We start from the raw sequence: 115,343 nt of genomic DNA, 5'->3' as shown, positions 1-115,343 counted from the left end.
CGGCCCGGTGGTGGTCTCTTGCGCTATCAGTACGCTGGTCGTTTTTGTGGTCGTAAGCTGGAGTTCACATCTGATACACGGTGAGCGTAAAGTGGTTGGGCAGAAGGGAACGAAAAAATGATGACATATATCTGGTGGTCGTTACCGCTGACGCTGGCGGTATTTTTCGCCGCCCGCCGACTGGCGGCGCATTTTAAAATGCCGTTGCTGAATCCGCTGCTGGTGGCAATGGTAGTCATTATTCCTTTTCTGTTGCTGACCGGTATTCCCTACGAGCACTACTTCAAAGGCAGCGAAGTACTTAACGATCTGCTGCAACCGGCGGTAGTGGCACTGGCCTATCCCCTTTATGAACAATTGCACCAGATTCGCGCGCGTTGGAAATCCATTATTAGCATCTGTTTTGTCGGCAGTCTGGTAGCGATGATTACCGGAACATCCGTTGCCTTGCTGATGGGCGCAACGCCTGAAATCGCGGCATCGGTACTGCCTAAATCCGTGACTACGCCTATCGCGATGGCGGTGGGCGGCAGCATCGGCGGCATCCCCGCGATCAGCGCGGTATGCGTAATTTTTGTCGGTATTCTGGGCGCGGTGTTTGGCCACACGCTATTAAACGCGATGCACATCCGTACTAAAGCCGCACGCGGGCTGGCAATGGGGACCGCCTCACATGCGCTCGGTACTGCGCGCTGCGCCGAGCTGGATTACCAGGAAGGCGCGTTTAGCTCCCTGGCGCTGGTGATCTGCGGCATTATTACCTCGCTGGTAGCGCCCTTTTTGTTTCCGCTCATTCTGGCGGTAATGCGCTAACGACGGGACAAAAGACCGGGTTAAAATTTGCGATACGTCGCGCATTTTTCATTGAAGTTTCACAAGTTGCATAAGCAATGAGATTTAGATCACATATTAAGACATAGCAGGCCCGTAAACTACGGTTCCATTACATTGTTATGAGGCAACGCCATGCATCCACGTTTTCAAACTGCTTTTGCCCAGCTTGCGGATAATTTGCAATCAGCGCTGGCCCCTATCCTGGCGGACCACCATTTTCCCGCCATGCTGACCGCAGAGCAGGTCTCGACGCTTAAAAATACGGCGGGACTGGACGAAGACGCGCTGGCTTTCGCACTGTTACCTCTGGCGGCGGCCTGCGCCCGTACCGATTTGTCCCATTTTAACGTCGGCGCGATTGCGCGCGGCGTTAGCGGCAACTGGTATTTCGGCGCGAATATGGAGTTCCTGGGCGCCACCATGCAACAAACTGTGCATGCTGAACAAAGCGCGATTAGCCACGCCTGGCTACGCGGCGAAAAAGGGCTCGCCGCCGTCACCGTTAACTACACGCCTTGCGGCCACTGTCGCCAGTTTATGAACGAGCTGAACAGCGGTCTGGATCTGCGCATTCATCTGCCGGGCCGCGCGCCGCATACGTTACGCGATTATCTGCCTGACGCTTTCGGGCCAAAAGATCTGGAGATCAAAACGCTGCTGATGGACGAGCAGGATCATGGCTTTACGTTAACGGGCGATACGCTAACGCAAGCGGCGATTACGGCAGCCAATAAGAGCCATATGCCTTATAGCCACTCACCGAGCGGCGTGGCGCTGGAATGTAAAGATGGCCGTATTTTCACCGGCAGCTATGCGGAAAACGCCGCCTTTAACCCTACGCTTCCCCCGCTGCAAGGCGCGCTAAACCTGCTGAGTCTCAATGGCTATGACTATGCGGATATTCAGCGTGCGATTCTGGCGGAAAAAGGCGATGCAGCATTAATTCAATGGGATGCCACCGCCGCAACGCTGAAAGCGTTAGGTTGCCATAATATTGACCGCGTGCTTCTCGGCTAAGCAAATGTGCCGGATAGCGACGCACTGGCGTCTTATCCGGCCTGACTCTCCTCTCCCGCGACCCGATACAAGGGAAATCATGCTGAAAATCTCCGCAATCAGACGGCGGTTTCTTGCGCTACGTCTTCGGGTACAGTAGCCTGATCGTACTTTCATCCTGGTATCGAGTTTCCTGCATGTTAAAGCGCGTGTTTTACAGCCTGTTGGTCCTGGTAGGCTTGCTGCTGTTGACGGTGCTTGGCCTCGATCGGTGGATGAGCTGGAAAACAGCGCCCTATATCTATGACGAGCTACAGGATCTTCCCTACCGCCAGGTTGGCGTCGTGTTAGGGACAGCCAAATACTATCGCAAGGGTGTCATTAATCAGTACTATCGTTATCGTATCCAGGGCGCGTTAAACGCTTACAATAGCGGTAAAGTCAATTACCTGCTGCTCAGCGGCGACAATGCCCTGCAAAGCTATAACGAACCGATGACCATGCGCAAAGACCTTATCGCGGCGGGCGTCGATCCTGCGGACATTGTGCTTGATTACGCTGGCTTCCGTACGCTTGACTCCATTGTGCGTACCCGCAAAGTGTTTGATACCAACGACTTTATTATCATCACTCAGCGCTTCCACTGCGAACGCGCCTTGTTTATTGCGCTGCATATGGGCATTCAGGCGCAGTGTTACGCGGTACCTTCGCCCAAAAATATGCTGACAGTGCGCCTGCGCGAATTTGGCGCCCGCTTTAGCGCGCTGGCGGATCTCTATATTTTTAAACGCGAACCGCGTTTTTTAGGCCCGCTGGTACCTATTCCCACGCAGCATCAGGTGCCGAATGACGCCCAGGGATATCCGGCCGTTACGCCGGAACAATTGCTTGAACTGGAAAAGAAAAAAGGGAAATGATCATGGATGTACAGACGATATTTGTCATATTAGCCTTTCTGCTACTCCCGCTTTTTTGCTTCCGTGAGGCCTGGAAAGGCTGGCGAACCGGCGCGGTAGATAAAGTTGTCAAAAATGCGCGAAAACCGGTTTATGTTTATCGCCATGCCGATCCCGTACAATATTGGTCTTATCTTTTTCTTTATACCGGTTGCGGTTTTTTATTTACTGGAATGATTATTTATCTTCTTTTTTATCGTTAATCTATTTATTATCCCTTTAAAATTGAGAATAGTTATTATTATGATATAAGGAACAAATGCTGTTTTGCATTCTGGTTTCATTTTTTTGTGAATTCTTTCACAGAATACCCTTCTTTCAATGCTTAGGCTGGCGGTAGATTTTGGATCATTAAAACGCGTTATTTGCGTTTCGCCTTAATTTATTCAAGCATTAAGGAAGATTATATGCCGCAACAAAATTATCTGGATGAACTCACGCCTGGTTTTACGCCATTACTGGCAATAAAAGAGGCTTCGCGTTGTTTATTATGTCACGATGCGCCCTGTAGTCAGGCTTGCCCGGCGCAAACCGATCCGGGGAAATTTATTCGTTCTATTTACTTTCGCAATTTTAAAGGCGCAGCGGAAACTATCCGGGAAAATAACGCGCTTGGTGCTGTCTGCGCCAGAGTCTGTCCGACGGAAAAATTATGCCAGCGCGGATGTACACGTTCCGGAATAGATAAACCTATTGATATTGCACGCCTGCAACGTTTTATTACCGATTTTGAACAGCAGACTGCCATGCAGATTTATCAGCCCGGGAGTAAAACACGCGGGAAAGTCGCGATTATTGGCGCGGGTCCGGCAGGTTTGCAGGCAAGCGTGACGCTCACGCATTTAGGCTATGACGTCACCATTTACGAAAAACAGCCGCAGCCCGGCGGATGGCTGCGTCACGGCATCCCGGCATTTCGTCTGCCGCAAAGCGTACTCGATCAGGAAATTGCCCGCATTGTAGAAATGGGCGTCAATATTAAATGTAATTGTGAGGTGGGCGGGTCGCTATCGCTTGCGCAACTCAAAGCCGAATATCGCGCCGTGCTGATGACCGTCGGGATGTCCTGTGGCTCTGATTTACCGTTATTTGAGCAAGCCAGTCACGTAGAGATTGCCGTTGATTTTTTACAGCGCGCCCGTCAGGCCGACGGCGATATTAGCGTTCCGCGTAGCGCATTAATTATTGGCGGCGGCGACGTAGCGATGGATGTCGCCAGTACGTTAAAAATTCTCGGCTGCCCTTCCGTCACCTGCGTGGCGCGGGAAGAATTAGCCGAATTCCCCGCCAGCGAAAAAGAATTTACCAGCACGCAGGCATTAGGCGTATCGATTATTGATGGCTTTACGCCTGTCGCCGTCAGCGGAAATAAAGTGACCTTCCACCATGTACGCCACTCAGGAGAACTGACGCTGGAAGCGGAAAATATTATTTTGGCCGTGGGGCAGCACGCGCGACTGGATAACTTTGCGGAGATAAAAGCGCAGCATAATATTATCGACACGCACAATTATCAAACCGACGACCCGGCGATCTTTGCCGCTGGCGATATTGTTAAAGGTGATAAGACCGTCGTTTATGCGGTAAAAACCGGAAAAGAAGCCGCTCAGGCTATTCATCATTATTTAGAGGAGGCCTGCTCATGTTAACAAAAGATTTGTCTGTTACCTTTTGCGGCGTTAAGTTTCCCAATCCGTTTTGCCTTTCTTCTTCTCCGGTAGGCAATTGTTATGAGATGTGCGCCAAAGCCTATGATACCGGCTGGGGCGGGATCGTTTTTAAAACCATTGGTTTTTTTATTGCCAACGAAGTCTCTCCACGTTTTGACCACCTGACGAAAGAAGATACCGGTTTTATTGGTTTCAAAAACATGGAGCAAATTGCTGAGCATCCGCTGGAAGAGAATCTGGCCGCCATTCGACGGCTAAAACAGGATTATCCGGATAAGGTGCTGATTGCTTCCATCATGGGGGAAAATGAGCAGCAGTGGCAGGAACTGGCGCGTCTGGTTGAAGAAGCCGGCGCGGATATGATTGAGTGTAACTTCTCTTGCCCGCAGATGACCTCGCACGCCATGGGAAGCGATGTAGGGCAAAGCCCGGAGCTGGTTGAAAAATACTGCCGCGCCGTAAAACGCGGTTCATCTTTGCCAATGCTGGCGAAAATGACGCCGAATATTGGCGATATGTGCGAAGTCGCGCTGGCCGCTAAACGCGGCGGAGCCGACGGTATCGCCACCATCAACACCGTGAAATCCATTACTAACATCGACCTGAACCGCAAAATCGGGATGCCGGTGGTTAACGGTAAATCCAGTATCTCCGGTTATTCAGGAAAAGCGGTGAAACCCATTGCGCTGCGTTTTATCCAGCAGTTGCGAATGCACCCTGATCTGCGCGATTTCCCGATTAGCGGTATCGGCGGCATTGAAACCTGGGAAGACGCTGCCGAATTTCTGCTGCTGGGCGCGGCGACCCTACAGGTGACGACAGGCATTATGCAATACGGTTACCGCATTGTAGAAGATATGGCGAGCGGCCTCAGCCACTATCTGGCCGATCAGGGATTTGCCTCATTACAGGAGATGATCGGACTGGCGAATGGCAATATTATCCCGGCGGAAGACCTGGATCGCAGCTATATCGTCTATCCGCGGATTAATCAGGAGAAATGCGTCGGCTGCGGACGTTGCTATATCTCCTGCTATGACGGCGGCCATCAGGCGATGGAGTGGGATGAACACAGCCGCACGCCGCATTGCAATACGGAAAAATGCGTCGGTTGTCTGCTGTGCGGTCATGTCTGCCCGGTCGCCTGTATTGATTTAGGCGAGGTCAAATTTAAAAAAGGCGAAAAAGAGCACGCGTTAACGCTGTAGCTCGCGGTATGAAGCCCGGCGCGCAGTTTCGCTGCGCCGGGTTATCTGATAAGCAAAGTAATAGGTCTGGATAACTACTTCTTACGCGCGTATTTCAGCGAGTCCAGCGCCACGGCGAAAATGATAATGCCGCCTTTGATGATGTACTGCCAGTACGGGTTTACCCCGATATAGGTCAGGCCATAGTTGATGACGGTAAAGATAATGACGCCGGTCACCACGCCGAAGACCGTCCCCACTCCGCCGCTAAACGATACGCCCCCGACCACGCACGCGGCAATCGCATCCAGTTCATACATAAAGCCGAGGTTGTTGGTGGCAGAACCAATACGCCCTGCTTCCAGTAAGCCGCCGAAGGCATAAAACACGCCGGAGAGCGCATAAATCATCAGCAGGTTCAGCGCCACGTTTACGCCAGAAACTTTCGCCGCTTCCGGGTTGCCGCCAATAGCAAAAATGTTTTTACCAAAGCGGGTCTTATTCCACAGCACCCAGACAAACGCTACCGCAATCAGAGCGTAAAAGGTGATGTATGAGAGCCGGAAACTGCCCATCGCCACAAAGCCCTGTGCAAAGGTGGAAAAGCCGCTGTCAAAGCCGGAAATGGGCGAAGCGCCGACAAAGTCATAGTAAAGGGAGTTGATCCCATAAACGATAATCATCGTGCCAAGCGTGGTAATAAACGGCGTCACGTTCAGGTAAGCAATGATGATGCCGTTCACCAGGCCAATCACCGCGCCAATCGCGCAGACAATCAGGATGACCAGCGCAATCGGCATGGTCGCCATTTCCGGAAACACTTTATTGGCGTTTTCCATTGATTGCAGTAATGTTGCCGCCACGACCGCCGCCAGCCCTACCTGACGCCCCGCCGACAGGTCTGTCCCCTGGGTGACGATGAGTCCCGCCACGCCCAGCGCGATAATAATACGTACCGAAGATTGCGTCAGAATATTACTTAAATTCAGCAAACTTAAAAAAGTCGGGTCCTGGAAAATAATAATCGCCAGCAACACTAAAAGAACGACGTAAATTCCGCCCTCTTTCAGCCAGGTCAAAAAGCTTTTCTTGTTTAACGCACTCATAAGGAGCCCCTGATCTTAAAGGTGCAAAGAAGCAAGACGCAAAATTTCGTTTTGCGTTGTTGTTTTAGTATCGACAATGCCGGAAACGAGACCGTTACTCATCACCAGGATACGATCAGTAATCCCTAACAGCTCCGGCATTTCAGAAGAGATAATGATGATCCCCTTGCCTTTTTTCGCCAGTTCCGCAATAAGCTGATAAATTTCAAATTTTGCGCCGACATCAATGCCGCGGGTCGGTTCGTCCAGCATTAATATTTCCGGCTGCGTTAATAGCCAGCGACCAATGATCACCTTTTGCTGATTGCCGCCGGAAAGTGAACCAATTTGCGTGCGATGCCCCGGCGTTTTTACCCGCATGGAATCAATGACCCATTGGGTGTCGCTTTTCATCCGGGAATTATCCAGTAACCCCACTTTATTTTTATAATTACGGATATTCGAAATTAATGAGTTAAATCCGATATCCAGATAGGCATAAATTCCGGTGGAACGACGCTCTTCCGTCACCAGCGCAAAACCGTGGTTAATCGCTTCGTTCGCAGTGTGATTATTAATTTTCTTACCATGTAAAGTGATTGTCCCGGACGACTTCTCACGAATGCCAAACAGCGTTTCGACGATATCGGTACGCTTTGCCCCAACCAGACCGGCAATGCCCAGAATTTCGCCCTTGTGCAAATCAAAGGAGACATCGCGAATGGAAGGCTGGCGCAGCGAGGTCAGGTGACGAACCTCCAGAATCACGTCGCCCGGCTTATTTTCTTTATCCGGAAAGCGCTGGTTCAGGGAACGCCCGACCATCATCGCAATGATCTTATCCATATCCAGCCCTTCCAGCGGCTGGGTGGCAATCCACTGACCGTCGCGCAAGATAGTAATTTCATCGCACAATTGAAAAATTTCTTCCATTTTATGCGAGATATAAACAATTCCGCAGCCACGTTCTTTCAGCTTGCGAATAATGGTGAACAGATGATTAACCTCTTTCTCAGTTAACGATGAGGTCGGTTCATCCATAATAACGATCTTAGCGTTATAGGAAAACGCTTTCGCAATTTCGATCATCTGCATTTGCGAAACGGATAACGTTCCTACGCGCGCGCGTGGGTCAATATCGATATCCAGTTCATCAAATATCGCTTTGGTATCCTGGTACATTTTATCCTGGTCGACAAACATACCTTTGGTGGGATAACGTCCCAGCCACATGTTATCCATGACCGAACGTTGTAATACCAGGTTTAACTCCTGGTGTACCATCGAAATCCCATTCTCCAGCGCTTCTTTCGCCGAATGGAAGTCCACTTCTTTTCCCTGAAATACAATGCTGCCGGAATCTTTTTGGTAAATACCGAAAAGACATTTTAATAATGTTGATTTGCCTGCGCCGTTTTCGCCCATTAATGCATGAATAGAGTGCGGACGAACGTTTAAGTTGACATTATCAAGCGCTTTCACGCCGGGAAATGATTTGTTAATGCCACGCATTTCCAACAAATATTCACCCGACGACGGAGAGATCGTGCTGCCCATAATGATACCCTGTCGGCCTTTTTAATTATGACTATCCGCGCCGGATGGCAAAAGAAATACGTTATCCGGTCTGCGGCACGTCACCCTTCCACGGTTTCAGGGCGCAACAAAATTGCGCCCACAGACGGAAAAGTTATTTTTGGGTAAATTCGCTCAGATTGTCTTTGTCCACGCCGACATAAGGCACGCGCACGATTTTGTTCTCAATCTTCCAGCTGGTGCCGTCAGCCGCGCCCTTGCCTTCGGCGAGGTTTTTCGCCAGATCGAATGTCGCTTTCGCCTGATTGTTGGCGTCATTCAGTACCGTACCGGCCATCGCGCCCGATTTCACCAGCGCCAAAGCTTCCGGTAACGCATCGACGCCAAAGACCGGAATCGACGATTTATTATGCGCTTTCAGCGCCTCTACCGCGCCCATCGCCATCGCATCGTTATTCGCGATAACCACTTCAATCTTGTTAGCGTTCGGGCCAGACAGCCAGGCATCCATCTTATCTTTTGCCTGCGCGGTATCCCACATGGCGGTGTCTAACGCCAGTTGCTCGGTCTGAATACCTTTAGCATTTAACTCTTTCACCACATACGTCGTACGGGCTTCAGCATCCGGGTGCCCCGGCTCGCCTTTCAGCAGAACATACTGAATTTTACCGTCTTTATTCAGATCCCAACCCTGATTCGCCTGCCAGTGTTTGGCAATCAAGTCGCCCTGAATCACACCGGATTCTTTAGAGTCAGTCCCGACATAATACGCCTTGTCATAGCTGTCCAGCGCTTTGCGGGAAGGCTCTTTGTTAAAGAACACCACCGGCACATTTTGCCCGCGCGCTTTCTCAATCACCGTACCGGCGGCTGCCGGGTCGACCAGATTAATCGCCAGAGCTTTAACCCCTTTCGCCAATAAAACGTCAATTTGATCATTCTGTTTAGATTGATCGTTTTGCGAGTCATTCATCAGTAGCTGAACATCCGGCGCGGATTTGCCATCTTTTTCAATAGCCTTACGCACCACGGACATAAAGTTATCGTCATATTTATAAATCGTCACGCCAATACGAGTATCAGCCGCGTGCGCGTGCGCGCCGAATAACAGACTTGCCATCACGGCAGAAAGGGTCAGTACCTTCTTATTCATGGTAGCTCCGGTTTTATTATGTAGGGTATAGCGTAAAAAAATGCCCGGCTGTTCAGCACGTTAACGCGTGTTACTGAACGCCGAAGCGTATTTAGAGCCTATCCCACCAGGCGTTATTGGCGCAGCCAGTTTGGACACGGACAGCGCGCAAAAACCGGAGCGTACACGTAGTACGTGAGGTTTGACTCGCTACGCTCGCCCTTCGGGCCGCCGCTAGCGGCGTTCAAAACGCTAACGCGTTTTGGCGAGCACTGCCCAGGTCCAAAATGGCAAGTAAAATAGCCCTAATGGGATAAGCTCTTATTCAACTCTTTATTTTTGTCCGGTAGTCGCGGGATATTGTGATAACGGTTTTTATAAGCGAAATACCCCAGCAAAACTGACAACTAACTGTTACACATTAGTTACAGTGCGACAAACGTTGTCATCATAGCTATCACAATGTTAATAAACTGTGAATTTACTCACAGATTGAAAACGGTTACATGCGGGGCGTAATCAGTTAGTGATCAGTACCGCATTCTGTCGCCACGCCACCGAATGGCGCCGTACCAGGGTCGGCATGAAGCAGTGCGTCGCCGTGATATCCAGCGTGCCTGCGGCCCCCTGTAACGCCAGCTCGGTCGCGATTTTCGCCATAGAAGCAATAGGATAGCGCACGGTAGTCAACTGAGGATCGGTATAACGAGCAATAGGGATATCATCGAAACCGATGACAGACAGATGCAAGGGAATGGCGATGCCGTTATCTTTTAACGCCGTCAGCGCGCCCGCCGCCATGTTATCGTTATAGGCAAATACCGCCGTCAGTTGCAGATTGCGTCCCAGCAACTCAACCATTGCCGACTCGCCGCCCTGCATATCCGGCGTGCCGGTGCCAATCCAGCTCTCCGACGCAGCAACCCCCTGCTCTTGCAGCGCGTGTAACCACCCTTCTCTGCGCATCGCGTCATCTTCAATACGGTGGCTGGAGGCCAGGTAGCCGATGCGTTGATGTCCATTATTCAGCAACATTCGGGTCGCCATTCTGGCGCCGCTCACATTGTCGAGACAGACACAACGATGCGCATAACCCGGCACGATACGGTTAATCAGCACCATACCGGGGATCTGATCCATAAAGTCGCTCAGCTCGCGATCGGTTAAGGCTTTTGAGTGAACAATCAATGCGTTACAACGCTGACGGATCAAGACTTCAATCGCATGGCGCTCTTTTTCCGCCTCATGATAACTGTTGCCAATGAGAACATATTTCTGGTGCTGCTGCGCGACCAGATCTACGGCTTTCACCAGAGCGCCGAAAAAGGCATCGGAAACATCCATGACCACGACACCGATGGTATCGCTCACCTGGGTGGCCAGCGCTTGCGCATTCGCATTTGGCCGATATCCCAGCAGGGTGACGGCCTGCATAACGGCGTCACGGGTGTCGGGACTGACCAACGCGCTGTTATTCAGTACGCGGGAAACGGTCGCTACAGACACGCCAGCCTGGCGCGCTACATCACGAATGGTGATCATATTCACTGCCCTGTTTGAGTTCAAAAATGCTCACAAATGCCCCGTTAGCAGGCGGCTATTTTGTCAGCACCCTGCCCAGGGCTGCGTGAGAAACATCACAGGGATGGAAACGGTTACAGCCATTTTGTTAATGAATGTGATCCAGATCGTTATCTGAGCGATCCTGACGCGCGCAACGTGAGTTGACGCCATAACCACTCGACCGGTCCCTGTCGCCAGAAACGTAGCCAGATGACGGAAAAGAGAAGGTTTATTGCCCATACCGGAACGACAAAGAACAAGAGTTCCAGTCGATTGAATTTCATAAATAAGCCAAACTGATAAAACAGCGTGGTACAGATGATCGTCTGCAGCAGATAATTGGTCAGCGCCATTCGCCCTACGCAGGCAATGGCAAGCGTCAGTCTGCATCGGCTAAGCTGCGGCCAGAAGCCAAACATCAGCGCGGCATAGCCCAGCGTTTGCAACGGCGCGCTCAGTTCGCGCGGCGCCTGCAATAAGAAGGCGCACCAGCGGTACGCCCAGTCCAGCCGCCATTGTAAAATGACCGCAGGCAGGTTGATCATTAGCCCTAACGCCACCAGCAGAACCCCGGTACGGCGATAGTGCCGCAGACTGTACTGACCTTTCAGCCAGCCGCTACGCATTAGCGCGGCGCCCAGCAGCATCATACCTGCCAGTTGCCAGCCATACTGCGCGCCGAGCGCCAGTAAACTATTTGACAGCATCTCTGCCCGGTTGCTGATAGCCTCCATGCCGCCGTTCAGCTTCCAGTATTTTTCATACAATATTGCCGACGCATCCGGCGTCCAGGCGCGGCTGGTTTCGCTACTCGATACCACGCCCAGCAGCAGTAGCACGCCAATCCCGACCAGATAAAGGAGTATGCCGGTATTGAACAGGCTTTTTACCGAAGGCGCGTCGCGTACCAGTCGCCAGCAAATTAATCCGACCAGACCGTAGGCCAGCAGAATGTCGCCGTCCCAAAAGAATAACGCATGGATAAAACCTAACAGTACCAATAGCGTCAAGCGCGACTGAATCCACTGTTTACCACGCGGAAGCAGCATTTGTAGCCCCGCGCCAAACAACAACGCGAACAGCGTAAGAAACTTAGCCTGCGCCACAATATCGAGAATCGCCCAGGACCAGGCGTCTTCGGGAACGATCGCGCCGTACCAGGCGGGATTGAGATAAGCCGCCTTCGGCAATCCAAAGGCGCTAATGTTAAGAAGCAGGATACCGAGGATAGCGACGCCACGTACAAAATCCAGCGTGACATTACGTTCCATCGTCTCCGCCTTAATCATGGATGATGGCGAACGGCACGCAGAAACTCCTGGCGCGTATTCTGGCTGGACTTAAACAATCCACCCAGCGACGTCGTCGTCGTGGCGCTGGTTGCGTCACGAATACCGCGCGCTTTCACGCAGTAATGCACCGCATCAATCGATACCGCTACATTATTGGTGCCGAGCAAGGTTTGCAGCGCCGTCAGAATTTGTTGGGTCAAACGTTCCTGAACCTGTGGACGCTGGGCGAAGAATTGCACGATGCGGTTAATTTTCGACAGGCCGATCACGGAATCTTTGGGGATATACGCGACGGTCGCTTTGCCATCAATGGTCACGAAGTGATGTTCACAGGTGCTGGTCAGCGTGATATCGCGGACGGTGACCATTTCATCCACCTTCATTTTATTTTCAATGAGGGTAATTTTCGGGAAATTGGCATAGTCGAGGCCGGCGAAAATCTCGTCAACGTACATCTTAGCGATACGATGCGGCGTTTCCATCAGACTGTCATCGCTCAAATCGAGATTCAGCAACTGCATAATCTCAGTCATATGCCCTGCGATAAGGCTTTTTCGCGTTTCATTATCCAGTTCATCCATAGGCGGGCGCAGCGGCGTTTCCAGCCCCCGGGCAACCAGCGCGTCATGAACCAGGGCCGCTTCTTTACTGAGTGATGGCATTAATCGTGTTCTCCTGCAGGTGTGGCGCCTCTGCCCTGCATGGGGCAAAGTTTGTCAATATTGTGACAGTGTGATTATTGTGCGTGAGGTAGCGCACATAATCCAGTATTCACGCCCATAATTGTTGAAATTGTCGCTGCCTTTCATGACATCTTTTCCGGTGCGAGAATGATGGCAGGACAAAGGGCATATTTGTTAACGCAACGTTATTTAAATGATGAAGCATGTTTATGTATTACGGAAGTGAAAGTTACTCACAACGCGGTGAATAATCTGTATTATGAAGAATCTGCATACCTTATCAGGTTCACCATAAAAGGAGCCCCCGCATGGAAATGCTCGAAGAGCACCGATGTTTTGGCGGCTGGCAGCAGCGCTGGCGTCATCATGCCGCCACGCTAAACTGCGCCATGACATTCAGCATTTTTCTTCCGCCGACTCAGGATAATGAACCGCCTCCGGTACTGTACTGGTTGTCCGGGTTGACCTGCAATGATGAGAATTTTACCACCAAAGCAGGCGCGCAGCGTATCGCAGCAGAACTGGGCATTGTATTGGTGATGCCGGATACCAGTCCACGCGGTGAACAGGTCGCCGACGATAGCGGATACGATTTAGGCCACGGCGCCGGGTTTTATCTCAATGCCACACAGCCGCCCTGGGCCAGCCATTATCGCATGTACGATTACCTGCGCGATGAGCTTCCGGCGCTTATCCAGACACAGTTTAACGTCAGCGACCGTTGCGCCATCAGCGGGCACTCGATGGGCGGCCACGGCGCATTAATCATGGCGCTGAAAAATCCAGGCAAATACACCAGCGTCTCTGCTTTTGCGCCTATCGTCAACCCCAGCCGCGTGCCGTGGGGAATCAAAGCGCTTACCGCTTATCTCGGCGAAGATGAATCAGCCTGGACTGAGTGGGATAGCTGCGAATTAATGCTGGCCAGCCAGCCGCAGGACGCCATTCCTGTGCTCATCGATCAGGGCGACAGCGATCAATTCCTCGCCGATCAGCTTCAGCCCGCCGTACTGGCGGAAGCCGCGCGGCAAACCGCCTGGCCGATGACGCTACGAATCCAGCCTGGCTACGATCATAGCTATTATTTTATTGCGTCCTTCATCGAGGACCATCTGCGCTTTCATGCCCGGTATTTACGGGACGAGCGTGAGACGTCACCAACATAATGAATTTTCCAGCGCCGCGCTGTAGTTCACCTCCTCCGACTGCGGCGCGGAAGATTTATTATTTAAATCCGCGGCCTGCTGGCGTACCTGAAGGCGGCCGCTCCCCTCTCCGCCTTCATAACTTTCGTGAAAATTACGCAGCTCGGATTCAAACAGCACCGCATCGAGATTATGCAACTTATCCAGCGCCCGCAGGAGAGAAATTAACGTATCAAGATTGAGCCCTCCCCCCTTCTCGATACGCTTGATGGTAGCGATGCCAACGTGCGCGCGATCGGCAAGCTGCTGCTGGGTCATCGAAAGAGACAGACGCGTCTCCTTTAAGCGGGCGCACAACGACAGGATAATCTCGTCGTTATTCATCGTATTGTATTTCACGCTGTTACCCTCTCTTGCGCGGCTGAATTTTCCCCAGCGAACCATGATACGTTTCACGGTATTTAGCGCTCATGTCTTTACCGGTCTCGTACATCGCAGCAATGATCTCATCGAGCGAAATACAGGGTTCGCTTACGCGACTCATCGCCATCGTCGCCGCGTTTATCGCTTTCACGGCAGAGATGGCGTTTCTCTCTATGCAGGGAATTTGTACCTGCCCGCCCAGCGGATCGCAGGTCAATCCCAGATGATGTTCCATGGCAATTTCAGCGGCGCTCAGCGTTTGCTCCACGGATGCGCCCATCAGTTCAGCCAGGCCCGCCGCCGCCATTGAGCACGCCACGCCGACTTCCCCCTGACAGCCAACTTCAGATCCCAGAATAGAGGCGTTTTGTTTAAACAATATCGCGATAGCGGCGGCAGTCAGGAAGAAACGGGTCAGAGCACCGGGCTCCAGCGGCGTGACAAATTTATCATACCAGCAGAGCGCTGCCGGAATGATGCCGCACGCACCATTGGTTGGCGCGGTAACAATCTGTCCGCCGCTGGCATTTTCTTCGCTTACCGCAATCGCGAAGGCATTGACCCAGTTCAGCGCGGTTAAAAAATCGCTGGCGGAACGGTTCGCCTGTAACGTCTTATGTAACGCACAGGCGCGCCGCGGTACCTGATAGGGGCCGGGTAATACCCCCTCAGTATGCAGGCCGCGATAAACCGCCTGCTGCATCACGTCCCATATTTGCGCCAGATAATTCTGCAACGTCTGTGGCGAGTGGCGGCACAGCTCATTTTTCATCATCAGCGCCGCCACGGACAGGCCATTACGCCGGCACAGCGCCAGCAACTGCGCGGCATGACTAAATTCAAAGGGCGACACTGTACGCAAAGGAAGCGATGGCGTCAGCGGCTCGCCATGTTTGCGAACCTGTCCGGCGCCGGTCGAAAACCAGGTCTCTTCATACACCGTGAAATAATCATCTCTGGCGCGAAACGTCATGGCATAAGGATGGCCTGGATGCGCCTGGTGATTGGCGATAATCTTGACTTTTATCGTGATTCCGCCCGCGTCGGAGAGCGGGAGTTCGATTTTGTTTTCATTTTCCGCACGCTTAATCACCGCCATATGCGAACGGAGATCGACATTCTCCGGCTGGCAACCCAGCAGCCCAAGATAAAGGGCGGTATCCACATTGTGGCACTTGCGGCTTAACGATAACGCGCCATACAGTTCGATTTCAATTTCCCGAATTAGCGGCAACGTCTCTTGTTCTCTGAGCAATGAAATAAAGTGACAGGCGGCGCGCATCGGCCCTACGGTACGTGAGCTGGATGGACCTATTACTATTTTGAATATATCAAGGCAACTCTCCATCGTTATATCAATCCTTTCAGTGTCATTCGCGTTCAGTAATAAATAACATCCTCGCACAGTTGGCATATCAAAAGTGATACCTTTTGTGTCTGAACTTTACCTGGTATCAAAAACAACGCTTTTTTAGCCCTTTTCTGGCTGTGATATCTGTGATAGCACGAGATTCCACGCCGCAAAAGAGTCATTATAATACCCGTAAATTAAGGGAGTTATCATATGAGCATTATTTATTTTATTACTACACAGGATATCGATACGTTTCAGAAAAAATTACAGGAAACGTTATTTAATGCCGTCACCATGCCATTTCCGCTATTATTTGATAAACGTTATGCCGCGCTTATCAATACCGCTTATTTAAAGCTTACGCTGCCAGCGGAATGTCTGACGCCTGAATTTTATCGCTATTTACGCGAACTCTCATTGCAATGGCAGTTTGATTTTTTTATTAAGCCGCAGCCACTGCCTGCTAACGGTATTATCGCGTTTGATATGGACTCGACATTTATTGCGGAAGAAGGCGTGGATGAAATTGCCCGCGAGCTTGGCATGTCGACGCAAATCACCGCCATTACCCAACAGGCGATGGAGGGCAAGCTTGATTTTAACGCCAGTTTTACCCGACGTATCGGAATGTTGAAAGGCACACCGAAAGCAGTGCTGAACGCCGTATGCGATCGCATGACCCTTTCGCCAGGCCTGTTAACTATTCTGCCAGTCATCAAGGCCAAAGGATTTAAAACCGCGATTATCTCCGGGGGACTGGATATATTCACGCAGCGTCTAAAAGAACGGTATCAACTGGATTATGCCTTTTCGAATACGGTTGAAATACGCGATAACGTTCTGACGGATAACATTACCTTGCCGATTATGAACGCCGCAAACAAAAAACAGACGCTGGTTGACCTGGCTGCCCGGTTAAATATTGCCACGGAGAATATTATTGCCTGCGGTGATGGCGCCAACGATCTGCCGATGTTAGAACATGCTGGCACCGGTATTGCCTGGAAAGCGAAGCCGGTTGTACGGGAAAAAATCCACCATCAGATTAATTATCACGGTTTCGAATTGCTTCTTTTCCTTATTGAAGATGAATTATAACGCGACTCACCTCGCCGGAAGGGAATTTTAAAATGAGTATAAAAACATTTATTTTCAGCCAGCCCGATAAGCCGATTGTAAAAGAGAAAAAAGAGATAGACCAGACCTATAAAAAATTTCGTTTTGAGATTATCGCCTCGGTCTTTATCTCTTATGCCGTCTTTTATCTTACCCGTAAAAACTTCTCCGCCGCGATGCCGGCCATGCTGACGGAAACGTCGCTGACCGCAGAAGACTTCGCCATTATGTCTTCTATTTTTTACATTCTTTATGGCGCGATGAAGTTTGTCGGCGGGATGCTGGTCGATAAAATTAACCCGAAAGCCATGACCGGCCCGGTGCTGATTGGCGTGGGGATTGTAAATATTCTGTTCGGCTTTTCCGATAGCGTGGCGGCATTCTACGTACTGTACAGCCTCAACGCGATATTACAGGGCACCAGCTTTCCGCCGATGGCGAAAATTATGGCTTCGTGGTTTTCGAAAAACGAACGGGGACGTTGGTGGGCTATCGTTGAAGCGGCGCACAATATCGGCGGCAGCCTCGCGCCGCTGCTGACCAGTTTTGCTATCGCCTTTAGCGGTAGCTGGAAAATGGGGTTTTATGTTCCCGGCGCCATTTCGCTGCTGATGGGGATAGTGGCGCTATTTACCATTAAAGATCGTCCCGGTACGTTAGGTTTGCCCAACGTGGGGCAGTGGCGTAACGACCCGACGGAACTGGCCCAGGTCAAGGCCAGCCCGGTCAACCTGAGCTTCTGGCAGATTTTTGTGAAATATATCCTGACCAATCCACTGGTATGGATCATTATTATCGGTGATATGTCGGTTTATATTGCGCGCACCATCCTTAACGACTGGCCGCAGATTTACTATTCACAGGTTCACGGCTGGAGCCTGATAAAAGCGAACTCGATTATTTCCTGGTTTGAGGCGGGCGGACTGGCAGGTGGGTTGCTGGCAGGCTACTTGTCTGACTTTATGTTCAAAAGTAACCGCTGGATGACCGGATTAATCTTCGCGTTAGCGCTGTGCATATGCATCGTGCTGGTGCCGCTGGTTCAGGATACCTCTTACACCCTCACCGCGATTCTGTTCACCATCATGGGCTTCGCCTTATACGGACCGCATATGCTTTTTGCCGTCGGCTGTCTGGATGTGACCCATAAGGATGCGGCGGGATCGATTACCGGCTTTCGGGGATTGTTCAGCTATGTCGGCGCGGCAATGGCCGGTGTGCCGGTAATTATGGTGAAAAATAGCTGGGCGTGGTCGGGCGTTTATATCTATGCGGTGATCGCCATTCTGCTAACGACTCTGTCGCTGGCGCTGCTCTCCAGGCTGCATCGGTTATAACATTCTGGCGACAGCTGCAAAACGCGGCTGTCGCCAGTCTCTGTCAGAAACGGTAATCCACCGCCATAAAGTAACGACGTCCGTCTTCGGTATAACCGTAGTCGTCGCGTTTGAGATCTTTATCGCCCACGTTCAGAACGCCCGCACGCAGTTTAACGTTTTTCGTCGCCTGCCATGCCGCGCCGGTATCCCAGACCACGTACCCGCCCGGCGTTTTCGCTGTTGCGCTGTCGGCCCGCTTACGCCCGGTATAATTCCCTGATACGTAGAATGACCAGTCTTCGAGCTGCGCCGGTTTCCAGTCCAGCGTACCGTTCGCGGTGTGGAACGGCAGATCGGAAAGCGGCTTGTTCCCGCCATTACTGACGTCGCGCCCGTCGTTATAGGTGTAATTCAACGACAGTTTCCACGCCTCGTTAAACGGAACTTTCAACTCGGTTTCCACGCCCTGAATACGCGCTTTATTCACGTTGTAATAACGGAAGACCGGAACGCGCTGTCCCCGACTGTTGGTTTCGAAACCGACAAAGTTGGAATAGCCGGGCGCGGCGTTAACGTCAGGGGTACGGCTAATGCTGATGCGATTGTCCACATCGTTACGGAACGTGGTAACGCTCGCTTCCACGCCCTCCAGTATGCCTTCTTCGCCCCGGTAATAAAGGCCGAGCTCCCAGCTTTCACTGGTTTCAGGTTTCAGATCCGGGCTACCGATAATGCGGCATCCGCCACGGCAGGAGTTGGTCGCCCAGTCCGGACTTAATTGCAATAGCGACGGCGCTTTAAAGGCCGTGGCCCACCCACCTTTCACCGTCAGGGTATCCGTTGCGTTATAGACCAGATAAGCACGCGGGCTCCAGTGATCGCCATAGGTTTCATGGTCATCCATACGAATACCGGTGGTCAGCGCCAGCGGTTCGAAGATGCGCCACTCATCTTCAAGGAACAGAGCATACTGGCTGGCGGAGGTTTTAGTACTGGAACCGCCGGTCAGGTTCACCGCATCGCTCAGTTTATCGTGACGCCATTCGCCGCCGAAGGTGAGGAACTGGTTGACAGACGCTAACGGCAGAACGTATTTCCCGTCAATCGAATTGCTTTCTGACGTGATAGGGCTACTGTTGCCGGGGTTTTTGTTTTCCACTTTTTCGCCGTAGAACTTGAGCTCGCTATTGCCGAGATCCCAACGTCCGTTATGGCTCAACGCGTAGTTTTGCCGTTCCAGTCGGTTTTTATCCAGCGAGTCGGAGTCCCGGTCCTGGCGATCAAAACCGTAGCCTGCGGTAACGTCATGATTTTCGTTTGGTGTCCAGGCAAACTCGACGTTTCCATCCCGGCTGGTAAATCCTTCAATGCGCGGCGTTTCACCCGTAGCGGTGGTGGCGGAACTCTGCTGCTCGTCTTTTTCGCGTTTCGCCAGGCTACCGTAGGCTTTCATTCCCAGCACGCCGTCGATCAGCGGACCGCTGGTAAAGAACTGACCGTTATAAGTATCGCCACGGTCGCGATGTTCCTGAATAGTGGAGTCAACCGTGACGCTGCCGTGCCATTTCTGACCAATTTTTTTGGTGATAATGTTGACCACGCCGCCCAGCGCATCGGAGCCATACAGCGAGGACATGGGGCCACGCACCACTTCAATACGTTCGATAGCGTCAACCGGTATCCAGTTCAGATCAAAATCATTATGGCGGAAGACCGCGTTACGGGAGTTAACGCGCTTACCGTCGATCAGGATCAGCGTATAACTGCTGTCCAGACCACGAATACTCACGCCTTTACGGTTATCCCCTTCGTTAGTGAGCTGTACGCCCGGCACCTCTTTCAGGACATCTTTCAGGTTTTGCACGGGCCTGCGCTGTAAATCTTGCTGGGTAATGACGCTGATACTTGCTGGCGCATCTTTCAGATTTTGTTCGATGGCGGACGCGGTAACGACCATGGTTTCACCATCATCCGTTGCCGCGGCAACCGGCCAGGCCAACGTAACTGCGGACATACAAAGCCCTACCCGAACGAAAGGGTTAAACCTAAACATTCCATTTCTCCATGAGGTAAATACGACAAAAAAAATCGGTTATCGCTCACAACGCATTACGTTTCGCCTGCGATAACGGTTATCACGGCGAACTCTTTTTATGCAGGCGAGTCGGGCTCATGAGTGACGGTCGCGCCCGAATCTTCATCCTTTCTGATTTCGAGCGTAACGATAAAGCAAACGATAATAATTATCAATTTAATTGTTAATAATTATATCATTTGAACCAATCATAAAGAAAAAACAAAAAACCCTCTCGAATGGGAGGGTTAGAAGGGTCAGGTTCAGGCAGTCCGTGCCGGATGGCGGCATAAAGCCTTATCCGGCCTATGACGAGAATACTACGTTACTTTTTAACGCGTTCCGGGAAGTGCATTTCGCTATAGCGCACGAAATGCGTACCTTTTATCAGCTTGTAGCCGAACCAGATAAGCAGGAACAGCGGAATACCGATATAGGTCGCCGCGACGCCGCCCCAGTCGATGGTATCTTTCAGGAACGCTTCATAGTTCTGCCCCAACGTAATAATCAGGCACAGTACAAAGGCGAAAATCGGCCCCAGCGGGAAGAACCCGGAACGGTACGGCAAATCATTCACATCATACCCTTGTATCACGTAACCGCGACGGAAGCGATAATGGCTAATGGCAATCCCCAGCCAGGCGATGAAGCCCGTCATACCGGAGGTGTTCAACAGCCACAGATAGACCGTCTGGTTGCCGAACATTGAGGTCAAAAAGCAAAGACCGGCAATCACGGTGGTGGCATAAAGCGCATTGCGCGGTACGCCGCCGCGGGACAATTTCGCAAAAATACGCGGGGCCTTACCGTCACAGGCCAGGGTGTAGAGCATACGGGTCGAGGCATACATCCCAGAGTTACCCGCAGACAGTACCGCCGTCAGGATAACCGCATTCATTATCGCCGCCGCAGACAACAAGCCCGCATGCTGGAACACTAAGGTAAACGGACTGACGCTAATGTCTTTGACGTCGTTACGCAGCAGGTTTGGATCGGTATAAGGAATGATCAGGCTGATAATCAAAATCGCGAAAACATAAAACAGCAGAATACGCCAGAACACCTGACGCACCGCGCGCGGAATATTCTTCTCCGGGTTTTCAGATTCCCCGGCGGCAATACCAATCAGCTCAGTTCCCTGGAAAGAGAAGCCCACGATCATCGCGACGCCAATCATTGCCGCAAAACCGCCAGCAAAAGGCGCATCGCCCGTCGTCCAGTTGCTCCAGCCGACCGGCTCGACACCTTTAAAGATACCGATAATCATCGCTACGCCAACGATGATGAAGATAATAACGGTCGCGACTTTAATTAACGAGAACCAGTACTCCGCCTCGCCAAAACCGCGTACAGAAATGTAGTTCAGCAAGAAAATGACGCAGAGGAATAGCGCGCTCCAGATCCAGCCCGGCGTGTCCGGGAACCACCAGCCCATCACCAATTGCGCGGCAACCAGGTCAACAGCGATAGTCACCGCCCAGTTGTACCAGTAGTTCCAGCCCAGCGCGAAACCAAAGCCTTCTTCCACATAGTTCTGACCATATGTCGCAAACGAGCCAGATACCGGCATATAGGCCGCCAGCTCGCCAAGACTGGTCATCAGGAAGTAGACCATCAAACCAATCAGAATATAAGAAAACAGCGCGCCGCCTGGCCCCGCCTGAGAAATTGTCGCACCAGATGCAACGAAAAGACCTGTCCCGATGGAGCCGCCAATGGCAATCATCGTCAGGTGACGCGCCTTTAATTCGCGACGTAGCGCGGGCGCTTCTGTGGTTTTAGTTTTGGAACCCATGTGAAAATGCTATCCATCCAAAAAATGAGGCGCGATTGTAACAGACGAAATACTATCCTTCCGACACAAATGCGCGGTTATAAGAGACCTTCATGACCGGCCACGGATTATAAGTAAAGCAGAGAATAACGTATACGTAAGCGGATACTAAAAATGGCGATGCCGCCCGGGCAGCCCTCCTCTTCACCTTTATTCACAGTAACTCAAAAAACGCTGCAACGCGTTAGAAAGATGTTTCTGCCGATGATGAACACGCCACAACGTGCGCACCAGGCGCGGTAACGGCACCGCGACTTCGCCCAGGGTTCCCGCCTGGAGTTGTTCAGCAATCACCCGGCGCGATAAACAGCTTATCCCCAGTCCATGACGCACCGCATGTTTGATCGCTTCTGAATTCCCCAACTCCATCGCCATATGAAAGCGCGGCAAATGCGACAACAGCAAATAATCGACAATTTCCCGCGTACCGGAACCGCGCTCGCGTAAAATCCATGGGGATGCCGCAAGCTGTTCCAGCGTCACCGGCCCCTGCGTCAGCGGCGAGGACGGCGCGGCAAAGACCACCAGCTCATCTTCCAGCCACGGCTCAGAAATAATCTCTGTACTGTGACATGGTCCTTCAATCAGGCCGATATCAACCCGAAAATCCAGCACCGCGTTAATCACGTCCTGGCTGTTTCCCACGCTGAGTTCCAGCGGCAAGGCCGGATAATGCTGGCGATAGCGGGCAATCATGGCGGGTAAAATGTAATTGCCGATGGTGCTACTGGCATAAACCCGTATCGCGCCGTTATCTTCACGAAATAGCTGCTCAATTTCTACCGCTTGCTCCAGCAATGCCAGCGCGCGCGGGTATAACAAGCGCCCATGTTCGTTGACCACCAGCCGTTTCCCCACCCGATCAAACAACTGTACGCCGAGCTGACCTTCCAGATCGGTGAGCGCGGCGCTAACGGCGGACTGCGATAATGACAGCATGACCGACGCCTGGGTTGTTGAACCGCTTTTCAGTACTTCAGCAAACACTTCAAGTTGTCGTAGCGTAATATGCATAGTCGTATCCCACCGATAGCGTTTCACTTACCACTTATAAAGATTAATTATAAATATATAATCAATTTTATTTTTAAACCAGATCACCGTAACCTTATTGTCCATATACAGGAGAAGGTTATGACAGAACTCACCTTGCAGAATCATCGTCGTACAATGTGGCATTTTATACCGGGGCTCGCTCTGAGCGCCGTCATTACAGGAGTCGCCCTGTGGGGCGGCGCTATCCCTGCCGTTGCAGGCGCGGGGTTCAGCGCTCTGACCCTGGCTATCCTGCTGGGTATGGTTATCGGGAATACCGTCTATCCACAAATATGGAAACAATGCGACGGCGGCGTGCTGTTTGCAAAACAACATCTGCTGCGTTTAGGGATTATCCTTTACGGCTTCCGCCTTACCTTTTCACAAATCGCCGACGTGGGCATTAGCGGCATTGTGATTGACGTATTAACGCTTTCCAGCACGTTCATGCTGGCCTGCTTCTTAGGCCAAAAAGTCTTTGGTCTGGACAGGCACACCAGCTGGCTGATTGGCGCCGGTAGCAGTATCTGCGGCGCGGCGGCGGTACTGGCGACAGAACCAGTGGTAAAAGCGGAAGCCAGTAAGGTTACTGTAGCCGTCGCGACTGTCGTTATTTTCGGCACCATCGCTATTTTCCTTTACCCGGCAATGTATCCGCTGCTGGCGCACTGGTTCAGCCCGGAAACTTACGGCATCTATATCGGCTCAACCATGCATGAAGTCGCGCAAGTGGTCGCAGCGGGTCATGCCGTTAGCCCGGATGCGGAAAATGCGGCAGTTATCGCTAAGATGCTGCGTGTCATGATGCTGGCGCCGTTCCTGATCATTCTGGCGGCACGCGTTAAACAGCTTTCACCGGCGACCGGCGCGGAAAAAAGCAAAATTACCATTCCGTGGTTTGCTATTTTCTTCATCGTAGTGGCGATCTTCAACTCTTTCCACCTGCTGCCGAAAGCCGTGGTGGATATGCTGGTGACGCTGGACACGGTACTGCTGGCGATGGCGATGGCGGCGTTGGGTCTGACCACTCACGTTAGCGCATTGAAAAAAGCGGGGGCGAAACCGCTGCTGATGGCGCTGGCATTATTCGCCTGGCTGATTATTGGCGGTGGCGCCATTAACGTCCTAATCCATAGCCTTATCGCATAAATTATTACGTTTCACGCCTGTTAACCCGTTATCATAGCGTTCGTAATGAACCGTTAGCGGGTTTAACAGGAGTCTTTTATGAAATACATCGGAGCGCACGTCAGCGCTGCTGGCGGTCTGGCTAACGCCCCTGCCCGCGCGGCTGAAATTGGCGCAACGGCCTTTGCGCTTTTCACAAAAAACCAGCGTCAGTGGCGTGCCGCCCCCCTTACTCCCCAGGTCATTGATGACTTTAAAATCGCCTGTGAAAAGTATCATTTCTCGGCGGCGCAAATTCTTCCCCACGATAGTTACCTGATTAATCTGGGCCATCCGGTCAGTGAAGCGCTGGAAAAATCACGCGATGCCTTTCTCGATGAAATGCAGCGCTGTGAACAACTCGGCTTAACCTTGCTTAATTTTCATCCCGGTAGCCATCTGATGCAGATTGCACAGGAGGATTGCCTGGCGCGGATCGCGGAATCCATCAATATTGCCCTCGCGCAGACCGAGGGCGTTACGGCGGTTATCGAAAATACAGCCGGTCAGGGCAGTAATCTGGGGTTTGAGTTTGAACAGTTAGCCGCCATCATCGACGGCGTGGAAGATAAGTCGCGCGTTGGCGTCTGTATCGATACCTGCCATGCCTTTGCCGCCGGATACGATCTGCGTACGCCAGAGGCGTGCGAAAAAACGTTCGCCGAATTCGGGAAAATTGTCGGATTTCAGTATTTGCGCGGAATGCACCTGAACGACGCCAAAAGCGCCTTCGGTAGCCGCGTTGACCGCCATCACAGTCTGGGTGAAGGCAATATCGGCCACGATGCGTTTCGTTGGATTATGCAGGATGCGCGTTTTGACGGTATTCCGCTGATACTGGAGACCATCAATCCTGATATCTGGGCGGAAGAGATTGCGTGGTTAAAAGCCCAGCAAATTGCCGAAGCGGTGGCCTGACGCTCAATGTTCTTCAGGCAATAAAAAAGGCAGAGCGCGCTCTGCCTTTTTTAGCGTGTTTCTCTTACGCCGCTTTTGCCGCGACTTCCGTCTCCGGACGTTTCAGGACGGCATAAGCCAGCCCTGCCACCAGCGTACCGGCCACAATTGCCAGCAGGTATCCCAATACCGGCGTAATTGCGCCTGGGATAAGCAGAACAAACAGACCGCCATGCGGCGCCATCAATTTTGCGCCTACCGCCATAGAAATGGCCCCGGTCAACGCGCCGCCAACGATACAGCACGGCAGTACACGCATCGGGTCGCGCGCCGCAAACGGAATAGCGCCTTCAGTGATAAAGCACAGCCCCAGCACCAACGCCGCTTTACCGCCTTCCTGCTGCGCTTTGTCGAACTTACGACGCGCCACCATCGTCGCCAGACCCAGCGCTAACGGCGGTACCATACCTGCGGCCATGATCGCCGCCATCGGCGCGTAAGTTTGCGTACTCAGCAGACCAACTCCAAACGCATACGCCGCTTTGTTCACCGGGCCGCCCATGTCGGTACACATCATCCCGCCGAGAATCGCGCCCAACAGCACCGCGTTTGCCGTCCCCATGGTTTGCAACCAGTGGGTGAGCCCTTCCAGAATCCCGGCAACCGGTTTACCGATCAGGTAAATCATCGCCAGCCCCACCACCAGACTGGAAATTAACGGGATGATCAGGATTGGCTTCAGCGCTTCCATACTTTGCGGAAGTTTCAGTTTGGTACTGATAAGCTTCGCCATATACCCGGCAAGGAAGCCGGCAATGATCCCGCCGATAAAACCGGAACCGGTGCTAACCGCCAGCATACCGCCAATCAGACCTGGCGTAAGGCCTGGGCGATCCGCGATGGAGAAAGCGATATAACCCGCCAGTACCGGCACCATCAGCGCAAACGCCGAACCGCCGCCAATCTGCATCAGCGCCGCCGCCAGCGTGTCCGGCACCTTAAAGGCTTCAATACCAAAGGCGAAGGAAAGCGCAATACACAGTCCCCCGGCAACCACCATAGGCAGCATGTAAGAAACACCCGTCAACAGATGCCGGTATGCGCCAGCGCTCTCTTTCTTCCCTTCGGTCGCCGCTTGCGATGCCTTACCCGCCGGTTGATACGGCGTCGCTTCCGCTACGGCTTTATCCAGCTCCTGCGCCGTCTTTTTCAGCGCCAGGCCGGTCGACGTGCGGTACATCGGGAGACCGGCAAACTTCGCCAGATCCACTTCGATATCCGCCGCCACAATCACTAAATCCGCTTCCGCCACCTCTTCCGGGGTGATGGCATTGCCGGCCCCCACGGAGCCGCGCGTTTCGACTTTTACCCACCAGCCGCGTTTTTTCGCTTCCGTTTCAATGGCTTCAGCCGCCATAAAAGTATGGGCGACGCCGGTCGGGCAGGCCGTTACCGCGACCACGCGTTTCGGACCGCCGCTCGCCGCAGGAGCAGCCGCAGCAGGGGCGCTGTAAGGGGTCGCATGGCTTTTGGCTTCACTCAGAAACAGTTCCGGATGCGCAACGGCGCGACCAATATCCCCCAGCCAAACCTTTTTGCCGTTCAGAGCATTGTCGTTCGGCAGAGATTCGCCCAACACGATCGCCAGCTCAGCATCATTCGGATTATCGATAATTTCCAGATTTGCTTTATGCGCCGCCGCTCCAAGCAGGGTTTTCGCCATGTAAGCGCGAGCCTGGCCGAGATTAGCGTCAATTATCAGCAGCGTTTTCATTATGCCTCTCCTGCTGTCAGTTAAACGGTTGTAAGTCGACACGCGCCATCATTGCGGCCAACTGAGGACGATCGGTAATACCCACATTGCTCTGGCTGACCGCCAGCGCGGCAACCGCCGTCGCCAGACGCAGCGTATGTTCGCTGGACTCGCGCATCAGCAGGCCGTAAATCAATCCGCCAACCATGGAATCGCCTGCGCCGACGGTACTTACCACGTCAACTGCCGGTGGTTTAGCGATCCATTCTCCTGAGGCGTTAACCCACAGCGCGCCTTCCGCCCCCAGCGAAATCACCACATGAGCGATACCCTGTTCGCGTAACGCGTGCGCCGCATCAATCACATCTTTCATTTCCGGGAGCTTACGACCCGCCCAAATTTCCAGTTCGCGGCGATTCGGTTTCACCAGCCACGGCGCAGCTTTAAGACCGGCGACTAACGCTTCACGGCTACTATCAAAGATAATGCATGGACACTGGCTGCGCAGACGCGTCATCCAGTCGGTGAACGCTTCCGGACTCACGCCAGCCGGTAAGCTACCGCTGACGCAGACCATATCGAACTGGCCCAGCCAGCTCAGGGAGTCGTTAACAAAGCGTTCCCAGTCTGCGGGGGTCACGTCAAAGCCGGAAAAGTTGAAGTCGGTCACTTCGCCATCTTTTTCCGTCAGCTTCACGTTGATGCGGGTCCGGCCCTGAACCACCTGAAAGCGGTTAGCGATGCCCAGTTCGCTGAATAATTGCTGAAAACCGTCCTGGTTATCTTTACCGAGAAAACCGCCGACGGTGACGTCGATGCCTAAGTCTTTCAGCACTTTGGCAACATTAATGCCTTTGCCCGCCGCGTGCAGACCCGTGGTTTTCACCAGGTTCACTTCGCCGCGTTCGATTTCAGGGCAAAACCCAACCAGATCGTAAGCCGGATTAAGGGTAATGGTGGCAACACGCCTGCTCATTATGCGCCCTCCCCGAGACCGGCGGCGATCGCATCGCCAATCGCTTTCAGCGCCTGTTCAGCATCTTCACCCTGCGCGGTAAAGCGCAGACGATGGCCTTTCTTCACGCCTAATGCCACCACTTTCATCAGACTACGTCCGTTTGCCGGTTTGCCGGTTCCATCAAGGTTTGTCACGGTAATTTCACTGTTAAATTGTTTAATCGTATTCACCAGCATGGTGCCCGGACGGGCATGGAGACCATGCTCATTACGCACTACAAATTCCGCGCTCAGTACGTCATCCGTCAGCGCATCATCACTGGTCAGCAACGCCAGCAGCGTCGCGGCGTCGGCGCTCAGCAGACGATCGGCTTTATTGTTCAGCAACAGGTCGCCGAGGCGTTTTAACACGGCAATCGGCTGCTCGTCGTTCATCGCGACAGTGACTAATAAGGCTGCTTTTTCACCCTCTACGTCAAACGCCTGGGTCGCACGGCTTACCGCAACAGCGCTGCGCAAATTGCCTTCCGCGCTGTCGTTCAGCCAGATGCCTTGTCCCAGATTCATCGGACTATCGTTAATCGTTTTTGCGACGAACGCCGCATCAACCGCTCCCGCCTCTTTCAGACGCGCCGCATTTAGCGCCTGCAATGTGACCAGCGAGCTGGCGATGACATCCAGCGTCATCGTCTCGTTATCAAGTTTTAATTGTTCACTTTGCTTCTCGCCCATCAGCAATGCGCGCAGCTCTTCCGCCGTTGTCGCGGATTTCAGCTGTTCAGCCACGGAGTCATCGCTCAGCACATGCGTCAGCTGACGCAGCAGGCCGAGGTGTTCGTCCGAACTGGCGGCAATACCAATCGCCACGTAGGCGACCTGGCCTTCTCCCCAGGTAACGCCCTGCGGGAATTGAAAGACCTGGACGCCGGTTTTCAGCACCTGATCGCGCGTGTCTGTTGTGCCATGGGGAATTGCAATACCATTGCCAAGAAAGGTCGAGGTTTGCTGTTCGCGCGCCAGCATACCGTCAACATAGCCGCCCGCCACATTCCCCGCCTGCGCTAACGCGGCGGCGATTTGCCGAATGGCCTCTTCTTTATTTCCGGCCTGCTCGCCCGGATGAATGTCCTGAACCGATAACTGGAACATGTGTCTCCTCTCCTGCTGAATTGAAACGATTCAGCCACTATGAGAAAAAAAGCGCCAATCTGAGTTATCAAAAAAACCAGATCGCGCTGAAACGTTTCAAGAAGTCTGGATCTTTCTGCTTCAGCACGCAAGAAAAGTTACCAGTTTTGTAGCAATTTTTTGAGGTGAAGCACATTTTTTCTCCAACAGTCCCTCAATAGCTGACGCATAAAAGGCTTCAGCTTTTTTCTTTCAGCTTGCGTCAGCACGCCCTGGTAACAAACTGGAATGCTATTTTGATTTTTCGTGTCGATTTTGATTCAGACGCCTGTTTATTTTCTGACGGGCAGCGTAAACTCCGCCTCTCTTCACACCACTGATATAGAAACATGCACAACAGTCCCGCCGCCGCTGCGCCTAAATCGTTTGACCTGACGTCTACCGCCTTTTTGATCGTGGCTTTTCTCACCGGTATTGCCGGTGCGTTACAGACGCCGACGCTCAGTATTTTTCTGACGGATGAGGTTCACGCCCGCCCCGGCATGGTGGGATTCTTTTTTACCGGCAGCGCGGTTATCGGCATTATCGTGAGCCAGTTTCTGGCCGGTCGCTCAGATAAAAAAGGCGATCGCAAAAAACTGATCGTTTTCTGTTGCGTGCTGGGCATGTTGGCCTGCGTGCTGTTTGCCTGGAACCGCAACTACTTTATTTTGCTGTTTATCGGCGTCTTTCTCAGTAGCTTCGGCTCTACCGCCAACCCGCAGATGTTTGCGCTCGCCCGTGAACATGCCGATCGTACAGGTCGTGAAGCGGTGATGTTCAGCTCAATCCTCCGCGCCCAGGTCTCATTGGCCTGGGTCATTGGGCCGCCGCTGGCCTATGCGCTGGCGATGGGTTTTAGCTTTACGGTGATGTATTTGAGCGCGGCGGTAGCTTTTATCGTCTGCGGCGTCATGGTGTGGTTCTTTTTACCGTCAATGCGCAAAGACGCGCCGCTGGCGACCGGCACGCTGGAAGCACCGCGTCGTAATCGCCGCGATACGCTGTTGCTGTTTGTCATCTGTACGTTAATGTGGGGAACTAACAGCCTGTATATCATTAATATGCCGCTGTTTATCATCAATGAGCTGCATCTTCCGGAAAAACTTGCAGGCGTGATGATGGGCACCGCCGCCGGGCTGGAGATTCCCACAATGCTGATTGCAGGTTACTTCGCCAAACGGCTGGGAAAACGCCTGTTAATATGCATCGCCGTTGTCGCCGGACTGTGCTTTTATGCGGGTATGTTGCTGGCGCACGCACCGGCAACGTTGCTCGGCTTGCAGTTGCTGAACGCGATTTACATCGGCATTCTTGGCGGGATTGGCATGCTCTATTTTCAGGATCTCATGCCAGGCCAGGCGGGTTCAGCCACCACGCTGTATACCAATACCATTCGCGTCGGCTGGATCATTTCCGGTTCGTTGGCGGGAATCGCCGCAGAAATCTGGAATTATCATGCGGTCTTCTGGTTTGCGTTAGTTATGATTGTCGCCACCATGTTCTGCCTGGCGCGTATTAAAGATGTTTAACCTGCAAGCCTGATACTTTTACTCTTCGACACATTTCAGCGCAGAGTTTATCTCTGCGCAATGTTCATGCACGGTCATTCATTGTCTTTTTCTCAATACGATATTCTGTAAGCGCCCTCCTACATAAAAGACCGGTTATTGAGAAAATTACGCCCATCAGCCCGCAAAGGACCAACACCAGCCGCATCTTATATTTTTGTGTAACAGCAACATCTATCACTTCAATGTTAGCATTATTTTTAACCGCCTCCGACAACAATGATAGCTTTGCATATGTTTCCGTTTGTAACATATTTTTATGCACGCTATAACGTTTAATGTCACCGTCATCGATATACCATGCTGCCATTTTATCGACACTATTTTTCAGGGTGGAAATAATATTATTGACGCTTTCTTCCCTCCCCTGCGCCTTAAAAAGGACAAGCTGATTTTTCGCGTCAAAACTTATTTTATTTTTATATTCCGCAGGCAAGAAACGGCTAAACTGGTTAAGGATAACCGTTGTTTTACATTGAATATCATTAGTATAGCCACATAACGCATAGGTAGCAGGCGTATCCAGATTAGGTTTGATCGTAATACTCAAAACCTTTGTATCATGCTGCACGCTCACAAAAACATAGCCAATGGCGACAAAAATAAAGGTAGCGATCACGATACTTAGCCATTTTCTTATAAGGAATAAGGAAACGTCGACTAAATCAATTTCACTATTTTCTCCCCGCATTTCACATCCCTTTTAAAACGCTAATAGTCAACCCGAATACTGAAATAACAAAAAGCAACACCAGCGTAAAAATAAACGCCCTGGCTGCGAACGTATATTTCTTCATAAGATAAAACCCACACATAAGAATTCGAGTATTTTAAAGGAAAATAACAACACATTCACACTGGTTATATCGATCGGTAAATACATCAATGATAGATATAAACTATCAAATTCATGATATCGATCGTTATAAATAATTAAAATCGATCAAAATTCCTCTTTTTAATAGATAAAAGCTATCATATAAATAAAATTGATCGTTTTTGTTTTATGTGACGGTTTATTCGGTACACGTTCAGGCACCAACGGGGTTGAGCGGCGACATCTACCGCTTCAGAAGCCACGAAATAAGGGAATCATGTATTACGCTATTTAATGGTAAAAGGAGGTAATTTGAGGCGCAGCTTTTGCAGACTATTTCGGGATATAACGTAAGCCCCTGCACATTTATCAAAAACGGCTTAGCTCATGGTAAGGTTTTCTGTTCGAGTTCCAGCAAATAAATAATGGCCTCTTCCCGGGTCGTTAAACACATGTCCCCTGCCGGTTGCAAACCAGAGCACACTTTTGGGCGTAAAGGCGAGCCAAAGATAAGGCACAAGTTATCTTCCGAAAGCTGCACGCATCTGGTATTCATCGGCTTGCCATTCGGCATTCCGGGTATCGGCGACGAAATTGAAGGCGCAATACAGCAAGCGCCACAACCGCTACGACAGTCCATGCTCAGCCCTCTATTTATAACCAAATGAAAGATAACAAAATTTGTCCAAAGAAAAATCCAGATTTAAAATGTGGACGTCATCATGATCAGTCCTGCCCTCAGACATTCCGAAGACAAGGCTGGAAACAGAAGGGACAACACAGCACACTTCCCCCCTCCGGGCGACATGCCATCGCGTATTCTCGTTGAACGCGGAGCGGAAAGCGGGCGAACAGTATCACCTTTTTTGCACCAGCAAAAGTGACAATTCCACTTGCCTGGACGGCCCGGCGCGAGTAGTTTTACGCGATATTTTAGATAATCTCTACAACAGGATCTCCTCGATGCCAAGAGCGAACGAAATCAAAAAAGGTATGGTACTGAACTACAACGGCAAATTGCTGATTGTGAAAGATATCGACATTCAGTCGCCTACCGCCCGTGGCGCCGCCACACTGTATAAAATGCGTTTTTCCGATGTCCGCACCGGTCTGAAAGTGGAAGAACGTTTCAAAGGCGACGATATCGTTGATACCGTCACCCTGAGCCGTCGCGGCGTTGACTTTTCTTATGTCGATGGCAACGAATATGTGTTCATGGATAAAGAAGACTATACGCCGTATACCTTCACCAAAGATCAGATTGAAGAAGAGTTGCTGTTTATGCCTGAAGGCGGAATGCCGGATATGCAGGTTCTGACCTGGGACGGCCAACTGCTGGCGCTAGAGCTTCCGCAGACCGTGGATCTGGAAATCGTCGAAACCGCGCCGGGTATTAAAGGAGCGTCCGCCAGCGCACGTAACAAACCCGCGACATTAAGCACCGGTCTGGTGATTCAGGTTCCCGAATACCTGAGCGCAGGTGAGAAAATCCGCATTCATATCGAAGAGCGCCGTTATATGGGGCGCGCGGATTAAGTTTCGCATTTTTCGGCTGCGCCCCAGGGCGCAGTCTGACCCTTTTCTTTATTGACTGTTCTGCACCAGGAAAGAGAAACGTTAAAAATTTAACATTTTCTGCTCTTAAGATGGCAGAAGCACGACTTCGTCAACTCAGCGCTTCTCTTTTTCACGTTTATTCGCCAGGATTATTAAAGTTGTTATGTTGTATCAATATTCTGGAGCTGACGTGACCAAAACCAATCTTATTACTGGATTTCTCGGTAGCGGAAAAACCACCTCTATCCTTCATTTATTAGCCCATAAAGATCCGGCTGAAAAGTGGGCCGTCCTGGTCAATGAATTTGGCGAAGTGGGTATTGACGGCGCGCTGCTTGCCGACAGCGGCGCACTGCTAAAAGAGATCCCCGGCGGCTGCATGTGCTGCGTCAATGGATTGCCTATGCAGGTGGGGCTCAACACGCTGCTGCGCCAGGGCAAACCTGACCGGTTGCTGATTGAACCAACCGGACTGGGGCACCCAAAACAGATCCTGGATTTATTAACTGCGCCGGTTTATGAGCCGTGGATTGATTTACGCGCTACGCTCTGCATCCTTGACCCTCGCCTGCTACTGGACCAACAGAGCGTCGCCAATGAAAATTTCCGCGATCAGCTCGCCTCAGCCGATATTATCATCGCCAATAAGACCGATCGCGCCACGGCGCAGAGCGATGCCGCCCTGCAACAGTGGTGGCGACAGTACGGCGGCGATCGTCAACTGATTCATGCCGAACATGGACAGATAGACGGTAAGCTTCTTGATTTACCACGACAAAATCTGGCGGAACTGCCGGCCAGCGCCGCGCATTCTCACACTCATACCAGTAAAAAAGGACTCGCCGCGCTAAATCTGCCCGCCCAGCAGCGCTGGCGACGCAGCCTCAATAGCGGACAGGGTCATCAGGCCTGCGGCTGGATTTTCGATGCCGATACCGTGTTTGACACCATTGGCCTACTCGAATGGGCTCGTCTGGCGCCGGTGGGCCGGGTGAAAGGCGTTATGCGCATACAAGAGGGGCTGGTACGCATCAATCGCCAGGGCGATGACCTGCACATCGAAACACAGAGTGTCGCGCCGCCGGATAGCCGGGTTGAACTTATCTCAAACACAGAAACCGACTGGAATACGTTACAGACGGCCTTGTTGAAGCTTCGTTTAGCGACGCACGCGTAAGGTTGCCACCGTTTAAAAACTATGGCGAAATGACGATGAAAACCCGCTATTCCTTGATAATTCTGCTTAATGCCGCCGGTCTGGCGCTGTTTTTGTCATGGTATCTTCCCGTCAATCACGGCTTCTGGTTCACCATTGATTCCGGCATATTCCACTTCTTTAACCAGAAACTGGTGGAAAGCCACGCGTTCCTCTGGTGGGTCGCTATTACCAATAATCGGGCGTTTGACGGCTGTTCGCTGCTGGCGATGGGCGGACTGATGCTCAGTTTCTGGCTAAAAGAAGACGCGTCGGGCCGGCGGCGCATTGTGATAATCGGATTGGTCATGCTGCTAACAGCGGTGGTGCTTAACCAACTCGGTCAGGCGCTGATCCCCGTCAAGCGCGCCAGCCCAACGCTCTCTTTTGAGCATATTTATCGCGTCAGCGAGTTGCTGCATATCCCGACAAAAGACGCGTCAAAAGACAGTTTCCCAGGCGATCACGGTATGATGCTGCTGATATTTTCCGCCTTTATGCTGCGTTATTTCGGCAAAACGGCGGGGATTATCGCCCTTATTATATTTGTGGTTTTCGCGTTTCCGCGCGTTATGATTGGCGCTCACTGGTTCACCGATATTGTGGTCGGGTCACTCACGGTTATTTTGATTGGCCTCCCCTGGTGGCTGATGACCCCGCTCAGCGACCGGGCGATAGCGCTTTTTGAGAATTATCTTCCGGGCGGGAATAAACAAATTTTAAACAAATAACCCATGTAATTAACATTACCTTCAGCGATAGTTTTACATCGTTGAAGGTAATTTATGATGATATTCCCCCAGCCCATCATTTTTCGGTCATATTATTCCTGTGCAAAATGAACAGGTTGCACGATTTTTAAACGATTTGCGCTTAATTTGACCCGTGCTGATAGCTCACTTTTCGTATCATAAATTCTTATAAAAAATCACGCGAAATCGCTCGCAATGACAGCAACAATCGGGTAATCTCAAACTCGTTTTGCCTCGCCAGATAATTATTCTCATTGCGAATAAATTTGTGCGTTCCGCCACAGATTTGTGCACAAAGAATTGTCTCAAGCTGTGCAGGTAATTAGTCTCATCACGTTTGGCATTTTTATAACGATATTTATCGTTAAGGACTTCAAGGGAAAACAAACAACATGGTCAAATCTCAACCGATTTTGAGATATATTTTGCGCGGGATTCCTGCGATTGCAGTTGCGGTTCTGCTTTCTGCTTGTAGCACAACCACCAATACCGCAAAGAATATGCATTCTGAGACGCATGCTGTGGGCAATAGCGATAGCTCTTCACTGCAAGCCTCTCAGGATGAATTTGAAAATATGGTGCGTAACCTCGACGTTAAGTCGCGGATTATGGATCAGTATGCTGACTGGAAAGGCGTGCGTTACCGCCTGGGCGGCAGCACTAAGAAAGGCGTCGACTGTTCCAGCTTTGTACAGCGCACCTTCCGTGAACAGTTTGGTTTAGAGCTTCCGCGTTCAACCTATGAACAGCAGGAAATGGGCAAAGCGGTTTCACGCAATAACCTGCGTACGGGCGATCTGGTTCTGTTCCGCGCCGGCTCCACTGGTCGCCATGTCGGTATTTATATCGGCAATAACCAGTTTGTCCATGCGTCTACCAGTAGCGGCGTCATTATCTCCAGTATGAACGAACCGTACTGGAAAAAACGCTACAATGAAGCGCGTCGAGTTCTGAGCCGCAGTTAATCTTCATCAGGCAGCACCTCCCTTGGCTTACCTGATGAGACGACATAAAAAGCACTGCTTCAGCAGTGCTTTTGCTTATTATCCCTTCTGAACCCGTTTTACCGAATAGCGACGTGTCGCCTCTTATCCAGCCTACAACACACGAACATAGGCCTGATAAACATAGCGCCATCAGGCATTCAGGTCGTTTCCGCCAACGACTACTGCGACAATACGCTTTCCTGCGCATCACAGAAAAGCATGACTATCCGGGGTAATCCAGGCTATAGTCTTATAAATCAACCAGTTTAACCGGCATCCGCCTTTTCAGGTCACACCAGGAATTATGCTAACACGCGACTCCTCTTCCGGTCGGAAAATCCTGCTTACCTGTATCATTACGGGGATGGCGGCAGCATTACTTATTGGTAGCCTGCAATTTTTCCTGTCGTGGCATAAACGGGATGTTAAATACAATACGCTCCTTTCTGATGTACAACATTACCTGGCCAGCTATTTCGCCGACCTGAAAGCCACCACCGATATTCTTCAGCCGTTGACGATCAACACCTGTCAGCAGGTTGGCGCAGAACTCACCTCAAGAGCCGCTTTTAGCCTTAATGTCCGCGCCTTCTTATTGATTAAAGATAAAAAAGTGTTCTGCTCTTCCGCCACTGGCGCCATGAATATGCCGCTTCAGCAACTGGTACCGGATATAGATATCCGCAAAGACGTTGCTATGGCGATTCTGCCCGGCACGCCAATGATGCCCAACAAACCGACAATGGTGATTTGGTATCGGAACCCATTATTAAATGACAGCGGCGTATTCACATCGCTGAATATTAACCTGACGCCCTACTTACTCTATACCACGCGCCAGGACGATTTTAACGGCATCGCGCTGATTGTCGGCAATACCGCGCTGTCGACCTTTTCTTCGCGTCTGCTGACCGTCGCGGAGCTGCCGGGCACGCCATCACGACAGGCAACTATCAACGGCCTGCCGCTTAAAATACAGCTTTATGCCGATAGCTGGACCTACAATGACTTGTGGTATGCGTTGATGCTGGGCTGCATTAGCGGCATCGTAGCAGGGTTTATCTGTTACTTTATCTATGCCCTCCGGACGCGACCGGGCAAAGAGATTTTAACGGCGATCAAACACGAGCAGTTTTATGTGGTTTATCAGCCCGTCGTCGATACTCGTACGCTGAGCGTCACCGGGCTTGAAGTCTTACTGCGCTGGCGTCACCCTACGGCAGGCGAGATTCCGCCGGATGCCTTTATCCACTATGCCGAAGCGCAGCAACTTATCGTACCGTTAACGCAGCATCTGTTTGAGCTGATCGCCCGCGACGCACCCACGCTACAGAAGGTGATGCCCGTCGGTGCCAAATTTGGCATTAACATCGCGCCGGAACATCTGCACAGCGACAGTTTTAAAGAGGATATGCACCGGCTCAGGGACGCCCTGCCCGCGCACCATTTTCATATCGTGCTGGAAATCACTGAACGCGATATGCTTCAGCAGTATGAAGCGGCCAAACTGTTCGAATGGCTGCATTCCGCCGGGTTTGAAATCGCTATAGATGATTTCGGTACAGGCCATAGCGCCCTGATTTATCTGGAGCGATTTACTTTAGATTATCTGAAAATCGATCGCGGCTTTATCCAGGCAATCGGCACGGAAACCGTCACGTCGCCGGTTCTGGATACCGTGCTGACGCTCTCCAGACGCCTGAATATGCTGACGGTGGCCGAGGGCGTTGAAACGCCGGAGCAGGCCCGTTGGCTACGCGATCACGGTGTTAATTACTTGCAGGGGTACTGGATTAGCCGTCCTTTACCCCTAAAAGATTTCGTGCTGTGGATGTCGGCGCCTTCCGTGCCTGAATGGTAGTCCCCTTACGGTTTTAACGGATTCACATCAGACGCAACGTCACTTATTATTCAGCGAAACGCCTGCCGGTTTGCAGCGGGCAATACGATAAGGAAACCGCCTTCAGATGACTGCGCGCGTAATACTTCTGCTTGTCGCACTGCTTAGCGCTGGCGCCCAGGCCCAGGAAATCAAAGAAAGCTACGCTTTCGCCGTACTCGGCGAACCTAAGTATGCTTTTAACTTTGATCACTTTGATTATGTGAATCCTGCTGCGCCGAAAGGCGGTCAGATGACGCTTTCCGCCATTGGTACGTTCGATAATTTCAATCGCTATTCGCTGCGCGGCAATCCCGGCGTACGTACCGAAGCCCTTTACGATACGCTTTTTACCACCTCGGATGATGAGCCCGGAAGCTATTATCCGCTGATTGCCGACCATGCCCGCTATGCAGCCGACTATTCCTGGGTGGAAATCTCGATTAACCCCCGCGCTCGTTTTCACGATGGCACGCCCATTACCGCCCGCGATGTGGCCTTTACCTTTCATAAGTTTATGACCGAAGGCGTACCGCAGTTCCGTCTGGTCTATAAAGGTACTACCGTGAAGGCGATTGCGCCTTTAACCGTGCGAATTGAGCTGGCGAAGCCTGGTAAAGAAGACATGCTTAGTCTGTTTTCACTACCGATCATGCCCGAAAAATTCTGGAAAAATCACAAACTCAGCGATCCACTTTCAACGCCGCCCTTAGCCAGCGGGCCATACCGGATTACTCAGTGGAAAATGGGCCAGTACATTGTCTATTCACGCGTCAAAAACTACTGGGCGGCTAATCTGCCGGTCAATCGTGGACGTTTTAACCTCGACACTATCCGCTACGATTACTACCTTGATGACAATGTCGCTTTCGAGGCGTTTAAAGCGGGCGCATTTGATCTACGGCTGGAAAACGACGCTAAAAACTGGGCAACGCGCTATATCGGTAAAAATTTCGATAATCATTACATCATTAAAGAAGAGCAGAAAAACGAGTCGGCGCAGGACACACGCTGGCTGGCCTTTAATATTCAGCGCCCGGTATTTAAAGACCGGCGGGTACGTGAAGCTGTCACCCTGGCCTTCGATTTTGAGTGGATGAATAAAGCGCTGTTCTATAATGCCTGGAGCCGAACCAACAGTTACTTCCAGAATACCGAGTACGCCGCCAGAAATTATCCTGACGCCGATGAGCTGGTATTACTCGCGCCGATGAAAAAAGATCTTCCTCCTGAAGTCTTCACTCAGATCTATCAGCCGCCGGTCTCTAACGGCGACGGCTACGATCGCGAAAATCTTCTTAAAGCTGACGCCTTGTTGACGCAGGCCGGATGGGTGATCAACGGACAGCAACGGGTCAATAGCGTCACCGGTAAGCCCCTGACGTTTGAACTTCTCCTTCCTGCCAGCAGTAATAGCCAGTGGGTTCTGCCCTTCCAGCATAATCTTCAGCGTCTGGGCATTACGATGACTATCCGTCAGGTTGATAATTCTCAACTCACCAACCGGATGCGTAGCCGCGACTATGACATGATGCCGAGGCTATGGCGGGCGATGCCCTGGCCCAGCTCCGATCTACAAATCTCATGGGCGTCGGAATACATTGACTCCAGTTATAACGCTCCCGGCGTACAAAGCCCGGTGGTGGATAAACTGATCGCGCAAATTATCGCAGCGCAGGGTGATAAAGCGAAACTGGTGCCGCTGGGACGGGCGCTGGATCGCGTGCTGACCTGGAACTATTACATGCTGCCGATGTGGTATATGGCGCAAGACAGGCTCGCCTGGTGGGATAAATTCTCTCATCCGGCGATTCGCCCGGTATATACCATCGGGTTAGATACCTGGTGGTATAATGTCAACAAAGCCGCCAAGCTACCGGCAGCCAGGAGGTAGTAATAATCAATGGGCGCCTATCTTATCCGCCGTCTGTTACTGGTGATCCCCACGCTATGGGCCATTATTACCATTAACTTTTTTATCGTGCAGATCGCTCCCGGCGGCCCTGTCGATCAGGCGATTGCCGCGATTGAATTTGGCCAGGGCGGCGCGTTGCCCGGCACCAGCGGCGAAGGCGTTCGCGCCAGTCATGCGCAAACCGGCGTCGGCAATATCAGCGACAGCCATTATCGCGGCGGCCGGGGACTCGATCCGGAGGTGATCGCGGAGATCACCCATCGCTACGGCTTCGACAAACCGCTGCATGAGCGTTATTTCAAGATGCTACGGGACTATCTCTCTTTTGACTTCGGCGACAGTCTGTTTCGCAGCGCATCCGTACTGACGCTAATCAAAGACAGCCTTCCCGTCTCCATTACCCTGGGATTATGGAGCACGCTGATTATTTACCTGGTGTCTATCCCGCTGGGGATCCGCAAAGCCGTCCATAACGGCAGTCGCTTTGATGTGTGGAGCAGCGCGTTTATCATTATTGGTTATGCGATCCCCGCCTTTCTGTTCGCTATTTTATTAATCGTCTTTTTTGCCGGCGGCAGCTACTACGATATCTTTCCGCTACGTGGCCTGGTCTCCGCCAACTTTGACACGTTACCGTGGTACCAGAAAATCACCGATTATTTGTGGCATATTACGCTACCGGTGTTGGCGACCGTCATCGGCGGTTTTGCCGCCCTGACGATGCTGACGAAAAATTCGTTTCTCGACGAGGTGCGTAAACAGTATGTCGTTACCGCTCGCGCTAAAGGCGTGAGTGAAAAAAACATTCTCTGGAAACATGTTTTTCGTAACGCCATGCTGCTGGTGATCGCCGGGTTTCCCGCCACTTTTATCAGTATGTTTTTCACCGGCTCGCTGCTAATTGAAGTCATGTTCTCGCTCAACGGCCTGGGGCTGCTGGGTTATGAAGCAACTGTTTCGCGCGACTATCCGGTGATGTTCGGCACGCTTTATATCTTTACCCTGATTGGCTTATTACTGAATATCCTGAGCGATATCAGCTATACGCTGGTCGATCCACGCATTGATTTTGAGGGACGATAATGCCGCGATTAAGCCCGGTCAATCAGGCCCGCTGGGCGCGTTTCCGCCATAATCGCCGGGGCTACTGGTCACTATGGATTTTCCTGATCGTGTTCAGCCTGAGCTTATGCGCGGAACTGATTGCTAACGATAAGCCATTGCTGGTGCGCTATGAAGGCCAGTGGTATTTTCCGCTGGTAAAAAATTACAGCGAGCGCGATTTCGGCGGCCCGCTGGCGACAACGGCAGATTATCAGGACCCCTGGCTACAACGGCAGCTTGAGAATCGGGGCTGGGTGTTGTGGGCACCCGTACGCTTTGGCGCCAATACCATTAATTTTGCCACCACGCAGCCTTTCCCCTCCCCGCCTTCGGCGAAAAACTGGCTGGGCACCGATGCGAATGGCGGCGACGTTTTCGCCCGCATCCTGTACGGCACCCGCATTTCTATTTTATTCGGTCTGATGTTAACGATTTGCTCCAGCGTCATGGGCGTACTGGCGGGCGCGCTACAGGGCTATTATGGCGGCAAAGTCGATTTATGGGGGCAACGTCTCATTGAAGTCTGGTCGGGAATGCCGACCCTGTTTCTGATTATTTTACTTTCCAGCGTAGTGCAGCCTAACTTCTGGTGGCTGCTGGCCATAACCGTACTGTTTGGCTGGATGAGTCTGGTGGGCGTGGTGCGCGCCGAGTTTTTACGGACCCGCAATTTTGACTATATCCGCGCCGCGCAGGCGCTTGGCGTCAGCGATCGTGACATTATCCTGCGCCATATGTTGCCAAATGCGATGGTCGCTACCCTGACATTTTTACCGTTCATTTTATGTAGCTCCATCACCACCCTGACGTCGCTGGATTTTCTGGGATTCGGTCTGCCGCTTGGCTCCCCTTCTCTCGGCGAACTTCTTTTACAGGGGAAAAACAACTTACAGGCTCCCTGGCTGGGGATCACCGCCTTTCTGTCTGTCGCCATTCTGCTATCGCTGCTGATTTTTATCGGCGAAGCGGTACGCGACGCCTTTGATCCTGCTAAGGCGGTATAAGATGACATCTCCATTGCTTGCAATTGAAAATTTATCGGTAGGTTTCCGTCAGCAACAGCACGTGCGCCCTGTCGTTAACGCCATTTCGTTACAGGTGAACGCCGGGGAAACGCTGGCGCTGGTCGGCGAGTCCGGGTCAGGAAAAAGCGTGACGGCGCTTTCCATTCTGCGTCTTTTGCCTACCCCTCCCGCTGTCTACCTCTCCGGCGATATTCGCTTTCACGGCGAATCATTGCTTCATGCCAGCGAGCAGACGCTACGCGGCGTACGCGGCAATAAAATCGCCATGATTTTTCAGGAACCGATGGTTTCACTTAACCCGCTGCATACGCTGGAAAAACAGCTCTATGAAGTGCTGTCGCTCCATCGGGGAATGCGTCGGGAGGCGGCAAGGGCGGAGATGATCGGTTGTCTGGATCGGGTCGGTATCCGCCAGGCGAGCCAGCGTCTGCGCGATTATCCGCATCAGCTTTCCGGCGGCGAACGCCAGCGCGTCATGATAGCCATGGCGCTGTTAACACGGCCGGAATTACTGATCGCCGATGAGCCGACCACCGCCCTCGACGTCTCCGTACAGGCGCAGATCTTATCTCTACTGCGGGAACTCCAGCGCGAGCTCAATATGGGATTGCTGTTTATCACCCATAACCTCAGCATTGTAAAAAAACTGGCGGATTCAGTGGCGGTAATGCAACACGGCAAGTGCGTAGAGAACCAACGCGCCGACACGCTGCTCTCCGCGCCGACCCATCCGTACACGCAAAAATTACTCAACAGCGAACCCACAGGCGATCCGGTTCCGCTCCCCACCGGGCAGACGCCGTTGCTGGAAGTGGACAGGCTGCGCGTCGCCTTCCCGATCCGCAAAGGCATTCTGAAGCGCGTCGTGGATCATAATGTGGTGGTTAACAATATCAGTTTCACCCTGTATCCAGGCGAAACGCTGGGTCTGGTCGGCGAGTCAGGATCGGGAAAAAGCACCACCGGTCTGGCGCTGTTACGGCTTATCCGCTCCGAAGGCCGCATCGTATTTGACGGTCAATCGCTGGATACGTTAAACCGCCGCCAGCTTTTACCTGTTCGCCACCGTATCCAGGTCGTATTCCAGGACCCGAACTCATCGCTAAACCCGCGTTTAAACGTATTGCAAATTATCGAAGAAGGCCTGCGCGTCCACCAGCCTACGCTTTCAGGCGCGCAGCGCGAACAGCAGGTGAAAGCGGTCATGATGGAAGTCGGCCTGGACCCGGAAACGCGGCATCGTTACCCCGCTGAGTTTTCCGGCGGCCAGCGTCAACGTATCGCCGTCGCCAGGGCGCTGATTTTAAAACCGTCGCTTATTATTCTGGATGAACCGACCTCATCGCTGGATAAAACCGTTCAGGCGCAGATTCTTGCCCTCCTGAAATCGCTCCAGCAAAAGCACCGTCTGGCCTATATCTTCATTAGCCACGATCTGCATGTAGTACGCGCGCTGTGCCATCAGGTTATCGTGCTGCGACAGGGGGAGGTGGTTGAACAGGGGCAATGCGAGCGCGTGTTTACCGCACCGCAACAAGCGTATACGCGTCAGCTACTCGCGTTAAGCTGACGCCTAAAAAGGATTATTGTTAGAAAAAGGTTCCGCTATCGCCACGCCGAAATTTTTCAGCCGACAGGTGGCGGCAAACTCATCCTGACGATTAACGAACAGGCACGGTTCCCCTTCGCACTCCAGCACGGAGCAAGGAACTTCAATATCGCTTAGCGCCTGGCTGAGCTTATGCATCACTGACCACGCGCTATCGCCTGCCGGACTCAACAGTTTAAGCGCCACCAGACTATTCTCGGTGCTCTGCCCGTTTTGCGGAATCGGTTCAACCTTTGACCCCGCAAAACCCGCCGACCAGCGATAGTTTTGCGGCAGACGGTGAACAATTGAGAGCTGTAATGTATTCACTTTCTTTCCCCGGAAGCACAATTACTTCACAATTTACTTACATTTATATTAACACATCATTGACAACCCGTCCTTAAACAGATTGCTAACGCCCTTCTCTCCGTCAGTGGCTCTACAGCAAGCGGGAGTTAAAATAGTTTTACCGACGCGGAGATAGCGGCGGGCTATATGTACCCGTTTCTGCGATCTAACTCAACCTTTTTAACTACAATGATGTGACTTTTTACATAAATGGATTTTACATAAAATAAACATAAAGGAGGAAAATGATGAATTGGTAATTGATATACATCAACTATGAAAGCCGTTTGGCTTTGCCATCGTGTAGCGGATAGCGCCCCCCCAACGCCGCCTGCGCATTCTTCGGCGCCATTGAGGGACACCGCGCCCGTCACCGTTTTTTGGGACGGCTGGCGTAGAGATAAAACAGAATGGAACAGGCGGCGCAAAGCGCAATCGACCAGATCATCGGCCACGCACTGTTAAAGGTAGCCAGCGACAGCAACGCGCCGACGATAGCGCCAATACCAAAGCGGAAAGTGCCCGCCAACGAAGACGCCGTTCCGGCCATATGCGGAAACTCATCCAAAATGACCGCCATCGCATTGGACGAAACCATCGACACACAGCCGACAAACGCCGCAACGCCGACCACCAGCGCCCAGAATCCAATGCCCATCAGCGCGCTGAAAACCATCCACACCGCCATCGCAAACTGAATCCATAGCCCGGCCCGAAACATGTTTAGCGCCCCTACCCGTCTGACAAAACGGCTGTTGATAATCGTCATCACAAACAGAAATACGATGTTCAACGCGAAGTAGTAGCCGAAATCCTGCGGCGGAACATGATTAATTTCGATATAGACAAACGGCCCCGCGCTCAAAAAAGAGAACATACCGGCAAAACTAAACCCGCTCGCCAGCATATAGCTCAGTACGCGTTTGTGGCGAAACAACGCGGCAAAGTTACCTATTGTGGTACGAATATGAAAAGGCTGACGCCGCTCAACGGGCAGCGTCTCTTTAATCAGAGCAAAGATCATGACTGACGCCAGAATCGCCGCAATGGCCAGTATCCAGAAGATATAGTGCCAGCTTAACCATACCAACACCCAGCCGCCGACAATGGGCGCCATTAACGGCGCTATCGTAGTGACCAGCATGACAAATGACATCATGCGCGAAAACTCTTCCTTTGGATAAATATCCCGCATCAGCGCATTGATGACGACGCTTGCCGCCGCGGCCGCCAAACCGTGAAAGAAACGCATCACGATCAGTTGATCGATAGTCTGCGCCAACGCACAGGCGACCGCCGCAGCAGCAAATACCAGCGTCCCGCCCAGGATGACCGGCTTACGCCCGAGGCTATCCGCCATCGGTCCATAGATAAGCTGACCCAGCGCAAACCCCAGAATATAGGTGCTGAGCGTCATCTGCGCGCTACCGGCAGGCACGCCGAATTGCGCAGAAATCACCGGCAGCGCTGGAAGATACATATCAATCGACAGCGGCATTAACATGGCCAACAGGCCAAGGATAAAGACAATGGCAAAGGAAGAGTGCTGCCGGGTGGTCACATCGAACTCCTGAATTTAACGAGATAGTTAGCCGACGCTGGCGATTTCTTCTTCAGTCAACGGGCGGTACTCGCCGGGAGCCAGATTCTCATCCAGCGTAATGGCGCCAATCCGTTCGCGGTGCAGTTCCACAACGCGATTGCCTACTGCGGCAAACATCCGCTTCACCTGATGATAACGGCCTTCGCTGATGGTCAAACGGACCTGCACAGGCGTTATCACCTCCAGCGTAGCGGGTTTAGTGAGATCTTTTTCATTATGCAACTGCACGCCTTTCGCAAATTGCGCTGCCGTATCGTCGGCCACCGGCGACTCCAGGGTCACCAGATAGGTTTTTTCACAGTGATGGCGCGGCGACGTAATGCGGTGCGACCACTGACCGTCATCTGTCATTAACACCAGACCGGTAGTATCGATATCCAGACGTCCTGCGGCATGCAGCTTATACGCCACCGGCTCATCCAGGAAATACAGTACCGTTGGATGATCGGGATCATCGGTTGAACAAACGTATCCCTGCGGCTTGTTAAGCATAAAATAGCGTGGCCCGTGTTGCTGCGCTAAGGGATTGCCGTCATACGCAACCGCATGTTCCGGGAGCAGTTTGAAGGCCGCATTTTTAATGATGTCGCCATCGACGGTAACGCGGTTACCACGAATTTCACGCCCGGCAATAGCGCGGCTGACGCCAAGCTGCTGAGCGATAAATTTATCAAGTCGCATGTGTGTGATTTAGCCTGTAATAATACGGAAATCGGGCATTCTACCCGAAAAAAGGGAATTGCTATCCGCTCAGTATAGCGGGCTAACTATATCCCTCAAGGGAAATGATTCATGGCATACTATTCCCGGAACCGTTTAACGTAGTGAGACCATGATTTTTACACTCCGCCCCTACCAGCAAGAAGCCGTAGACGCCACGCTCAGCCACTTTCGCCGCCACCGTACGCCCGCCGTGATTGTTCTGCCGACCGGCGCAGGTAAAAGCCTGGTGATCGCCGAACTGGCGCGCGTCGCCCGCGGACGGGTACTGGTGCTGGCGCATGTGAAAGAGCTGGTCGCGCAGAACCACGCCAAATATTGCGCGCTGGGGCTGGAAGCGGATATTTTCGCCGCCGGACTCAAACGTAAAGAGAGTCAGGGCAAAGTCGTGTTCGGCAGCGTACAGTCGGTAGCGCGTAATCTTGACGCCTTCCAGGAGGAGTTTTCGCTGTTGATTGTCGATGAATGCCACCGCATCGGTGACGATGAAGACAGTCAGTATCAGCAAATCCGCACTCACCTGAGTAAAGTTAATCCTCACTTACGTCTGCTTGGGCTAACCGCCACGCCCTTCCGCCTCGGAAAAGGCTGGATTTATCAATTTCATTATCACGGTATGGTGCGCGGCAACGACAACGCTCTGTTTCGCGACTGTATTTATGAACTGCCGCTGCGCTATATGATTAAACACGGCTATCTGACGCCGCCTGAGCGGCTTGATATGCCAGTGGTCCAATACGATTTCAGCCGCCTGCAGGCCCAAAGCAATGGGCTGTTCAGCGAAGCCGACCTGAACCGCGAGCTGAAAAAGCAGCAGCGGATTACGCCGCACATCATCAGCCAGATTATGGAATTTGCGCAAACGCGCAAAGGCGTGATGATTTTCGCCGCCACGGTCGAACATGCGAAAGAGATTGTCGGTCTGCTTCCGGCGGACGACGCGGCGCTGATTACCGGCGATACGCCAGGGCCCGAGCGCGACGCGCTGATTGATAATTTCAAGGCGCAGCGTTTTCGCTATCTGGTTAACGTCTCGGTGCTGACCACCGGCTTTGACGCCCCACACGTTGATCTCATCGCGATTCTACGCCCCACGGAGTCAGTTAGTCTTTACCAACAAATTGTCGGGCGTGGTCTGCGCCTTGCGCCGGGAAAGACCGATTGCCTGATTCTTGATTACGCTGGCAACCCGCACGACCTGTATGCCCCGGAGGTCGGTAGCCCGAAGGGAAAAAGCGATAACGTTCCTGTCCAGGTATTTTGCCCGGCCTGCGGCTTTGCCAACACCTTCTGGGGGAAAACCACTGCCGACGGCACGCTGATTGAACACTTTGGCCGTCGCTGCCAGGGCTGGTTTGACGATGACGATGGCCATCGCGAGCAGTGCGATTTTCGCTTTCGCTTCAAAAACTGCCCGCAGTGTAATGCCGAAAACGATATTGCCGCCCGACGCTGCCGGGAATGTGACGCTATTCTGGTCGACCCGGACGATATGTTAAAAGCGGCGCTCAGGCTCAAGGATGCGTTAGTCCTGCGCTGTAGCGGAATGACGATGCAGCATGGGCAGGATGAGAAAGGCGAATGGCTGAAAATCACTTACTATGACGAGGACGGCGCGGATGTCAGTGAGCGCTTCCGCTTGCACACGCCCGCCCAGCGTACCGCTTTCGAACAGCTATTTATTCGCCCGCATACCCGCACGCCCGGCGTTCCTTTACGCTGGATCACGGCGGCGGATATTGTCGCGCAGCAGGCGCTGTTGCGGCATCCCGATTTTGTGGTCGCGCGGATGAAAGGCCAGTACTGGCAGGTGCGTGAAAAAGTGTTCGACTATGAAGGCCGCTTCCGCCGGGCGCACGAATTACGTGGTTAATTGTACTTTTCATTGATGTAACGGCGATTTGAGTATAGAATCCCGCCCGCCTTTGCATACGCAAAGCAGATCACTTACCTGTTGCTGGGTCGCCTGTAGCAGGAATTATTAAAGAGAGATTTAAATGTTTACTATCAACGCAGAAGTACGTAAAGAGCAGGGTAAGGGTGCGAGCCGCCGCCTGCGCGCCGCTAACAAGTTCCCGGCAATCATCTACGGCGGTTCTGAAGCCCCGATTGCTATCGAACTGGACCACGACCAGGTGATGAACATGCAAGCTAAAGCTGAATTCTACAGCGAAGTTCTGACCCTCGTTGTTGACGGTAAAGAAGTAAAAGTTAAAGCTCAGGCTGTACAGCGTCACGCTTACAAACCGAAGCTGACTCACATCGACTTCGTTCGCGCGTAATCGCCTGGAAGTTGAAGAAAAACCCCGCCCCGGCGGGGTTTTTTTATGCGTTTAATTGAATTTGACGACATGCAGAGCAACGAGAACCCACTTTGCTTTTCTGCTTTCTTACACCTCGCCATATTCAATTAGCGCCTCCCCTAATCGAGGATCTGTAGTTTCCGCCGCGGTATTCATACCTTTAAGCCGATTGAATAATGCCCGTTGACGAACGCTGGCACTTTCTGGTTTCCATGGCAAAATTCGTATTGGTATCGTTTGCCCGTCATTCAACGCATCAAATACCTTTTCATTGGTCAGTAAGTCGCCGCAGCTCCATGGCTTGCTATCAAACTGAAAATCAAATAAGACATGGAGCTCCAGTTCATCTACACGCACTTGACGCTTTGCATTATCGATGCATATTTCCACCTTCTCTTTATGCGTCAAAGTTGCATCAAGATTGAGTCCATACCGTTTCAACTGCCCCTTGTCGTAATAGTAACGTATGCTGGACCAGGTTGATTTAAAAGCAAATCCAGTAATGAATAAACCACTTAACAAGAACAGCGGGCATATGAACAAGCTCAGTAACCAGTTGGCGCCATAAGTATAAAACAGTACCAACGAGAGAACGGTGAACACCATCCCGAGCACCAACATCATCAAAAATGCGACAATGTGCGCATACAAAACCTGCCGAAATAAACTGAAATTAACAGGCGGCTTCTGTCGTATTCCTTTACTCACTACGGCGTCCTTTTATGTCGTATGCCTTTATTTCCCGCCCGACGTGCGTCGCTGCAACTGGTCGCGCAGATTCGGCGGCGTCCCTTTGATAGTCAGGGTATCGGTCGCCGGGTCCCAGAAAATCCGCTCGCCCAGTAGCATCGCATCAAAGTTAATCGTTAACCCGCCGCCGCTGCCGGCATATTTGGTTAGCTGGCGCAGCGTACTGCGATCCGCCGGGAAGCTCTCTTCCAGCTCATAGCCTTTTTCGGCGGTAAATTCGCTGAAGCTGACTTCACTGACGCCGGAAAGCTCTTTAGACAGCGATTCCAGCTCAATCTCTTCCCCGGCTTGTAACTGCTCGTTGCAGTAGCTGTACACCTGCTGACGCACGTTCTGACGTTCCGCTTTATCCAACTGCGCTTCTGCGGTGAAATCATCCACTGCCTGCAACAGGCCGCGATTCTGCGCTTTGGCGTTCAACCCTTCGCTGGCGCCGAGGAAATCCATAAAGAAGTCAGCGACCTTGCGCCCTACCCGACCTTTCAGGAACGTCAGGTAGCGGGTCGATTGCGGATTAGTTTCCCACTCGGTAAGATCGATACGCGCCACGATATCCGCATGGTTGATATCAAGATAATGCGTCGGGTTAATGTCCAGATTTTCATTGACCCGCATACTGCTCAGGTTGTTCAGTACCGTAACCAGCAGATACTCCACCGCCAGGTAACGATAATGGCAGAACAATACAATGCCGCCGTCCGCAAAGGGATATTTCGCCAGTTCGTCACGCAGGCGTCCGGTCGCCGCCCGGCTAAAGGCAAGAAAATCTTCTTCCCCCTGACGTTGCAACCGCAGCGCTTGCGCCAGTTCACTCTCTTCATTAAACAGGCCATACGCCTTATTCTTGGCGCTATAGACCCGATGCAGTTCAGCCACCATCTCGACAACGGTGGTTGTCGGCTCCAGCAATGAATCGCGCAAGACCAGCTCAAGATTTTGCTCATCGCGCTTGATAAGCTGGTGCAGGGCAATCTGGTTGATATCCAGACTCATGATAAACTCTCCTTTAAGACCGGGCGGTATTCAACCACCGCCTGCCGGAAGACGCAAGCAATCGCCCTGTCATTTCAGGCGTTATCCGTAACGCGAATGATTTAGGGGATAAAAATGCAGAAAAAAAACTGTTGCTACGGTAATATGTTGCCCTTTCATGAACAAACAGATTTTGATTTATGCCACAACTCTCCCGCTATAGTGATGAACATGTTGAACAACTGCTGAGCGAACTGCTCAGTGTACTGGAAAAACATAAGGCGCCGACCGATCTTTCCCTGATGGTGCTGGGAAATATGGTCACCAACCTTATCAACACCAGCGTGGCGCCGGCTCAACGCCAGGCGATTGCGAACTCTTTTGCCCGCGCCTTGCAGTCTTCGATTAGCGAAGACAACGCGCACTAAAAAGCCGACTCCGGAGAAACAAGCGACAGGTATGGTAACTCATCGTCAGCGCTACCGTGAAAAAGTCTCCCAGATGGTTAGCTGGGGGCACTGGTTCGCTCTGTTCAATATACTGTTGGCTACGTTGCTCGGCAGCCGTTACCTGTTTGTCGCCGACTGGCCGACAACGCTTGCGGGTCGCATATACTCCTACCTGAGCATTGTCGGGCACTTTAGCTTTCTGGTGTTCGCCACCTATTTGCTTATTCTTTTTCCGCTCACGTTTATCGTGATGTCCCAGCGGCTGATGCGGTTTTTATCAGCCATTCTGGCGACCGCGGGTATGACGTTGTTGCTTATCGACAGCGAAGTCTTTACCCGTTTTCACCTGCATCTTAATCCCATTGTCTGGGAGCTGGTCATCAACCCTGACCAGAACGAAATGGCGCGCGACTGGCAGCTTATGTTTATTAGCGTGCCGGTTATCTTATTGATTGAGATGCTATTTGCGACATGGAGTTGGCAAAAGCTGCGCAGTCTCACGCGCCGTCGCCATTTCGCAAGGCCGCTTGCGGCATTCTTTTTCGTCTCCTTTATCGCATCGCATCTTATCTACATCTGGGCAGACGCTAATTTTTACCGGCCGATTACCATGCAGCGGGCAAACCTGCCGCTCTCTTATCCGATGACGGCGCGACGTTTTCTTGAAAAACACGGTCTGCTGGATGCGCAGGAATATCAGCGCCGTCTGGTAGAGCAAGGCAATCCGGAAGCGGTCTCCGTACAGTACCCGCTCAGCAATTTGCACTATCGCGATATGGGCACCGGTCAGAATGTGCTACTCATTACCGTAGACGGCCTGAACTATTCTCGCTTTGAGAAGCAGATGCCGGAGCTGGCTACATTTGCCGAGCAAAACATCGACTTCACCCGTCATATGAGTTCAGGGAATACCACTGATAACGGTATTTTCGGCCTGTTCTATGGCATATCGCCAGGCTATATGGATGGCGTGTTATCCACCAGAACCCCTGCGGCGCTCATTACCGCGTTGAATCAGCAAGGCTACCAACTGGGACTGTTTTCTTCGGATGGCTTCGCCAGCCCGCTTTACCGTCAGGCATTACTGTCCGATTTCTCGATGCCGACAGCGCAGACGCAGTCTGATGCGCAAACGGCCAGCCAGTGGATAGACTGGCTTGGGCGCTACGCACAGGAAGATAACCGCTGGTTCTCATGGATATCGTTTAACGGTACTAACATTGATGACAGTAACCAGAAAAATTTTGTTAAGCGTTACGCCAGTGCCGCCAGCGACGTGGATGCGCAAATCAATCGGGTTCTGAACGCGCTGCGAGAGGCCGGTAAATTCGACAATACCGTCGTGATCATTACCGCAGGACGCGGCATACCGTTGACGCCGGAAGAAAATCGCTTCGACTGGTCGCAAGGTCATCTGCAAGTACCGCTGGTGATCCACTGGCCGGGGACGCCTGCGCAGCGTATTAATGTGCTTACCGATCATACCGATGTGATGACCACGTTGATGCAACGCCTGTTACATGTCAGCACGCCAGCGAACGAATATTCACAGGGCCAGGACATCTTTACCGTTCCACGTCGTCATAACTGGGTAACGGCGGCAGACGGCAGTACGCTGGCAATCACGACGCCGCAAATGACTCTGGTGCTCAATAATAACGGTCATTATCAGACCTATGACTTACACGGCGAGAAGATCAAAGATCAGAAGCCGCAGCTCAGTCTGCTGCTGCAAGTGCTAACAGAAGAGAAACGTTTTATCGCTAACTGATTAATTATAAATCAGTTAGCACCGTTTCCCCTTGCATTCGCGTTGGAAAGAGGTAGTATTAGCACCCACAAGTCGGCACGTAGCGCAGCCTGGTAGCGCACCGTCATGGGGTGTCGGGGGTCGGAGGTTCAAATCCTCTCGTGCCGACCAAAATTCCCCTTAAAAACCAGCCTCTCAGGGCTGGTTTTTTTATGCCTGCAATTAAAAAGTTAGCTGATGCCAGAGACGTTATTTTGCATGAACTGATTTTGCATGAGCTGATCGGCGTAAACCATGTTTGTACTAAAACAGAAAAAGCGCATCTACACCCTATGCTGGAAGAAATGTTTGCAGTAGCAGGTAAATGAGTAAGCAATCTGTCGCAGCAATAATAAAACGTTCTGGTAAGGTAAACGGCCTACCACTTCTTTGTCACTAACAATTAGCCTCCCTGTCGCCATAGGGTCGATAACGATCGGCTAGTCACAACACGTTTTTGTAGACGGTGATGATTACTCCTTCAGCCAGCAACTCGCTAATTGTTATTCAACTTCAGAAATTATAACTAATTGAAGCACCTACAAAATTATGCCCTGAATTTTTATCCGTGAGTGATCCATTCGAGAAATGCCGGATATAAGCTTCTGTAGAAAAAGCCCCAAAGTTCCAGCCAAGAAACGCTTTTTCTCCAAAGGTAAATGCAGAATTGACACGCATATCATCTCGCGACTTAGATTTTATATAAGCCCCCAGACCAATACCGGTATAGATACCAGCGAAATGAACCAGCGCCACATCCTTCGAGATACCCAATACGCCCTGGTTATATTTATTGCAGGGAACGCTGCCAGAATGTTTACTGCAATCATCGATACCCTTAGCCTTAAATCCTCCTAACTCCAGATTATTTCTTGCCTGTAAAAAGAAAAAATCGCTGGGTTCACTGTATGTCAGAAATGCCGTATATAAGTGCTCAACCCCTCCTCTTCTTATACTTTCTCCCGCAGCAAAAGAGATCTGATGCTTGTTGCCCTTGCCAAAAAAAACATTATCATTAGCAGAACATGCGAATGCACAAGGTAATAATATATATATAAATATTCTCTTCATATACACTCCACCACCATTTCAATGTCAATAGTTATTTTTAACCGGCTAACATATTTAAAATTTTCTACGCCACGCTTACGCTCACAGAAACGGCTGATATAGCATCCAGTATTAATATTATTTTCATAATTACTCCAACCAGCATTTTTGATGCAAACAGGCTGGACATGGACTGTGTGCAGAAATCAAAACATACTCACTACACTCTCCCCTTGAGTCGCCCCAACGGGTGCTCAAAACGCCGCGAGTGTTGTTCAGGCACATCCAGGATAAGTTATAAGTGAATGACTCTCATTCCTGACCACATTTTCATTTATGATAAGAATATCGTCAGAATCTCTTTATCGCATAAAAATACCTCTGCTATTGACTTAATATTTAATTTAACAGATGTCGCGGTTTATTCGTTCTGCTCAGATGTATTTCATTGGCATTAATAAAACCATAAATAAATTCAATTAAAATAATTTGTTAATAATGAAAAGCTTTAGACGCTATGACTTTTAATAAGGAATTTCCTGCCAGTAAAGATAGTCTGGACTTACGGGTGCAAGGGCGCAGCTACATATGCCACACTTCTGTTATGTCACATTGTCCGAAAAAAGCGTCCAGACCAGTATTCAACTTCAGGGAGTATTCTGTTTTCTCTCACAACAGGTTGTTTTATCCTTTCTATCGTTCAGCTAATGACTCGCCTGTCACAGGTTTTACTACTTACCCATGCACTAATTAAGGTAAAATTTACGCGCTTGACAATGTGGCAAATCTGGACGATTTCCGCGCTGAAAACAATAATCATTCTAATAAAACTCAGGAGATATAGCATGCCTGAAGTAACACCTTTTCAGGTGCTTATTGTGGACGACCATCCACTTATGCGGCGAGGTATTCGTCAATTACTGGAACTGGACCCGGCTTTTTATGTCGTTGCCGAAGCGGGTGACGGGGCGAGTGCGATCGATCTGGCGAATCGCATTGAGCCCGATCTGATCCTGCTGGATCTGAATATGAAAGGTCTGAGCGGGTTAGATACCCTGAACGCGCTACGCCGGGATGGTGTGACGGCGCAAATTATTATTCTTACCGTCTCGGATTCCGCCAGCGACATCTACGCGCTGATCGACGCCGGCGCCGACGGTTATCTGCTCAAAGATAGCGATCCGGAAGTGCTGCTGGAGGCCATTCGCAAAGGCGCTAACGGCGGTAAAGTCTTTAGCGATCGGGTCAATGAATATCTGCGTGAGCGCGAACGGTTTGGCGCGCAGGAAGATCCCTTTAGTATCCTGACCGAACGAGAGTTAGATGTCTTGCATGAGCTGGCGCAGGGGCTTTCTAACAAACAGATTGCGTCAGTACTGAATATTTCTGAGCAGACGGTTAAGGTGCACATTCGTAATCTACTTCGCAAGCTAAACGTGCGCTCGCGCGTCGCGGCGACCATTCTATTTTTACAAACACGCGGAATGCAGTAACAAGCCAGGCCCGATGGCGCCACGCCACCGGGCCGTCAGGGTCTTATTTCTCCTGCGCCAGCCGGATACTGCGCTCTATCACCGCCCGCCGGGCGTCACCCGCCGGCAGCAGCTTCAGCATCATCTCCCAGGCCGCCACCGCCTCGCCAAAGCGCTGCTGCTCAAAGGCGTTAAACGCATACAGGCTTAACACCCGGATATCCGTGTGGTCGCGGCTCACCAGCCGGCGCAGCAGCTCCCCGCCGCGGCGGTTATCCTCCGGGTCGGACGAGCGCGTCAGCGCCTCCGCATAGCCCAGCGCCGCATCGCGGTTTTTCGGGTCCAGACGGTAAGCGTTCGCATACGCCCCGGTGGCGGTACCGGCATTACCCAGTACCATACCGGTGCGCCCCAGCATGAGCCAGCCCTCAACATTGCCGGCATCATTCTGCAGGCGGGTACGCAGCCCCAGCGCCAGCCGCGCCATCTCCTCCTCATTCAGCGGCTGCGCCTGCGGGTCCAGCGCCCGCGCCAGCAGTCCCGGCGTCTGCGCCGTTGCCTGCTGCCAGGCCCTGACCTGCGGATAGCTGCCGGTCTGTGAGTAACTGATGGCGGCCACGACCAGCGCCATAACCACACCCGGCACGTAAACGCCCCACCCGGCGCGCGCGCCGCAAACCGGGGTGTCCGCCGGCAGCGGCTCCCGGCGCAGGCGCACCCGCCGGCGCGTGCGGGCAACGATTATCCACCCGCCCGCCACGATGGCGGCCAGCGGCAGCACCCACAGCAGCACCGTCAGCGGGGTCAGCGGCGGGTCGTAGGTGACAAAGTTGCCGTAGCGCGCCACCATATAATCGATGATTTCCTGGCGGCTCTTCCCCTCCTGCATCAGGTCATACACCCTGCGGCGCATGTCGGTGGCTATCATCGCGTTCGAGTCCGCAATGCTGTTGTTCTGGCATTTCGGGCAGCGCAGCTGCTCCGTGAGCTGGCGGAACTGCTGCTCCTGCGCTTCATCTTTAAACGGCATCACGTCGGTGGTTGCCCGCGCTGACCCGGCGATAACCAGCGCCAGCATCAGCATCACCATGCCCGGTAACAGTCTCATTGCGCCGCCTCCCGGCTGTATCTGTCCCACAGCGGTTTCAGTTCACTTTCCCATACCCGGGCATTCAAATCGCCCGCATGGCGGTAGCGGATAATCCCGTTGCCGTCGATGAGGAAGGTTTCCGGCGCGCCGTACACGCCCAGGTCCAGCCCCAGCATCCCGTCGCTGTCCGATAAACTCAGCGCATACGGGTTGCCCAGTTCTTTTAACCAGGCCACCGCCTTCGTCCGGTCGTCCTTATAGTTCAGCCCGACCACCCGGATACCCTGCGCAGAAAGCTGGTTCAGGTACTGATGCTCGGCGCGGCAGGTCGGGCACCAGGTGGCCCAGACGTTAAGCAGCACCGGTTTCCCCTGCGTCAGCACCTCCGCCTCATAGTACTGACCCGGTGTCTCCAGCGATTCCAGGCGGAACGCCGGCACCGGCTTTCCGGTCAGCGCCGATTCGAGATTCGTCGGGTCATCGCCCTGCGCGTTGCGCGCCAGCTGCCACAGCAGCGCCGCGGCAATCAGCAGAAAAATCAGCAGCGGTAATAACAGTACGTTGCGTTTCATCCGGCCTCCGGCAATGGTTTACGGCGGCGGTAGCGCGGGTCCGCCAGGCACAGCAGCCCGCCCAGCGCCATCAGCAGCCCCCCGGCCCATATCCAGCGGACAAACGGTTTGTAGTACAGGCGCACGGCCCACGCGCCGTTGTCCAGCTCCTCCCCGAGCGCGGCGTACAGGTCGCGGGTCAGCCCGCCGTCAATCGCCGCCTCGGTCATCACCATCCGGCTGGTGTTGTAGAGCCGTTTCTCCGCGTGCAGCACCGCCTCCGGCTCGCCGTGGCGCGTCACCCCGATGAGGGCCACCCCGCCGCGGTAGTTGGGGCCGGTGATGTCCCGCACCTCCCGGAAGGTGAAGCGGTAGTCGTGAATGGTCACGCTGTCGCCCGCCCGCATCCGCACGTCACGCTCCACGCTGTAATTCTGGCTGAAGGCGATGCCGGTAATCGTCACCGCCAGCCCGAGGTGCGCCGCCACCATTCCCCAGTAGCTGAGAGAGGTTTTCGTGCCGCGGGACACGCGCTGTACGGCTTCGGCAACCGCCAGCACCGCAATCCAGCAGGCCATCGCCATCCCCACCGCCGTCATGGCGATGATTTTATCTTCCAGCAGCCATGGCAAAAGTACCGACAGCACCAGGGTGGTGACAACGGCAGCCCACAGCAGTTTCCTGATGTTACGCGGCCGGTCCCGGCCCCAGCGCACCAGCGGCCCCACCCCCAGCAGCAGGGCAAAGGGGACCATCAGCCAGGTGAACATGGTGTTAAAGAACGGCTCCCCCACCGAAATGCTGCCCAGCCCCAGCTGTTTGTGCACCAGCGGCAGCAGGGTGCCCAGCAGCACCACCAGCATGGCGGCCATCAGCAGGACGTTGTTGCCGAGCAGCAGCGACTCGCGCGACCACAGCGTGTTGTTCACCCGCGAACGCACCCTGTGCCCGCGCACGGCGAACAGCAGCAGCGAGCCGCCGGTGACCAGCACCATAAAGGCGAGGATAAACATCCCGCGCGCCGGGTCGGAGGCGAAGGCGTGCACCGACACCAGCACCCCGGAGCGCACCAGGAAGGTGCCCAGCAGGCACAGCGAGAAGGCGCAGATGGACAGCAGCAGCGTCCACGCCTTAAAGCCGGCGCGCTGTTCCGTGACCGCCAGCGAGTGCAGCAGGGCGGTGCCCGCCAGCCACGGCATAAAGGAGGCGTTCTCCACCGGGTCCCAGAACCACCAGCCGCCCCAGCCCAGCTCGTAGTAGGCCCACGCCGAGCCGAGCACGATGCCCAGCGTCAGGAACACCCACGCCGCCAGCGTCCACGGGCGGGCAAAACGGGTGAACGCGCTGTCCAGACGCCCGCTCAGCAGCGCGGCGATGGCGAAGGCGAAGGCCACCGAGAAGCCGACATAGCCCATGTACAGCAGCGGCGGGTGGAAAATCAGCCCCGGGTCCTGCAGCAGCGGGTTCAGGTCACGCCCCTCCACCGGAAAGGCCGGCAGCGTGCGGGCGAACGGGCCGGAGGTGAACAGGATGAACGCCAGAAAACCGGCGCAGACCATCCCCATCACCGCCAGCACCCGGGCGACGATATCCGCCGGCACCGGCCGGCTGAACACCGCCACCGCCAGGGTCCAGCCGCTCATCAGCAGCACCCACAGCAGCAGCGAGCCCTCGTGCGCTCCCCAGGTGGCGGCCACCCGGTACCACACCGGCAGCTGCGTGTTCGAGTTGCCGGCGACATAGGCCACGGTGAAGTCGTTAACCACAAAGGCGTGCACCAGCACGAAAAACGCGCCCGCCACGCAGATGAACAGCAGCCAGGCGAACACCCCGGCCGACGCCATCATCCGCGCGTCGCCGCGCGCCACGCCCCACAGCGGGTAAACGGACAGCAGCAGCGCCACGCCGAGCGCCAGGCACAGCAGCGCGTGGCCGTATTCAGGCATCATGATGAGGTGTCCTTATCAGCGCGTTGCGGGCGGCGGTGGTTTTCCTGCATCGCCTTTTCCACTTCCGGCGGGGTGTAGTTCTCGTCATGCTTGGCCAGCACCTCGTGCGCCAGGACGTGGTTGCCCTTCTCCAGGGTGCCCTGCACCACCACCCCCTGCCCCTCGCGGAACAGGTCCGGCAGTATCCCCTCATAGCTCACCGTCACCGACCCTTCGGCGTCGTAGAGGCTGAAGTTCACCTTCAGCGAGTCCGGGTCGCGCCTGACGCTGCCGGGCATCACCATCCCGCCGACGCGCAGGCGCTGGCCCGCCGCCGGCAGCTGCTGCGTCTCGCGCTTGCCGTAGAGAATTTCGCCGGGGGTATAGAACAGGTCGATATTCGCGCGCAGCGCGTACAGGACCAGGGCGGTGGTCAGCGCCAGGCCCGCCAGCACCGCGCAGACCACCCATAGCCGGTTTTTACGTCGCAGGTTCACGCCGCCTCCTGTTGCGCCTGTGCGGCACGCATCCGCGCCTCGCGCGCCCGCTGCTGCGCCACGCCGCGCAGAATGGCCCGGCGCTGCAGCACCGTGTGCAGCGCCAGCAGCGCCAGCGGCGCCACGGTCATCGCCACCGCCAGCCAGACAAAAAAGGCGTACCCGCCCATGGCGAAAAAATCGCTCCACGATGAAAATGCCGGACTCACCGGTGCCCCCTTTTCAGTATCAGTTCGCTCACCCACGGGCGGCGTTTTTCCATCAGTAAAATCAGGTTGCGCATCCGCATCAGCGCCAGCGTCATAAAAAGCAGCAGGTAACCGGCGATGGCCCAGCGCAGCGGCGAGCGCATCGCCGGGTCGATGCTCTGCTGCATCCGCGTCGAGCCCTGGTGCAGGGTGTTCCACCACTCGACGGAATAGTGGATAACCGGCAGGTTCACCACGCCGACCAGCACCAGAATGCCCGCCGCGCGCCCGGCCATTTTACGGTCGTCAAAGGCGTGCCACAGGGCGATGACCCCGGCGTAGAGAAACAGCAGCACCAGCTCCGAGGTCAGGCGCGCGTCCCACACCCACCAGGTGCCCCACATCGGCTTGCCCCACGCCGCGCCGGTGACCAGCGCGATGAAGGTGTACACCGCCCCCACCGGCGCCATCGCCGCGACGGCAAGGCTGGCCATTTTCATCTGCCAGACCAGCCCGGTGAACGCCGCCACCGCCATCGCCGCATAGATACCCATCGACCAGATGGCCGCCGGGACATGCAGGTACATAATGCGGTAGCCCTCCCCCTGCTGGTAGTCCGCCGGGGCGAAACCAAAGCCCCGGACCCAGCCGGTGGCCAGCGCGATGATGCCGGCTGCCGCCAGCCACGGCACGAGCCTGCCGCAAATCTGATACAGCCGGGGCGGCGCCGCCAGCTGATGAAGGGTTTTCCACATAGTCGTCACCTGACCTCCTGAAACCAGTAAAATGTCCGTCGCGCCGGGGCGCTACTGCACGCTGAGGCGCAGCGCCGCCGCGGTGGCGAACGGGCTTAACGTCGCGCTGCCCGCCAGCAGCGCCCCCAGCACCGCCAGATAGCCGTCAGCGGGTAAATGCATCGATGCCGCGTCCATCGCCGCGGCGGCGAAAATCAGCACCGGGACACTCAGCGGCAGCACCAGAATGCCCAGCAGGACGCCGCCGCGCCGCAGCCCGGCCGTCAGCGCAACACCCGGCGCGGCGAGAAACCCCAGCGCCGGCGTGCCGAGCAGCAGCGTCAGCGCCATGATTTTCCAGCCGTACACGTCCATCCCCAGCAGCAGCGCCACCAGCGGGGAGAGCATAATCAGCGGCAGGCCGGTCACCGCCCAGTGGGCCAGCACCTTCGCCAGTACCACCGCCGGCAGCGGCACCGGCAGCAGCATCAGCTGCTCCAGGTTGCCGTCCTGCAGGTCGTCGCGAAACAGCCGCTCCAGCGCCAGCAGCGAGGCCAGCAGCGCCGCCACCTGGATGATGCCCGGCGCGATACGCGCCAGCAGCTGCGGCTGCGGCCCGACGCTTAACGGAAACAGGGTAATGACCATCAGGAAGAACCACAGCGGGCCGGCGATGTCCGCGCCGTGGCGGAACGCCACGCGCAGTTCGAGACAGAAGACACGCCACATCACAGCCCGGCCCCCCCGCCGGTCAGCGCCAGGCGGCGGACGGTGTCCGCGGCCCCCGGCAGCGGCTGGTGGGTGGTGAGAATGACCATCCCGCCCTGCGCCGTGTGCGCCGCCATCCGCCGGGTGAGGCGCGCCACGCCGTTAACGTCAATGGCGGTGAACGGTTCGTCGAGTACCCACAGCGCGGCGCGGGTCAGCCACAGGCGGGCCAGCGCCACCCGGCGCTGCTGCCCGGCCGAGAGCCGGGCGACCGGCACGTCCTCAAATCCCGCCAGCCCGGCCTGCGCCAGCGCCTCCGGGAGACGCGCGCCGTCGCCGGGGTGGAAGAAGTGCAGGTTCTCCCGCGCCGTCAGGCGGGATTTAATCCCCGGCTGGTGCCCTATCCACAGCAGGCTGCGATGGAAGCTGTCGCGCACGCGGCGCAGGGGTTCGCCCTGCCAGTACACCTCGCCGCCGTCCGGGCGCGCCAGCCCGGTCAGCAGGCGCAGCAGGGTGGTTTTTCCCGCGCCGTTGCCGCCGGTGACCTGCACCCACTCCCCGGCCTCCACGGTGAACGACAGCCCGCGAAACAGCGTCCTCTCGTCCCGCTCGCAGTACAGATCTCTGGCTTCAAGCATTCCCACTCATCAACGTCCTGTCAGAAACCTGGTTTAACATCACGCATATCCGGCAGTTTATGCGCGATCCCTTTGTGGCAATCGATACAGGTCTGTCCATCTTTTACCGCCTGATCGTGCATTTTCGCCGCGACGCCTTTTTGCGCGGTCAGATCCATAAAGTCGAAATTGTGGCAGTTACGGCATTCCTGCGAGTTGTTGTCTTTCATGCGCCGCCACTCATTTTGTGCCATTGTCAGGCGATGAGCTTCAAATTTCTGCGGTGTATCTATCAGCCCAAATACCTTCGCGTACAGTTCTTTACTGGCTTTGATCTTACGGATCATCTTCGGCCCCCACTCATGCGGCACATGGCAGTCAGGACAGGTGGCACGAACGCCGCTACGGTTGTTGTAGTGGACGGTTTCCATATACTCCTCATACACCGTGTTGCGCATTTCATGGCAGCTAATACAAAACTCTTCGGTGTTAGCCTTTTCCATTCCGGTATTGAAGCCGCCCCAGAAGATGATGCCGCCGATAAAACCGATTAACAGCAGCGTCCCCAACGCCAGGCGGCTGGGGCTGCGCCACCATCGCCAGACGCGCTTTATCCAGCCGGGTTTACGGTTAGAATTTTCCATAATGACCTCTTATTTCCCGTAACCTTGCGAGGGGGTAAAGGTATTGTCGATAATCGGCGCGGTATCAGACTGCGGTACGTGGCACTGCAGGCAGAAATAACGACGCGGCGCGACGTTGCCCGACACTTTACCGTCGCTGTCCATAAAGTGCGTCGGACTGATACGCGGCGCGCCCGTCGTACGATAACTTTCCACGCCGTGGCATTGCAGACAGCGGTTGGTATTGGTCGTCACCTGGTAGCCCTCGACGCTGTGCGGGATCATCGGCGGCTGGTTGACGTAATTTAGCGGCATACGTTCCTGCTCTTTCGGCATACGAATCGCCCCTTCCTGCGTCCCGGATACTTCCGGCGACTGGCTCAGATCCACTCCGTTTGCCGCCCAAACCGCACCACTTACCACCAGGGCAAGCGTGGCCATCCATTGACACAGCGCTTTCATCAGGTCATGGCTTTTCATTGTTTCGCTCCCGAACTCCATCGCATTTACACTTCATCCTTCGAGCTGCCTCTTTGTTGGCTGTGCTCGAAAATCCCAGTCACATCGTTATCTATGCTCCCGGGGATTTCCTCGCTTACCGCCGCGATGCATCCCGAATGATGTTGTGTATCGTTATTGTAAAAACATCCTCAGAACAGACATCCACGCAGCGACCGCAGGTCATGCAGTCGCGGTGAGTGACCTGCGCCGGGCTTTGCTCATCCAGCACCGGCGCACGTAGCACATGCGGTTCCGGGCAAACATGAAAACAATCCATACAGCGATTACATTTCTCACGTTTTTTGGCCGTCACGGTCACTACGCCTTTACTGCCCAGCACGCCATACAGCGCGCCCATCGGGCAAATATGACCGCACCAACCGTGCTCAACGACTAATAAATCAAATAAAAACAAAGCAATAATCAGCAACGCGCCGCTACTAAATCCCATAATCAGACTACGACCTAACAGCGACACGGGATTAATCCATTCCCACAGCAACGTGCCGGTCAATGCCGAACCGATTAACACCACCACCAGAAGGACGTACCGTATATGGCGTGGAATCGTCGCAGACTGGTTCAGGTCAAATTTCCTGCGCATCCAGTTAGCCAAATCGGTAACGGGGTTTAGCGGGCAAACCCAACTGCAAAATAATCGCTTTCCCGCCAGCGCATACAGCACAGCGATAATCACTGCTCCCGTCAGCGCCACGGTAGCGGGAAGATGTCCACTGGCGAGACTTTCCAGGGTAATCAGCGGATCGGTCAACGGGAGGGTATCGAACAGCAAACTACTGCTGTAGTTGCCATGCAAAACCCAAAAGCCCAGCCACGGGCCGCTGAGAAACATCCCCAGCACCATAAACTGGCTGATACGGCGTAACACCAGCCAACGGTGGCTACGCCACCAACCTTTTTTCGCCCGCGCTTCTCGCCCGGCGTCGCGTTTACGATTTGCCATCTTTCCCCTCCAGCCAGCCGAAGCGGTAATGGTGTCCTAACTCCCCTTTCGCCAATGACAACGGCAACACTTTTATCGCTGGTTGCTCCAGTACGCAGACTTTTTCGCATTTGCCGCAGCCGGTACAGGCGTCGCTGTGTACGGTGGGCAGAAAGCGCGCATGTTTGCCGGTGCGCATGTTGCGATCCAGCTCCAGCGTGATGGCCTCATCGATTTTCGGGCATTCGCGGTAACAAACGTCGCAGCGCAGCCCCTGAAAGTTGAGGCAGTTTTCCTGATCCAGCAGCACCGCCAGCCCCATGCGCGAGTCATCAATGGAGGCGATATCTTTATTCAGCGCCCCGCTGGGGCAGACTTTGGCGCACGGAATGTCTTCACACATTTCGCAGGGGATGTCGCGAGCGACGAAATAGGGCGTACCTGCCGATAGCCCGGAGGCCAGCGTCGCCAGTTTTAGCGTGTCGTATGGACACGCCTGAACGCACTGCCCGCAGCGCACACAGGCGCTGGCGAAGGCATTTTCATTCAGCGCGCCAGGCGGACGCAGCCGCACGCCCGTTGCGCGCGCGGTTTGCTGTTGCAAGCCCAGCGCCACGCCAACCGCCGCCAGCCCGCCCGCAGTGCGCACAACATCACGCAGAAAGCGGCGGCGGCCATTTTGGGGTTTCGCTGTACGGGACATAACGCGTTACACCTTCGCCAGCTTAACGGCGCACTTCTTGAAGTCCGTCTCTTTAGAGAGCGGGTCCGTCGCATCCAGCGTCAGGTTGTTCACTAGCTGAGCGGCATCGAAGAACGGCATATACACCAGTCCCTGCGGCGGACGGTTACGTCCACGCGTTTCGACAATCGAAATCACTTCGCCGCGGCGGGACGACACTTTAACCTTATCCCCACGACGCAGATCGCGCGCTTTCGCATCCAGCGGGTGAATAAAGACCACCGCTTCCGGGAAGGCGCGATGCAATTCAGGCACGCGGCGCGTCATACTGCCGGTATGCCAGTGTTCCAGCACGCGACCGGTGGAAAGCCACAGATCGTACTCGTTGTCCGGCGACTCCGCCGCGGGTTCAAATGGCAGCGCGAAGATCACCGCTTTGCCATCCGGTTTACCGTAGAATTTGTACCCTTCCCCCGCTTTTACATACGGGTCGTTGCCTTCGCTGTAACGCCATTGCGTCTCTTTGCCTTCGACGACCGGCCAGCGCAGACCGCGCGCGTTGTGGTAATCGTCGAACGGCGCCAGATCGTGCCCGTGGCCACGTCCAAACCAGGCGTATTCTTCAAACAACCCTTTTTGCAGATAGAAGCCCAGCTCACGAGACTCATCGTTTAACTGATCCTCTTTCAGCTCGCTCAGCGGGAATTTGCTGACCGCCGGCGTGGCGAACAGAACGTCATACAGCGTTTTACCGCGCAGCTCCGGCTTCTGGGCCAGCAACGCCTCCGGCCAGACCTCCTCGGTTTTAAAACGACGGGAGAACTGCACCAGTTGCCAGAGGTCGGATTTAGCTTCGCCCGGCGCTTTAATTTGCTGACGCCAGAACTGCGTGCGGCGTTCGGCGTTGCCGTAAGCGCCTTCTTTCTCAACCCACATGGCGGTCGGCAGGATCAGATCCGCAGACAGCGCGCTCACCGTCGGGTAAGGATCGGAGACAATGATAAAGTTACGCGGATCGCGCCAGCCCGGCATCCGATCTTCATTGATGTTCGGCCCGGCCTGCATATTGTTATTACACATTACCCAGTAGACGTTCAGCTTGCCGTCTTTCAACGCGCGATCCTGCGCCACCGCGTGTAAACCCACTTTTGCCGGAATAGTGCCAGCGGGGATCTGCCAGTGTTTTTCGCAGATATCACGGTGTTTTTCGTTCGTCACGACCATGTCTGCGGGCAGACGGTGTGAGAAGGTTCCCACTTCACGCGCCGTACCGCAGGCGGAAGGCTGGCCGGTCAGCGAGAAAGGACCGCAGCCAGGCTGGGAGATTTTTCCGGTCAGCAGATGGAGGTTGTAAACCAGGTTATTCGCCCACACGCCGCGGGTATGCTGGTTAAAACCCATCGTCCAGTAAGAGATCACGCGCTTATTCGGATCGGCGTAGAGCTGCGCCAACTGTTCCAGTTGATCTTTCGGCACGCCGGTCATTTCAGCGGTCTTGTCCAGCGTATATTCCGCCACGAAGGCTTTATACTCGTCGAAGCTCATCGGCTCGGAAGCGTCGGAGCCCGGATTCTTCGCCGCTTTTTCCAGCGGGTGCGTCGGGCGTAAGCCGTAGCCGATATCCGTCGCCCCTTTACGCAGGTTCACATGCTTTGTGAAGAAATCCTGATTTACCGCGTTGTTCTGAATAATGTAATTCGCGATATAGTTAAGGATCACCAGATCGCTTTGCGGGGTAAAGACAATACCGTTGTCCGCCAGCTCAAAGCTGCGGTGCTGGAAGGTGGAGAGGACGGCAACCTTCACGTTCGGGTCGGACAAACGGCGGTTAGTGATGCGCGACCATAAAATCGGGTGCATCTCCGCCATGTTGGAACCCCACAGCACAAACGCATCGGCCTGCTCAATATCGTCGTAGCAGCCCATCGGTTCATCCATGCCAAAGGTGCGCATAAAGCCCACCACCGCCGAGGCCATGCAGTGACGCGCGTTCGGGTCGATGTTGTTAGAGCGGAAACCAGCCTTGAACAGTTTCGCGGCGGCATAGCCTTCCCAGATGGTCCATTGACCCGATCCAAACATGCCGATCGCTTCTGGTCCTTTCTCTTTCAGGGAGGTTTTAAACTTCTCCTCCATCACATCGAAGGCCTGTTCCCAGCTCACCGGCGTAAACTCGCCGTCTTTGTGATAGCTGCCGTCTTTCATGCGCAGCATCGGCTGCGTCAGACGATCTTTACCGTACATGATTTTGGGCAGGAAGTAGCCTTTAATGCAGTTCAGACCACGGTTGACCGGCGCGTCGGGGTCGCCCTGGCAGGCGACCACACGGCCCTGCTGCGTGCCCACCAACACACCGCAACCCGTTCCGCAAAAACGGCACGGCGCTTTATCCCATTTGATGGCTTCCTGCTGCCCGACAACGGCGCGGGCGACGCCCGGCACGCTCAGACCGGCAGCCGCCGCAGCGGCCGCAACGGCGTTAGCTTTCATAAAGCTACGACGACTGAGTTTCATGGTGTTTCCTCACCTTGCTCATCCTGCTGGTGATAAACCAGCGACACCGCCAGTACGCCCTCGACATTGCGTACTGACTCAATTGTTTGCATCAGCGTTTCACTCTGATCTGCTTCCGCCACCACGATCAGTTGCCCGCTTTCAACGTCGCTTAACGCGACTTCGCAACCCGGCAACGTGTTCAACTGTGTGCCAATAGCGGCGATGTTCTGACTTTTGGCCTGCACGACCAGGCTACAGACCTGCCAGTTAGTGCGCATGGTGGTTCTCCGCTTTGATGGCTGACACGGGACAGATAGCCACACACGCCCCGCATCCGTTACAGGCCTGCGAGTCAAGCTGCGGCTGGTAAATGCCGGATAGCGTGGGACGAAAGGTAATGGCCATAGGTTCACAACTGTCCTGGCAGCGATGGCATTCAACCGATTGCCTGGCGAGGCAGTTTTCCGTGAGCGTAAAAATCAGATCCCAGGCCCTGGTGTGGCGCGGAAGAAAAAGCGATTCAGTACAGGCCTGCGCACAGGCATAACAAAAGCTGCACTCGCCCCGTTTGAAATCTACGCTCGGATATCCCCCCGCCCCTCGCTGCAGGATGTCGGACTCACACGCCTGGATGCAGGCGTCGCAACGCAGACAATGTGCGAGAAAATAGGTTGTTTCTCTGGCCCACGGCGGAAGAATCCCATTGCTGGCGTTGCGCCAACTGCCGGTCAACATGCTTCGACGGGATAAATCAACCATGATATCGCCCTTCCATAACGACACGCTTCCATAGGGAGTGAATACCAATAAAAACCGTACAATTTATGAGTAGTTGTTTTTGTAAATAAGATATTTCAGGATGTGTAAGAGATGCATACCCCGATAGAGGTAAATGCTGTTGCCGGATCAAAAGAGTGCCAGGTAAAGACCCGTAAACGTGCTTTTTCTCACATTTCAATGAGTTATATAGATGCTTATATAACGAAAATCACTAATAGTTGATAATTTCATTTACATTATCAATATCGGAATATTCCACTATATAAAAAGACGCTATTTTATTAATAATCTTGAAAATATGAGTAAATACAGATTAATAGATAATATGAATGTGTTAATCTGTTGTCAGTGAATACCGAAAACAGCAGAAAGGAAATACTGTGAACAATCAAATGAAGATGTTTGTCCCTGCCGTCGTCTTCGCCGCCCTCGCCAGCGCCTCTGCCTGGGCTAACAATGGCGATACCGCCCAGCCGCTGGAAAAAATCGCCCCCTATCCGCAGGCGGAAAAAGGAATGAAGCGGCAAGTGATAACCCTTACCCCTCAGCAGGATGAATCTACCCTCAAAGTGGAACTGTTGATTGGCCAAACGCTGAATGTGGATTGTAACCAGCATCGCCTCGGCGGCACGCTGGAAACAAAAACGCTGGAAGGCTGGGGCTATGACTATTATGTCTTTGATAACGTCACCTCTCCGGTATCAACCATGATGGCCTGCCCTGAAGGTAAGAAAGAGCAAAAATTCGTCACCGCCTGGCTGGGTGAAGACGGGATGCTGCGCTACAACAGCAAGCTGCCGATCGTGGTGTATACCCCGGCGAATGTGGACGTGAAATACCGCATCTGGAAAGCGGACGCTAACGTACAGAACGCCGTCGCGCGATAACGTTACGCTGCCCGGTCACACTTACCGGGCATCTGAACACGCCGGCTCACGCAGCGCTCCGGGGTTCTTTTCAAAACACGTCTGGAAATCCGCTCGCCCGATGCCTGGTGGCGACGCGTGGCATCTTATCAGGCCTACCCGCGTGCGGACGTAGGGCTGCCATCAGGCGGTTCATCCGGCCATTACGCAGTACGCGCAACCGCATCACGCGAGGCGGCATCACGTTCGTCGCCGGTGAGTTCGGTTAGCTGTCCGTTGCGCATTTCAAGCAGACGATCGGCGTGAATAAAATAGTGATCATCATGGCTGATGGCGAAAATGGTTTTGCCCATTTCCTGCATTAACGGCAACAGTACCTGATAAAATTCCCGGCGGAAATGCGGGTCCTGATCGGCGGCCCACTCATCCAGCAAAATAATATCGCGCTCTTCCGCCAGCGCCAGCAGCAGCGCAATGCGCTTTTTTTGCCCTTTCGACAGTTTAAGATTCAAAATGCGCCCGTCGTTTAGCTCCAGCTTGTGCGTCATTTTCAGGTGCTCAAGCCACTTTTCGACCAGAGCGGGATTGGCGGGTTTCCCCTGCGGCCCCAGCAGGCGGTCGAATAACCACACATCGGTGAACACCGCAGAAAACAGTTTGCGATAATCTTCCGGCTGCCCGGCGGCAATAGGTTGACCATCAAGTAAAATCGTTCCCGATTGCGGCTGGTATAATCCGGTCAATAACATGGCCAGCGTCGATTTCCCGCTACCGTTGCCGCCAATTAAAAACAGCAGTTCGCCGCGGTGAATCGTCAGGTTGATGGGCCCCACGGAAAACGCGTTATCCTGATAGTGAAAAACCACGTTGCGCAGCTCCAGCGTCTTCCAGTCGGGAAAGGCTTTCGGCTGTGGAAAATCAGGCTTATACGGGGCGAGCGCGAATTTATTCAGTTTATTAAACGCCACCTGGGCGGTCAGTAGCGTTGGCAACGCCCCCACCGCAGACAGCAGCGGCGTGCGCAGGAACAGCAACGTCAGTGAATAAGTCGCCGCGACGTTGGTATCCGCCCAGCCGAGACTATTCGCCATCCAGAAGACCAGGCCTATCGCCCCCAGCATCATGATATTCGACCAGTTGACGGCGCTCAGATGAAAAGTATCGGCACGGATAATGTGATGACGATACTCTTTGGCGTCCGGGATATAGCATTGCTGAAAAATCTGCTCCGCACGCTCGCGGTTTAGCGTCAGCTCTTTGCGTCCTTCCAGCACCGTCTGATAGTCGTTGTACAGCTTATCTTCGGTCTCGCGCAGGGTCGCCATATGCTGGTAAACCCGCGCCACCAGCACGAATCCGCCCCAGATAGTGACCGCCATCCAGATAGCCGTAACCAGCAGCATTTTTGTCGATAGCATCGCCAGATACGCCGCCGAGCCGACGGTGAGGATAATGCCCTGCACCAGCTCAGGCAGACGCACAAAGGCGATAGTAATATTGCGAATATCGCTGGTCAGACCGGCCAGTAAAGAGGCGCTGCCCAGTTGCTCAATGCGTTCAACGTGCGTATCCAGAATGCGCTTGATAAATTCGCTGCGCAGGCGGTAAACGAAATGGTGTCCCAGAGTGGTGAGCGCCAGTTGGGAACCTAATGTGACGACCATTAGTAACAGGAGCAGACCGAGAAATTCCGGCAGCACCATGACGGTGGTGTCCACCGTTTCAATCAGGCGCTGATTGATAAACGCGATCAGGCCAATCCCCAGCGCCGCGCTGGCGAGGCTCAGCGCCATCACGCTAATAAATGGCCAGCGGTACTGCCGCCAGACAAGAATAAGAAGTTCCATGCATACAACCCGGACCGATAATAACAGCCCGCAGTTTAACTAACTCCACCTGCACAGCAATAATAATTCTTATTTTTATTCTTTTTCAGCCGCCTGACGGAAGGTGAGATTGTAACGAAATTCACCGGTCATGGGATGAAAGCCCGCTTTAAGCGGCTGGATACCATGATAAAACAGCCGGGACTCGCCGCCCCAGACCACGATATCGCCATGCTCCAGTAAGATCCGCTGGAGCGGATCGCTGCGACGCAGGCCGCCAAACTGAAAAACCGCCGGCACCCCCAACGAAACTGAGACGATAGGCGCGCGCAGATCCGGCTCGTCTTTATCCTGATGCAGCGACAGTTTTGCGCCGGGCGCGTAGCGATTGATCAGGCAGGCGTCCGGTTGGAAGCTCGCATACCCTGCCGCGATTGCCGCCTGACGACATACGCTGGCAAACGATAACGGCAGCGCAGGCCAGGGTTTATCGGTCAACGGATCGCGCACGGCATAACAATAACCGTGACGATCGGTGGTCCACCCTAACGCGCCGCAGTTGGTCATCGCCACCGACATGGTGTAGCCGCCCGGCGTCACCATCTGACGAAACGGAGACTGACTGGCGACAAACCCGATATCGTCTAATAGCGACTGCGCCGCGCGAAACGCAAAGCGGCGCAACACCACCGCGCCAGGCGCCAGGGGCTCTTGCCAGGGCGCTTCATCAGCAAATAGATCCAGCATTGCTACTCCTCTTTTTGCGCTTCTCGCTTTAATAGCTGCGCTTTTCGACGCACGCCCCAACGATAACCGGAGAGCGCGCCATCGCGACGCACGACCCGATGACACGGGATCACCATCGCCAGTTTATTCGCGCCGCACGCGCTGGCGACCGCGCGTACCGCCGTGGGTTTGCCGATAGTCGCGGCAAGCTGTTGATAGCTTACGGTTTCGCCGCAGGGAATTGCGCATAACGCCTGCCAGACCTGCTGTTGAAACGCGGTTCCCTGGATATCCAGCGGCAACGAGAGCAGCACATCGCGTGTGTTGATAGCCGCGACAACCTGCCGCACCCGTTGCTGAAAAAGCGCGTCAGCAGGTTCGTGGCGGGCCGCCGGGAAAAGGGTGTGTAATTCAGCCAGTAGCGCGTCGTCGCTATCACCGGGGAGAATCGCGCAAATCCCCCGCTCGCTCTCCGCCACCAGGCACCGTCCGTAAACCCAGTCCGTCAGCGCATAGCGAACGGAGACATTATCGCCGCCTTTGCGAAACTGTTTTGCCGTCATGCCCAGCGTCTGGTCGGCATGACGGTAGTAGCTACTGCTATCCGGGAAGCCGGCGCGATAAATAGCCGCCGTGATCGGCTCTCCTTTCGCCAACGCCTCACGCAGCCGCCGGGCGCGCCACGCCTGCTGCCACCCTTTCGGCGTCATTCCGGTGCTCGCTTTAAACAGACGGTGCAGATGAAACGGGCTCATCGCCACCGCCTGCGCCAGAGACGCCAGCGTTACCGGCGTCTCCTGCTCAAGCAAACGGCAGGCGCAGGCAATCTTATCCAACCGCCGTTGCTGCGCGCGCGCATTATCCGGCTGACAGCGCTTGCAGGGGCGAAAACCGGCGTCCAGCGCCTGCTGCGCGTTGGCAAAAAAGCGAACATTTTTACGTAACGCCCGCTTCGAGCGACAAGAAGGGCGGCAAAAAACGCCGGTGGTTCGCACCGCAAAAACGAAACGCCCATCCGCGCTGGCATCGCGCGCCTGCACCCGCAGCCAGCATTCATCATCGGTAAGTAACGCTTTTTTCATCATAGACTCCTTCATTAAGCATAGTGCTTGCTTACATGCAGTGTGTCCGTAAATCCGCCCACAAAAACCCGTAATCTTGCGTTTTAATTCTTATCGCTCACCAGGAACGTTTTGAACTGCGGCGACATCCAGGTTTTAAAGCCTTCACCTTCTTTCATGATCATAAAGACCGCCAGCCCTTCCCGCCGCACGACCTCTTGCGCCTTTTGCGTACCAAGCACCATCAGGCCGGTGTCCCAGCCGTCCGCTTCCAGCGCCGTTGGCGCAATGACCGTAACCGATACCAGGTTGTGTTCAATGGGGCGCCCCGTTTGCGGATCGATAACGTGCGAGATACGCTTGCCATCCAGCTCATAATAGTTGCGGTAGCTGCCGGAGGTGCTGATGCCATGCCCGTTGATATCCACAATCGCCTGCACCGCATTTTCCCGGTCGGTCGGCTTCTGAATCGCGACGCGCCACGGCAGCCCCTGCGCATTCATCCCGCGACTGCTTAATGCGCCGCCCACCGAGACCAGATAACGCGCAATGCCCTCCTGCTCCATCAGTCGCGCCAGATGATCCGCCGCATAGCCCTCCCCGACCGTGGAGAGATCAACATAAAGATCCGGCAGATCTTTTTGCAAAAACTGATGTCCAGCCCTGTCGATAACCTGCAAATGTTGCAGGCCTGTTTTCGCTTTTGCCGCATCGATTTGTGCTGGTGTTGGGATATGCAGCGGCTGCCGATCCGGTCCAAACCCCCACAGATTGACCAGCGGGCCCACGGTGATATCCATCGCGCCATCCGTCTTCGCGCCAATACGCAGCGCCGAGGTCACGATATCCGCCATGGCTTCGCTGACCGGCCAGGGCGCAAGACTGCGTGAATGGTTAAAACGCATCAGCGCGGAGTTATTTTTATAGGTAGAAAGCAACCAATCATCAGCATCAAGCTGAGTCTGGATTTTAGTCTGTAACTCTGCGGCGCGTTTCGCATCGATACCAACCACGCTCACCCGCCAGAGGGTCCCCATCGTTTTACCTTCCAGCACCTGAGCGGCAGGTGACGCTGTTGTCGTTTCGGGAGCCTCATCGCAGCCCATAAGTAAAAAAGCCGCCGCCAGACACACGGCCCGGCAAAAAGTCATTTTCATCGCTGTTTATCCTCATTCGAATGGACGCAAGCGTATATCAAAACGTCGTATTTGTACGCCGGAATAAGGCATGAAAAAAGGGCCCGTAGGCCCTTTAGCAACATCTTTTGCTGATTAGAACTGGTAAACCAGACCCAGCGCTACGATGTCGTCGGTGTTGATGCCCGCATCGCGGGTAAAGTCGTTTTTATCCAGCAGGTTGATTTTGTAATCAACATAGGTGGACATGTTTTTGTTGAAGTAGTAAGTCGCGCCGACATCAACGTATTTTACGATGTCCTGGTCGCCATAGCTGGCGCCGTAGCCGTTGCTGATGTCCTTACCTTTAGACTGCAGATAAGCCACAGACGGACGCAGACCAAAGTCGAACTGGTACTGAGCAACCACTTCAAAGTTCTGCGCTTTGTTGGCAAAACCGTAAGAGGTGGACGGGTTGCTACCGTTAGAGGTACCAAAACGGGTTGCGTTATAGGTCTGAGAATACTGCGCTGCCAGATAGATGTTGTTCGCATCGTATTTCAGGCCGCCGGTGTAGACCGTGGCGCGATCGCCGTTACCATACAGGCTAGCGTTAGCGGTGTTGTTCTGATCGGCAGTACGTTTAGACGTGGTGATAGCGCCACCGACAGAGAAGCCTTCGCCGATTGCATAAGTCAGCGATCCGCCGTAACCGTCGCCGTTCTGGTTCAGCAGGCTACGACCACTCTTGTTTTCACCGCTCACGCTGCCGTTTTTGCCCTGATACTGCAACGCGAAGTCCAGACCATCCACCAGGCCGAAGAAGTCGGTGTTACGGTAGGTGGCATAGCCGTTACCACGCTGCTGCATAAAGTTGTCAGCGCCGTAGGTGTCGCCGCCGAATTCCGGCAGAACGTCGGTCCAGGAGGTCACGTCATAAGTTACGCCGTAGTTACGACCATAATCGAAGGAGCCTGCGTCAGCGAATTTCAGACCCGCAAACGCCACACGCGTCCAGGAGTCGTTGCTGCCTTCAGTCTGGTTGCCCTGAATCTGATATTCCCACTGGCCATAACCGGTCAGCTGATCGTTAACCTGCGTTTCGCCTTTGAAGCCGATACGCATGTAGGTCTGGTCGCCGTCGCTGCCTTTGTCGTCAGAGAAGTAGTGCAGGCCATCAACTTTACCAAACAGGTCTAATTTGTTGCCGTCTTTATTATAAATTTCAGCCGCATTCGCTGCGCCCGCCACCAGCAGAGCTGGTACCAGGAGGGACAGTACTTTAACTTTCATGTTATTAACCCTCTGTTATATGCCTTTATTGCTTTTTTATGCCACTGCTTACTGGTTAACCCTCATTAACCAGTCGGCAAGTCCATTCTCCGCAAAAATACAGAATAATCCAACACGAATATGATACTAAAACTTTTAAGATGTTACAGTTATCTACATAGATGTTTCAAAATATGAATTTTACGGAACTTTTTTAAAGCAAAAATCAAGTAAAAATAAGCACAAATAGACAAAATATATTCACGAAACTTTTAAAATCAACGGGTTAAATTGATGAAATTCATAGCACTGAATGATAAAACAGAATCTTCATTCGCAACTAAAATAGTGACCGCTATCATCATTAACTTTATTTATTACCGTCATTCACTTCTGAATGTCTGTTTACCCCTATTTCAACCGGATGCTTCGCATTCGGTTTTTTTTACCCTTTTTCAGACACACCTGGCTGATTTATGCTACCTGCCTAAAACTATCACGGTTATTCACTACACTCCCCTGCCCGACCGTTCGTAAGACATTAGCAAATAATTTCTTGATATTTAGTGCTAAACATTTATAAGTAGTCTTTATATTTGTACCGTTCTGCGAAGGCTGTACGCTTTTCCCGTCCCGCCGACGGAGCGCGTGTTAAGTTGCCCGGCATGACGTAAGAGTCTGGAAATTCATTCATTACCCTTTATACTGCCCTTCACCTTCAGCGTTGCTTTTACAGGTCGTAAACATAAATGAGTCAGTCTGACACAACGGTCTCTACCCGATTCTCCCTTCTACCGGGAAGCATTACCCGTTTCTTCTTATTGCTGATCATTGTGCTGCTGGTAACGATGGGCGTTATGGTGCAGAGCGCCGTCAACGCCTGGTTGAAAGACAAAAGCTATCAAATTGTCGATATCACCCACGCTATTCATAAACGCGTTGATACCTGGCGGTATGTTACCTGGCAAATTTATGACAACATCGCCGCGACCACTACGCCATCGACAGGTGAAGGACTTCAGGAAACGCGTCTGAAGCAGGATGTGTATTATCTTGAAAAGCCGCGACGTAAAACTGAAGCGCTGATTTTCGGTTCCCATGACAGCGCCACGCTGGAAATGACGCAGCGTATGTCAACCTATCTGGATACGCTGTGGGGCGCGGAAAACGTGCCGTGGTCAATGTATTACCTCAACGGACAGGATAACAGCCTGATTCTTATCTCTACCCTACCGTTGAAAGATCTCTCTTCCGGCTTTAAAGAGTCCACTATTGGCAATATCGTCGATTCCCGCCGGGCAGAGATGTTGCAGCAGGCGAATGCGCTGGATGAGCGCGAAAGTTTCTCCTCATTGCGAAAACTGGCCTGGCAAAACGGTCACTATTTTACGCTGCGCACGACCTTCAATCAGCCAGGACATCTGGCAACCGTGGTGGCGTTTGATCTGCCCATTAATGATTTAATCCCGCCGGGAATGCCGCTGGACAGTTTTCGGATAGAGCCTGACGCAACCCAGGCGACGGGGCGAAGCAGTGAAAAGGAAGCGCCTGATAGCGTCACGATTAGCTTTAACGGTTCAAAAATTGAGATCTCCTCAGCGCTTAACTCTACCGGAATGCGCCTGATCTGGCAGGTACCGTTCGGTACGCTTTTGCTTGATACGTTGCAAAATATTTTGCTGCCTTTACTGCTGAACATCGGGCTGCTGGCGTTGGCGTTATTTGGCTACGCCACGTTCCGTCATCAGCCGGGACGGTCGACGGAATCGACATCCGGCAACGCGGCGAATAATGAGCTTCGCGTCTTACGCGCCATTAATGAAGAGATCGTTTCTCTGCTGCCGCTGGGTCTGCTGGTCTACGATCAGGAAGGCAACCGCACCGTGATCAGCAATAAAATCGCCGATCATCTGTTGCCGCATCTTAACCTGCAAAATATTACCAGCATGGCGGAGCAGCATCAGGGCGTGATTCAGGCGACAATTAATAACGAACTGTATGAGATCCGTCTGTTTCGCAGCCAGATCGCTCCCCGCACGCAGATCTTTATTATTCGCGATCAGGACCGGGAAGTGCTGGTGAATAAGAAGCTTAAACAGGCGCAGCGTTTGTATGAGAAGAATCAGCAGGGCCGCGCCGCCTTTATGCAAAATATCAGCAACACGCTTAAAGAGCCCGTACGCCAACTGGCGGTTAACGCCGCGGCAGTCACCACGCCGGAAAGCCTGAAACTGGCGGATCAGGCGGATATATTGGTACGTATGATCGATGAAATCCAACTGGCGAATATGCTGGAAAATGACGCATGGAAGAGCGAAGCAACGCTGTTCTCCCTGCAGGATCTTATTGACGAAGTCGTGCCGGAAGTGCTGCCCGCCATTAAGCGTAAAGGGCTGCAACTGCTGATTAATAACCATCTTAGCGGCAACGATGAACGCTGGGGCGATCGTGACGCCCTGCGCCGGATTTTGCTGCTGTTGATTCAGTATGCCGTCACAACGACTGCGATGGGTAAAATTACGCTTGAAGTCGAGCAGGATGAATCTATCGCGGAGCGTCTGACTTTCCGTATTCTGGATACGGGCGAAGGTGTAACGTTAAACGAGATTGATAATCTGCATTTCCCGTATATGAATGAAACGCAGGGCGATCGTTACGGCAAAGCGAATCCGCTCACCTTCTGGCTGTGCAATCAACTGGCGCGCAAACTGGGCGGTCATCTCAACATTAAAGCGCGAGAAACGCTGGGCACGCGCTATACCGTTCATGTCAAAATGCTTCCTCACGATCAGCATACTCAGGTCGAAGAGCGCCTGCTGGACGACGTGAGCGTGATGGTCGATGTGACGTCCAACGAGGTTCGCGCGATTGTGCTGCGTCAGTTAGAAAACTGGGGCGCCACCTGCATCACGCCGGATGAAAGGCAGATAAGTCAAGAATATGATCTCTTTTTAACGGATAATCCGTCTAATCTTACTGCCTCGGGCTTGCTTTTAAGCGATGATGAGTCAGGCGTGCGGAAAATTGGCCCGGGTCAGTTGCGCGTCAACTTTAATATGAGCAATGCTATGCAGGAAGCTGTACTACAACTTATCGAAGAGCAGCTGGCGCAGGAAGAGATTCCCGCCTCCCCGCTCGGCGGAGATGAAAATGCCGAGCTTCATGCCAGCGGCTATTATGCGCTATTTGTAGACACAGTACCGGATGATGTTAAGAGGTTGTATACTGAGGCGGCAACCAGCGATTTCGCTGCGCTGGCCCAAACGGCCCACCGCCTGAAAGGGGTGTTTGCCATGCTTAATCTGGTACCCGGCAAGCAGTTATGTGAAACGCTGGAACATCTGATTCGTGAGAAAGATGCTCCAGGTATAGAAAAATATATCAGCGACATTGACGCCTACGTCAAAAGCTTGCTGTAGCAAGGTAGCCCAATACATGAACAATATGAACGTAATTATTGCCGATGACCACCCGATTGTACTGTTCGGTATTCGCAAATCACTTGAACAAATCGAGTGGGTGAATGTTGTCGGCGAATTTGAAGATTCCACAGCATTGATCAACAACCTGCCGAAATTAGATGCGCATGTGTTGATCACTGACCTCTCCATGCCGGGAGATAAATACGGCGATGGGATCACCTTGATCAAGTACATCAAGCGTCATTTTCCGAGCCTGTCTATTATCGTTCTGACCATGAACAACAATCCGGCGATCCTGAGCGCCGTGTTGGATCTTGATATTGAAGGGATCGTACTCAAACAGGGTGCGCCAACCGATCTGCCTAAGGCGCTGGCCGCGCTGCAAAAAGGCAAAAAATTCACCCCAGAAAGCGTTTCTCGCCTGCTGGAGAAAATCAGCGCAGGCGGTTACGGCGATAAGCGCCTGTCGCCAAAAGAGAGCGAAGTATTACGCCTGTTCGCCGAAGGTTTCCTGGTCACCGAAATCGCCAAGAAGCTCAACCGCAGCATTAAGACCATCAGCAGCCAGAAGAAATCGGCGATGATGAAACTGGGCGTAGAGAATGATATCGCGCTGCTCAACTATCTCTCTTCCGTCACCCTGAGTCCGACAGACAAAGAATAAATCGCTTTTATGTTACCCAGCCTGATGGCGCTACGCTTATCAGGCCTACCAGTCGACTCATCTTTTACAGGCCGGACAGGCGACGCCGCCATCCGGCATTTTTTATGCCCGCGTTTTACGTACCCGCTCGGCATACACCGCCAGCGTCTGTTTCAACACATCCAGCGTCACAGGTTTCGACAAACAGCTGTCCATACCGGACTCCAGGCAACGTTGTTTCTCTTCCGCCAGCGCGTTCGCCGTCACGCCGACGACCGGCAGCGTCAGCCCAAGCTGACGGATACGCTGCGTCAGGCGATAGCCGTCCATGTTCGGCATGTTCACATCGCTCAGAACAATATCGATAGCATTTTTACTCAGCACATTCAGAGCGTCCACGCCATCATTGGCTGTCTTACACTGATATCCCAGCGATCCCAATTGATCGGCCAGCAGACGGCGATTGATCGGATGATCGTCAACGACCAGAATCATCATATCGTCATTTGAATCTGCGGTTTTATCCGTCGTCGGCAATGCGCTGGAAAGCGCTTCACTATCCAGCTCAATACTATAGATACGCGCCAACAGTGCGGGCAACTCATGTACCGACGCCACACTATGCACCCACTCGCCAGGCGCTCTTTCCAACGGAATCCCGATATGACGGCGGCAAAAGACGACCGCCGCCCTCCCCTGCCAGGTATGCTCCAGCGCGTCATCGACAATCAAAATATCGTCCGCAGCGGGTTCTTGCCCTTCATAACGCTGCGTATGAACGCCGCTACGCGCCAGACTGGTCTCAATAAACTGGCACAAAGAAGTATTGCGCACCGCCAGCCAACAGCAGGTTCCGGCGAGTCCTTCCACGCTCTTTTTCACAGGGTATTGCGCGCCATAAAGCGGGATGCGCAGCGTAAACTGGCTTCCCATGCCCGGCTCCGAATCGACGGAAATATCGCCGTCCATCATGCTGATCAATTTTTCGCAAATCGCCAGCCCCAGACCGGTCCCCTGAAAGTTACGCTGTACGCCGGTTCCCACCTGGAAGAAGGGATCGAACAGGCGAACCACCTCTTTTGCCGGAATACCGACGCCGGTATCCCGCACGCGAATGCTGAGATAATCCCCATCACAGCGCACATGCAGCACGATGCAGCCAATATCGGTAAACTTAATGGCGTTGCTCAACAGGTTTGAAATGACCTGCTGTAAACGCATCGGGTCGCCGTTCAGCGATACCGGCACGTCAGGCTCAATAAAACAATACAGGCCGAGCTGCTTACGCACCACCAGCGGCAGATAATTGGCGGTGATATGGTTCATCACCTCTCGCGGTGAAAATTCGCGCGGCTCAATCTTTAGCTGTTCCGACTCAATTTTCGAGAAGTCGAGAATGTCGCTGATAATTTTCAGCAACAGACTGGAGGAGTTATTCATCGCCGTGACCAGACGATCCACGCCTTTTGGCAGCTCTTTGGTTTGCAGCAGATCGAGATTGCCAATGATACCGTACAGCGGTGTGCGCAATTCATGGCTGACCGTCGCAAGGAACATGGATTTAGACTGGCTTGCCTGTTCCGCCGCCTGCGCCATCTCCTGCAGCGACTCTTCCATTTTGACGCGCGTACTCACATCTACCAACACGCAAATCGCAACGTTTTCATTGCGATAGCGGGAATGGACGAAGCTAATTTGCAAATTGGTATTATTGCTGGTCAATACATCAACGAAGTTGACCTGCTGGCCGCAAATAATTTGCGTCAGGCGCTGTCTGTCTTCATGCGTGAGCATGTTCAGGTAGGTGTGCGCCAGTTCGTTACTCAGAATATTGACACCATCAATAGTGCGCAGAATACAGATCCCCACCGGCGCGGAGGCAACGATTTTACGGTTGAACTGTTCATGCTCTTCCAGACGCTGGGCATCGCTCTCCGCCGGAATGAAAATTCGCCGCTCATACATCCGCGCAAGCGTAAACAGCCCTGCGCCCACCAGCACGTTTAGCAGGATAGCATTCAGGATAAGAATACGAATACGCTCCAGGACTAAATCTACAGGCACAGAATAGACAATACTGAGCGAGGATGGCGGCAGGCTTTTTTTGAGTACCAGTTCGCGAAAACCTGGCGTATAACCAAACCAGGAGCGCTCCTGCATCCAGCGCGGCTCCGCTTTAATATTGCCGTCAGGACCGGTCAACGAAATCAGCGAATGGCCGTTCTCATCAATAATAGTGACGCCCATCGGCAAACTGCCGGGCGTGAAAAAATTTTCCATACGGATGGACTGCTCGACGCCCAGCAGCGCCTGCAGACGGTTGGCCAGATACACCGGCGTCAGCGCATAAAAGTAGCCCACGCCCTGACGCGCGCCCTGGCTTATCCAGAAAAGGTTATTCCCACTTTCTTCCTGCGGCGCGTTGCGGTATTTCATAATCCGCTCATGTAACGCTTTTAACGCATCATCGCGCTCCACGGGCATTTCACGCAGGCCGAAATTCGCCATACAGAGGTTATCGCTGCCAATCAGGAAAACGCGGTTAAGATCATACGCCGCTGAAAAGTTGTCGCGCCAGTAACGCATAAACCAAGCCAGCGACTCCAGCGATCCGCGCCAGGCGGAGCCCATCGCCGCACAGTCTGAGTCGGCAAATAGCGGTTCAAAGTCCGGCACCACCATTTTGTCATCACGCGCACGCGACGACATGACGCCGTTTTCCGCCGTTAAACGGTTCTCGGCGATATATTTGAGCTCTTTCATCACATCCGACGTGCGCTGGATAAAACGCTGCGCCTGATCGGAGCTAAGGTTGAACTCCTGACGAATTTCAGATTCCCGCTGGTGCAGGGCATTGACGATGTAAAACACCGAAACAAAGGCGATTAAGAGCCAAATGAGTAACGCTAACGCTCTGAATAAGTAGCGCGAGACTTTCAGCGTAGTTCGAAAGGAAGCAAGGTATTTCAAAGGGGCGAAGCTCCGCCTCAGGATGTAAATAGAGTGTGACTAAGGTAGCGGTAAATGACGTAGCCCGCAACGGCAAAGAAAAAGGGCCGGATATCCGGCCCTCGCACAGCAATAACATTACTCGTCAGCGTCATCCGCAACGTCGTCATCGCTTTCCGCTTCCGGGGCGATATCCTCATCCCCTTCCGCCACGCTGCCGTCGATAGCGTCGAGTTCTTCGTCATCTACCGGTTCAGCAACGCGTTGCAGACCCACCACGTTTTCATCTTCCGCCGTGCGGATAAGGATAACGCCCTGGGTATTACGTCCCACTACGCTGATCTCGGACACACGGGTACGCACCAGAGTACCGGCATCCGTGATCATCATGATCTGGTCGCAATCGTCTACCTGTACCGCACCGACAACGGAACCGTTGCGCTCGGTCACTTTGATAGAGATAACGCCCTGCGTCGCACGAGACTTGGTCGGGTACTCGTCCGCTGCGGTACGCTTCCCGTAGCCGTTTTGCGTTACGGTCAGAATAGCGCCTTCGCCGCGTGGGATGATCAGAGAGACGACTTTATCATCTCCCGCCAGCTTAATACCGCGCACACCGGTCGCGGTACGCCCCATCGCACGGACGGCGTCTTCTTTGAAGCGCACCACTTTACCCGCGGCCGAGAACAGCATGACTTCGTCAGAACCAGAAGTCAGGTCAACGCCAATCAGCTCGTCGCCGTCGTTGAGGTTCACCGCGATAATACCGGCGGAACGCGGACGGCTGAATTCGGTCAGCGCCGTTTTCTTCACGGTACCGCTGGCGGTCGCCATAAAGACGTTGACGCCTTCTTCGTACTCACGAACCGGCAGAATCGCGGTGATACGTTCGTTGGCTTCCAGCGGCAGCAGGTTGACGATCGGACGACCGCGCGCGCCACGACTGGCTTCCGGCAACTGATAGACCTTCATCCAGTACAGACGGCCCCGGCTGGAGAAGCAGAGGATGGTGTCATGGGTGTTGGCCACCAGCAGGCGGTCGATAAAGTCTTCTTCTTTAATACGCGCGGCAGATTTACCTTTCCCACCACGACGTTGCGCTTCGTAATCCGTCAGCGGTTGATATTTGACGTAACCCTGGTGAGACAGCGTCACGACAACATCTTCCTGGCTAATCAGATCTTCGATATTAATATCGGCGCTGTTGGCGGTGATTTCGGTACGACGCTCATCGCCGAACTGATCGCGAATTAACTCCATCTCTTCGCGGATCACTTCCATCAGGCGATCGGCGCTGCCCAGAATGTGCAGCAGTTCAGCAATCTGCTCCAGCAACTCTTTGTATTCGTCGAGCAGTTTTTCATGCTCCAGGCCGGTCAGTTTCTGCAAACGCAGATCCAGAATCGCCTGCGCCTGCTGCTCAGTCAGGTAATACTGACCGTCACGCACGCCAAATTCTGGCTCCAGCCATTCCGGACGCGCGGCGTCGTCACCGGCGCGCTCCAGCATCGCAGCAACGTTGCCCAGATCCCACGGACGCGAGATCAGCGCCGCTTTCGCTTCCGCCGGCGTCGGCGCGCGGCGAATCAGTTCGATAATCGGGTCGATGTTGGCCAGCGCAATCGCCAGAGCTTCAAGGATATGCGCGCGGTCACGGGCTTTACGCAGTTCAAAAATAGTCCGACGCGTCACCACTTCACGGCGGTGGCGCACGAACGCTGAAATGATATCTTTCAGGTTCATGATCTTCGGCTGGCCGTGATGCAGCGCCACCATGTTAATACCGAAGGAAACCTGTAGCTGGGTCTGGGAGTAGAGATTATTAAGCACCACCTCGCCCACCGCATCGCGTTTTACTTCAATCACGATGCGCATCCCGTCTTTGTCGGATTCGTCACGCAGCGCGCTGATGCCTTCCACGCGTTTATCTTTCACCAGCTCGGCGATTTTCTCGATCAGGCGCGCTTTGTTCACCTGATAGGGAATTTCATGGACGATGATGGTTTCACGGCCCGTTTTCGCGTCAGCTTCAACTTCCGCGCGGGCGCGAATGTACACTTTGCCACGACCGGTACGGTAGGCTTCTTCGATACCACGACGACCGTTGATGATCGCGGCGGTCGGGAAGTCCGGACCCGGAATATGTTCCATCAGCCCTTCAATGCTGATGTCTTCGTTGTCGATATACGCCAGGCAGCCGTTAATCACTTCCGTCAGGTTGTGCGGCGGGATATTCGTCGCCATACCTACTGCGATACCGGAAGAACCGTTCACCAGCAGATTCGGAATTTTGGTCGGCATGACGTCCGGAATTTTTTCCGTACCGTCATAGTTATCCACGAAATCCACCGTCTCTTTTTCGAGATCGGCCATCAGTTCGTGGGCGATTTTCGCCAGACGGATCTCCGTATAACGCATTGCCGCCGCGGAGTCGCCGTCAATAGAACCGAAGTTACCCTGACCATCCACCAGCATGTAACGCAGCGAGAATGGCTGCGCCATACGAACGATGGTGTCATACACTGCGGAATCGCCGTGGGGATGGTATTTACCGATTACGTCACCAACGACACGGGCAGATTTTTTATAGGCTTTGTTCCAGTCATTGCCCAATACGTTCATGGCGTAAAGTACGCGACGGTGTACCGGCTTCAGGCCATCTCGGACATCCGGCAGCGCACGGCCAACAATGACCGACATCGCATAATCCAGATAGGAGCTTTTCAGCTCCTCCTCAATGTTGACCGGTGTAATTTCTCTCGCAAGGTCGCTCATCTAACCGCTATCCCTCTACTGTATCCCGGATTCAAAGGTCGCAAATTATAACACATTCGCCCACGTACTGGTAAACGGAATGCAGCCAGACAATGCTTTATTCGGGTGCCGCATGCTCTCTTCATTTATAAGCGTGGTCTCGGCGTTTATCGGCGATCGGCTTCAGAGGCGACACAGGGGAGATCGGGGTCTGGCCAGGAAGAGGCTGGAAAATCAATACCTCCCGTGTATACCCGTCATACTTCAAGTTTCATGTGCGTTGGCGACAAGTTACTAGGCCCATCCCTGGGCCCCGCCCCGTCGGGGTTAGCGCAAGCGCTGTTCAAGACGGTTAACCATTTTATCCTGCAACTCGAATTATTTAGGGGATATGCCGGAAGGCATAAACCATAATCAGTATCACCAGATGCTATTTAATCACATAGGCCAGGTATTCTTTCACTACCTCATCGTTTAATTCCTGACCCAATCCGGGCTGTTCCGGCGCGACATAATAGCCATTTTCCGGCTGATAATCGTGGGTACAAAGTTCCCGAATAGATGCTTTCATCGCATTGGTATGATGCTCATGAATAATAAAGTTGGGAATTGCTGTTTCCATATGCAGCGCGGCTACCGTGGAAACAGGACCGCCGCAAACATGCACCTGTACAGTGGTGTCATAAATATTAGCATAGTCACAGATTTTCTTTCCTTCGGTAATTCCGCCGCAGAGACACAAATCAGGTTGCGCTACGGCAATAGACTGCTTCTCCAGTAATTCCCTGTATCCCCATCTTGTGTAGGAACGCTCGCCAGTGGCGATTGGAATCGTTGTTGAACGGGAAACTTTCTGCATATTATCAGAATTTAATGGATGAATCGGTTCTTCATAAAGAAAGATACGATACTTTTCTATCGCCTTCGCAAATTGAATAGCTGAGTTTGTACCGAGAAGAGAATGGATTTCCACGATAATATCAGCATCATCCCCCATTGCTTCACGCATAGCGGCAATTCGCGCTTCCCCCATTTTTAATTGATCGGCCAGTAACAATCCTGAATAGTTACGATTTTTATTCTGAAAAACACAGTCATCGCCATTACGATCGATTTCGAGTGGATCCACTTTAATCGCATCATATCCATCGTCAAGAGCCGCACGCGCCGCCTCAGCATATTCATCAGGTGTCACTAATATCTGGCGTTTATCCCCCCAACCAAATTGTAACTGACTAGCATAGGTTCTTAATTTTTCATTAGTTTTCCCGCCAAGGAGCTGATAAACAGGTACACCTAAATATTTACCTTTGATATCCCAAAGAGCAATATCAATAGCGCTCATTCCGGCATAAAAAACGTTCCCGCCTCCCATTCCCCAAAAAGTCTTTCTGAAAAAGAACTCCCAAATTTTTTCGATATTTAATGGATCTTCACCCACAATCAATGGCGCCAGATCTCTGATGATCCCTACGCCAGCTTTAGCGCCTGCGCCATAGGCCAGTCCTACTTCGCCAATACCACTTAATCCTGAGTCGGTATTCACCCGAATAAGTACTGGATTATAGGAGGACATCGTTTGATCTCTTTTTTTTAATTCACAGTCAAAAACTTCAATAGACGTAATTTTCATAATTTCTCCATTTATCAGGTTCGTGATACAACATTTGTTTGTTGGCTTTTTTCTTTTTTCACATCAATTTTCATTAACGCCAAAACGGCTACCGCAGCGAAGCAAAGTATTGCCTCTACAATAAATATTCCTGTCGCACCATAATGAGTAGAAACGAATCCCAGTGACTTATTAATCAGGAATCCGCCAAGACTTGAACATGAGTTAATAAACGCAATGCTGATAGCCAACCCTGACGGCGACAATAATGCAGAAGGCAGCGCCCAGTAAGGTCCGTAATAGCTGAGGATCCCAACACCATAGAACGTTAGCCCCAGCATTCTCAGCGACATTGAGGGGACAAGAGCAATCATCAGAAAACCACAGCCTGCCAGAAACATGGGTAATGCAGCATGCCATTTTCGTTCATTCTTTTTATCGGAATGCCAGCCCCACCAGGGCATACTGAACATAGCGAAAATAAACGGAATACTCATGATTAAGCCAACGTCAGTATCCGTAAAATCAGCTGAAAATCCCTTCACCAACCCCGGCAACCAGTAGTTTGCCGCCAGAGCAGCCGCCTGAATCAACATGTAGGCGAAAGAAAGCTGAAGCAAAACTGGATTTTTGATTATGGAAAGAAAGGATGAGTTGGTATTTTTATTTAATGCAGCTGCGGTTTCATTGTCAGTGCGTAATTTATTAACTAAGGCCGATATCTGCTGTGGCGTAAGCCATTTAGCCTTTTCTGGACTGTCAGGCAGTAAATAAAATGTCAGGATGCCAAGGAATACGGTAGGGATACCTTCAATAGCAAAAAGCCAGCGCCAGCCTTCATAATCCGGGGTATTCAAATGCTCGATGATCCAACCAGACATCGGCGCAGCCAATACCGATGCAACAGCAATAGATAACATGAAGAAACTATTGACTTTTCCGCGTTCACGAGCCGGGAACCAGCATGCAAGATAATAAACCATGCCCGGGAAAAAGCCAGCTTCAAATACCCCCAAAAAAATGCGAGCCAGCAAAATATGTTGAGTATCTTTAGCAAAAAAAATCAGCCCTGTTACCGCTCCCCAGCCGATAATAATGGAACTAATCCATTTTCTTGCACCAAGCTTTTGCAAGCCAATGCTACTCGGAATTTGAAAGATTAAATATGATATGAAGAATATAGAAGAAATATTAGCGAAATCCTCAGGCGTAATACCGAGAGATTCATTCATGCGTAATGCAGCAAACCCAATATTGACACGATCCATATAGTTAAAAAAGTAAAGAATAAAGGCCAAAGGAATGATTTTCCTTTTTACAATACGAATTGCATCGTATAAATTCTCTTGTGGACTACTCATTTTGCATCACCTTTTATGATTCAATGAATAAGGGTATTAACCGGAATCGATGTTACGTAAAAAACAATACAATTCAAAAGCTAATGTGTCATATCTGATATATCAGCAAGCAAACTTAATGAAATATACAATAACAACAATAAAGTATGTAAATTTTCTTATATCTGATATATTAGATCCGTTAATTTTGAATAAATTAATTACAATGGAACCGGGTTTAACCATGGAGGAGAAGAAAATGAAAAATAGATTAAAGCGTGACTTTAGTCACATATCAATTGAAATACCCAAATCCATCACCCAGGTGATTAAAGAGAAAATAAGGGAGATGATTATCCATGGCGATTTCGATCTTGGGCAAGCGATCAGTGAAAATGAACTATCAAATATTCTGATGGTAAGTAAAACACCAATTCGTGAAGCTTTTATTTGGCTGAGCTATAATGAGAACCTGGTCAACATCATTCCCCGCAGTGGGACATTTGTTTTTTCTGTCACCGACGAGGATATCAATGATCTCATCAAAATGAGGGTTATCCTTGAACAGGGCGCAATTCGTGAAGCGATGGAGAAAAATGCTAACAATGTCATAGTCGAATTAAGCAATATTTTATCGAAGTCAGCAAAAATTAATGCAGAGCGAGATACGCAAGCTTACCTCAAACTGGATCATGATTTTCATTATGTTTTTGTGAAATATGCCGATAATAAATACATTTCACAAGCACACCTGTTGATCTCAGCACGTTTATTGGCAATTCGCTACAGACTGGATTTTACCGCTGAATATATCACCAGCTCTAACCGTGGACATGCCACTATTTTGGATATGTTAAAAAACAACAACGTCGAGGGCGTCTGTAATTTTATCACGCACCACATCGGTAGCGGTTTTACAGAACGCGCAAGAAAACTTCTTGCGCTGAAAGCGTAATAAAGACGGCAGTAGATATAACGCAGCGACTTTGCACCTGCTATACTGCCCCGATAGATCAATAGCGGAATCTCATGTACTCATGAACACTGAAAAACCGTCGGTAGCTCACAACGTTGACCATAATGAAATCGCCAAATTCGAAGCCGTCGCGTCGCGCTGGTGGGATCTGGAGGGCGAATTCAAGCCATTGCATCGCATCAACCCTCTACGCCTTGGCTACATTACTGAGCGCTCAGGCGGCCTGTTTGGTAAAAAGGTACTCGACGTCGGCTGCGGCGGCGGCATTCTGGCGGAAAGTATGGCACGCGAAGGCGCAACCGTCACCGGGCTGGATATGGGCTTTGAGCCTTTGCAGGTCGCCAAACTGCATGCGCTGGAAAGCGGCATTGAGGTAGAGTACGTGCAGGAGACGGTTGAGGAACATGCGGCAAAACACGCCCAGCAATACGACGTCGTCACCTGTATGGAAATGCTGGAGCACGTTCCCGATCCGCAATCGGTCGTCCACGCCTGCGCCCAACTGGTTAAACCCGGCGGCGAGGTGTTCTTCTCAACGTTGAACCGCAATGGGAAATCCTGGCTGATGGCGGTCGTCGGCGCTGAGTATATTCTGCGCATGGTGCCAAAAGGCACGCACGACGTGAAGAAATTCATTAAGCCTGCTGAACTGTTAAGCTGGGTAGATGAAACCGTCCTGAAAGAGCAACATATCACCGGGCTGCACTACAACCCGATAACCAATACTTTCAAACTCGGTCCCGGAGTAGACGTTAACTACATGTTGCATACCCGCGCTAAAAAAGCCTGACATCAAAGAATTTTCCTATAAGGGTTGCGTTAGATCATCGGGCGCAACCTTTCTCTTCGATGAAGAAATCAGCATTCGATCAAATTTTGATTTTTTTTTATGAATTGTTGACATCCTCTCCAGGCCTTATCAGACGCGCATTTAGCGATTCTTACGCTTTTGCAACCGCAATTTAACGCCAAAATCAACTCTTGTACTCAAAAGAATCCCTACTAGAATACTCACCATATAGCGTTTCACTTATCGATTACCCCCTATATATAGTATTTATCCACAGAGTTAGTCACAACGTGGCGTTGTGGATAAGCGGGGGGATATTTTTCTTTCACGGACAGGTAAACAGGTAGAAAACCACATGAATCAGAGTCTGCTGGTGACAAAGCGTGACGGCCGTACTGAGCGCATCAATCTCGACAAAATTCATCGCGTGCTTGATTGGGCGGCAGAAGGACTGAATAACGTATCGGTTTCTCAGGTCGAGCTACGCTCGCATATTCAGTTTTATGATGGGATTAAGACCTCCGATATCCATGAAACTATCATTAAGGCCGCCGCAGACCTGATCTCTCGCGATGCGCCGGATTATCAATACCTGGCTGCGCGTCTGGCGATTTTCCACCTGCGTAAGAAAGCCTTCGGCCAGTTTGAGCCGCCCGCACTTTACCACCATGTGGTAAAAATGGTTGAGCTTGGCAAATACGACAATCATCTGCTGGAAGACTACACGGAAGAAGAGTTCAAGCAGATGGATTCGTTTATCGTTCACGATCGCGATATGACCTTCTCCTACGCTGCCGTTAAGCAGCTGGAAGGGAAATATCTGGTGCAAAACCGCGTGACCGGCGAAATCTATGAAAGCGCACAGTTCCTCTACATTCTGGTAGCGGCCTGCCTGTTCTCGAACTACCCGCGTGAAACGCGTCTTGACTATGTAAAACGTTTTTACGATGCGGTCTCTACGTTCAAAATCTCGCTGCCGACGCCCATCATGTCCGGTGTGCGTACCCCAACCCGTCAGTTCAGCTCCTGCGTACTGATCGAGTGTGGCGACAGTCTGGATTCCATCAACGCCACCTCCAGCGCTATCGTGAAATACGTTTCTCAGCGCGCTGGTATCGGCATCAACGCTGGCCGCATCCGTGCGCTGGGTAGCCCGATTCGTGGCGGCGAGGCCTTCCACACCGGCTGTATCCCGTTCTACAAGCACTTCCAGACGGCGGTGAAATCCTGCTCGCAGGGCGGCGTGCGCGGCGGCGCGGCGACACTGTTCTACCCGATGTGGCACCTGGAAGTGGAAAGCCTGCTGGTACTAAAAAACAACCGTGGCGTGGAAGGTAACCGCGTACGTCACATGGACTACGGCGTACAGATCAACAAACTGATGTATACCCGCCTGCTGAAGGGCGGCGACATTACGCTGTTCAGTCCGTCCGATGTACCCGGGCTATACGATGCGTTCTTCGCCGACCAGGACGAATTCGAACGCCTGTACGTGAAATATGAAAACGACGACAGCATCCGCAAACAGCGTGTGAAAGCGGTCGAACTGTTCTCGCTGATGATGCAGGAACGCGCCTCTACCGGTCGTATCTATATCCAGAACGTTGACCACTGCAATACTCACAGTCCGTTCGATCCGGTTGTCGCCCCGGTACGCCAGTCTAACCTGTGTCTGGAGATTGCCCTGCCAACCAAACCGCTGAACGATGTCAACGATGAAAACGGCGAAATTGCGTTGTGTACGCTGTCTGCATTCAACCTGGGCGCCATTAAAACTCTGGACGAGCTGGAAGAACTGGCTATTCTGGCAGTACGCGCTTTGGATGCTCTGCTCGATTATCAGGATTACCCGATTCCGGCTGCCAAACGCGGCGCAATGGGCCGTCGTACGCTGGGCATTGGCGTGATTAACTTCGCCTACTGGCTGGCGAAAAACGGTAAACGTTATTCCGACGGCAGCGCCAATAATCTGACGCATAAAACCTTTGAAGCCATTCAGTACTATCTGCTTAAAGCGTCCAACGAACTGGCGAAAGAGCAAGGCGCCTGCCCATGGTTCAACGAAACCACCTATGCAAAAGGCATTTTGCCGATCGACACCTACAAAAAGGATCTGGATGCGATCGTCAACGAACCGCTGCACTACGACTGGGAACAGCTGCGTGAATCGATCAAAACCCACGGTCTGCGTAACTCCACGCTATCGGCGCTAATGCCGTCGGAAACGTCGTCCCAGATCTCCAACGCCACCAACGGCATTGAGCCGCCGCGCGGCTACGTCAGCATCAAGGCCTCGAAAGACGGTATTTTGCGTCAGGTCGTGCCGGATTATGAGCATCTGAAAGACGCTTACGAACTGTTGTGGGAGATGCCGAACAACGACGGTTATCTGCAACTGGTGGGTATCATGCAGAAGTTTATCGATCAGTCGATTTCCGCCAATACCAACTACGATCCGTCACGTTTCCCGTCAGGAAAAGTGCCGATGCAGCAACTGCTGAAAGATTTGCTCACCGCGTATAAGTTTGGCGTGAAAACTCTGTACTATCAAAATACCCGCGACGGCGCGGAAGATGCGCAGGACGATTTGGCGCCTTCTATTCAGGACGATGGCTGCGAAAGCGGCGCTTGTAAGATCTGATGAATAGTGCCGGGTAGCGCTATGCTTACCCGGCCTACGATTGTACGGTTTGTAGGCCGGATAAGGCGCTTGCGCCGCCATCCGGCGCTCATCCCATAAAGGATTCACTTCAATGGCATACACCACTTTTTCACAGACGAAAAACGATCAGCTCAAGGAACCCATGTTCTTTGGCCAGCCGGTCAACGTTGCACGCTATGACCAGCAGAAATATGACATCTTCGAAAAACTGATCGAAAAACAGCTCTCTTTCTTCTGGCGTCCGGAAGAGGTCGACGTCTCCCGCGATCGTATCGATTATCAGGCGTTGCCGGAGCACGAAAAACATATCTTCATCAGCAACCTCAAATACCAGACGCTGCTGGATTCCATTCAGGGACGTAGCCCGAACGTCGCCCTGCTGCCGCTCATTTCCATCCCGGAGCTGGAGACGTGGGTAGAGACCTGGGCGTTTTCTGAGACGATTCACTCACGATCCTACACCCACATTATTCGTAACATCGTCAACGATCCGGCGGTCGTGTTTGACGATATCGTGACCAATGAGCAAATTCAGAAGCGCGCCGAAGGGATCTCCGCCTACTACGACGAACTTATTGAGATGACCAGTTACTGGCACCTGCTCGGTGAAGGCACCCATACCGTTAATGGCAAAACGGTTGTCGTGAATCTGCGTGAGCTGAAGAAAAAACTGTATCTGTGCCTGATGAGCGTGAACGCGCTGGAAGCCATCCGCTTCTACGTCAGCTTCGCCTGCTCTTTCGCATTTGCCGAGCGTGAACTGATGGAAGGCAACGCCAAAATTATCCGTCTGATCGCCCGTGACGAAGCTCTGCATCTGACCGGCACGCAACATATGCTGAACCTGTTGCGTAGCGGCGTGGACGACCCGGAGATGGCGGAAATCGCCGAAGAGTGTAAACAGGAATGTTATGACCTGTTCGTGCAGGCGGCGCAGCAGGAAAAAGAGTGGGCGGACTATCTGTTCCGCGACGGTTCGATGATCGGCCTGAATAAAGATATCCTGTGCCAATACGTTGAATATATTACTAATATTCGTATGCAGGCGGTGGGGCTGGATCTGCCGTTCCAGACCCGCTCCAACCCAATCCCGTGGATCAATACCTGGCTGGTGTCCGATAACGTTCAGGTTGCGCCACAGGAAGTGGAAGTTAGTTCTTATCTGGTCGGACAAATCGATTCGGAAGTCGATACCGACGATCTGAGTAATTTCCAGCTCTGATGGGACGCGTCACGCTGCGTATCACTGGCACACAGCTGCTGTGCCAGGATGAACACCCTTCTCTGCTGGCCGCGCTGGAATCGCATAACGTTGAGGTGGAGTATCAGTGCCGCGAAGGTTATTGCGGCTCCTGTCGTACCCGGCTGGTTGCCGGTCAGGTTGACTGGATTACGGAACCTTTAGCGTTTATCCAGCCGGGAGAGATTTTGCCCTGCTGCTGCAGGGCAAAAGGCGATATCGAAATCGAGATGTAACTCAGTGCAACTCGCTGGTGGAAACCAAAGGCATCACGCCACGTTTTTTCATCTGCACGGCATACAGTGCGCCAGCGAGTACCACCAGCACCGCGCCAGCGACATAAATCATACGATAGCCAACCGACTCAACCATCATTCCCATGATAAAGGCGCCAATCGCCATTCCGGCATCCATCGCGTTAAAGAACAGTGAATTCGCCACGCCGATTTTATGCGGTTCAACCGAGCTGATAATTTGCGTCTGGAAAACCGGCGTGACCGAACCGTAGCCGATACCGATGAGACCGCCGGAAATAATCATCATGATGCTGCCATTGGTGTAGCCCAGCGCCACCAGACCGATGGTAAAAGCCAACAGACATGGGAAAACAACGTATTTCGGCCCTTTTTTATCACAAATATTCCCGGTGAAGGTACGGCATATCATCAGGAAAATCGCGTAGCACAGCAGGAAATTACTGGCCGCCGCCATTAAATCCAGCTCACGTGCATACAGCGCCAGGAAAGCCGACACGCCGGCATAGGAGAAAGTCATAAAAAAGGTGACCAGCGCAAAAGGCAAGGCGGCGCGGTCAAACATCGCGGCAAAACCCAGATTCGGTTTCGAACCATCGGCATGACGAATTACCGGAGGGACCGTCACAATCAGGGAAAGCACAATCCCTAACGCCGCTACAGCGGAACAAAGCCAGAATGCGGCAGTGAACGCGTTCCAGCGGGCCATATTCAAACCGATCCACGGTCCTACGACCATCGCCAGGCCCATCGCTAAAGAGAAAAAGCTGATGCCCTCTCCACGTCGGGAGGCCGGAATTAACCGCGCTGAAATAGTTCCTTTTACCGTGGTAATAACACCAAACGTAATCCCATGAAGTACGCGGATAAAGAGCAGCGACTCGATAGAATGGCAAACCGGATACAGCGCGGTAATCACCAAAAAAGCCAGAGAAGAGAGCACCAGAATCTTTTTATTCGAATATTTTCCCACCCATTGTCCGGCAAACGGCCGAATAACAATTGCCGCGGCCAGGAAACATGTCACTAACAGCCCGGCCTTATCTGCAGAAGCATGCAGGCGGTCAGCGATATAAATGGGTAATAAAGTTAGCAGTACATAAAAAACAAAAAAGATAATAAAACTGACTATGGTGATTGCCCAAAAATCCTTCGTCCATAATTTTTCTTTCATTCTTAACGACCCGCTCAGATGGCGCACGCAGGCAACGCTCAGCTCAACTGAACACCTATCAGGTGCGTCAAAATGTGATGTATTCGATAGAATCGCAGTATAAACAAGTGCACTCTATTAGAAAAATTAATCGTTTTAATTATATTGATTAGGTTTTACTAATGACGCTAACCCAAATCCACGCCCTGCTTGCCGTACTGGAGTACGGCGGATTTACCGAAGCCAGCAAACGGCTATACATGACGCAATCCGCCGTCAGCCAGGCCATCTCCGCGCTTGAGGAGGAGCTCGGCGTTGACATATTGATTCGTGAGCGTCGTAAAGAGATTGAGCTTACCGCCGCCGGTAGCCGCATCGTCAGGCACTTACGCGCGATCCAGCGCGACGTCAACGCGGTAAAAGAGATTGCCGAACAAGAAAAAAAGAACCCGGCCCGTACGCTACGGATTGGCTGTTTTCCCAGCGCCTGCGCCTGCATTTTACCCGGCGTCATTCGCTATTTTGAAAGCCATCATCCAAATGTAAAAATTATCCCCTATGAAGAGAACAGTACGGCTATTATTGATTCGCTGCAGGACGGAAGTATTGATGCCGGTTTCGTTCCTTTTCCGGTCAACGGTATGTATTGCGTCCCCATTTACCGGGATAAATTCACCGTAGTGGTGCCTGAAAATCATCCCCTGGCGGCCAATAGTACAGTAACGGTCGAAGAACTGATGGACGAACCACTTATTGTCAGTAAAGGTCGTTATGAATTAAGCATTATGGCGTTGTTTAAAGAAAAGGGTATTGAGCCGATATTTAAATATGAATTTAACCATCCCGATACTGCGCTGAATTTTATTCGCCAGGGATTAGGTATCGCCTTATTGCCAGAATTAACCTTAAAAGCCACGACAGGAAAATTATGCTCCGTGGCGCTGGAACCCACCTTTTATCGACAAATTTCCCTGTTAGCAAAAGAACCGCCGGTAGAAGGAAGTCCGCTATTTTTATTAAAAAAATGTATGGAAACACTGACCGATGAGGGGTTGCTATAAAACAACCCCGCCTGATGGCATTGCGTTTACCAGACTTACGCTGGCAAACGTTGCGCCAGGCCGGATGAGGCGTTTATGCCCTCATCCGGCGCGTCACTTCGACTATGGCAAACCTTTAGTCATTTTTTTGCAGGAACATGACCGCCTTATCCGGGAAGTCAGTGAACAGCCCGTCGACGCCCGCCTTGTTATACAGGATGTCGTACAACTGATTGACGTCTGTGGCATAGTCCGGCAATTGATCGGCACGCACAGTGTAAGGATGCACTACCATCTTATTCTGATGCGCGTCTTGCACCATTCCAGTCAGCTTAATATTCCCTTTCGTTGAGCCTTCCGCAACCAGCATATGGTAATCCGGACCAATACCGTCCGCATATTCCGCCACCTGCTTCATAGCGCCCGGCTTAAACATCCAGTCGTAGTTGTAATTTACCCAACGACCGTCCGGCTGTTTCTGCTGTGTTTCATTCCAGTCGGTATACGCAATAAGTTGAACCAGATTGAGATCCATCCCCATTTTGGGTTCCAGTTCATTCTTAATACGTTTCAGCTCAGCGACATCAAAACACTGCAAATAGACATTGTCCTGCTTGCCGGTGTAACCATACTTCTTCAGCACTTCCAGCGTTTTCGCGGCAATATCTTTCCCTTCCTGATGATGGAACCACGGCGCTTTAATTTCCGGATAAATACCGATATTTTTACCGGTAGAGTGATTTAATCCCTGAACGAATTCAATTTCCTCTTCAAAGGTATGAATGCGGAAATCAGATTTTCCCATCGGGAAACGGCCCGGATAAGTTTGTACTTTTTTGCCGTTTTCAATATCAAACCCTTCGGTAAACTTCAGGGATTTAATTTCATCCAGCGTAAAATCGATAGCGTAATAGCGCCCATCTTTACGCGCCCGGTCCGGAAAACGGTCAGCGACGTCAGTCACCCGGTCAAGGTAGTGGTCATGGAGGACGACCAGATGGTCGTCCTTTGTCATCACTAAATCCTGTTCCAGATAATCTGCCCCTTGCGCATACGCCATCGCTTTCGCCGGTAGCGTATGCTCCGGCAGATAACCGCTGGCGCCACGGTGGGCGATAACGACTTTTTCAGCCGCCACGGCGCCGCTTCCGATGGTCATTCCTGCCAACATTAACGCCACGCTAAGGTTTTTCAGTGTGGTTTTCATGTTATTAGCCTCCGTTGCGTTTTAACTGCAGCTCATCATGATGGCGTTTTTCACCAATCATCACGACCACCAGCAGGATTACCGCCAGAATGCTGCCGCCAATCATCACCATAAAGCCGCCATCCCAACCGAAGAAGTCAACGGTATAACCCACAATGGCGCTTGCAGCGACAGAACCGCCCAGGTAACCAAACAGACCGGTAAAGCCCGCCGCCGTACCCGCCGCTTTTTTCGGCGCCAGTTCCAGCGCGTGCAGACCGATCAACATTACCGGGCCGTAGATCAGGAAGCCGATGATAATCATACAAGCCATATCAACGTTCGGGTTTCCTGCCGGGTTCATCCAGTAAACGATGGTCGCGATAGTGACCAGGGTCATAAAGAACACGCCGGTCGCGCCACGGTTGCCGCGGAAGACTTTATCCGACATCCAGCCACACAGCAGCGTGCCCGGAATACCCGCGTATTCATACAGGAAGTAGGCCCAGGAGGATTTATCCAGTGCGAAATGCTTCACTTCTTTCAGGTAGGTCGGCGACCAGTCGAGGATGCCGTAGCGCAGCAGATAAACAAACACGTTGGCGATAGCGATGTACCACAACAGTTTGTTTGGCAGTACGTACTGCATGAAGATCTGCTTCGCAGTCAGCTCTTCTTCCGCTTTTTCGTTGTAGTCGTCCGGATAGTCGTTTTTATACTCTTCGATAGGCGGCAGACCGCAGGATTGCGGCGTATCGCGCATCATTGCGAAAGCGAACAGCGCCACCACAATCGCGCCAAAGGCTGGCATATAGAGCGCCGCTTTCCAGTCGTTAAACCACGCCATCCCCAGCAGGAACAGCAGTGGCGGGATCCCGCCGCCGACGTTATGCGCACAGTTCCAGACCGACACAATGCCGCCGCGCTCTTTCTGCGACCACCAGTGAACCATCGTACGTCCGCACGGCGGCCACCCCATCCCCTGGAACCAGCCGCAAAGGAACAACAGTACAAACATCACGGCGATGCTGGATGTCGCCCACGGCACAAAGCCCATAAACAACATGACTGCTGCGGCCAGAATCAACCCTGCCGGCAGGAAAACGCGCGGATTCGAGCGATCGGACACCGAACCCATTATAAATTTCGAAAAACCATAAGCGATGGAAATCCCGGACAGCGCAAAGCCCAGATCGCCGCGTGAAAAACCCTGTTCTACCAGGTAGGGCATCGCGAGGGCAAAGTTCTTGCGCACCAGATAATACGCGGCATAGCCAAAGAATATCCCCAGGAAAATCTGCCAGCGTAATCGGCGATAGGTCGGATCAATCTCCGCCGCTGGCAAGCGCGCTTTATGCGGCGCTGGTTTAAAAATACTCAACATATTGTAGCCTCCGTGGCCCGTATTTTATTTAGAGGTAAACACCGCAGTTTGTTCAAACAACCCCGCTGCTCCCAGTGTGGCCGCGATGTTAAGTAAAGATACGTCACGTTAATGTGAATTACAGCACATATTGTTACAGTTTTATGACCAATGTTCAGAAAGGCGCACGAAATCACGTTTCATTTTCGAATAGTGAGCGATTATGCGCGAAATCAAACATTCCATATGATTTGTATGGCTAAATGATAAAAAACGAACTGTGAGGAAAAACAATGAAAACTCGCGACTCGCAAGCAAGTGACGTGATTATCATTGGCGGTGGAGCAACAGGCGCAGGGATCGCCCGCGACTGCGCGCTGCGCGGTTTACGTGTCATTCTGGTGGAACGGCATGATATAGCGACCGGCGCGACCGGGCGTAACCACGGGCTGCTGCACAGCGGCGCTCGTTATGCGGTTACCGACGCGGAATCCGCGCGCGAGTGCATTAGTGAAAACCAGATTTTAAAACGGATCGCCCGCCATTGCGTCGAACCGACGGATGGTCTGTTTATTACGTTGCCGGAAGATGATCTTGCGTTTCAGGCCACCTTTATTCGCGCCTGTGAAGCGGCAGGCATTCGCGCTGAAGCCATCGATCCGCAGCAGGCTCGCATCATCGAACCTTCCGTTAACCCTGCGCTCATCGGTGCGGTAAAAGTGCCGGATGGCACCGTGGACCCTTTCCGCCTTACCGCCGCCAATATGTTGGATGCCAGAGAACATGGCGCAATCGTGTTAACGGCGCATGAAGTGACCGGGCTCATTCGTGAAGGCGCAACGGTCTGCGGCGTCCATGTGCGCAACCATCTCACTGGCGAAACCCAGACGCTTCACGCGCCGGTGGTGGTCAATGCGGCAGGTATCTGGGGGCAACGGATCGCCGAATACGCCGACCTGAGTATTCGCATGTTCCCGGCGAAAGGCTCGCTGTTGATCATGGACCATCGGATCAACCAGCATGTCATTAACCGCTGCCGGAAACCATCGGATGCCGACATTCTGGTACCTGGCGATACGATTTCACTGATCGGCACCACCTCTACCCATATTGATTACAATGAGATAGACAGCAACCGCGTCACCGCAGATGAAGTCGATATCCTGCTGCGTGAAGGGGAAAAACTGGCCCCTGTCATGGCGAAGACGCGTATTCTGCGCGCGTATTCCGGCGTCCGCCCGCTGGTGGCCAGCGATGACGATCCCAGCGGTCGTAACGTCAGCCGCGGTATTGTGTTGTTCGACCACGCCGAACGCGACGGGCTTGATGGCTTCATTACCATTACCGGCGGGAAGCTAATGACTTACCGCCTGATGGCGGAATGGGCGACCGATGCCGTGTGCCGCAAGTTGGGCAATACTCGCCCCTGCATCACGGCGGATACGCCGTTGCCTGGCTCAAAAGAGTCTACGGAACATACGCTGAAACGCATTATCTCGCTTCCCGCGCCGCTACGCGGATCGGCGGTTTATCGGCATGGCGATCGCACGCCGGGGTGGCTGAGCGAAGGCCGCCAACACCGTAGCCTGGTCTGTGAATGCGAGGCCGTCACGGCGGGGGAAGTGCAGTATGCCGTCGAAAACCTAACCGTGAATAGCCTGCTGGATCTGCGCCGTCGCACCCGCGTAGGGATGGGCACTTGCCAGGGCGAACTGTGCGCCTGCCGCGCGGCCGGGCTATTGCAGCGTTTTAATGTGACGACCGCGGCGCAATCTATTACGCAACTCTCTGAATTTCTGAATGAGCGCTGGAAAGGCGTACAACCTGTCGCCTGGGGAGACGCGCTGCGCGAAAGCGAATTCACGCGCTGGGTTTATCAGGGATTATGCGGTCTGGAGAAGGAGCACCAGGATGAAATTTGATACGGTTATTATGGGCGGCGGTCTCGCCGGTTTGCTGTGCGGACTGCAACTCCAGCAGCATGGATTACGCTGCGCCATCGTCACCCGCGGACAAAGCGCGCTGCATTTTTCCTCCGGCTCGCTGGATCTGCTCAGCACCCTGCCCGACGGCCAACCGGTGACCGACATTACCGCCGGGCTTGATGCGCTGCGCCGCCAGGCGCCTGAACATCCTTATTCGCGTTTAGGCGCGCAAAAAGTCCTTACGCTGGCGCAACAGGCGCAAACGCTACTTAACGCCAGCGGCGCGCAGTTATACGGCGACGTACAGCAGGCGCACCAGCGTGTCACGCCGCTTGGCACATTGCGTTCAACCTGGCTTAGCTCGCCGGAAGTTCCGGTCTGGCCGTTATCCGCACAGCGAATTTGCGTCGTCGGCGTTAGCGGATTACTGGATTTCCAGGCGCACCTTGCGGCAGCGTCGCTGCGTCAACGCGATCTCAACGTGGAAACCGCAGAAATCGACCTTCCGGAACTGGACGTACTGCGTGATAACCCGACGGAATTTCGCGCGGTCAATATCGCGCGTCTGCTTGATAACGAAGAAAAATGGCCGCTGCTGTACGACGCGCTGTCGCCAATAGCGACAAACTGCGACATGATCATCATGCCCGCCTGTTTCGGGCTGGCGAACGATACGCTGTGGCGCTGGCTTAATGAACGTCTGCCCTGCGCGCTCACGCTGCTGCCGACGCTGCCGCCATCGGTGCTCGGTATTCGTCTGCACAATCAGCTCCAGCGCCAGTTTGTCCGTCAGGGCGGCATCTGGATGCCGGGCGATGAAGTGAAGAAAGTCACCTGCCGTCGCGGTACCGTGAGCGAAATATGGACCCGCAACCATGCCGATATCCCACTGCGCCCGCGTTTTGCCGTACTTGCCAGCGGTAGCTTCTTTAGTAGCGGTCTGGTTGCCGAGCGCGAAGGGATCCGCGAACCTATTTTAGGGCTCGACGTACAGCAAACGGCCACCCGCGCCGAATGGTATCAACAACATTTCTTCGACCCACAGCCCTGGCAGCAGTTTGGCGTCGTGACGGATGATGCTTTCCGCCCCTCCCTTGCGGGCAACACGGTAGAAAATCTGTATGCAATAGGTTCTGTGCTGGCGGGATTCGATCCTATAGCTGAGGGATGCGGCGGCGGCGTCTGCGCAGTCAGCGCCCTCCAGGCCGCGCACCATATCGCTGAGCGTGCAGGAGAACAGCAATGAGCGACACACGTTTTGAAAGTTGTATTAAATGTACGGTGTGCACCACCGCGTGCCCGGTCAGCCGCGTTAATCCAGGCTACCCTGGCCCTAAACAGGCCGGACCGGATGGCGAACGCCTGCGTCTGAAAGACGGCGCACTGTATGATGAGGCGCTGAAATATTGCATTAACTGCAAACGGTGTGAGGTCGCCTGTCCGTCGGACGTGAAGATTGGCGATATCATCCAGCGCGCCCGCGCGAAATACGATACGACGCGCCCGTCATTGCGTAACTTTATTCTCAGCCATACCGATCTGATGGGCAGCGTTTCAACGCCGTTCGCGCCGGTGGTCAATACCGCCACCGCATTAAAGCCAGTGCGCCAGTTGCTTGATTACGCGCTCAAAATCGATCATCGCCGCACCTTACCAAAATACTCTTTCGGCACCTTCCGCCGCTGGTATCGTAGCGTGGCGGCGCAGCAGGCTAAATACAAAGATCAGGTCGCCTTTTTCCATGGCTGTTTTGTGAATTACAACCATCCGCAGCTCGGAAAAGATCTGATTAAGGTGCTGAACGCAATGGGTACTGGCGTACAGTTACTGAGTAAAGAGAAGTGTTGCGGCGTACCGCTGATCGCTAACGGTTTTACGGATAAAGCTCGCAAACAGGCTATCAGCAATGTGGAGTCGCTACGCGAGGCGATTGCCGTCAAAGGTATTCCGGTCATCGCCACGTCATCCACCTGTACGTTTGCGTTGCGCGATGAATATCCTGAAGTGCTGGACGTGGACAACGCCGGGCTGCGCGAACATATCGAGCTGGCCACCCGCTGGCTATGGCGCAAACTGGATGCCGGGAAAACGCTGCCGCTTAATCCTTTGCCGCTGAAAGTGGTCTACCATACGCCGTGTCATATGGAAAAAATGGGCTGGACGCTTTACACGCTTGAATTATTGCGGCAAATTCCGGGGCTTGAATTGACGGTACTTGATTCACAGTGCTGCGGCATTGCCGGTACGTATGGATTTAAAAAGGAAAACTATCCGACATCACAGTCCATCGGCGCGCCGCTGTTCCGCCAGATTGAAGAGAGCGGCGCCGACATTGTCGTCACCGATTGTGAAACCTGTAAGTGGCAAATTGAGATGTCTACAAGCAAACGCTGCGAACACCCCATTACGCTACTGGCCCAGGCGCTCGGCTAAGTAAAAAGCGCCGGAGTCCCTCCGGCGCTATTACCCTACTCACCAGGGACGATTTTCCATCAGACATATACCCTTCATACTTCAAGTTGCTTATGTGTTGGCTACGGATTATTTTGGGTATAAACGCGGATGTCTCTTTGCAATAACCTGCCCTATTTGGTTAACCATGACCGCTAACCCATGGTGGCATGACAGATAACGACGTTACTGTGTATAGAGCAATATCTCTTGTATCGACGCGTTACCAGCCCCCTTTAAAGAGAGGGATAACTAAATATCCCCAATAATAATTGAGTGTTATGTGAATAATAATAAAATCAGGTCTATGCCTGATTTAATATATCCCCCACTAATAATAATATTTTTACAAATAATTATACATGACATCATATTCGCTACTTTCACTTACCAGGAAACAGAGCAAAATGAATATATGTGTAAATTCACTTTACCGATTGAGCATACCGCAATTTCACAGCTTATATACAGAAGAGGTGAGCGATGAGGCGCTTACATTGTTGTTTAGCGCCGTAGAGAACGGTGATCAGAATTGTATTGATCTGTTATGCAATCTTGCATTACGCAACGATGACCTGGGACATAAAGTTGAGAAATTACTTTTTGATCTCTTTAGCGGAAAAAGATCGGGCTCACCAGATATAGATAAAAAAATCAATCAGGCTTGCCTTGTATTACATCAAATTGCCAATAACGATATAACAAAAAATAATACTGAGTGGAAAAAGCTACATGCCCCTTCCAGATTACTTTATATGGCCGGTTCCGCGACAACCGACCTTTCTAAAAAAATAGAAATAGCACATAAAATTATGGGCAACCAGTTCGCTCAGACAGATAAAGAACAGGTTGGAGTTGAAAATCTTTGGTGTGGTGTGCGAATGATGTCGTCAGATGAGCTGGCAGCTGCAACGCAAGGTCTGGTTCAAGAATCACCTTTTCTCTCGGTAAACTATCCCATTGGACTTATTCATCCTACCACCAAAGAAAATATATTAAGCACTCAGCTACTTGAAAAGATTGCTCAATCAGGATTATGTGAAAATGAAATCTTTCTGATAAATACAGGAGATCACTGGCTTCTCTGTTTATTTTATAAACTTGCAGAAAAAATAAAATGTCTCATATTTAACAGTTATCATGATTTAAATGAAAATACTAAGCAAGAGATTATAGAAGCAGCAAAGATTGCAGGTATATCAGAAAACGATGAGGTTAATTTTATCGAAATTAATTTACAGAATAATGTACCCAACGGCTGTGGTCTATTTTGTTACCATGCAATTCAACTCTTATCGAAAGCCGGACAAAACGATCCTGTTACCACACTACGAGAATTTGCGGAAAATTTCTTAACGCTTCCAGTAGAGGAACAAACACTATTTAACACCCAAACCCGGCGACAAATATATGAATACAGTCTCCAGTAATGGTGAGTACTTAGAGCCTATCCCATTAGGCTCTTATCCTGAAATGATGCTCTGCGAAGAATTTATAAGTATATAAGGGTGGGAAGGCCAGACCTTCCCACTAAAAGTTCTATGCCGTCAATGATTCAACCACGTCTATCCAGCCATGCTCGCTGATAATGTCCTCGCCATTAAGCCAGCGGCGCAGCATATTTAGCGCCATCATCGCACAGACCTCCTGACGTATTGCCAGACTATACCGATTGGCGCTAAAACGCACGCGTAAGGCATACGTGCCATCCGGCGTCGCCAGCGCGAAATTAAGATGTTCGTTTTCCAGCCCCGACACGGCCAGCGCCAGACCGGCATAATGATTGCTGCGTCGTTCTGTCGTCCAGTGTGCCGTTTGCGCCAGCGTCTCTTCCTGAGAAGGAACGACTTCGCTGGCAAGAACAGGCGCCCCGGCGCGGGAAAGCTGTAGCGCCAGTAAGCCGCTGGTGTATTGCTCGCTCAACGTCAGACTCAACTGCCTTTCCTGCAGGCGGCGGGCTATTTGCGCTGGCAGGTTTTCCGTACCTTCAAAAATCAGATTCTGTCCGGCAACCCGTTTGACCTCTGGCCATAACGCCAGCATCGCCTCCCGTTGCGTAGCCGGGCCGGTCAACTTCAGTTCAATGATCGGCATTGATGAGCGATACCCCATCGTCACGCCGGGCGGCAACGGCAGTGCGTCGAGACGCTGCGCCAGGTCGCTTTCTGAACGTCCAAAAGTCGTTAACCGCAGGCAAAGCGGCGGCTCCGGCAGCGAAAAACGCGCGCGTAACCGCGGTAAGATTTCCTTCTCCACCATAACCTTAAATTCAGACGGTACGCCGGGGGTGAAAAACATCAGGCAGCGGTTGAGCTGTAGCGCAAATCCACAGGCAGTGCCGACCGGATTATTAATAAACTCCGCGCTGGCAGGCAGTTCCGCCTGTTTACGGTTGCTCGGCGCCATCACACGACCGCGCTGCTGAAAATAACGTTCCATTTCGGTCAGCCACGCCTGGTGCAGTACTAATCCTTCGCCTTTTGCCGTTGCCGCGGCGAGCGCGCTTAAATCATCGCTGGTCGGCCCTAACCCGCCATTAACAATCAAAACATCAGCATGTTGACTGCGTTCACGCAAGATAGCGACCAGACTGTCCAGGTTATCGCCTACCGTATTTCGCCGTGATAACGGAACGCCCTGATGAAAGAAAAAATCAGCCAGCCAGGCGGCATTGGTGTCAACGATTTGTCCGTGCAACACCTCATCCCCGGTGGATAGCATTTCCACATTTAGCATTGTGTTCTCCTGCTCTTATGATGAAAACACTATAACGCAAAGACGAATATGACGTGGAAAGAAGAATGACGGGAAAAGGAGGAATATGGCGCGACGATTGCCGCGCCGTTAGCATCAAAAGCTGGCGTTTACGCCAACATAAGGGCCGTCAGCAATCGCATTGTCGCGGTTGCCGTCTTTACCCGCCAGGTTCAGGTAACGATAACCGGCTTCAATGCTCAGCGGGCGCATAATGGTGAAACGCGCGCCTGCATTCGCTTCTTCATAGCTGTCGATACCGCTGGACAGCGAATCTGGTGAATAATAATACTCGCCGAACAGACGGAAGCTGTTGCCGATTTTCCATTGTAGCCCGCCGCCGACAGCCGCCGCATAGCCTTCATCGCTGTCTTTCGGATTGGTATAAATACCTTTACCGCCGACCGTCGCCAGCAGCGGTCCCACCGGAATGTTCAGCCCCAGACCCACGCCCGCAGCGTCGCCATCATCATCGTTGTGCATCCAGTTGCCGCTTAGCGCCAGTCCCGTCGATTCCGTACCAAAACCCACGCCAATGTTGGTGTAATCTTCGCCCGCCTGGCCGCTAATACTGATGGCCTGCGCCGATGCAGAAACGAACAGCATTCCGGCAAAACCTAATAATATGCTTTTTTTCATTTTTACCCTTTCCAGCAAGCACATAAAGAAAAACTCCCCAAAACGGCAGAATTGTACTGCCAGACGCTGAGGAATCAATGCACTAAAAAACCATTCCAAAAACATATTGTAACGAAATACTACTTTCGCCATGCCGCATCATTGCGCCATCACATGGCGACGCCTGCATCAACAGGATTAACAAAAAACGCAGTCTGCGTTATCGCTTCCATTTTTCACAAAGAATTTCGCAGAACGATTTGTTAAGCTGATGACCTGGTGGTTTAAGGAAGCGACTTATGCGTCAACGAACTATAGTTTGCCCATTAATTCAAAATGATGGCTGTTATCTGCTGTGCAAAATGGCCGACAACCACGGCGTCTTTCCCGGTCAGTGGGCGCTGTCGGGCGGCGGGGTCGAGCCGGGCGAACGCATTGAAGAGGCGCTGCGTCGGGAGATTCGGGAGGAACTCGGCGAACAACTGATTCTGAGCGATATTACGCCGTGGACCTTCCGCGACGATATCCGCGTTAAAACCTACGCTGATGGCAGACAAGAAGAGATTTATATGATTTATCTCATCTTCGACTGTGTTTCCGCTAATCGCGATATATGTATTAACGACGAATTTCAGGACTACGCCTGGGTCAAGCCAGAAGAACTGGCGCTGTATGATTTGAATGTAGCGACACGCCACACATTAGCATTGAAAGGGTTATTATAATGACGACAGCCGCTTCAGGGTGTCTTTACGCTTTTAACATGCGGCTAGCCGGGAACAAATTCACCATCTAAAAAGAGTTTTCCGTTTTCCGCATGCATAACGAGCGCATTAAGATAGTCCGGATCAAACTTTACGCCGCGCTTATTTTTTGCAATATACGTCAAACAATGATTATGGGTAAAAATGACTATATTTTTATTCTGCGACTTTTTCAGTAACGTATTGATTGAAGCATAAATACCGCTGCCGCAATCCATCATTTTTTTATCCACCGTAAGCGACCTGCCCGCAGAAAACCAGGTTGCCGACTGGATGGTGCGCACCGTATTACTGGAATAGAGATTGTAATTTTGTATATCGGCACTGAAGGCTTTACCCAGCGCTCTGGCATCTTGCGCACCGTTGACCGTAATCCCCGTGCTGTCTGACAGGCAGGTATTATCGGAACGATCGCACCGCTCGGCATGGCGGAATAACACGACTACCGGATGCTGTTTCGCCAGCGCCGCCAGCGCTTTACCGTTAATCTGCGGTAGACCGTTACCACTCCAGGCATGTTGTGAGGTCAACCCGGCGATAATAACCAACGCCCCCGCCAGAGTCGCGAGATAGCGTTTGTTTTTAATAAAGCGTAGGGTAAATGCCAGCACATTAACCTCTCAGGCAGACAGTGCAGCTAACTTAATAGCAATACGATTAAAATGAAATTCCGCAACGGAAGACCAGGCCAGAAACATAAAAACAGCTTTTGGGCATGCATAAAATGCCTTAAACTTTCGGCGAAAGCAAAGCATAATTCCGTTAAAAATTATCTTTTTACTTCACCTTAATTTCTTAATGTTAATTTAATATTCATCCAGTAGGGTTCAGCTAAATGCGTTAAAAAATAAGCCCTTTTCTATTGCCGAAATATTTGAAAAGCGGCTTTCAATGGCTGAAGGAAAAATGATGTCGGACTTTTTGCCTTTCTCCCGTCCGGCGATGGGCGCGGAAGAGCTTGCTGCCGTTAAGACCGTACTGGACTCAGGTTGGATAACAACCGGCCCGAAAAATCAGGAACTGGAAGCGGCGTTTTGTCGGCTAACAGGCAATCAATATGCCGTTGCCGTCAGTTCAGCCACTGCCGGTATGCACATCGCGTTGATGGCACTGGGCATTGGTGAAGGCGACGAGGTCATTACACCGTCAATGACGTGGGTTTCTACGCTAAATATGATCGTTTTACTCGGCGCGAACCCCGTCATGGTCGATGTCGATCGCGATACGCTGATGGTCACGCCTGAACATATCGAAGCCGCGATTACGCCACAAACCAAAGCAATTATCCCCGTCCACTACGCTGGCGCGCCCGCCGATCTGGACGCTATTTACGCTCTTGGCGAGCGTTATGGCATTCCAGTGATTGAAGACGCGGCGCACGCGACAGGAACCAGCTACAAAGGTCGCCACATTGGCGCCCGGGGCACCGCGATTTTCTCCTTCCACGCCATTAAGAACATTACCTGCGCTGAAGGCGGTATCGTCGTCACGGATAACCCGCAATTCGCCGATAAACTGCGCAGTCTCAAGTTTCACGGGCTTGGCGTTGATGCCTGGGATCGGCAGAGCGGAGGACGCGCGCCACAAGCGGAAGTCCTGGCGCCGGGCTACAAATATAATTTGCCCGACCTCAACGCCGCTATCGCGCTTGCTCAGTTACAGAAACTGGATGCGCTTAACGCTCGCCGCGCCGCCATCGCAGCGCAGTACCACCAGGCAATGGCAGACCTGCCTTTTCAGCCTCTGAGCCTTCCGTCGTGGGAGCATATTCACGCCTGGCATTTATTCATTATCCGGGTCGATGAAGCCCGCTGCGGTATTACCCGGGATGCTCTGATGGCATCGCTGAAAACGAAAGGCATCGGCACAGGGCTGCATTTCCGCGCCGCGCATACGCAAAAATATTATCGCGAACGTTTCCCAACGCTCACGCTGCCTGACACCGAGTGGAACAGCGAGCGGATCTGCTCACTGCCGCTCTTCCCGGACATGACCGAGAGTGACTTTGATCGAGTCATTACCGCCCTTCATCAGCTAGCAGGACAATAAGCATGTTTGACGCCGCCCCCATAAAAAAAGTTTCGGTGGTTATTCCTGTCTATAACGAACAGGAAAGCCTGCCGGAATTGATAAGACGCACCACCACCGCCTGCGAGAGTCTGGGCAAAGCGTGGGAGATTTTATTGATAGATGATGGTAGCAGCGATAGCTCGGCGGAGCTGATGGTTAAGGCGTCCCAGGAGGCCGATAGCCATATCATCTCTATTTTACTCAACCGTAACTACGGTCAACATGCAGCAATTATGGCGGGGTTTAGCCATGTAAGCGGCGATCTTATCATTACGCTGGATGCCGATCTGCAAAACCCGCCGGAAGAGATCCCACGTCTGGTGGCGAAAGCCGATGAAGGGTTCGATGTGGTAGGCACCGTGCGCCAGAACCGACAGGACAGCCTGTTTCGCAAATCGGCGTCAAAAATCATTAATCTACTGATCCAGCGCACAACGGGCAAAGCGATGGGCGATTACGGCTGCATGTTACGCGCCTATCGCCGCCCTATTATCGATACTATGTTGCGCTGCCATGAACGCAGCACCTTTATCCCTATTCTGGCCAACATTTTCGCTCGTCGGGCTACCGAGATCCCGGTGCATCACGCTGAACGTGAATTTGGCGACTCTAAATACAGTTTTATGCGTCTCATTAACCTGATGTATGACCTGGTGACCTGCCTGACGACGACGCCGCTGCGCCTGTTGAGCCTGCTGGGCAGCGTTATCGCCATCGGCGGGTTTAGCCTGTCGGTATTGCTTATTGTACTTCGCCTGGCGCTGGGGCCGCAGTGGGCGGCGGAAGGCGTATTTATGCTCTTTGCCGTCCTGTTTACCTTCATCGGCGCGCAATTCATCGGTATGGGGCTGCTGGGCGAATACATCGGTCGCATTTATAACGATGTCCGCGCCCGCCCCCGCTATTTTGTTCAACAAGTTATCTACCCGGAAAGCACGCCGTTTACTGAGGAAAGTCACCAATGAAAGCCGTTATTTTTGCCTATCACGATATGGGATGTCAGGGCGTGCAGGCCGTACTGGATGCCGGGTATGAGATTGCCGCGATTTTCACTCATGCCGATAATCCTGCGGAAAACACCTTTTTTGGCTCCGTCTCCCGGCTGGCGGCAGAATTAGGGATTCCGGTTTATGCGCCGGATAACGTAAACCATCCTATCTGGGTCGACCGCATCGCTGAGCTTGCGCCGGATATTATTTTTTCGTTCTATTACCGCAACCTGTTAAGCGAAGAAATTCTGCACCTCGCCCCGGCTGGCGCGTTCAATCTGCACGGTTCTCTATTGCCTGCCTATCGTGGCCGTGCGCCGCTAAACTGGGTTCTGGTTAACGGCGAAAGCGAAACGGGCGTAACGCTGCATCGTATGGTCAAACGTGCCGACGCCGGAGAGATTGTCGCCAGTCAACGCGTTGCTATTGCGCAGGACGATGTTGCGCTTACCCTGCATCATAAGCTATGTCAGGCCGCGCGCCAGTTGCTTAATAGCATCCTGCCCACCATGAAATGCGGCGATATACCTTCTGTTCCCCAGCGTGAGTCTGACGCTACATATTATGGTCGCCGCAGGCCGGAAGATGGCCTTATCGACTGGCACAAACCGGTTTCCACGGTGCATAACCTGGTGCGGGCGGTAGCCGCCCCCTGGCCCGGCGCGTTCAGCTATAACGGCTCGCAAAAATTCACTATCTGGTCTTCCCGAATTTGTCCGGATGCGCAGGGCGCGCTTCCCGGCTCGGTAATTTCGGTCTCTCCGCTGCGGGTCGCCTGCGCCGATGGCGCGCTGGAGATTATTACCGGCCAGGCCGGAGACGGTATTACTGTACAAGGCTCGCAGCTTGCACAGACGCTTGGTCTGGTGGCGGGCGCGCGTTTGAACCGTCCACCAGCGACCAGCGGTAAACGTCGCATTCGCGTTCTCATCCTCGGCGTCAACGGTTTTATCGGCAATCATTTGACCGAACGGTTACTGAATGAAGAGAATTACGAGGTCTACGGTATGGATATCGGCAGCAACGCCATTAGCCGATTCCTGCTCCACCCTCGCTTTCATTTCGTGGAGGGAGATATCAGCATCCACTCAGAATGGATCGAATATCATGTCAAAAAATGCGATGTCGTACTGCCGCTGGTAGCGATTGCTACCCCGATTGAATACACCCGCAACCCGCTGCGCGTCTTTGAACTTGATTTTGAAGAAAACCTGCGGATTATCCGTTATTGCGTGAAATACCGTAAACGCGTGGTTTTCCCGTCTACCTCTGAAGTGTACGGCATGTGTACGGACGCCTCTTTTGACGAGGACAAATCGAATCTGATCGTCGGGCCGGTGAATAAGCCACGCTGGATTTACTCCGTTTCCAAACAGCTTCTCGACCGGGTGATTTGGGCTTATGGAGAAAAAGAGGGATTGCGCTTCACGCTTTTCCGTCCCTTTAACTGGATGGGGCCGCGGCTGGATAGCCTGAACGCGGCGCGTATCGGCAGTTCACGCGCGATAACGCAGTTGATTCTGAACCTGGTAGAAGGGACGCCGATCAAGCTTATCGACGGTGGTCAGCAGAAGCGCTGTTTCACCGATATTCGCGATGGGATCGAAGCATTATTCCGCATTATTGTGAATGATGGCGATCGGTGCGATGGCAAAATCATTAATATCGGCAATCCTGACAACGAAGCCAGTATTCAGGAACTGGCGACGCTGTTGCTCGACAGTTTTGATAAGCATCCGCTGCGCTGCCATTTCCCACCGTTTGCCGGTTTCCAGGTCGTCGAAAGCCGTAGTTATTACGGCAAGGGTTATCAGGATGTCGCACACCGGAAACCCAGTATCGACAATGCCAGGCGCTGTCTGAACTGGGAGCCGTCTATTGCGATGCGTGATACGGTTGAAGAAACGCTGGACTTCTTCCTGCGTAGCGTAGATATCGCGGAACGCGCATCATGACGAAAGTCGGTTTACGCATTGATGTTGATACCTTGCGAGGAACGCGTGAAGGTGTTCCCCGGCTGCTGGCGACATTGCATCGCCACGGCGTTCAGGCCAGCTTTTTCTTCAGCGTCGGGCCGGACAATATGGGACGCCATCTTTGGCGTCTGATAAAACCGCGATTTTTATGGAAAATGCTACGTTCAAACGCCGCCTCGCTATACGGTTGGGATATCCTGCTGGCCGGCACCGCCTGGCCGGGAAAAAATATCGGCAACGCCAATGCCGGGATTATTCGTGAAACGGCAACATACCATGAGACGGGACTACACGCCTGGGATCACCATGCGTGGCAGACTCACAGCGGCCACTGGAGTATCCGCCAGCTTGAAGAAGATATCGCGCGCGGCATAACGGCGCTTGAGGCCATTATCGGAAAACCCGTCACCTGCTCAGCCGCGGCCGGCTGGCGAGCGGATGGGCGCGTTGTTCGTGCGAAAGAGCCGTTCAACCTGCGGTATAACAGCGATTGCCGTGGAACCACCTTATTCCGTCCGCTACTGATGCCGGGCCAGACAGGGACGCCGCAAATCCCCGTCACCTTACCCACGTGGGATGAGGTTATCGGCCCCGCCGTTCAGGCGCAGTCGTTCAATACCTGGATTATCTCCCGTATGTTGCAGGACAAAGGCACGCCGGTATATACCATCCATGCGGAAGTCGAAGGTATTGTCCATCAGCCGCTGTTTGAAGATTTGCTCGTTCGTGCACGCGACGCGGGGATCACCTTTTGTCCTCTGGGCGAACTGCTGCCGACATCGCCTGAGTCTCTGCCGTTGGGGCAAATTGTACGTGGACACATCCCTGGCCGTGAAGGTTGGCTGGGGTGTCAACAGGCAGCGAGCGCCTCATGATGAAATCGATACGCTATTATCTGGCTTTCGCCGCATTTATTGCGCTCTACTATGTTATTCCTGTCAATAGCCGCCTGCTCTGGCAGCCGGATGAAACGCGCTATGCCGAAATAAGTCGGGAGATGCTGGCGTCTGGCGACTGGATCGTGCCGCATTTTCTGGGATTACGTTATTTTGAAAAACCGATAGCCGGTTACTGGATAAACAGTCTGGGTCAGTGGCTTTTTGGCGCTACCAATTTTGGCGTGCGGGCTGGCGCTATTTTAACGACATTGCTGGCCGCAGCGCTGGTAGCATGGCTGACGTTCCGCTTATGGCGGGATAAACGTACCGCGTTGCTCGCCTCCGTTATCTTTCTCTCCCTCTTTGCCGTTTACAGTATCGGGACGTATGCAGTACTCGACCCGATGATCGCGCTTTGGCTTACGGCCGGGATGTGTTGTTTCTGGCAGGGGATGCAGGCCACGACCCGAACGGGCAAGATTGGGATGTTTTTGCTACTGGGCGCAACCTGCGGTCTGGGTGTATTAACTAAAGGCTTCCTCGCCCTGGCCGTACCGGTGGTGAGCGTGCTGCCGTGGGTTATTGTTCAGAAACGCTGGAAGGACTTTTTGCTATACGGCTGGCTGGCGGTCTTGAGCTGCTTTGTGGTTGTCCTTCCCTGGGCGATCGCCATTGCGCGACGCGAAGCCGATTTCTGGCATTACTTTTTCTGGGTGGAGCATATCCAGCGATTCGCCATGAGCGATGCCCAGCATAAAGCCCCTTTCTGGTACTATCTGCCGGTACTGCTCGCGGGAAGTTTACCGTGGCTGGGGTTACTGCCTGGCGCGCTTAAACTGGGCTGGCGCGAGCGAAACGGCGCATTCTATTTGCTCGGATGGACGATCATGCCGCTTCTCTTTTTCAGTATTGCGAAAGGGAAACTGCCCACCTATGTTCTTTCCTGTTTCGCACCGATAGCGATACTCATGGCGCGCTTCGTCCTGCATAACGTAAAAGAAGGCGTCGCCGCGCTGCGTGTCAACGGCGGGATCAACCTGGTGTTCGGGTTAGTCGGGATCGTCGCAGCGTTTGTCGTCTCCTCATGGGGCCCGCTGAAATCGCCGGTGTGGACGCATATCGAAACCTATAAAGTTTTTTGCGTCTGGGGCGTCTTTACTGTTTGGGCGTTTGTGGGCTGGTATAGCCTCTGTCATAGCCCAAAATACCTATTACCCGCGTTTTGTCCGCTGGGACTGGCGCTGCTGTTCGGCTTTTCCGTCCCCGACAGGGTGATGGAGTCCAAACAGCCCCAGTTTTTTGTCGAAATGACCCAGGCGCCTTTGGCATCAAGCCGCTATATTCTTGCCGACAACGTCGGCGTCGCCGCCGGGCTGGCCTGGAGTCTGAAACGAGACGATATTATGCTCTACGGACACGCGGGCGAACTCAGGTATGGTCTTAGCTATCCTGATGTGCAGGATAAATTCGTTAAAGCCGACGATTTTAACGCCTGGCTCAACCAGCATCGTCAGGAGGGCATTATTACGCTAGTACTTTCAATAGCCAAAGATGAAGACATCAGCGCTCTTTCCCTTCCCCCTGCGGACAATGTTGATTATCAGGGGCGTCTGGTGTTAATTCAGTATCGGCCTAAATGATCGGCGTCATTCTGGTGCTTGCCAGTCTGCTCAGCGTTGGCGGTCAGCTCTGCCAGAAGCAAGCGACACGGCCATTGACGGCGGGCGGACGCCGCCGTCACCTGATGCTGTGGCTGGGCCTGGCGCTGATATGCTTGGGCGCAGCGATGGTGCTGTGGCTGCTGGTGCTACAAACCCTGCCGGTGGGAATTGCTTACCCGATGTTGAGTCTGAATTTTGTCTGGGTCACGCTGGCGGCCTGGAAAATCTGGCATGAACAGGTTCCGCCCCGCCACTGGTTGGGCGTCGCATTGATTATCAGCGGCATTATCATTCTGGGGAGTGCGGCATAATGGGCGTAATGTGGGGACTGATAAGCGTTGCGATTGCCTCCCTCGCCCAGTTGAGTTTAGGATTCGCCATGATGCGACTGCCATCGATAGCGCATCCACTGGCGTTTATTTCCGGGCTGGGCGCATTTAATGCCGCGACCCTGGCGCTATTCGCCGGTTTGGCGGGGTATCTGGTTTCCGTCTTCTGCTGGCAGAAAACATTACACACGCTCGCGCTCAGCAAAGCCTATGCGCTGCTGAGTCTCAGTTATGTGCTTGTCTGGGTAGCCTCAATGTTGTTACCCGGTTTGCAAGGCGCTTTCAGCCTAAAAGCGATGCTCGGCGTATTGTGCATTATGGCGGGGGTAATGCTGATTTTTCTGCCCGCCAGATCATGATGGCTTGCGCGTCAACCGCTGCCATTCGTCGCAGGAATAACAGCGTGCATCAACGATTTTTAAGGTCTGGTGTTTTTCCCGATTAATACAATACTGCGCATCCTGTAAAGGCGACAGGATATCGCCGGGACTCAGTAATATCATGGAATTCGCCTCGGCGATCATTTTTAGCGAACCGCCGCTATCGCACAGCACCAGAACATGGCACGCCCTCTTTTTGACATAATGCGATTTCTTAACCAACCATTCCATAGCGCCCCCGTTTCACGCTGATTGTTCATAACACGTTACACATCAACGGATAAACAAAACGGCAATAGCAATGGAATGGTTGTATATTAACCTAACATTAATTTTTACAGATCTTACACACCCACTGCTGGAGCGCACGGCGAGATATTTTAATCCCTCCGTTTTTCAGTTCTGAAGGCAGCGTCAACCAGCGAACCGGCTGCTGAAAACGCGCCAGCTTATCACGGACCCATTCAGCGAGGTTCACGTCTCCGGCCTGCGATGCATACTCCACAACCGCAACGGGACGATGACCAAACTCTTTATCTTCTACCGGCACGACGAAGGCTTGTTGCACCAGCGGATGCGCGTTAATAACGCGTTCAACTTCCTCCGGCTGAATGCCTTCGCCGCCGCTAAAGAACAGGTTGTCCAGCCGCCCGGCGATGGTTAGCCTGCCGTGGTTCAGCTCGCCGCGATCGCGCGTGGCAAACCAGCCCTCGTCATTAACCAGCGGGATCAGTTTGCCATCACGCCAGTAACCTTCCGCCATACTGGCGGCGCGCAGCCAGACTTCATTATCGACGATTCTGATCTCTCTGCCGGGGAGCGGCGCGCCCACATCATCCGAACCATCGGCCTCCTTGGCGCATACCGTAGACGCGAACTCCGTGAGCCCATACCCGCACCAGCAGCGAATCCCTTGTTTGCTGGCCTGGTCGGTGAG

104 protein-coding genes, 1 tRNA gene and 1 pseudogene (2 of these 106 running past the window's edge) are annotated in these 115,343 nt (G+C 52.8%); 51 read left to right on the top strand and 55 right to left on the bottom strand.

Annotated features, from left to right (window positions below):
- The 7 genes from QEN32_RS07790 to preA form a co-directional block, all read left to right on the top strand.
- Positions 1 to 121 carry the 3' portion of a CidA/LrgA family protein gene (locus QEN32_RS07790; RefSeq protein WP_000045719.1) on the top strand. It extends 278 nt beyond the left edge of the window, so 121 of the gene's 399 nt are visible here — the last part of the coding sequence; its start codon lies off the left edge, out of view; the stop codon is at positions 119 to 121.
- Positions 118 to 813, top strand: a complete 696-nt coding sequence (locus tag QEN32_RS07785) for a CidB/LrgB family autolysis modulator (RefSeq protein ID WP_000989296.1) — start codon at positions 118 to 120, stop codon at positions 811 to 813. Before QEN32_RS07790 ends, QEN32_RS07785 begins: the two co-directional genes overlap by 4 nt.
- A gap of 153 nt (positions 814 to 966) precedes the next feature.
- Positions 967 to 1,851, top strand: coding sequence for a cytidine deaminase (gene cdd / locus QEN32_RS07780; RefSeq protein ID WP_000553526.1), 885 nt, complete (start codon positions 967 to 969; stop codon positions 1,849 to 1,851).
- Positions 1,852 to 2,027: 176 nt separating this feature from the next.
- Positions 2,028 to 2,747 (top strand): outer membrane permeability protein SanA, encoded by a 720-nt coding sequence (gene sanA / locus QEN32_RS07775; protein ID WP_000920081.1) that lies wholly within the window; start codon positions 2,028 to 2,030, stop codon positions 2,745 to 2,747.
- Positions 2,744 to 2,989 (top strand): DUF2542 family protein, encoded by a 246-nt coding sequence (locus tag QEN32_RS07770; RefSeq protein ID WP_000605187.1) that lies wholly within the window; start codon positions 2,744 to 2,746, stop codon positions 2,987 to 2,989. Before sanA ends, QEN32_RS07770 begins: the two co-directional genes overlap by 4 nt.
- Before the next feature lie 204 nt (positions 2,990 to 3,193).
- Entirely contained in the window at positions 3,194 to 4,435 is a 1,242-nt protein-coding gene (locus QEN32_RS07765; RefSeq protein ID WP_001136404.1) for an NAD(P)-dependent oxidoreductase, read from the top strand.
- On the top strand, positions 4,429 to 5,664 hold the full coding sequence (gene preA / locus QEN32_RS07760) for an NAD-dependent dihydropyrimidine dehydrogenase subunit PreA (RefSeq protein ID WP_265322274.1): 1,236 nt from the start codon (positions 4,429 to 4,431) through the stop codon (positions 5,662 to 5,664). Before QEN32_RS07765 ends, preA begins: the two co-directional genes overlap by 7 nt.
- Positions 5,665 to 5,738: 74 nt before the next feature.
- Here the strand turns inward: preA and mglC are convergent, their stop codons facing one another.
- The 6 genes from mglC to folE form a co-directional block, all read right to left on the bottom strand.
- Positions 5,739 to 6,749 carry a galactose/methyl galactoside ABC transporter permease MglC gene (gene mglC, locus QEN32_RS07755; RefSeq protein WP_001275101.1) on the bottom strand — a complete coding sequence of 337 codons (1,011 nt, stop codon included), beginning with the start codon at positions 6,747 to 6,749 and terminating at the stop codon, positions 5,739 to 5,741.
- A gap of 15 nt (positions 6,750 to 6,764) precedes the next feature.
- The gene (gene mglA / locus QEN32_RS07750) at positions 6,765 to 8,285 is read right to left on the bottom strand and encodes a galactose/methyl galactoside ABC transporter ATP-binding protein MglA (protein ID WP_000535913.1); all 1,521 of its coding nucleotides are present in this window, start codon (positions 8,283 to 8,285) and stop codon (positions 6,765 to 6,767) included.
- A 133-nt stretch (positions 8,286 to 8,418) separates the two neighbouring features.
- Positions 8,419 to 9,417, bottom strand: a complete 999-nt coding sequence (mglB, locus tag QEN32_RS07745) for a galactose/glucose ABC transporter substrate-binding protein MglB (RefSeq protein ID WP_001036938.1) — start codon at positions 9,415 to 9,417, stop codon at positions 8,419 to 8,421.
- Between the two features lie 498 nt (positions 9,418 to 9,915).
- On the bottom strand, positions 9,916 to 10,938 hold the full coding sequence (gene galS / locus QEN32_RS07740) for an HTH-type transcriptional regulator GalS (protein WP_000628634.1): 1,023 nt from the start codon (positions 10,936 to 10,938) through the stop codon (positions 9,916 to 9,918).
- A gap of 149 nt (positions 10,939 to 11,087) precedes the next feature.
- Positions 11,088 to 12,230 carry a DUF418 domain-containing protein YeiB gene (yeiB, locus tag QEN32_RS07735; RefSeq protein WP_001518079.1) on the bottom strand — a complete coding sequence of 381 codons (1,143 nt, stop codon included), beginning with the start codon at positions 12,228 to 12,230 and terminating at the stop codon, positions 11,088 to 11,090.
- A 14-nt stretch (positions 12,231 to 12,244) separates the two neighbouring features.
- Complete coding sequence (gene folE, locus QEN32_RS07730; RefSeq protein WP_001139611.1) at positions 12,245 to 12,913, bottom strand: GTP cyclohydrolase I FolE; 669 nt, start codon at positions 12,911 to 12,913, stop codon at positions 12,245 to 12,247.
- Positions 12,914 to 13,242: 329 nt separating this feature from the next.
- On the opposite strand from folE, the gene fghA reads away from it, so the two are divergent.
- A complete protein-coding gene (gene fghA, locus QEN32_RS07725) occupies positions 13,243 to 14,100 on the top strand; it encodes an S-formylglutathione hydrolase (protein WP_000425488.1) in 858 nt (285 codons plus the stop codon).
- On the opposite strand, the gene QEN32_RS07720 is transcribed toward fghA, so the two are convergent.
- Both QEN32_RS07720 and QEN32_RS07715 read right to left on the bottom strand, forming a co-directional pair.
- A complete protein-coding gene (locus QEN32_RS07720; protein ID WP_000876817.1) occupies positions 14,089 to 14,478 on the bottom strand; it encodes a helix-turn-helix transcriptional regulator in 390 nt (129 codons plus the stop codon). The two genes, fghA and QEN32_RS07720, sit on opposite strands and share 12 nt — an antisense overlap.
- A gap of 4 nt (positions 14,479 to 14,482) precedes the next feature.
- Positions 14,483 to 15,850, bottom strand: coding sequence for an L-serine ammonia-lyase (locus QEN32_RS07715; RefSeq protein ID WP_001518989.1), 1,368 nt, complete (start codon positions 15,848 to 15,850; stop codon positions 14,483 to 14,485).
- A gap of 216 nt (positions 15,851 to 16,066) precedes the next feature.
- Here QEN32_RS07715 and serB point away from each other — a divergent pair, with 216 nt between their 5' ends.
- Together serB and QEN32_RS07705 are read left to right on the top strand one after the other, a co-directional pair.
- The gene (gene serB / locus QEN32_RS07710) at positions 16,067 to 16,954 is read left to right on the top strand and encodes a phosphoserine phosphatase SerB (RefSeq protein WP_000022914.1); all 888 of its coding nucleotides are present in this window, start codon (positions 16,067 to 16,069) and stop codon (positions 16,952 to 16,954) included.
- Positions 16,955 to 16,986: 32 nt separating this feature from the next.
- Positions 16,987 to 18,309, top strand: a complete 1,323-nt coding sequence (locus tag QEN32_RS07705; protein WP_000023807.1) for an MFS transporter — start codon at positions 16,987 to 16,989, stop codon at positions 18,307 to 18,309.
- Positions 18,310 to 18,352: 43 nt separating this feature from the next.
- Here QEN32_RS07705 and cirA read toward each other — a convergent pair whose 3' ends face one another.
- From cirA to yieE, 3 genes are all read right to left on the bottom strand, one after another.
- On the bottom strand, positions 18,353 to 20,344 hold the full coding sequence (gene cirA, locus QEN32_RS07700; protein WP_000488251.1) for a catecholate siderophore receptor CirA: 1,992 nt from the start codon (positions 20,342 to 20,344) through the stop codon (positions 18,353 to 18,355).
- A gap of 346 nt (positions 20,345 to 20,690) precedes the next feature.
- On the bottom strand, positions 20,691 to 22,160 hold the full coding sequence (lysP, locus tag QEN32_RS07695) for a lysine-specific permease (RefSeq protein ID WP_000534999.1): 1,470 nt from the start codon (positions 22,158 to 22,160) through the stop codon (positions 20,691 to 20,693).
- Positions 22,161 to 22,349: 189 nt separating this feature from the next.
- Entirely contained in the window at positions 22,350 to 23,213 is an 864-nt protein-coding gene (gene yieE, locus QEN32_RS07690; RefSeq protein WP_000548316.1) for a DNA-binding transcriptional regulator YeiE, read from the bottom strand.
- 120 nt (positions 23,214 to 23,333) lie between these two features.
- On the opposite strand from yieE, the gene QEN32_RS07685 reads away from it, so the two are divergent.
- Both QEN32_RS07685 and nfo read left to right on the top strand, forming a co-directional pair.
- On the top strand, positions 23,334 to 24,383 hold the full coding sequence (locus QEN32_RS07685; RefSeq protein WP_000137966.1) for a YeiH family protein: 1,050 nt from the start codon (positions 23,334 to 23,336) through the stop codon (positions 24,381 to 24,383).
- 78 nt (positions 24,384 to 24,461) lie between these two features.
- Positions 24,462 to 25,319, top strand: coding sequence for a deoxyribonuclease IV (gene nfo / locus QEN32_RS07680; RefSeq protein WP_000873906.1), 858 nt, complete (start codon positions 24,462 to 24,464; stop codon positions 25,317 to 25,319).
- Between the two features lie 64 nt (positions 25,320 to 25,383).
- Here the strand turns inward: nfo and fruA are convergent, their stop codons facing one another.
- Genes fruA through fruB form a run of 3 tightly spaced genes read right to left on the bottom strand, consistent with a single transcriptional unit; the run spans position 25,384 to position 29,157 of the window.
- Positions 25,384 to 27,072, bottom strand: a complete 1,689-nt coding sequence (gene fruA / locus QEN32_RS07675) for a PTS fructose transporter subunit IIBC (protein WP_000854408.1) — start codon at positions 27,070 to 27,072, stop codon at positions 25,384 to 25,386.
- 16 nt (positions 27,073 to 27,088) lie between these two features.
- The gene (gene fruK, locus QEN32_RS07670; RefSeq protein ID WP_000091249.1) at positions 27,089 to 28,027 is read right to left on the bottom strand and encodes a 1-phosphofructokinase; all 939 of its coding nucleotides are present in this window, start codon (positions 28,025 to 28,027) and stop codon (positions 27,089 to 27,091) included.
- Positions 28,027 to 29,157, bottom strand: coding sequence for a fused PTS fructose transporter subunit IIA/HPr protein (gene fruB, locus QEN32_RS07665; RefSeq protein ID WP_000487287.1), 1,131 nt, complete (start codon positions 29,155 to 29,157; stop codon positions 28,027 to 28,029). Before fruB ends, fruK begins: the two co-directional genes overlap by 1 nt.
- A 368-nt stretch (positions 29,158 to 29,525) precedes the next feature.
- Here fruB and setB point away from each other — a divergent pair, with 368 nt between their 5' ends.
- Positions 29,526 to 30,707 (top strand): sugar efflux transporter SetB, encoded by a 1,182-nt coding sequence (setB, locus tag QEN32_RS07660; RefSeq protein ID WP_265322273.1) that lies wholly within the window; start codon positions 29,526 to 29,528, stop codon positions 30,705 to 30,707.
- Between the two features lie 64 nt (positions 30,708 to 30,771).
- Here the strand turns inward: setB and QEN32_RS07655 are convergent, their stop codons facing one another.
- The 3 genes from QEN32_RS07655 to QEN32_RS07645 all read right to left on the bottom strand — a co-directional run bounded on the left by QEN32_RS07655 (position 30,772) and on the right by QEN32_RS07645 (position 32,203).
- A complete protein-coding gene (locus tag QEN32_RS07655; protein WP_265322272.1) occupies positions 30,772 to 31,437 on the bottom strand; it encodes a GNVR domain-containing protein in 666 nt (221 codons plus the stop codon).
- A 1-nt stretch (position 31,438) separates the two neighbouring features.
- Positions 31,439 to 31,561, bottom strand: coding sequence for a membrane protein (locus QEN32_RS07650; protein ID WP_001519564.1), 123 nt, complete (start codon positions 31,559 to 31,561; stop codon positions 31,439 to 31,441).
- 387 nt (positions 31,562 to 31,948) lie between these two features.
- Positions 31,949 to 32,203: a zinc/iron-chelating domain-containing protein gene (locus QEN32_RS07645; RefSeq protein ID WP_023209193.1), complete on the bottom strand. Its 255-nt coding sequence runs from the start codon at positions 32,201 to 32,203 to the stop codon at positions 31,949 to 31,951.
- A 323-nt stretch (positions 32,204 to 32,526) separates the two neighbouring features.
- Here QEN32_RS07645 and yeiP point away from each other — a divergent pair, with 323 nt between their 5' ends.
- From yeiP to yejF, 9 genes are all read left to right on the top strand, one after another.
- Positions 32,527 to 33,099 (top strand): elongation factor P-like protein YeiP, encoded by a 573-nt coding sequence (gene yeiP, locus QEN32_RS07640; protein WP_001136822.1) that lies wholly within the window; start codon positions 32,527 to 32,529, stop codon positions 33,097 to 33,099.
- A gap of 211 nt (positions 33,100 to 33,310) precedes the next feature.
- Positions 33,311 to 34,297, top strand: a complete 987-nt coding sequence (locus QEN32_RS07635) for a GTP-binding protein (RefSeq protein ID WP_000169353.1) — start codon at positions 33,311 to 33,313, stop codon at positions 34,295 to 34,297.
- A 29-nt stretch (positions 34,298 to 34,326) separates the two neighbouring features.
- Positions 34,327 to 35,046: a phosphatase PAP2 family protein gene (locus QEN32_RS07630; protein WP_000178091.1), complete on the top strand. Its 720-nt coding sequence runs from the start codon at positions 34,327 to 34,329 to the stop codon at positions 35,044 to 35,046.
- 413 nt (positions 35,047 to 35,459) lie between these two features.
- The gene (gene mepS, locus QEN32_RS07625) at positions 35,460 to 36,032 is read left to right on the top strand and encodes a bifunctional murein DD-endopeptidase/murein LD-carboxypeptidase (RefSeq protein ID WP_000241015.1); all 573 of its coding nucleotides are present in this window, start codon (positions 35,460 to 35,462) and stop codon (positions 36,030 to 36,032) included.
- Between the two features lie 325 nt (positions 36,033 to 36,357).
- On the top strand, positions 36,358 to 37,914 hold the full coding sequence (locus QEN32_RS07620) for a cyclic di-GMP phosphodiesterase (RefSeq protein WP_000957763.1): 1,557 nt from the start codon (positions 36,358 to 36,360) through the stop codon (positions 37,912 to 37,914).
- A 106-nt stretch (positions 37,915 to 38,020) separates the two neighbouring features.
- Positions 38,021 to 39,826, top strand: a complete 1,806-nt coding sequence (locus tag QEN32_RS07615; protein ID WP_265322271.1) for an extracellular solute-binding protein — start codon at positions 38,021 to 38,023, stop codon at positions 39,824 to 39,826.
- A 9-nt stretch (positions 39,827 to 39,835) separates the two neighbouring features.
- On the top strand, positions 39,836 to 40,930 hold the full coding sequence (locus QEN32_RS07610) for a microcin C ABC transporter permease YejB (protein WP_023231110.1): 1,095 nt from the start codon (positions 39,836 to 39,838) through the stop codon (positions 40,928 to 40,930).
- A complete protein-coding gene (locus tag QEN32_RS07605) occupies positions 40,930 to 41,955 on the top strand; it encodes an ABC transporter permease (protein WP_001137749.1) in 1,026 nt (341 codons plus the stop codon). The genes QEN32_RS07610 and QEN32_RS07605 overlap by 1 nt, the downstream gene beginning before the upstream one ends.
- Before the next feature lies 1 nt (position 41,956).
- Entirely contained in the window at positions 41,957 to 43,546 is a 1,590-nt protein-coding gene (yejF, locus tag QEN32_RS07600) for a microcin C ABC transporter ATP-binding protein YejF (protein WP_076735799.1), read from the top strand.
- Between the two features lie 3 nt (positions 43,547 to 43,549).
- Here the strand turns inward: yejF and QEN32_RS07595 are convergent, their stop codons facing one another.
- From QEN32_RS07595 to rsuA, 3 genes are all read right to left on the bottom strand, one after another.
- The gene (locus QEN32_RS07595) at positions 43,550 to 43,894 is read right to left on the bottom strand and encodes a YejG family protein (RefSeq protein WP_001094639.1); all 345 of its coding nucleotides are present in this window, start codon (positions 43,892 to 43,894) and stop codon (positions 43,550 to 43,552) included.
- Positions 43,895 to 44,285: 391 nt separating this feature from the next.
- Complete coding sequence (locus QEN32_RS07590; protein ID WP_000213347.1) at positions 44,286 to 45,476, bottom strand: Bcr/CflA family multidrug efflux MFS transporter; 1,191 nt, start codon at positions 45,474 to 45,476, stop codon at positions 44,286 to 44,288.
- A 27-nt stretch (positions 45,477 to 45,503) separates the two neighbouring features.
- Positions 45,504 to 46,199 carry a 16S rRNA pseudouridine(516) synthase RsuA gene (gene rsuA, locus QEN32_RS07585; RefSeq protein ID WP_001234836.1) on the bottom strand — a complete coding sequence of 232 codons (696 nt, stop codon included), beginning with the start codon at positions 46,197 to 46,199 and terminating at the stop codon, positions 45,504 to 45,506.
- A 151-nt stretch (positions 46,200 to 46,350) separates the two neighbouring features.
- On the opposite strand from rsuA, the gene QEN32_RS07580 reads away from it, so the two are divergent.
- Positions 46,351 to 48,111 carry a DEAD/DEAH box helicase gene (locus QEN32_RS07580; RefSeq protein ID WP_265322269.1) on the top strand — a complete coding sequence of 587 codons (1,761 nt, stop codon included), beginning with the start codon at positions 46,351 to 46,353 and terminating at the stop codon, positions 48,109 to 48,111.
- Positions 48,112 to 48,235: 124 nt separating this feature from the next.
- On the top strand, positions 48,236 to 48,520 hold the full coding sequence (gene rplY / locus QEN32_RS07575; protein ID WP_000494192.1) for a 50S ribosomal protein L25: 285 nt from the start codon (positions 48,236 to 48,238) through the stop codon (positions 48,518 to 48,520).
- A gap of 108 nt (positions 48,521 to 48,628) precedes the next feature.
- On the opposite strand, the gene QEN32_RS07570 is transcribed toward rplY, so the two are convergent.
- Positions 48,629 to 49,249, bottom strand: coding sequence for a hypothetical protein (locus QEN32_RS07570; RefSeq protein WP_280144446.1), 621 nt, complete (start codon positions 49,247 to 49,249; stop codon positions 48,629 to 48,631).
- A 27-nt stretch (positions 49,250 to 49,276) separates the two neighbouring features.
- Positions 49,277 to 50,284 (bottom strand): nucleoid-associated protein YejK, encoded by a 1,008-nt coding sequence (gene yejK, locus QEN32_RS07565; protein ID WP_000050806.1) that lies wholly within the window; start codon positions 50,282 to 50,284, stop codon positions 49,277 to 49,279.
- 179 nt (positions 50,285 to 50,463) lie between these two features.
- On the opposite strand from yejK, the gene QEN32_RS07560 reads away from it, so the two are divergent.
- The 5 genes and pseudogenes from QEN32_RS07560 (at position 50,464) to QEN32_RS07540 (ending at position 52,830) form a co-directional block, all read left to right on the top strand.
- Complete coding sequence (locus QEN32_RS07560; protein WP_001135904.1) at positions 50,464 to 50,691, top strand: YejL family protein; 228 nt, start codon at positions 50,464 to 50,466, stop codon at positions 50,689 to 50,691.
- Positions 50,692 to 50,722: 31 nt separating this feature from the next.
- Positions 50,723 to 52,483 (top strand): LPS biosynthesis-modulating metalloenzyme YejM, encoded by a 1,761-nt coding sequence (gene yejM, locus QEN32_RS07555; protein WP_080220302.1) that lies wholly within the window; start codon positions 50,723 to 50,725, stop codon positions 52,481 to 52,483.
- Positions 52,484 to 52,556: 73 nt separating this feature from the next.
- Positions 52,557 to 52,633: transfer RNA gene (locus tag QEN32_RS07550), tRNA-Pro, on the top strand.
- Positions 52,589 to 52,681: pseudogene (locus tag QEN32_RS07545) on the top strand (hypothetical protein); the annotation flags it as partial. The gene QEN32_RS07550 and the pseudogene QEN32_RS07545, both read left to right, overlap by 45 nt.
- The gene (locus tag QEN32_RS07540; RefSeq protein WP_024157284.1) at positions 52,675 to 52,830 is read left to right on the top strand and encodes a hypothetical protein; all 156 of its coding nucleotides are present in this window, start codon (positions 52,675 to 52,677) and stop codon (positions 52,828 to 52,830) included. The pseudogene QEN32_RS07545 and the gene QEN32_RS07540, both read left to right, overlap by 7 nt.
- Positions 52,831 to 53,014: 184 nt before the next feature.
- On the opposite strand, the gene pagL is transcribed toward QEN32_RS07540, so the two are convergent.
- Positions 53,015 to 53,578 carry a lipid A 3-O-deacylase PagL gene (gene pagL, locus QEN32_RS07535; RefSeq protein WP_000281870.1) on the bottom strand — a complete coding sequence of 188 codons (564 nt, stop codon included), beginning with the start codon at positions 53,576 to 53,578 and terminating at the stop codon, positions 53,015 to 53,017.
- Positions 53,579 to 54,396: 818 nt separating this feature from the next.
- Between pagL and narP the strand changes: the two genes are divergently transcribed.
- Positions 54,397 to 55,044: a nitrate/nitrite response regulator protein NarP gene (gene narP / locus QEN32_RS07530; RefSeq protein WP_001115500.1), complete on the top strand. Its 648-nt coding sequence runs from the start codon at positions 54,397 to 54,399 to the stop codon at positions 55,042 to 55,044.
- Positions 55,045 to 55,087: 43 nt separating this feature from the next.
- Here the strand turns inward: narP and QEN32_RS07525 are convergent, their stop codons facing one another.
- From QEN32_RS07525 to napF, 15 genes are all read right to left on the bottom strand, one after another.
- Complete coding sequence (locus QEN32_RS07525; protein WP_265322426.1) at positions 55,088 to 56,131, bottom strand: cytochrome c-type biogenesis protein CcmH; 1,044 nt, start codon at positions 56,129 to 56,131, stop codon at positions 55,088 to 55,090.
- Positions 56,128 to 56,685: a thiol:disulfide interchange protein DsbE gene (dsbE, locus tag QEN32_RS07520; RefSeq protein ID WP_063814174.1), complete on the bottom strand. Its 558-nt coding sequence runs from the start codon at positions 56,683 to 56,685 to the stop codon at positions 56,128 to 56,130. Before dsbE ends, QEN32_RS07525 begins: the two co-directional genes overlap by 4 nt.
- The gene (locus tag QEN32_RS07515; protein ID WP_000982510.1) at positions 56,682 to 58,613 is read right to left on the bottom strand and encodes a heme lyase CcmF/NrfE family subunit; all 1,932 of its coding nucleotides are present in this window, start codon (positions 58,611 to 58,613) and stop codon (positions 56,682 to 56,684) included. The genes dsbE and QEN32_RS07515 overlap by 4 nt, the downstream gene beginning before the upstream one ends.
- Complete coding sequence (ccmE, locus tag QEN32_RS07510) at positions 58,610 to 59,089, bottom strand: cytochrome c maturation protein CcmE (RefSeq protein WP_001053600.1); 480 nt, start codon at positions 59,087 to 59,089, stop codon at positions 58,610 to 58,612. The genes QEN32_RS07515 and ccmE overlap by 4 nt, the downstream gene beginning before the upstream one ends.
- On the bottom strand, positions 59,086 to 59,298 hold the full coding sequence (ccmD, locus tag QEN32_RS07505) for a heme exporter protein CcmD (RefSeq protein ID WP_000074110.1): 213 nt from the start codon (positions 59,296 to 59,298) through the stop codon (positions 59,086 to 59,088). The genes ccmE and ccmD overlap by 4 nt, the downstream gene beginning before the upstream one ends.
- Positions 59,295 to 60,032, bottom strand: coding sequence for a heme ABC transporter permease (locus tag QEN32_RS07500; RefSeq protein WP_000265996.1), 738 nt, complete (start codon positions 60,030 to 60,032; stop codon positions 59,295 to 59,297). The genes ccmD and QEN32_RS07500 overlap by 4 nt, the downstream gene beginning before the upstream one ends.
- Before the next feature lie 51 nt (positions 60,033 to 60,083).
- Positions 60,084 to 60,743, bottom strand: coding sequence for a heme exporter protein CcmB (ccmB, locus tag QEN32_RS07495; RefSeq protein WP_280144445.1), 660 nt, complete (start codon positions 60,741 to 60,743; stop codon positions 60,084 to 60,086).
- Positions 60,740 to 61,357 (bottom strand): cytochrome c biogenesis heme-transporting ATPase CcmA, encoded by a 618-nt coding sequence (gene ccmA / locus QEN32_RS07490; RefSeq protein ID WP_023199687.1) that lies wholly within the window; start codon positions 61,355 to 61,357, stop codon positions 60,740 to 60,742. The genes ccmB and ccmA overlap by 4 nt, the downstream gene beginning before the upstream one ends.
- A 20-nt stretch (positions 61,358 to 61,377) precedes the next feature.
- Positions 61,378 to 61,980 (bottom strand): cytochrome c-type protein NapC, encoded by a 603-nt coding sequence (napC, locus tag QEN32_RS07485; RefSeq protein WP_000431778.1) that lies wholly within the window; start codon positions 61,978 to 61,980, stop codon positions 61,378 to 61,380.
- 9 nt (positions 61,981 to 61,989) lie between these two features.
- Complete coding sequence (gene napB / locus QEN32_RS07480; RefSeq protein WP_000835182.1) at positions 61,990 to 62,439, bottom strand: nitrate reductase cytochrome c-type subunit; 450 nt, start codon at positions 62,437 to 62,439, stop codon at positions 61,990 to 61,992.
- A 115-nt stretch (positions 62,440 to 62,554) separates the two neighbouring features.
- Positions 62,555 to 63,424, bottom strand: coding sequence for a quinol dehydrogenase ferredoxin subunit NapH (gene napH / locus QEN32_RS07475; protein ID WP_000013528.1), 870 nt, complete (start codon positions 63,422 to 63,424; stop codon positions 62,555 to 62,557).
- Positions 63,411 to 64,106: a ferredoxin-type protein NapG gene (gene napG / locus QEN32_RS07470; protein ID WP_000091676.1), complete on the bottom strand. Its 696-nt coding sequence runs from the start codon at positions 64,104 to 64,106 to the stop codon at positions 63,411 to 63,413. The genes napH and napG overlap by 14 nt, the downstream gene beginning before the upstream one ends.
- 6 nt (positions 64,107 to 64,112) lie before the next feature.
- A complete protein-coding gene (napA, locus tag QEN32_RS07465) occupies positions 64,113 to 66,599 on the bottom strand; it encodes a nitrate reductase catalytic subunit NapA (protein WP_000778097.1) in 2,487 nt (828 codons plus the stop codon).
- Complete coding sequence (gene napD, locus QEN32_RS07460) at positions 66,596 to 66,859, bottom strand: chaperone NapD (protein WP_001260058.1); 264 nt, start codon at positions 66,857 to 66,859, stop codon at positions 66,596 to 66,598. The genes napA and napD overlap by 4 nt, the downstream gene beginning before the upstream one ends.
- On the bottom strand, positions 66,849 to 67,340 hold the full coding sequence (gene napF / locus QEN32_RS07455) for a ferredoxin-type protein NapF (RefSeq protein WP_265322267.1): 492 nt from the start codon (positions 67,338 to 67,340) through the stop codon (positions 66,849 to 66,851). The genes napD and napF overlap by 11 nt, the downstream gene beginning before the upstream one ends.
- 413 nt (positions 67,341 to 67,753) lie before the next feature.
- Here napF and eco point away from each other — a divergent pair, with 413 nt between their 5' ends.
- Positions 67,754 to 68,248: a serine protease inhibitor ecotin gene (gene eco, locus QEN32_RS07450; protein ID WP_000781589.1), complete on the top strand. Its 495-nt coding sequence runs from the start codon at positions 67,754 to 67,756 to the stop codon at positions 68,246 to 68,248.
- A gap of 182 nt (positions 68,249 to 68,430) precedes the next feature.
- Here eco and QEN32_RS07445 read toward each other — a convergent pair whose 3' ends face one another.
- The 5 genes from QEN32_RS07445 to QEN32_RS07425 form a co-directional block, all read right to left on the bottom strand.
- Positions 68,431 to 70,074 carry a multidrug ABC transporter permease/ATP-binding protein gene (locus QEN32_RS07445; protein ID WP_000421584.1) on the bottom strand — a complete coding sequence of 548 codons (1,644 nt, stop codon included), beginning with the start codon at positions 70,072 to 70,074 and terminating at the stop codon, positions 68,431 to 68,433.
- A gap of 75 nt (positions 70,075 to 70,149) precedes the next feature.
- Positions 70,150 to 70,800 carry a DNA oxidative demethylase AlkB gene (gene alkB, locus QEN32_RS07440; RefSeq protein ID WP_000884991.1) on the bottom strand — a complete coding sequence of 217 codons (651 nt, stop codon included), beginning with the start codon at positions 70,798 to 70,800 and terminating at the stop codon, positions 70,150 to 70,152.
- 2 nt (positions 70,801 to 70,802) lie between these two features.
- Positions 70,803 to 71,864, bottom strand: a complete 1,062-nt coding sequence (ada, locus tag QEN32_RS07435) for a bifunctional DNA-binding transcriptional regulator/O6-methylguanine-DNA methyltransferase Ada (RefSeq protein ID WP_000975968.1) — start codon at positions 71,862 to 71,864, stop codon at positions 70,803 to 70,805.
- A gap of 80 nt (positions 71,865 to 71,944) precedes the next feature.
- Positions 71,945 to 72,997 carry an FAD:protein FMN transferase ApbE gene (gene apbE / locus QEN32_RS07430; RefSeq protein ID WP_082318894.1) on the bottom strand — a complete coding sequence of 351 codons (1,053 nt, stop codon included), beginning with the start codon at positions 72,995 to 72,997 and terminating at the stop codon, positions 71,945 to 71,947.
- A 114-nt stretch (positions 72,998 to 73,111) separates the two neighbouring features.
- Complete coding sequence (locus QEN32_RS07425) at positions 73,112 to 74,248, bottom strand: porin OmpC (RefSeq protein WP_023138041.1); 1,137 nt, start codon at positions 74,246 to 74,248, stop codon at positions 73,112 to 73,114.
- A gap of 728 nt (positions 74,249 to 74,976) precedes the next feature.
- Here QEN32_RS07425 and rcsD point away from each other — a divergent pair.
- Both rcsD and rcsB read left to right on the top strand, forming a co-directional pair.
- Entirely contained in the window at positions 74,977 to 77,646 is a 2,670-nt protein-coding gene (gene rcsD, locus QEN32_RS07420; protein ID WP_262958461.1) for a phosphotransferase RcsD, read from the top strand.
- Between the two features lie 16 nt (positions 77,647 to 77,662).
- A complete protein-coding gene (rcsB, locus tag QEN32_RS07415) occupies positions 77,663 to 78,313 on the top strand; it encodes a response regulator transcription factor RcsB (RefSeq protein ID WP_001061919.1) in 651 nt (216 codons plus the stop codon).
- A 102-nt stretch (positions 78,314 to 78,415) separates the two neighbouring features.
- Here rcsB and rcsC read toward each other — a convergent pair whose 3' ends face one another.
- From rcsC to QEN32_RS07395, 4 genes are all read right to left on the bottom strand, one after another.
- Positions 78,416 to 81,262, bottom strand: coding sequence for a two-component system sensor histidine kinase RcsC (gene rcsC, locus QEN32_RS07410; protein ID WP_000876084.1), 2,847 nt, complete (start codon positions 81,260 to 81,262; stop codon positions 78,416 to 78,418).
- Positions 81,263 to 81,379: 117 nt separating this feature from the next.
- Complete coding sequence (gene gyrA / locus QEN32_RS07405) at positions 81,380 to 84,016, bottom strand: DNA topoisomerase (ATP-hydrolyzing) subunit A (protein ID WP_001281271.1); 2,637 nt, start codon at positions 84,014 to 84,016, stop codon at positions 81,380 to 81,382.
- Positions 84,017 to 84,425: 409 nt separating this feature from the next.
- Positions 84,426 to 85,628 (bottom strand): mandelate racemase/muconate lactonizing enzyme family protein, encoded by a 1,203-nt coding sequence (locus QEN32_RS07400; protein WP_000705581.1) that lies wholly within the window; start codon positions 85,626 to 85,628, stop codon positions 84,426 to 84,428.
- A 14-nt stretch (positions 85,629 to 85,642) separates the two neighbouring features.
- On the bottom strand, positions 85,643 to 86,968 hold the full coding sequence (locus QEN32_RS07395) for an MFS transporter (protein WP_265322266.1): 1,326 nt from the start codon (positions 86,966 to 86,968) through the stop codon (positions 85,643 to 85,645).
- A gap of 49 nt (positions 86,969 to 87,017) precedes the next feature.
- Between QEN32_RS07395 and QEN32_RS07390 the strand changes: the two genes are divergently transcribed.
- From QEN32_RS07390 to yfaE, 5 genes are all read left to right on the top strand, one after another.
- Entirely contained in the window at positions 87,018 to 87,902 is an 885-nt protein-coding gene (locus QEN32_RS07390) for a GntR family transcriptional regulator (RefSeq protein ID WP_000944714.1), read from the top strand.
- Positions 87,903 to 87,984: 82 nt separating this feature from the next.
- Positions 87,985 to 88,713 carry a bifunctional 2-polyprenyl-6-hydroxyphenol methylase/3-demethylubiquinol 3-O-methyltransferase UbiG gene (ubiG, locus tag QEN32_RS07385; protein ID WP_001091009.1) on the top strand — a complete coding sequence of 243 codons (729 nt, stop codon included), beginning with the start codon at positions 87,985 to 87,987 and terminating at the stop codon, positions 88,711 to 88,713.
- A gap of 355 nt (positions 88,714 to 89,068) precedes the next feature.
- A complete protein-coding gene (gene nrdA / locus QEN32_RS07380) occupies positions 89,069 to 91,354 on the top strand; it encodes a class 1a ribonucleoside-diphosphate reductase subunit alpha (RefSeq protein ID WP_001076494.1) in 2,286 nt (761 codons plus the stop codon).
- Positions 91,355 to 91,466: 112 nt separating this feature from the next.
- Positions 91,467 to 92,597 (top strand): class Ia ribonucleoside-diphosphate reductase subunit beta, encoded by a 1,131-nt coding sequence (gene nrdB / locus QEN32_RS07375; RefSeq protein ID WP_000332026.1) that lies wholly within the window; start codon positions 91,467 to 91,469, stop codon positions 92,595 to 92,597.
- A complete protein-coding gene (gene yfaE, locus QEN32_RS07370; protein WP_000533921.1) occupies positions 92,597 to 92,851 on the top strand; it encodes a ferredoxin-like diferric-tyrosyl radical cofactor maintenance protein YfaE in 255 nt (84 codons plus the stop codon). Before nrdB ends, yfaE begins: the two co-directional genes overlap by 1 nt.
- Before the next feature lies 1 nt (position 92,852).
- On the opposite strand, the gene QEN32_RS07365 is transcribed toward yfaE, so the two are convergent.
- Positions 92,853 to 94,043 (bottom strand): MFS transporter, encoded by a 1,191-nt coding sequence (locus QEN32_RS07365; RefSeq protein WP_000660247.1) that lies wholly within the window; start codon positions 94,041 to 94,043, stop codon positions 92,853 to 92,855.
- Positions 94,044 to 94,204: 161 nt separating this feature from the next.
- Here QEN32_RS07365 and QEN32_RS07360 point away from each other — a divergent pair, with 161 nt between their 5' ends.
- Positions 94,205 to 95,083, top strand: a complete 879-nt coding sequence (locus QEN32_RS07360; RefSeq protein ID WP_265322265.1) for a LysR substrate-binding domain-containing protein — start codon at positions 94,205 to 94,207, stop codon at positions 95,081 to 95,083.
- A gap of 115 nt (positions 95,084 to 95,198) precedes the next feature.
- Here QEN32_RS07360 and glpQ read toward each other — a convergent pair whose 3' ends face one another.
- Together glpQ and glpT are read right to left on the bottom strand one after the other, a co-directional pair.
- Complete coding sequence (gene glpQ, locus QEN32_RS07355) at positions 95,199 to 96,269, bottom strand: glycerophosphodiester phosphodiesterase (RefSeq protein ID WP_000858952.1); 1,071 nt, start codon at positions 96,267 to 96,269, stop codon at positions 95,199 to 95,201.
- A gap of 4 nt (positions 96,270 to 96,273) precedes the next feature.
- The gene (gene glpT / locus QEN32_RS07350; RefSeq protein ID WP_000948739.1) at positions 96,274 to 97,632 is read right to left on the bottom strand and encodes a glycerol-3-phosphate transporter; all 1,359 of its coding nucleotides are present in this window, start codon (positions 97,630 to 97,632) and stop codon (positions 96,274 to 96,276) included.
- 272 nt (positions 97,633 to 97,904) lie between these two features.
- On the opposite strand from glpT, the gene glpA reads away from it, so the two are divergent.
- The 4 genes from glpA to sseL all read left to right on the top strand — a co-directional run bounded on the left by glpA (position 97,905) and on the right by sseL (position 103,417).
- A complete protein-coding gene (glpA, locus tag QEN32_RS07345) occupies positions 97,905 to 99,533 on the top strand; it encodes an anaerobic glycerol-3-phosphate dehydrogenase subunit A (RefSeq protein WP_000857205.1) in 1,629 nt (542 codons plus the stop codon).
- Complete coding sequence (gene glpB, locus QEN32_RS07340) at positions 99,523 to 100,782, top strand: glycerol-3-phosphate dehydrogenase subunit GlpB (RefSeq protein WP_000667162.1); 1,260 nt, start codon at positions 99,523 to 99,525, stop codon at positions 100,780 to 100,782. Before glpA ends, glpB begins: the two co-directional genes overlap by 11 nt.
- Positions 100,779 to 101,969 (top strand): anaerobic glycerol-3-phosphate dehydrogenase subunit GlpC, encoded by a 1,191-nt coding sequence (gene glpC / locus QEN32_RS07335; RefSeq protein WP_001285726.1) that lies wholly within the window; start codon positions 100,779 to 100,781, stop codon positions 101,967 to 101,969. Before glpB ends, glpC begins: the two co-directional genes overlap by 4 nt.
- A gap of 425 nt (positions 101,970 to 102,394) precedes the next feature.
- Positions 102,395 to 103,417, top strand: coding sequence for an SPI-2 type III secretion system effector deubiquitinase SseL (gene sseL, locus QEN32_RS07330; RefSeq protein WP_265322264.1), 1,023 nt, complete (start codon positions 102,395 to 102,397; stop codon positions 103,415 to 103,417).
- Positions 103,418 to 103,526: 109 nt separating this feature from the next.
- Here sseL and QEN32_RS07325 read toward each other — a convergent pair whose 3' ends face one another.
- Both QEN32_RS07325 and QEN32_RS07320 read right to left on the bottom strand, forming a co-directional pair.
- Positions 103,527 to 104,723, bottom strand: a complete 1,197-nt coding sequence (locus QEN32_RS07325; protein ID WP_001528370.1) for a nicotinamide mononucleotide deamidase-related protein YfaY — start codon at positions 104,721 to 104,723, stop codon at positions 103,527 to 103,529.
- Between the two features lie 114 nt (positions 104,724 to 104,837).
- Positions 104,838 to 105,380 (bottom strand): YfaZ family protein, encoded by a 543-nt coding sequence (locus QEN32_RS07320; protein WP_001670658.1) that lies wholly within the window; start codon positions 105,378 to 105,380, stop codon positions 104,838 to 104,840.
- Between the two features lie 278 nt (positions 105,381 to 105,658).
- On the opposite strand from QEN32_RS07320, the gene nudI reads away from it, so the two are divergent.
- Positions 105,659 to 106,084, top strand: a complete 426-nt coding sequence (gene nudI / locus QEN32_RS07315) for a nucleoside triphosphatase NudI (protein WP_265322263.1) — start codon at positions 105,659 to 105,661, stop codon at positions 106,082 to 106,084.
- Between the two features lie 44 nt (positions 106,085 to 106,128).
- Here nudI and pmrG read toward each other — a convergent pair whose 3' ends face one another.
- The gene (pmrG, locus tag QEN32_RS07310; protein ID WP_000879258.1) at positions 106,129 to 106,734 is read right to left on the bottom strand and encodes a lipopolysaccharide core heptose(II)-phosphate phosphatase PmrG; all 606 of its coding nucleotides are present in this window, start codon (positions 106,732 to 106,734) and stop codon (positions 106,129 to 106,131) included.
- Between the two features lie 298 nt (positions 106,735 to 107,032).
- Between pmrG and arnB the strand changes: the two genes are divergently transcribed.
- From arnB to arnF, 7 genes are read left to right on the top strand one after another with little or no spacing between them, the layout of a single operon-like run.
- Positions 107,033 to 108,172: a UDP-4-amino-4-deoxy-L-arabinose aminotransferase gene (arnB, locus tag QEN32_RS07305; protein ID WP_265322268.1), complete on the top strand. Its 1,140-nt coding sequence runs from the start codon at positions 107,033 to 107,035 to the stop codon at positions 108,170 to 108,172.
- 2 nt (positions 108,173 to 108,174) lie between these two features.
- Positions 108,175 to 109,158: an undecaprenyl-phosphate 4-deoxy-4-formamido-L-arabinose transferase gene (arnC, locus tag QEN32_RS07300; protein ID WP_000458893.1), complete on the top strand. Its 984-nt coding sequence runs from the start codon at positions 108,175 to 108,177 to the stop codon at positions 109,156 to 109,158.
- Positions 109,155 to 111,137 carry a bifunctional UDP-4-amino-4-deoxy-L-arabinose formyltransferase/UDP-glucuronic acid oxidase ArnA gene (arnA, locus tag QEN32_RS07295; RefSeq protein WP_265322262.1) on the top strand — a complete coding sequence of 661 codons (1,983 nt, stop codon included), beginning with the start codon at positions 109,155 to 109,157 and terminating at the stop codon, positions 111,135 to 111,137. The genes arnC and arnA overlap by 4 nt, the downstream gene beginning before the upstream one ends.
- Entirely contained in the window at positions 111,134 to 112,033 is a 900-nt protein-coding gene (arnD, locus tag QEN32_RS07290) for a 4-deoxy-4-formamido-L-arabinose-phosphoundecaprenol deformylase (RefSeq protein ID WP_000169760.1), read from the top strand. The genes arnA and arnD overlap by 4 nt, the downstream gene beginning before the upstream one ends.
- Positions 112,030 to 113,676: a lipid IV(A) 4-amino-4-deoxy-L-arabinosyltransferase gene (gene arnT / locus QEN32_RS07285; RefSeq protein WP_265322261.1), complete on the top strand. Its 1,647-nt coding sequence runs from the start codon at positions 112,030 to 112,032 to the stop codon at positions 113,674 to 113,676. Before arnD ends, arnT begins: the two co-directional genes overlap by 4 nt.
- Positions 113,673 to 114,008: a 4-amino-4-deoxy-L-arabinose-phosphoundecaprenol flippase subunit ArnE gene (gene arnE, locus QEN32_RS07280; protein ID WP_265322260.1), complete on the top strand. Its 336-nt coding sequence runs from the start codon at positions 113,673 to 113,675 to the stop codon at positions 114,006 to 114,008. Before arnT ends, arnE begins: the two co-directional genes overlap by 4 nt.
- Positions 114,008 to 114,385: a 4-amino-4-deoxy-L-arabinose-phosphoundecaprenol flippase subunit ArnF gene (gene arnF / locus QEN32_RS07275; RefSeq protein ID WP_000538694.1), complete on the top strand. Its 378-nt coding sequence runs from the start codon at positions 114,008 to 114,010 to the stop codon at positions 114,383 to 114,385. Before arnE ends, arnF begins: the two co-directional genes overlap by 1 nt.
- Here the strand turns inward: arnF and pmrD are convergent.
- Both pmrD and menE read right to left on the bottom strand, forming a co-directional pair.
- A complete protein-coding gene (gene pmrD / locus QEN32_RS07270) occupies positions 114,380 to 114,637 on the bottom strand; it encodes a signal transduction protein PmrD (protein ID WP_000455132.1) in 258 nt (85 codons plus the stop codon). The genes arnF and pmrD overlap by 6 nt on opposite strands.
- Positions 114,638 to 114,734: 97 nt before the next feature.
- Positions 114,735 to 115,343, bottom strand: the 3' portion of a protein-coding gene (menE, locus tag QEN32_RS07265; RefSeq protein WP_265322259.1) for an o-succinylbenzoate--CoA ligase. Its footprint extends 759 nt past the window's final position; the window shows 609 of its 1,368 coding nt (coding positions 760-1,368); the start codon falls outside the window, past its right edge; it ends in the stop codon at positions 114,735 to 114,737.

The organism is Salmonella sp. SA14318, from assembly GCF_029866905.1.
GTDB lineage: Bacteria > Pseudomonadota > Gammaproteobacteria > Enterobacterales > Enterobacteriaceae > Salmonella > Salmonella enterica.
The sequence above is the reverse complement of the archived record's forward strand: the minus strand, read 5'-3'. Positions and strand labels throughout refer to the sequence as shown.

What these genes read in the sequence shown, in the direction of transcription:
- QEN32_RS07785 (WP_000989296.1), top strand. Translation starts at nt 118, where the DNA reads ATGATGACATATATCTGGTGGTCGTTACCGCTGACGCTGGCGGTATTT.
- cdd (WP_000553526.1), top strand. Translation starts at nt 967, where the DNA reads ATGCATCCACGTTTTCAAACTGCTTTTGCCCAGCTTGCGGATAATTTG.
- sanA (WP_000920081.1), top strand. Translation starts at nt 2,028, where the DNA reads ATGTTAAAGCGCGTGTTTTACAGCCTGTTGGTCCTGGTAGGCTTGCTG.
- QEN32_RS07770 (WP_000605187.1), top strand. Translation starts at nt 2,744, where the DNA reads ATGATCATGGATGTACAGACGATATTTGTCATATTAGCCTTTCTGCTA.
- QEN32_RS07765 (WP_001136404.1), top strand. Translation starts at nt 3,194, where the DNA reads ATGCCGCAACAAAATTATCTGGATGAACTCACGCCTGGTTTTACGCCA.
- preA (WP_265322274.1), top strand. Translation starts at nt 4,429, where the DNA reads ATGTTAACAAAAGATTTGTCTGTTACCTTTTGCGGCGTTAAGTTTCCC.
- mglC (WP_001275101.1), bottom strand. Translation starts at nt 6,749, where the DNA reads ATGAGTGCGTTAAACAAGAAAAGCTTTTTGACCTGGCTGAAAGAGGGC.
- mglA (WP_000535913.1), bottom strand. Translation starts at nt 8,285, where the DNA reads ATGGGCAGCACGATCTCTCCGTCGTCGGGTGAATATTTGTTGGAAATG.
- mglB (WP_001036938.1), bottom strand. Translation starts at nt 9,417, where the DNA reads ATGAATAAGAAGGTACTGACCCTTTCTGCCGTGATGGCAAGTCTGTTA.
- galS (WP_000628634.1), bottom strand. Translation starts at nt 10,938, where the DNA reads ATGATCACCATTCGTGATGTAGCGCGCCAGGCTGGCGTGTCTGTAGCG.
- yeiB (WP_001518079.1), bottom strand. Translation starts at nt 12,230, where the DNA reads ATGGAACGTAATGTCACGCTGGATTTTGTACGTGGCGTCGCTATCCTC.
- folE (WP_001139611.1), bottom strand. Translation starts at nt 12,913, where the DNA reads ATGCCATCACTCAGTAAAGAAGCGGCCCTGGTTCATGACGCGCTGGTT.
- fghA (WP_000425488.1), top strand. Translation starts at nt 13,243, where the DNA reads ATGGAAATGCTCGAAGAGCACCGATGTTTTGGCGGCTGGCAGCAGCGC.
- QEN32_RS07715 (WP_001518989.1), bottom strand. Translation starts at nt 15,850, where the DNA reads ATGGAGAGTTGCCTTGATATATTCAAAATAGTAATAGGTCCATCCAGC.
- serB (WP_000022914.1), top strand. Translation starts at nt 16,067, where the DNA reads ATGAGCATTATTTATTTTATTACTACACAGGATATCGATACGTTTCAG.
- QEN32_RS07705 (WP_000023807.1), top strand. Translation starts at nt 16,987, where the DNA reads ATGAGTATAAAAACATTTATTTTCAGCCAGCCCGATAAGCCGATTGTA.
- cirA (WP_000488251.1), bottom strand. Translation starts at nt 20,344, where the DNA reads ATGTTTAGGTTTAACCCTTTCGTTCGGGTAGGGCTTTGTATGTCCGCA.
- lysP (WP_000534999.1), bottom strand. Translation starts at nt 22,160, where the DNA reads ATGGGTTCCAAAACTAAAACCACAGAAGCGCCCGCGCTACGTCGCGAA.
- yieE (WP_000548316.1), bottom strand. Translation starts at nt 23,213, where the DNA reads ATGCATATTACGCTACGACAACTTGAAGTGTTTGCTGAAGTACTGAAA.
- QEN32_RS07685 (WP_000137966.1), top strand. Translation starts at nt 23,334, where the DNA reads ATGACAGAACTCACCTTGCAGAATCATCGTCGTACAATGTGGCATTTT.
- nfo (WP_000873906.1), top strand. Translation starts at nt 24,462, where the DNA reads ATGAAATACATCGGAGCGCACGTCAGCGCTGCTGGCGGTCTGGCTAAC.
- fruA (WP_000854408.1), bottom strand. Translation starts at nt 27,072, where the DNA reads ATGAAAACGCTGCTGATAATTGACGCTAATCTCGGCCAGGCTCGCGCT.
- fruK (WP_000091249.1), bottom strand. Translation starts at nt 28,027, where the DNA reads ATGAGCAGGCGTGTTGCCACCATTACCCTTAATCCGGCTTACGATCTG.
- fruB (WP_000487287.1), bottom strand. Translation starts at nt 29,157, where the DNA reads ATGTTCCAGTTATCGGTTCAGGACATTCATCCGGGCGAGCAGGCCGGA.
- setB (WP_265322273.1), top strand. Translation starts at nt 29,526, where the DNA reads ATGCACAACAGTCCCGCCGCCGCTGCGCCTAAATCGTTTGACCTGACG.
- QEN32_RS07655 (WP_265322272.1), bottom strand. Translation starts at nt 31,437, where the DNA reads ATGCGGGGAGAAAATAGTGAAATTGATTTAGTCGACGTTTCCTTATTC.
- QEN32_RS07650 (WP_001519564.1), bottom strand. Translation starts at nt 31,561, where the DNA reads ATGTGTGGGTTTTATCTTATGAAGAAATATACGTTCGCAGCCAGGGCG.
- QEN32_RS07645 (WP_023209193.1), bottom strand. Translation starts at nt 32,203, where the DNA reads ATGGACTGTCGTAGCGGTTGTGGCGCTTGCTGTATTGCGCCTTCAATT.
- yeiP (WP_001136822.1), top strand. Translation starts at nt 32,527, where the DNA reads ATGCCAAGAGCGAACGAAATCAAAAAAGGTATGGTACTGAACTACAAC.
- QEN32_RS07630 (WP_000178091.1), top strand. Translation starts at nt 34,327, where the DNA reads ATGACGATGAAAACCCGCTATTCCTTGATAATTCTGCTTAATGCCGCC.
- mepS (WP_000241015.1), top strand. Translation starts at nt 35,460, where the DNA reads ATGGTCAAATCTCAACCGATTTTGAGATATATTTTGCGCGGGATTCCT.
- QEN32_RS07620 (WP_000957763.1), top strand. Translation starts at nt 36,358, where the DNA reads ATGCTAACACGCGACTCCTCTTCCGGTCGGAAAATCCTGCTTACCTGT.
- QEN32_RS07615 (WP_265322271.1), top strand. Translation starts at nt 38,021, where the DNA reads ATGACTGCGCGCGTAATACTTCTGCTTGTCGCACTGCTTAGCGCTGGC.
- QEN32_RS07610 (WP_023231110.1), top strand. Translation starts at nt 39,836, where the DNA reads ATGGGCGCCTATCTTATCCGCCGTCTGTTACTGGTGATCCCCACGCTA.
- QEN32_RS07605 (WP_001137749.1), top strand. Translation starts at nt 40,930, where the DNA reads ATGCCGCGATTAAGCCCGGTCAATCAGGCCCGCTGGGCGCGTTTCCGC.
- yejF (WP_076735799.1), top strand. Translation starts at nt 41,957, where the DNA reads ATGACATCTCCATTGCTTGCAATTGAAAATTTATCGGTAGGTTTCCGT.
- rsuA (WP_001234836.1), bottom strand. Translation starts at nt 46,199, where the DNA reads ATGCGACTTGATAAATTTATCGCTCAGCAGCTTGGCGTCAGCCGCGCT.
- QEN32_RS07580 (WP_265322269.1), top strand. Translation starts at nt 46,351, where the DNA reads ATGATTTTTACACTCCGCCCCTACCAGCAAGAAGCCGTAGACGCCACG.
- rplY (WP_000494192.1), top strand. Translation starts at nt 48,236, where the DNA reads ATGTTTACTATCAACGCAGAAGTACGTAAAGAGCAGGGTAAGGGTGCG.
- yejK (WP_000050806.1), bottom strand. Translation starts at nt 50,284, where the DNA reads ATGAGTCTGGATATCAACCAGATTGCCCTGCACCAGCTTATCAAGCGC.
- QEN32_RS07560 (WP_001135904.1), top strand. Translation starts at nt 50,464, where the DNA reads ATGCCACAACTCTCCCGCTATAGTGATGAACATGTTGAACAACTGCTG.
- yejM (WP_080220302.1), top strand. Translation starts at nt 50,723, where the DNA reads ATGGTAACTCATCGTCAGCGCTACCGTGAAAAAGTCTCCCAGATGGTT.
- QEN32_RS07540 (WP_024157284.1), top strand. Translation starts at nt 52,675, where the DNA reads ATGCCTGCAATTAAAAAGTTAGCTGATGCCAGAGACGTTATTTTGCAT.
- narP (WP_001115500.1), top strand. Translation starts at nt 54,397, where the DNA reads ATGCCTGAAGTAACACCTTTTCAGGTGCTTATTGTGGACGACCATCCA.
- QEN32_RS07525 (WP_265322426.1), bottom strand. Translation starts at nt 56,131, where the DNA reads ATGAGACTGTTACCGGGCATGGTGATGCTGATGCTGGCGCTGGTTATC.
- dsbE (WP_063814174.1), bottom strand. Translation starts at nt 56,685, where the DNA reads ATGAAACGCAACGTACTGTTATTACCGCTGCTGATTTTTCTGCTGATT.
- QEN32_RS07515 (WP_000982510.1), bottom strand. Translation starts at nt 58,613, where the DNA reads ATGATGCCTGAATACGGCCACGCGCTGCTGTGCCTGGCGCTCGGCGTG.
- QEN32_RS07500 (WP_000265996.1), bottom strand. Translation starts at nt 60,032, where the DNA reads ATGTGGAAAACCCTTCATCAGCTGGCGGCGCCGCCCCGGCTGTATCAG.
- ccmA (WP_023199687.1), bottom strand. Translation starts at nt 61,357, where the DNA reads ATGCTTGAAGCCAGAGATCTGTACTGCGAGCGGGACGAGAGGACGCTG.
- napC (WP_000431778.1), bottom strand. Translation starts at nt 61,980, where the DNA reads ATGGAAAATTCTAACCGTAAACCCGGCTGGATAAAGCGCGTCTGGCGA.
- napB (WP_000835182.1), bottom strand. Translation starts at nt 62,439, where the DNA reads ATGAAAAGCCATGACCTGATGAAAGCGCTGTGTCAATGGATGGCCACG.
- napH (WP_000013528.1), bottom strand. Translation starts at nt 63,424, where the DNA reads ATGGCAAATCGTAAACGCGACGCCGGGCGAGAAGCGCGGGCGAAAAAA.
- napG (WP_000091676.1), bottom strand. Translation starts at nt 64,106, where the DNA reads ATGTCCCGTACAGCGAAACCCCAAAATGGCCGCCGCCGCTTTCTGCGT.
- napA (WP_000778097.1), bottom strand. Translation starts at nt 66,599, where the DNA reads ATGAAACTCAGTCGTCGTAGCTTTATGAAAGCTAACGCCGTTGCGGCC.
- napD (WP_001260058.1), bottom strand. Translation starts at nt 66,859, where the DNA reads ATGCGCACTAACTGGCAGGTCTGTAGCCTGGTCGTGCAGGCCAAAAGT.
- napF (WP_265322267.1), bottom strand. Translation starts at nt 67,340, where the DNA reads ATGGTTGATTTATCCCGTCGAAGCATGTTGACCGGCAGTTGGCGCAAC.
- eco (WP_000781589.1), top strand. Translation starts at nt 67,754, where the DNA reads ATGAAGATGTTTGTCCCTGCCGTCGTCTTCGCCGCCCTCGCCAGCGCC.
- QEN32_RS07445 (WP_000421584.1), bottom strand. Translation starts at nt 70,074, where the DNA reads ATGGAACTTCTTATTCTTGTCTGGCGGCAGTACCGCTGGCCATTTATT.
- alkB (WP_000884991.1), bottom strand. Translation starts at nt 70,800, where the DNA reads ATGCTGGATCTATTTGCTGATGAAGCGCCCTGGCAAGAGCCCCTGGCG.
- ada (WP_000975968.1), bottom strand. Translation starts at nt 71,864, where the DNA reads ATGATGAAAAAAGCGTTACTTACCGATGATGAATGCTGGCTGCGGGTG.
- apbE (WP_082318894.1), bottom strand. Translation starts at nt 72,997, where the DNA reads ATGAAAATGACTTTTTGCCGGGCCGTGTGTCTGGCGGCGGCTTTTTTA.
- QEN32_RS07425 (WP_023138041.1), bottom strand. Translation starts at nt 74,248, where the DNA reads ATGAAAGTTAAAGTACTGTCCCTCCTGGTACCAGCTCTGCTGGTGGCG.
- rcsD (WP_262958461.1), top strand. Translation starts at nt 74,977, where the DNA reads ATGAGTCAGTCTGACACAACGGTCTCTACCCGATTCTCCCTTCTACCG.
- rcsB (WP_001061919.1), top strand. Translation starts at nt 77,663, where the DNA reads ATGAACAATATGAACGTAATTATTGCCGATGACCACCCGATTGTACTG.
- gyrA (WP_001281271.1), bottom strand. Translation starts at nt 84,016, where the DNA reads ATGAGCGACCTTGCGAGAGAAATTACACCGGTCAACATTGAGGAGGAG.
- QEN32_RS07400 (WP_000705581.1), bottom strand. Translation starts at nt 85,628, where the DNA reads ATGAAAATTACGTCTATTGAAGTTTTTGACTGTGAATTAAAAAAAAGA.
- QEN32_RS07395 (WP_265322266.1), bottom strand. Translation starts at nt 86,968, where the DNA reads ATGAGTAGTCCACAAGAGAATTTATACGATGCAATTCGTATTGTAAAA.
- QEN32_RS07390 (WP_000944714.1), top strand. Translation starts at nt 87,018, where the DNA reads ATGTTACGTAAAAAACAATACAATTCAAAAGCTAATGTGTCATATCTG.
- ubiG (WP_001091009.1), top strand. Translation starts at nt 87,985, where the DNA reads ATGAACACTGAAAAACCGTCGGTAGCTCACAACGTTGACCATAATGAA.
- nrdA (WP_001076494.1), top strand. Translation starts at nt 89,069, where the DNA reads ATGAATCAGAGTCTGCTGGTGACAAAGCGTGACGGCCGTACTGAGCGC.
- nrdB (WP_000332026.1), top strand. Translation starts at nt 91,467, where the DNA reads ATGGCATACACCACTTTTTCACAGACGAAAAACGATCAGCTCAAGGAA.
- yfaE (WP_000533921.1), top strand. Translation starts at nt 92,597, where the DNA reads ATGGGACGCGTCACGCTGCGTATCACTGGCACACAGCTGCTGTGCCAG.
- QEN32_RS07365 (WP_000660247.1), bottom strand. Translation starts at nt 94,043, where the DNA reads ATGAAAGAAAAATTATGGACGAAGGATTTTTGGGCAATCACCATAGTC.
- QEN32_RS07360 (WP_265322265.1), top strand. Translation starts at nt 94,205, where the DNA reads ATGACGCTAACCCAAATCCACGCCCTGCTTGCCGTACTGGAGTACGGC.
- glpQ (WP_000858952.1), bottom strand. Translation starts at nt 96,269, where the DNA reads ATGAAAACCACACTGAAAAACCTTAGCGTGGCGTTAATGTTGGCAGGA.
- glpT (WP_000948739.1), bottom strand. Translation starts at nt 97,632, where the DNA reads ATGTTGAGTATTTTTAAACCAGCGCCGCATAAAGCGCGCTTGCCAGCG.
- glpA (WP_000857205.1), top strand. Translation starts at nt 97,905, where the DNA reads ATGAAAACTCGCGACTCGCAAGCAAGTGACGTGATTATCATTGGCGGT.
- glpB (WP_000667162.1), top strand. Translation starts at nt 99,523, where the DNA reads ATGAAATTTGATACGGTTATTATGGGCGGCGGTCTCGCCGGTTTGCTG.
- glpC (WP_001285726.1), top strand. Translation starts at nt 100,779, where the DNA reads ATGAGCGACACACGTTTTGAAAGTTGTATTAAATGTACGGTGTGCACC.
- sseL (WP_265322264.1), top strand. Translation starts at nt 102,395, where the DNA reads ATGAATATATGTGTAAATTCACTTTACCGATTGAGCATACCGCAATTT.
- QEN32_RS07325 (WP_001528370.1), bottom strand. Translation starts at nt 104,723, where the DNA reads ATGCTAAATGTGGAAATGCTATCCACCGGGGATGAGGTGTTGCACGGA.
- QEN32_RS07320 (WP_001670658.1), bottom strand. Translation starts at nt 105,380, where the DNA reads ATGAAAAAAAGCATATTATTAGGTTTTGCCGGAATGCTGTTCGTTTCT.
- nudI (WP_265322263.1), top strand. Translation starts at nt 105,659, where the DNA reads ATGCGTCAACGAACTATAGTTTGCCCATTAATTCAAAATGATGGCTGT.
- arnB (WP_265322268.1), top strand. Translation starts at nt 107,033, where the DNA reads ATGTCGGACTTTTTGCCTTTCTCCCGTCCGGCGATGGGCGCGGAAGAG.
- arnC (WP_000458893.1), top strand. Translation starts at nt 108,175, where the DNA reads ATGTTTGACGCCGCCCCCATAAAAAAAGTTTCGGTGGTTATTCCTGTC.
- arnA (WP_265322262.1), top strand. Translation starts at nt 109,155, where the DNA reads ATGAAAGCCGTTATTTTTGCCTATCACGATATGGGATGTCAGGGCGTG.
- arnD (WP_000169760.1), top strand. Translation starts at nt 111,134, where the DNA reads ATGACGAAAGTCGGTTTACGCATTGATGTTGATACCTTGCGAGGAACG.
- arnT (WP_265322261.1), top strand. Translation starts at nt 112,030, where the DNA reads ATGATGAAATCGATACGCTATTATCTGGCTTTCGCCGCATTTATTGCG.
- arnE (WP_265322260.1), top strand. Translation starts at nt 113,673, where the DNA reads ATGATCGGCGTCATTCTGGTGCTTGCCAGTCTGCTCAGCGTTGGCGGT.
- arnF (WP_000538694.1), top strand. Translation starts at nt 114,008, where the DNA reads ATGGGCGTAATGTGGGGACTGATAAGCGTTGCGATTGCCTCCCTCGCC.
- pmrD (WP_000455132.1), bottom strand. Translation starts at nt 114,637, where the DNA reads ATGGAATGGTTGGTTAAGAAATCGCATTATGTCAAAAAGAGGGCGTGC.